The organism is Paraburkholderia sp. BGA-UO-ETr-F12, assembly GCF_059567945.1.
On record NZ_JCAQOZ010000019.1, the window covers coordinates 1 to 93,137 of the forward strand.

The 93,137-nt window shown below is 62.6% G+C and carries 87 protein-coding genes and 1 other RNA gene; 54 read left to right on the top strand and 34 right to left on the bottom strand.

The annotated features are described in order from the left end of the window. Positions 1-302: 302 nt before the first annotated feature. Both AC57B6_RS07725 and nodI read right to left on the bottom strand, forming a co-directional pair. Positions 303-1,130, bottom strand: a complete 828-nt coding sequence (locus tag AC57B6_RS07725; protein ID WP_281665094.1) for an ABC transporter permease — start codon at positions 1,128-1,130, stop codon at positions 303-305. Positions 1,131-1,207: 77 nt separating this feature from the next. Beyond that, the gene (nodI, locus tag AC57B6_RS07730) at positions 1,208-2,122 is read right to left on the bottom strand and encodes a nodulation factor ABC transporter ATP-binding protein NodI (RefSeq protein WP_496420938.1); all 915 of its coding nucleotides are present in this window, start codon (positions 2,120-2,122) and stop codon (positions 1,208-1,210) included. A 265-nt stretch (positions 2,123-2,387) separates the two neighbouring features. On the opposite strand from nodI, the gene AC57B6_RS07735 reads away from it, so the two are divergent. Continuing rightward, entirely contained in the window at positions 2,388-2,855 is a 468-nt protein-coding gene (locus AC57B6_RS07735; protein WP_025496734.1) for a universal stress protein, read from the top strand. A gap of 154 nt (positions 2,856-3,009) precedes the next feature. Here AC57B6_RS07735 and AC57B6_RS07740 read toward each other — a convergent pair whose 3' ends face one another. From AC57B6_RS07740 to lexA, 3 genes are all read right to left on the bottom strand, one after another. Then, positions 3,010-3,678, bottom strand: a complete 669-nt coding sequence (locus AC57B6_RS07740; RefSeq protein WP_106351972.1) for a DUF2939 domain-containing protein — start codon at positions 3,676-3,678, stop codon at positions 3,010-3,012. Between the two features lie 107 nt (positions 3,679-3,785). Continuing rightward, positions 3,786-4,136, bottom strand: coding sequence for a hypothetical protein (locus tag AC57B6_RS07745; protein WP_028196697.1), 351 nt, complete (start codon positions 4,134-4,136; stop codon positions 3,786-3,788). 57 nt (positions 4,137-4,193) lie between these two features. Next, the gene (gene lexA, locus AC57B6_RS07750; protein ID WP_028196696.1) at positions 4,194-4,844 is read right to left on the bottom strand and encodes a transcriptional repressor LexA; all 651 of its coding nucleotides are present in this window, start codon (positions 4,842-4,844) and stop codon (positions 4,194-4,196) included. Between the two features lie 315 nt (positions 4,845-5,159). Here lexA and AC57B6_RS07755 point away from each other — a divergent pair, with 315 nt between their 5' ends. The 6 genes from AC57B6_RS07755 to AC57B6_RS07780 all read left to right on the top strand — a co-directional run bounded on the left by AC57B6_RS07755 (position 5,160) and on the right by AC57B6_RS07780 (position 11,462). Beyond that, complete coding sequence (locus AC57B6_RS07755; protein WP_030103073.1) at positions 5,160-6,209, top strand: sulfate ABC transporter substrate-binding protein; 1,050 nt, start codon at positions 5,160-5,162, stop codon at positions 6,207-6,209. Between the two features lie 137 nt (positions 6,210-6,346). Then, positions 6,347-7,240 carry a sulfate ABC transporter permease subunit CysT gene (cysT, locus tag AC57B6_RS07760; protein ID WP_028196694.1) on the top strand — a complete coding sequence of 298 codons (894 nt, stop codon included), beginning with the start codon at positions 6,347-6,349 and terminating at the stop codon, positions 7,238-7,240. Then, complete coding sequence (gene cysW, locus AC57B6_RS07765; protein WP_496420939.1) at positions 7,237-8,259, top strand: sulfate ABC transporter permease subunit CysW; 1,023 nt, start codon at positions 7,237-7,239, stop codon at positions 8,257-8,259. The genes cysT and cysW overlap by 4 nt, the downstream gene beginning before the upstream one ends. Beyond that, positions 8,259-9,317 carry a sulfate/molybdate ABC transporter ATP-binding protein gene (locus tag AC57B6_RS07770; protein WP_028196692.1) on the top strand — a complete coding sequence of 353 codons (1,059 nt, stop codon included), beginning with the start codon at positions 8,259-8,261 and terminating at the stop codon, positions 9,315-9,317. Before cysW ends, AC57B6_RS07770 begins: the two co-directional genes overlap by 1 nt. A gap of 83 nt (positions 9,318-9,400) precedes the next feature. Further along, entirely contained in the window at positions 9,401-10,327 is a 927-nt protein-coding gene (locus AC57B6_RS07775; RefSeq protein ID WP_028196691.1) for a CysB family HTH-type transcriptional regulator, read from the top strand. 91 nt (positions 10,328-10,418) lie between these two features. Beyond that, on the top strand, positions 10,419-11,462 hold the full coding sequence (locus AC57B6_RS07780; protein ID WP_496420940.1) for an asparaginase: 1,044 nt from the start codon (positions 10,419-10,421) through the stop codon (positions 11,460-11,462). A 166-nt stretch (positions 11,463-11,628) separates the two neighbouring features. Here AC57B6_RS07780 and AC57B6_RS07785 read toward each other — a convergent pair whose 3' ends face one another. From AC57B6_RS07785 to gcl, 4 genes are all read right to left on the bottom strand, one after another. Further along, positions 11,629-12,030: a DUF3597 domain-containing protein gene (locus AC57B6_RS07785; RefSeq protein WP_281665097.1), complete on the bottom strand. Its 402-nt coding sequence runs from the start codon at positions 12,028-12,030 to the stop codon at positions 11,629-11,631. A 684-nt stretch (positions 12,031-12,714) separates the two neighbouring features. After that, the gene (locus AC57B6_RS07790; protein WP_028196688.1) at positions 12,715-13,623 is read right to left on the bottom strand and encodes a 2-hydroxy-3-oxopropionate reductase; all 909 of its coding nucleotides are present in this window, start codon (positions 13,621-13,623) and stop codon (positions 12,715-12,717) included. 57 nt (positions 13,624-13,680) lie between these two features. After that, positions 13,681-14,490, bottom strand: a complete 810-nt coding sequence (gene hyi / locus AC57B6_RS07795; protein WP_028196687.1) for a hydroxypyruvate isomerase — start codon at positions 14,488-14,490, stop codon at positions 13,681-13,683. A gap of 150 nt (positions 14,491-14,640) precedes the next feature. Beyond that, the gene (gene gcl / locus AC57B6_RS07800; RefSeq protein ID WP_028196686.1) at positions 14,641-16,416 is read right to left on the bottom strand and encodes a glyoxylate carboligase; all 1,776 of its coding nucleotides are present in this window, start codon (positions 16,414-16,416) and stop codon (positions 14,641-14,643) included. Positions 16,417-16,646: 230 nt separating this feature from the next. On the opposite strand from gcl, the gene AC57B6_RS07805 reads away from it, so the two are divergent. From AC57B6_RS07805 to AC57B6_RS07850, 10 genes are all read left to right on the top strand, one after another. Then, positions 16,647-17,561 carry a LysR family transcriptional regulator gene (locus AC57B6_RS07805; RefSeq protein ID WP_028196685.1) on the top strand — a complete coding sequence of 305 codons (915 nt, stop codon included), beginning with the start codon at positions 16,647-16,649 and terminating at the stop codon, positions 17,559-17,561. A gap of 145 nt (positions 17,562-17,706) precedes the next feature. Further along, positions 17,707-18,435, top strand: coding sequence for an RNA polymerase sigma factor (locus AC57B6_RS07810; RefSeq protein WP_046569066.1), 729 nt, complete (start codon positions 17,707-17,709; stop codon positions 18,433-18,435). After that, positions 18,425-19,348 (top strand): anti-sigma factor family protein, encoded by a 924-nt coding sequence (locus AC57B6_RS07815; RefSeq protein ID WP_496420941.1) that lies wholly within the window; start codon positions 18,425-18,427, stop codon positions 19,346-19,348. Before AC57B6_RS07810 ends, AC57B6_RS07815 begins: the two co-directional genes overlap by 11 nt. 218 nt (positions 19,349-19,566) lie before the next feature. After that, positions 19,567-19,941, top strand: a complete 375-nt coding sequence (rpsF, locus tag AC57B6_RS07820; RefSeq protein ID WP_006048823.1) for a 30S ribosomal protein S6 — start codon at positions 19,567-19,569, stop codon at positions 19,939-19,941. Between the two features lie 51 nt (positions 19,942-19,992). Further along, positions 19,993-20,292, top strand: coding sequence for a primosomal replication protein N (gene priB, locus AC57B6_RS07825; RefSeq protein ID WP_028196682.1), 300 nt, complete (start codon positions 19,993-19,995; stop codon positions 20,290-20,292). A gap of 2 nt (positions 20,293-20,294) precedes the next feature. Further along, a complete protein-coding gene (rpsR, locus tag AC57B6_RS07830) occupies positions 20,295-20,570 on the top strand; it encodes a 30S ribosomal protein S18 (protein ID WP_007182109.1) in 276 nt (91 codons plus the stop codon). Positions 20,571-20,597: 27 nt separating this feature from the next. After that, positions 20,598-21,050, top strand: a complete 453-nt coding sequence (rplI, locus tag AC57B6_RS07835; RefSeq protein ID WP_028196681.1) for a 50S ribosomal protein L9 — start codon at positions 20,598-20,600, stop codon at positions 21,048-21,050. A gap of 147 nt (positions 21,051-21,197) precedes the next feature. Continuing rightward, positions 21,198-22,583, top strand: a complete 1,386-nt coding sequence (locus tag AC57B6_RS07840) for a replicative DNA helicase (protein ID WP_028196680.1) — start codon at positions 21,198-21,200, stop codon at positions 22,581-22,583. A gap of 116 nt (positions 22,584-22,699) precedes the next feature. After that, a complete protein-coding gene (locus AC57B6_RS07845; protein ID WP_028196679.1) occupies positions 22,700-23,326 on the top strand; it encodes a DUF47 domain-containing protein in 627 nt (208 codons plus the stop codon). Beyond that, positions 23,326-24,336: an inorganic phosphate transporter gene (locus tag AC57B6_RS07850; RefSeq protein ID WP_028196678.1), complete on the top strand. Its 1,011-nt coding sequence runs from the start codon at positions 23,326-23,328 to the stop codon at positions 24,334-24,336. The genes AC57B6_RS07845 and AC57B6_RS07850 overlap by 1 nt, the downstream gene beginning before the upstream one ends. Positions 24,337-24,409: 73 nt before the next feature. On the opposite strand, the gene AC57B6_RS07855 is transcribed toward AC57B6_RS07850, so the two are convergent. The 12 genes from AC57B6_RS07855 to AC57B6_RS07910 all read right to left on the bottom strand — a co-directional run bounded on the left by AC57B6_RS07855 (position 24,410) and on the right by AC57B6_RS07910 (position 37,438). Continuing rightward, complete coding sequence (locus AC57B6_RS07855; protein ID WP_216752724.1) at positions 24,410-25,216, bottom strand: SDR family oxidoreductase; 807 nt, start codon at positions 25,214-25,216, stop codon at positions 24,410-24,412. A gap of 166 nt (positions 25,217-25,382) precedes the next feature. Next, entirely contained in the window at positions 25,383-26,465 is a 1,083-nt protein-coding gene (locus tag AC57B6_RS07860; protein WP_496420942.1) for a C40 family peptidase, read from the bottom strand. A 205-nt stretch (positions 26,466-26,670) separates the two neighbouring features. Beyond that, positions 26,671-28,545 (bottom strand): PhoH family protein, encoded by a 1,875-nt coding sequence (locus tag AC57B6_RS07865; RefSeq protein WP_278500283.1) that lies wholly within the window; start codon positions 28,543-28,545, stop codon positions 26,671-26,673. Between the two features lie 347 nt (positions 28,546-28,892). Beyond that, positions 28,893-29,354, bottom strand: a complete 462-nt coding sequence (locus AC57B6_RS07870) for a peroxiredoxin (protein WP_028196674.1) — start codon at positions 29,352-29,354, stop codon at positions 28,893-28,895. Between the two features lie 159 nt (positions 29,355-29,513). Continuing rightward, entirely contained in the window at positions 29,514-30,407 is an 894-nt protein-coding gene (locus AC57B6_RS07875) for a polysaccharide deacetylase family protein (protein WP_106351978.1), read from the bottom strand. Between the two features lie 10 nt (positions 30,408-30,417). Continuing rightward, the gene (locus AC57B6_RS07880) at positions 30,418-31,482 is read right to left on the bottom strand and encodes a bifunctional UDP-4-keto-pentose/UDP-xylose synthase (RefSeq protein ID WP_028196672.1); all 1,065 of its coding nucleotides are present in this window, start codon (positions 31,480-31,482) and stop codon (positions 30,418-30,420) included. Next, entirely contained in the window at positions 31,479-32,414 is a 936-nt protein-coding gene (locus AC57B6_RS07885; protein ID WP_496420943.1) for a formyltransferase, read from the bottom strand. Before AC57B6_RS07885 ends, AC57B6_RS07880 begins: the two co-directional genes overlap by 4 nt. After that, a complete protein-coding gene (locus AC57B6_RS07890; RefSeq protein ID WP_496420944.1) occupies positions 32,411-33,454 on the bottom strand; it encodes a glycosyltransferase in 1,044 nt (347 codons plus the stop codon). Before AC57B6_RS07890 ends, AC57B6_RS07885 begins: the two co-directional genes overlap by 4 nt. Before the next feature lie 6 nt (positions 33,455-33,460). Next, entirely contained in the window at positions 33,461-34,612 is a 1,152-nt protein-coding gene (locus tag AC57B6_RS07895; protein ID WP_028196669.1) for a DegT/DnrJ/EryC1/StrS family aminotransferase, read from the bottom strand. 69 nt (positions 34,613-34,681) lie between these two features. Beyond that, complete coding sequence (locus tag AC57B6_RS07900) at positions 34,682-35,053, bottom strand: DMT family transporter (RefSeq protein ID WP_444516526.1); 372 nt, start codon at positions 35,051-35,053, stop codon at positions 34,682-34,684. A gap of 25 nt (positions 35,054-35,078) precedes the next feature. Next, a complete protein-coding gene (locus tag AC57B6_RS07905) occupies positions 35,079-36,830 on the bottom strand; it encodes a glycosyltransferase family 39 protein (protein WP_496420945.1) in 1,752 nt (583 codons plus the stop codon). 233 nt (positions 36,831-37,063) lie between these two features. Beyond that, on the bottom strand, positions 37,064-37,438 hold the full coding sequence (locus tag AC57B6_RS07910; protein WP_028196666.1) for an Mth938-like domain-containing protein: 375 nt from the start codon (positions 37,436-37,438) through the stop codon (positions 37,064-37,066). 512 nt (positions 37,439-37,950) lie between these two features. Here AC57B6_RS07910 and AC57B6_RS07915 point away from each other — a divergent pair. From AC57B6_RS07915 to moaE, 6 genes are all read left to right on the top strand, one after another. Beyond that, positions 37,951-39,198 carry a pyridoxal phosphate-dependent aminotransferase gene (locus tag AC57B6_RS07915; RefSeq protein ID WP_028196665.1) on the top strand — a complete coding sequence of 416 codons (1,248 nt, stop codon included), beginning with the start codon at positions 37,951-37,953 and terminating at the stop codon, positions 39,196-39,198. A gap of 85 nt (positions 39,199-39,283) precedes the next feature. Beyond that, a complete protein-coding gene (locus AC57B6_RS07920) occupies positions 39,284-40,615 on the top strand; it encodes a homoserine dehydrogenase (protein ID WP_028196664.1) in 1,332 nt (443 codons plus the stop codon). A gap of 8 nt (positions 40,616-40,623) precedes the next feature. Continuing rightward, positions 40,624-42,075, top strand: coding sequence for a threonine synthase (thrC, locus tag AC57B6_RS07925; protein WP_028196663.1), 1,452 nt, complete (start codon positions 40,624-40,626; stop codon positions 42,073-42,075). A 472-nt stretch (positions 42,076-42,547) separates the two neighbouring features. After that, positions 42,548-43,795, top strand: a complete 1,248-nt coding sequence (locus AC57B6_RS07930; protein ID WP_496420946.1) for a molybdopterin molybdotransferase MoeA — start codon at positions 42,548-42,550, stop codon at positions 43,793-43,795. 26 nt (positions 43,796-43,821) lie between these two features. Then, positions 43,822-44,079, top strand: coding sequence for a molybdopterin converting factor subunit 1 (moaD, locus tag AC57B6_RS07935; RefSeq protein WP_028196661.1), 258 nt, complete (start codon positions 43,822-43,824; stop codon positions 44,077-44,079). 84 nt (positions 44,080-44,163) lie between these two features. Further along, positions 44,164-44,640: a molybdopterin synthase catalytic subunit MoaE gene (gene moaE, locus AC57B6_RS07940; RefSeq protein WP_144195893.1), complete on the top strand. Its 477-nt coding sequence runs from the start codon at positions 44,164-44,166 to the stop codon at positions 44,638-44,640. Positions 44,641-44,674: 34 nt separating this feature from the next. On the opposite strand, the gene AC57B6_RS07945 is transcribed toward moaE, so the two are convergent. Further along, the gene (locus AC57B6_RS07945; RefSeq protein WP_252888027.1) at positions 44,675-45,223 is read right to left on the bottom strand and encodes a group III truncated hemoglobin; all 549 of its coding nucleotides are present in this window, start codon (positions 45,221-45,223) and stop codon (positions 44,675-44,677) included. A 319-nt stretch (positions 45,224-45,542) separates the two neighbouring features. Here AC57B6_RS07945 and AC57B6_RS07950 point away from each other — a divergent pair, with 319 nt between their 5' ends. After that, complete coding sequence (locus AC57B6_RS07950) at positions 45,543-46,040, top strand: Rrf2 family transcriptional regulator (protein WP_028196658.1); 498 nt, start codon at positions 45,543-45,545, stop codon at positions 46,038-46,040. A 119-nt stretch (positions 46,041-46,159) separates the two neighbouring features. Next, positions 46,160-48,757 (top strand): ATP-dependent chaperone ClpB, encoded by a 2,598-nt coding sequence (gene clpB / locus AC57B6_RS07955; protein WP_046569086.1) that lies wholly within the window; start codon positions 46,160-46,162, stop codon positions 48,755-48,757. Between the two features lie 157 nt (positions 48,758-48,914). Here clpB and AC57B6_RS07960 read toward each other — a convergent pair whose 3' ends face one another. Together AC57B6_RS07960 and AC57B6_RS07965 are read right to left on the bottom strand one after the other, a co-directional pair. Then, entirely contained in the window at positions 48,915-49,343 is a 429-nt protein-coding gene (locus AC57B6_RS07960; protein ID WP_046569088.1) for a YidB family protein, read from the bottom strand. A gap of 175 nt (positions 49,344-49,518) precedes the next feature. After that, positions 49,519-50,094, bottom strand: a complete 576-nt coding sequence (locus AC57B6_RS07965) for a ComEA family DNA-binding protein (protein WP_028196655.1) — start codon at positions 50,092-50,094, stop codon at positions 49,519-49,521. Between the two features lie 312 nt (positions 50,095-50,406). Between AC57B6_RS07965 and AC57B6_RS07970 the strand changes: the two genes are divergently transcribed. Further along, positions 50,407-50,904, top strand: coding sequence for a MerR family transcriptional regulator (locus tag AC57B6_RS07970; protein WP_028196654.1), 498 nt, complete (start codon positions 50,407-50,409; stop codon positions 50,902-50,904). After that, entirely contained in the window at positions 50,856-51,272 is a 417-nt protein-coding gene (locus tag AC57B6_RS07975) for a carboxymuconolactone decarboxylase family protein (RefSeq protein WP_406867149.1), read from the top strand. Before AC57B6_RS07970 ends, AC57B6_RS07975 begins: the two co-directional genes overlap by 49 nt. Positions 51,273-51,524: 252 nt before the next feature. Here AC57B6_RS07975 and AC57B6_RS07980 read toward each other — a convergent pair whose 3' ends face one another. The 8 genes from AC57B6_RS07980 to trxA form a co-directional block, all read right to left on the bottom strand. Further along, on the bottom strand, positions 51,525-52,904 hold the full coding sequence (locus AC57B6_RS07980) for an MATE family efflux transporter (protein WP_278501524.1): 1,380 nt from the start codon (positions 52,902-52,904) through the stop codon (positions 51,525-51,527). 2 nt (positions 52,905-52,906) lie between these two features. Further along, complete coding sequence (locus tag AC57B6_RS07985) at positions 52,907-54,664, bottom strand: ArnT family glycosyltransferase (RefSeq protein ID WP_178369657.1); 1,758 nt, start codon at positions 54,662-54,664, stop codon at positions 52,907-52,909. Positions 54,665-54,956: 292 nt separating this feature from the next. Then, positions 54,957-55,223 (bottom strand): type B 50S ribosomal protein L31, encoded by a 267-nt coding sequence (locus AC57B6_RS07990; protein WP_028196650.1) that lies wholly within the window; start codon positions 55,221-55,223, stop codon positions 54,957-54,959. A 231-nt stretch (positions 55,224-55,454) separates the two neighbouring features. Continuing rightward, positions 55,455-56,288: a M90 family metallopeptidase gene (locus tag AC57B6_RS07995; protein ID WP_444516528.1), complete on the bottom strand. Its 834-nt coding sequence runs from the start codon at positions 56,286-56,288 to the stop codon at positions 55,455-55,457. A gap of 15 nt (positions 56,289-56,303) precedes the next feature. Then, positions 56,304-57,860, bottom strand: coding sequence for an MFS transporter (locus AC57B6_RS08000; RefSeq protein ID WP_496420947.1), 1,557 nt, complete (start codon positions 57,858-57,860; stop codon positions 56,304-56,306). After that, positions 57,857-58,378 (bottom strand): MerR family transcriptional regulator, encoded by a 522-nt coding sequence (locus tag AC57B6_RS08005; protein ID WP_028196647.1) that lies wholly within the window; start codon positions 58,376-58,378, stop codon positions 57,857-57,859. Before AC57B6_RS08005 ends, AC57B6_RS08000 begins: the two co-directional genes overlap by 4 nt. A gap of 179 nt (positions 58,379-58,557) precedes the next feature. Beyond that, positions 58,558-59,826: a transcription termination factor Rho gene (rho, locus tag AC57B6_RS08010; RefSeq protein ID WP_006048863.1), complete on the bottom strand. Its 1,269-nt coding sequence runs from the start codon at positions 59,824-59,826 to the stop codon at positions 58,558-58,560. A gap of 238 nt (positions 59,827-60,064) precedes the next feature. Continuing rightward, a complete protein-coding gene (gene trxA, locus AC57B6_RS08015) occupies positions 60,065-60,391 on the bottom strand; it encodes a thioredoxin TrxA (RefSeq protein ID WP_028196646.1) in 327 nt (108 codons plus the stop codon). Between the two features lie 444 nt (positions 60,392-60,835). Here trxA and ffs point away from each other — a divergent pair. From ffs to AC57B6_RS08055, 8 genes are all read left to right on the top strand, one after another. Then, positions 60,836-60,934: signal recognition particle sRNA small type (gene ffs, locus AC57B6_RS08020), an RNA gene on the top strand. 206 nt (positions 60,935-61,140) lie between these two features. Next, positions 61,141-63,960 carry a DNA polymerase III subunit gamma/tau gene (gene dnaX, locus AC57B6_RS08025; protein WP_496420948.1) on the top strand — a complete coding sequence of 940 codons (2,820 nt, stop codon included), beginning with the start codon at positions 61,141-61,143 and terminating at the stop codon, positions 63,958-63,960. A gap of 63 nt (positions 63,961-64,023) precedes the next feature. Continuing rightward, a complete protein-coding gene (locus AC57B6_RS08030) occupies positions 64,024-64,350 on the top strand; it encodes a YbaB/EbfC family nucleoid-associated protein (RefSeq protein WP_007182071.1) in 327 nt (108 codons plus the stop codon). Between the two features lie 93 nt (positions 64,351-64,443). Then, on the top strand, positions 64,444-65,040 hold the full coding sequence (gene recR, locus AC57B6_RS08035; RefSeq protein WP_030103097.1) for a recombination mediator RecR: 597 nt from the start codon (positions 64,444-64,446) through the stop codon (positions 65,038-65,040). A gap of 115 nt (positions 65,041-65,155) precedes the next feature. Continuing rightward, positions 65,156-66,388, top strand: coding sequence for a CaiB/BaiF CoA transferase family protein (locus AC57B6_RS08040; RefSeq protein WP_106351990.1), 1,233 nt, complete (start codon positions 65,156-65,158; stop codon positions 66,386-66,388). Between the two features lie 61 nt (positions 66,389-66,449). Continuing rightward, positions 66,450-67,487: an ABC transporter substrate-binding protein gene (locus AC57B6_RS08045; protein WP_028196642.1), complete on the top strand. Its 1,038-nt coding sequence runs from the start codon at positions 66,450-66,452 to the stop codon at positions 67,485-67,487. Positions 67,488-67,598: 111 nt separating this feature from the next. Then, on the top strand, positions 67,599-68,411 hold the full coding sequence (locus tag AC57B6_RS08050; RefSeq protein WP_496420949.1) for an ABC transporter ATP-binding protein: 813 nt from the start codon (positions 67,599-67,601) through the stop codon (positions 68,409-68,411). A 110-nt stretch (positions 68,412-68,521) separates the two neighbouring features. Next, positions 68,522-69,346 (top strand): ABC transporter permease, encoded by an 825-nt coding sequence (locus AC57B6_RS08055; RefSeq protein WP_028196640.1) that lies wholly within the window; start codon positions 68,522-68,524, stop codon positions 69,344-69,346. Between the two features lie 135 nt (positions 69,347-69,481). Here the strand turns inward: AC57B6_RS08055 and AC57B6_RS08060 are convergent, their stop codons facing one another. Next, positions 69,482-70,456: an NADPH:quinone oxidoreductase family protein gene (locus AC57B6_RS08060; RefSeq protein WP_028196639.1), complete on the bottom strand. Its 975-nt coding sequence runs from the start codon at positions 70,454-70,456 to the stop codon at positions 69,482-69,484. A 224-nt stretch (positions 70,457-70,680) separates the two neighbouring features. Between AC57B6_RS08060 and surE the strand changes: the two genes are divergently transcribed. From surE to rlmD, 6 genes are all read left to right on the top strand, one after another. Then, the gene (surE, locus tag AC57B6_RS08065; protein WP_028196638.1) at positions 70,681-71,439 is read left to right on the top strand and encodes a 5'/3'-nucleotidase SurE; all 759 of its coding nucleotides are present in this window, start codon (positions 70,681-70,683) and stop codon (positions 71,437-71,439) included. Continuing rightward, positions 71,436-72,512, top strand: a complete 1,077-nt coding sequence (locus tag AC57B6_RS08070) for a protein-L-isoaspartate(D-aspartate) O-methyltransferase (protein WP_106351991.1) — start codon at positions 71,436-71,438, stop codon at positions 72,510-72,512. Before surE ends, AC57B6_RS08070 begins: the two co-directional genes overlap by 4 nt. 5 nt (positions 72,513-72,517) lie before the next feature. Continuing rightward, positions 72,518-73,447 carry a peptidoglycan DD-metalloendopeptidase family protein gene (locus tag AC57B6_RS08075; protein ID WP_496420950.1) on the top strand — a complete coding sequence of 310 codons (930 nt, stop codon included), beginning with the start codon at positions 72,518-72,520 and terminating at the stop codon, positions 73,445-73,447. A gap of 11 nt (positions 73,448-73,458) precedes the next feature. After that, the gene (rpoS, locus tag AC57B6_RS08080) at positions 73,459-74,541 is read left to right on the top strand and encodes an RNA polymerase sigma factor RpoS (RefSeq protein WP_028196635.1); all 1,083 of its coding nucleotides are present in this window, start codon (positions 73,459-73,461) and stop codon (positions 74,539-74,541) included. A gap of 4 nt (positions 74,542-74,545) precedes the next feature. After that, positions 74,546-75,322 carry a 3'-5' exonuclease gene (locus AC57B6_RS08085; RefSeq protein ID WP_028196634.1) on the top strand — a complete coding sequence of 259 codons (777 nt, stop codon included), beginning with the start codon at positions 74,546-74,548 and terminating at the stop codon, positions 75,320-75,322. Positions 75,323-75,477: 155 nt separating this feature from the next. After that, positions 75,478-76,896: a 23S rRNA (uracil(1939)-C(5))-methyltransferase RlmD gene (gene rlmD / locus AC57B6_RS08090; protein WP_496420951.1), complete on the top strand. Its 1,419-nt coding sequence runs from the start codon at positions 75,478-75,480 to the stop codon at positions 76,894-76,896. Between the two features lie 117 nt (positions 76,897-77,013). On the opposite strand, the gene AC57B6_RS08095 is transcribed toward rlmD, so the two are convergent. Beyond that, positions 77,014-77,874 carry an outer membrane protein assembly factor BamD gene (locus AC57B6_RS08095; RefSeq protein WP_035520618.1) on the bottom strand — a complete coding sequence of 287 codons (861 nt, stop codon included), beginning with the start codon at positions 77,872-77,874 and terminating at the stop codon, positions 77,014-77,016. Between the two features lie 38 nt (positions 77,875-77,912). Between AC57B6_RS08095 and AC57B6_RS08100 the strand changes: the two genes are divergently transcribed. The 13 genes from AC57B6_RS08100 (at position 77,913) to AC57B6_RS08160 (ending at position 93,020) form a co-directional block, all read left to right on the top strand. Continuing rightward, a complete protein-coding gene (locus AC57B6_RS08100; protein ID WP_496420952.1) occupies positions 77,913-79,187 on the top strand; it encodes an RluA family pseudouridine synthase in 1,275 nt (424 codons plus the stop codon). Then, positions 79,184-80,041 carry a peptidoglycan editing factor PgeF gene (gene pgeF, locus AC57B6_RS08105; RefSeq protein ID WP_496420953.1) on the top strand — a complete coding sequence of 286 codons (858 nt, stop codon included), beginning with the start codon at positions 79,184-79,186 and terminating at the stop codon, positions 80,039-80,041. The genes AC57B6_RS08100 and pgeF overlap by 4 nt, the downstream gene beginning before the upstream one ends. Before the next feature lie 544 nt (positions 80,042-80,585). Further along, positions 80,586-82,406, top strand: a complete 1,821-nt coding sequence (gene phaC / locus AC57B6_RS08110) for a class I poly(R)-hydroxyalkanoic acid synthase (protein ID WP_496420958.1) — start codon at positions 80,586-80,588, stop codon at positions 82,404-82,406. A gap of 131 nt (positions 82,407-82,537) precedes the next feature. Beyond that, a complete protein-coding gene (locus AC57B6_RS08115; protein ID WP_028196628.1) occupies positions 82,538-83,719 on the top strand; it encodes an acetyl-CoA C-acetyltransferase in 1,182 nt (393 codons plus the stop codon). A gap of 252 nt (positions 83,720-83,971) precedes the next feature. Next, positions 83,972-84,712, top strand: a complete 741-nt coding sequence (locus tag AC57B6_RS08120; protein WP_028196627.1) for a 3-ketoacyl-ACP reductase — start codon at positions 83,972-83,974, stop codon at positions 84,710-84,712. A 134-nt stretch (positions 84,713-84,846) separates the two neighbouring features. Beyond that, positions 84,847-85,461, top strand: coding sequence for a polyhydroxyalkanoate synthesis repressor PhaR (phaR, locus tag AC57B6_RS08125; protein ID WP_028196626.1), 615 nt, complete (start codon positions 84,847-84,849; stop codon positions 85,459-85,461). 432 nt (positions 85,462-85,893) lie between these two features. After that, positions 85,894-86,949, top strand: coding sequence for a tRNA dihydrouridine synthase (locus AC57B6_RS08130; protein WP_474632514.1), 1,056 nt, complete (start codon positions 85,894-85,896; stop codon positions 86,947-86,949). Between the two features lie 110 nt (positions 86,950-87,059). Then, a complete protein-coding gene (rimO, locus tag AC57B6_RS08135; protein ID WP_144195691.1) occupies positions 87,060-88,451 on the top strand; it encodes a 30S ribosomal protein S12 methylthiotransferase RimO in 1,392 nt (463 codons plus the stop codon). A gap of 3 nt (positions 88,452-88,454) precedes the next feature. Then, positions 88,455-89,420: a sugar kinase gene (locus tag AC57B6_RS08140; protein ID WP_496420954.1), complete on the top strand. Its 966-nt coding sequence runs from the start codon at positions 88,455-88,457 to the stop codon at positions 89,418-89,420. Positions 89,421-89,505: 85 nt separating this feature from the next. Then, entirely contained in the window at positions 89,506-90,690 is a 1,185-nt protein-coding gene (gene bktB / locus AC57B6_RS08145) for a beta-ketothiolase BktB (protein ID WP_454805804.1), read from the top strand. Positions 90,691-90,856: 166 nt separating this feature from the next. Continuing rightward, complete coding sequence (locus tag AC57B6_RS08150) at positions 90,857-91,483, top strand: hypothetical protein (RefSeq protein WP_496420955.1); 627 nt, start codon at positions 90,857-90,859, stop codon at positions 91,481-91,483. A gap of 14 nt (positions 91,484-91,497) precedes the next feature. Further along, entirely contained in the window at positions 91,498-92,682 is a 1,185-nt protein-coding gene (locus tag AC57B6_RS08155; protein WP_496420956.1) for a cystathionine beta-lyase, read from the top strand. Between the two features lie 185 nt (positions 92,683-92,867). Further along, positions 92,868-93,020: a hypothetical protein gene (locus AC57B6_RS08160; RefSeq protein ID WP_496420957.1), complete on the top strand. Its 153-nt coding sequence runs from the start codon at positions 92,868-92,870 to the stop codon at positions 93,018-93,020. Positions 93,021-93,137: the final 117 nt, after the last annotated feature.

Below are 93,137 nucleotides of genomic sequence, written 5' to 3' on the forward strand. Positions count from 1 at the left end.
CTGAGTCATGGCGGACTCCTTGCGGTTCGCTGTTTGCGCTGGCGCTCCGGGCTACGCCCTTCGCGCCAGCGCAAACAGCACGAGAAACCAACCACTGTCAGATTTAGTCTAGTTCAATACAGCTTATCTTTCTTTGCGGCGGCAAAGAAAGTAAGTGCCGCCCCGCACAGGGGCAACGCCAATAGACCACTAACAAAGCAAGGAAAGGCCAAAGGACCACCAAACAGAACAGACCACGAACCCCCAGCATGGCAAAGCCAAAAAAACACCAAGAACCGCCGAGCAGGCAAAACCCCACCCCCTTATTTCATCATCCTGCGCCGAAACAAAACCGCCGAAACAACAAACCCACCCACCGCATAAGCCGCCAGCACGGCAACATGCAACACCACCCCCTCAACCGGCCGCCCCAGCATAGCCGGCCGAATCAGATCAACAGCATGCGCCAGGGGCAAAACCTCAGTCACAACCCGCGCCGCGGCAGGCAACTGCGAAGCAGGAAAAAACACCCCGGACAACAGCAACATCGGCGTCAACACCAACGTCTGATAAAACATAAAAAAGTCATACGACGGAGCAAGCGCCGTCACCACCATCGCGATACTCGCGAATGCCAACCCCGTCAGCACAATCACCGGCAACGCCAGCAACATCGACGGAAAATTCGCGTATCCCAACGCCCCGGCGACCAGCATGATCGCCGCGCCCGATAGCATCGACTTGCTGCCCGCCCACACCACCTCGCCAAGCACGATGTCGCCCAGCGTCAGCGGCGTATGCATGATCGCCTCCCACGTGCGCTGTACGTGCATGCGCGAAAAACCCGAATACATCGACTCGAAACTGGCCGACATCATCACGCTCGACGCGACCGTGCCCGCGGCGAGAAATGCGATATACGACACGCCGTCGACATGGCCGACCATCAGTCCAAGCCCGAAACCCAGGCCGAACAGATAGATCATCGGGTCGGCAAGATTGCCGAACATCGAGGCAATCGCGAGCTTCTTCCAGACCAGATAGTTGCGCCGCCATACCGCAATCCAGTTGACCGCGTTGGCCGGGAAAGCGGCGAAGGTGTCCTGTTCTGGCGGCGTCTCGCCGTGCGGTTCGTAAGTGCGTGCGTCCATTGCGTGTCTCTTGCCGTGTCGTTATAGCGGTAGAAGGTTGCGAGCCGGGCCGGTGCCGTCTGGCGTCAAGCTGCGCGTCAATCCTGCATCTCGCGTCCGGTCAGCCGCAGGAATACATCTTCCAGATTCGCCGGACGATGCAGATAGCGCAGATCGGCACGTTGCTTGAGGCGGGCATGCACGGGCTGAGGGTCGTTCACATAGCAGAAGAGCGTCTCGCCACTGATCTCGGTGCGCTCCACCAACGGCGCCAGCTCTTCGCGCAACGCCACCGGATCGGGGCCGAAGATTTCGATCACATCACAGCCGATCTCGGATGCGATCAGCTCGCGCGGCGCGCCTTCGGCGATCTTGCGTCCTTCCTCGATCACGCACAGGCGATGACACAGCCGTTCGGCTTCTTCCATGAAGTGCGTGGTCAGCAGGATGGTCTTGCCGCGTACCAGCAGCGAACGCAACCGTTCCCAGATCAGATGGCGCGCCTGCGGATCGAGGCCGGTGGTCGGCTCATCCATGATCAGCACGTCGGGATCGTTGACGAGCGCGCGCGCCAGCGTGAGGCGCCGCTTCATGCCGCCCGACAGTTCGCTCACGCGGGCATCCGCCTTGCTCTCGAGGCGCGCGAATTCAAGCAGCGACGGCACCATCGCGCGACATTGCGCGGCGCTCAAACCGAAGTAACGGCCAAATACCAGCAGATTTTCGCGGACCGTGAAATCGGGATCGAGATTGTCGAACTGTGGGACGACCCCAACACGCGCTCGCGCGATCCGCGCACGGCCGGGAATCGGCTCGCCGCACAGGCGAATCGTGCCGGCGTCCGGTGTGGCAATGCCGAGCAGCATGCGCAACGTGGTGGTCTTGCCCGCGCCGTTCGGGCCCAGCAGGCCGAAACATTCGCCTCTGTTGACATGAAACGACAGTCCGTCGACGACCCTCTTTTCGCCGTAGCTTTTTTTGACCTGGTGGAACTTAATGGCGGCTTCAGACATGGATCGATCAAGGCTCCGGGAAAAGAGGCAAATAGCCGGTAAGGCCGCCCATTCTATGGCATCGGCAGCGAGGTGTTGGCGGCCGCAGAATGGGCCCGATGGTGTTTCTTGCGCTGCCGCATAGGGTCGCGAGCGCCCCGGATCGGGCCCGAATCCAGCACGCACCGGTTTAGGGCGCACTTAGCGTTTTCCATCCCTTGCAACCTGAATTGCGGCGCACCATGATTCATTCAGACCGCGTTCCTCGCGGGATGGGAGATAAATCATGGCGAGCTACCGAAAAATCCTGTTGTGCTACGACGGCTCGCGCGAAGGCCGCAAAGCGTTACGTTGCGGCGCCGACCTGGCGTTGGATCTGAAAGCGGAAACGCACTTGCTGTCGGTGGTCGACATGCGCTCGAGCATTGCGCAAAGCGCCGGCCTGCTGACCGATGTGGCCTGCGGCAGTTTCGAGAAAACGGCCCGCGACATTCTGCAGGAAGGCGTGGACTGGCTCACCGAACGCGGCGTGGCCGCGCAAGGGCATTTTGCGTTTGGCCATCCGATCGACGAGATCGCCAACCTCGCCAACGAACTGCATGTCGATCTCGTGGTGGTCGGCCATCGTTGCCGAACCGGTCTGTCACGATGGTGGATGGGCGCGGGCAATACGCCGCTGCTCGATCGGATCTCGTGCAGCATTCTGGTAGCGTGCTCTTCCGCGCAGGAGCAGCAGCAAGCAGAGGCGGCCTGAAGCAGGGCGGGATTACGGCGTAGGGCCGGTGAATCTGGCTGAGCGGGGCAAACGGGTCATTTGAGCCGAGCGCTCGCTTGTTCAGGGCGAGCGCATCAGCCAGATTGTGATTCGTTCGGCCCGGTTACGTTCGCCGGATGCGCCCTCCGGACGATCACTCGTTCAGATCGACCGCAGCCAGCTTCCAGGTGAATAAACCTTCGCGTTGCAAGATTGCCGAGTAACGCGCATCGCCGGCACCATGCTGATATGTGACGACGAACTCGTTGAGGCCGCGATAGCCCGCCGTGGTTTGCGGCGGTTGCGGTGGCGTCGCGTTGTTCTCGCTATGGGTTGGGCCGTTGGTTGTGCTGTTGGCCGCGTCGTTGCCCGTACTACCCGCAACAGGCGGGGCTGGTTCCGGTGCAGACCCAGACGCGGCAGGAGGAACCGGCGGCCGTTCGCCCGGGTTACCGCGCGGCGGCATGCCGTTCAGCAAGGCCGCCACGCCGTCGGGTGTCGCATAAGCGTCGACCAGTGGACCGATCAAGGCCACGCCGATCATGGCGCCAATCGCTGCGAACGGATTACCGCTGCCATGCCCGTCGAGCCTGCGCGTGAGCAGGCCGGTGACCTGCTGTTTCAGGCTCTCGCGCAACGCGGGAAAATCGACGTATTGATTGACGGTTTGCGCATCACGTGCGTCCGCCGCGCGCTTGAGATTATTTAGAGCTATGTAGGGCGACGCATATCCGAACCCTAATGCGGCGATCACCACAATCACAATCAAAGTGACGATCAGCGGCCGGGTGGCGCTACGTTTGGTGCGAGTTGAAACTGCCATCGAGCGGGACTCTCTATCAGGTGTCATCTAACGTGGACCGCGGCCACGTAAAAACGATCCCATGCGATGCATGGAGGCAGCCGGTTGCAGCCCACCCGCCGTGCAGCTTATGCCTCGAACACCGCGCCGTGCACGTTAGCTTCGTCGGCAATGCAACGATCGATCATGCGGCACACGGCGTCTACCGTGCCGACCATGATCAGCCGCGACGGCCCATGATAGACGCGCACCGGCGCACGGCGCGCGGGTTCAGCCGTATTCAGCCCGGAATTCAGTGACACGCGCGCAAAAGCCGGCAACGAGGACGGCAAACCTGCTTCTCCGCCCGGTGCGTCGAACAGCGATAGCGATGGAGTGCCGGCCGGGGACGCATCGATTAGCGAACAGGGCACCAGCTTGCGCAGATGGCGCAGACGACCGAACTGGCGAAAAGGCAGCAGGCGGGCAAGGCGTTCCATGAGTCTCTCCAGGCGATTCAACGTTGGGGCAGCTTTGGGTTGGCGCACGCGCAGGGCTTAGAACTCACCCGGGCGGATCAGGCCGACGGCGATACCCTCGAGCGCAAATTCCGCGCTGCCGGTTTCAACGAAGATGTTGTCGTAATCGGGGTTCTCGGCGATCAGCTCGATACCGTTCGGCCGGCGCTTCAGGCGCTTGACCGTCACGTCGTCGCCAAGGCGCGCGATGATGATCTGGCCGTCTTTAGCTTCGCTTTTCTTCTGTACCGCGAGCAGGTCGCCGTCGAAGATACCCGCGTCGCGCATGGACAGCCCGCGTACTTTCAGCAGGTAGTCCGGCTTGCTCGAGAACAGTGCCGGGTCGCACGCGTAATGCTGCGAGATATGTTCCTGCGCGAGGATCGGGCTACCCGCCGCAACGCGGCCGATCAGCGGCAGCGACAGTTGCATGATGCTGGCGTGCGGCAGCGTGAACTGGTACGGCGAATCTTCGGCGCCCCCAAGCAGGCGAATGCCCCGCGATGCGCCGGCCGCCAGTTCGATCACGCCCTTGCGAGCCAGCGCCCGTAAATGTTCTTCTGCCGAGTTGGCCGAGCTGAAACCCAGCTCGGCGGCGATTTCCGCCCGTGTGGGCGGGAAGCCGGTGCGTTCGATAGCCCGGCGGATCAAATCGAAAACCTGCTGCTGACGTGCGGTAAGTTTGGTCATGGCGCCACTGTATGTATGAACAGGTGCCTGTATTTTTATACAGTATTCCGCGCAATTCAAGCTTTACTTTAAGTTCGTGCCTTGGGGTGCCGCTCCAGCGCCGCAAACGGACGCCACAACACCCGTTTTCGTGCCGCAACGCCTTATCCGGCCGTCGTTACCACTTTTGCGTATTAAAGAATGAAGAAACATTATTTTTAATGATGAAAGCTCTTCGATAGACTGCCCTTCGAGTTGGGGCTCATGTGCACGTGACCGCGACGCAAAACAACACCACACGCTGTTTCAGCGGACCACCACGCGGAGAAAGTTGGCATGAACCATCAAGGCACGGGGCTGGCAGGCAAGACCAGAAAATTGATTGCGGCGCTCGCTTTCGGCGCAGTCGGCACGATGACCGCGGCCGGCGTCGTGACGCAGGCGCATGCAGCTGACACGACGCTGCTGAACGTGTCGTACGACCCGACACGCGAGTTGTACCAGGATGTCAACCAGGCATTCGGCAAAGAGTGGAAGGCGAAAACGGGCGAGACGATCACCTTCAAGCAGTCGCACGGCGGCTCGGGTGCGCAGGCGCGTTCGGTGCTGGACGGTTTGCAGGCGGATGTGGTGACGCTGGCGCTCGCCTACGACATCGACGCGCTGGCCAACAAGGGGTTGATCGACAAGGGCTGGCAAAAGCGCCTGCCGGACAACGCGTCGCCGTACACGTCGACGATCGTGTTTCTGGTGCGCAAGGGCAACCCGAAGCACATCAAGGATTGGGACGATCTGATCAAGCCGGGCGTGTCGATCGTCACGCCGAATCCGAAGACTTCGGGCGGCGCGCGCTGGAACTATCTGGCTGCATGGGCCTATGCCGAACATCAGCCGGGCGGCAACGACCAGAAAGCGAAGGAATTCGTCGGCAAGCTCTATAAGAATGCCGGTGTGCTGGATTCGGGCGCGCGTGGCGCGACCACCAGCTTCGTGCAACGCGGCATCGGCGACGTGCTGATCGCGTGGGAAAACGAAGCCTTCCTCTCGCTGAAGGAATTCGGTCCGGACAAGTTCGAGATCGTCGTGCCGTCGGTGAGCATTCTGGCCGAGCCGCCGGTTGCGGTGGTGGACAAGGTGGTCGACAAGCACGGCACGCGCAAGCTGGCCGAAGCGTATCTGAACTTCCTGTACAGCGAGCAGGGTCAGGAAATCGCGGCGAAGAACTTCTACCGTCCGCGTTCGAGCAAGGTGCCGGCCGAGCTGACCTCGAAGTTTCCGAAGCTGAAGCTGTACACGGTGGACGATTCGTTCGGCGGTTGGGCCAATGCGCAGAAGACGCACTTTGCCGACGGCGGTGTGTTCGATTCGATTTACTCGCCGCAGTAAGGGGCACCCGGCACAACGACATGCGCGGTTGAACGCGTAGTGACACCTCGCCAGAAAGCGCGCCCGCAAGGCGCGCTTTCTGGCCAGCCAGGCGGCCGAAAAGAGCCGCCGGTTTCAACCCTGAAAGAGTACTGAGCATGACGACGTTGACCTTCCGAAAACCGAGCGCGTTGCCCGGTTTTGGCCTGACACTCGGCATCACGGTGGCTTATCTGAGCCTCGTGGTGCTGATTCCGCTTGCGGCGACCTTTCTCAAGACCGCGACGCTCGACTGGCCTCAGTTCGTGCGCGCGGTCACGTCGCCGCGCGTGCTCGCGTCGTATCGCCTGACGTTTTTCTCGGCCCTCGGCGGCGCGCTGATCAACGCGGTGTTCGGTTTTCTGGTCGCGTGGGTGCTGGTGCGCTATACGTTCCCGTTCAAGCGCATCGTCGATGCGGTGGTCGATCTGCCGTTTGCATTGCCGACCTCCGTGGCCGGCATTTCGCTCGCGGCGGTGTACGCGGGCAACGGCTGGATCGGCCAGTTTCTCGAACCGCTCGGCATCAAGATCGCTTTCACGCCGGCCGGTGTGCTGGTCGCGCTGACCTTCATCGGTTTGCCGTTCGTCGTGCGGACCGTGCAGCCGGTGCTCGAAGAGTTCGAACGCGAGCAGGAAGAAGCGGCTGCCTGCCTCGGCGCCTCGCGCTGGCTGACGTTTCGCCGCGTCGTGCTGCCGGCCGTGTTCCCAGCCTTGCTGACGGGTTTCGCGCTGGCATTCGCGCGGGCGCTCGGCGAATACGGTTCGGTGATTTTCATCGCCGGTAATGTGCCGATGAAATCGGAAATCACGTCGCTGCTGATCATTACCAAGCTCGAACAATACGACTACGCCGGCGCGACTGCGCTGGCCGTGGTCATGCTGGTGGTGTCGTTCCTGATGCTGCTGCTCATCAACACCTTGCAATGGTATTTGCAGCGTCGCACCAGCCGTGGCGGCGCAGGTCCGGCACCTGCTGCCGCGAGCGTGGCGCTTGGCGGAGGTGTGCAATGAGCCGCAACTCCGTGAATGACGCGGATGCCGCGGTTGTTGCCGTGGCGCCGCGCGCGCCGCTTAATGTCGCGCGCCGGCCCGATCCGGTCACCGAATCGCCTGTCGTGCGCTGGATTCTGACCGGCGTCGCGCTGCTGTTTCTGGCGCTGTTCCTGGTCGTGCCGCTCGTCGCGGTGTTCTATCAGGCCCTGAACAAGGGCCTTGGTTTCTATCTGGAATCCCTGGCCGATCCCGATGCGTTGTCGGCCATCAAGCTCACCGTGATTACGGCCGCGATCGCGGTGCCGCTGAATCTCGTGTTCGGCCTCGCCGCGTCCTGGTGTATCGCCAAGTTCGAGTTTCGCGGCAAGGCCTTGCTGACCACGTTGATCGATCTGCCGTTCTCGGTCTCGCCGGTGATTTCCGGTTTGATCTACGTGCTGATGTTCGGCGCGCAGGGCTGGTTCGGGCCGTGGTTGCAGGACCACAACGTGCAGATCATCTTCGCGGTGCCGGGCATCGTGCTGGCAACGATTTTCGTCACGTTCCCGTTCGTCGCGCGTGAACTGATTCCGCTGATGCAGGCGCAAGGCAACGACGAAGAAGAGGCCGCGCACGTGCTCGGCGCGTCCGGATGGCAGATCTTCCGCCGGGTCACGCTGCCGAACGTCAAATGGGGTCTGCTGTACGGCGTGATTCTGTGTAATGCGCGGGCGATGGGCGAATTCGGCGCGGTGTCGGTGGTGTCCGGCCACATTCGCGGTCAGACCGACACGATGCCCTTGCACGTCGAAATTCTCTATAACGAATACAACTTCTCGGCCGCGTTCGCCGTGGCATCGGTGCTGGCCTTGCTGGCGCTCGTGACGCTCGGCCTGAAACTGCTCGCCGAGCGCCACATGTCGGCGGAACTGTCCGCCGCGCGCGACGTGCCGGCCCATGCCGGGCCGCTCGCGCCGGGCGCCGCTGCACCGTCCGTCAAGGCGGCCCGTTCGCCGAACAATGTAGTCAAGCACCCGCTCAAGCAAGGAGAGCTGTAATGGGTATCACCGTTCGTAACCTGCAGAAGCGCTTCGGCGATTTCGTCGCGCTCGATAACGTTTCGCTCGACTTCCCGCCGGGCGAACTGGTTGCGCTGCTCGGGCCTTCGGGTTGTGGCAAGACCACCTTGCTGCGGGTGATTGCCGGTCTCGAATACGCGGACGGCGGCCAGGTCGTGCTGCAAGGCCAGGACGTTGCGACGGTCGGCGCCCGCGAACGCGAAGTCGGCTTTGTGTTCCAGCATTACGCGCTGTTCCGTCATATGACGGTGTTCGAGAACGTCGCGTTCGGCTTGCGTGTGAAGCCCCGTAAGGAGCGGCCTTCGGAAGCGGTGATTCGCGAGAAGGTGCATGAACTGCTGAAGCTCGTGCAACTCGACTGGCTCGCGCAACGGTATCCGTCGGAATTATCTGGCGGTCAGCGGCAGCGGATTGCGTTGGCGCGCGCGCTGGCGGTCGAACCGAAAGTCTTGCTGCTCGACGAACCGTTCGGCGCGCTGGATGCCAAGGTGCGCAAGGAGTTGCGTAGCTGGCTGCGTCGTCTGCATGACGATCTGCATATCTCGACGATTTTCGTCACGCACGATCAGGAAGAAGCGCTCGAAGTGGCCGACCGGATTGTCGTGCTGAATCGTGGGCACGTGGAGCAGGTGGGCAGTCCGCAGGACGTGTACGACCATCCGCAAACCTCGTTCGTCTACGAGTTTCTCGGCGCGGCGAACCGTCTACATGGCAACGTGGATGCGAGTGGCTTCGTGGTCGACGGCGCGGCGTTGCCGGTCGCGATCAAAGCCGATTTCAGCGGGCCGGCATTCGCGTATGTGCGGCCGCACGATCTGCAGTTGTACCCGCAAGCGTCCGGCCATCGCGAAGGCATCGTGGTCGACGTGCGGCGCGTGGTGACGCTCGGCGGCTCGGTGCGGGTGGAACTGGCGGGTCGCGAAGGCAACCTGCTCGAGGCGGAACTCGATCGCGAATCGTGGCGCGATCTGCAACTGGCGATCGGCGACGGCGTGACCGCCGTGCCGCGCGCGTTGCGCGTATTTCCGGCGCAATAAGCGGTACTGCTGGCAGCACAACAACACTCGGCGTTTCAATCAAACTCTAATAACTCAACTCTGGCTCAACCGGAGACATACAGATGAATTTTCAGCAATTGCGCTTTGTGCGCGAGGCCGTCCGTCAGAACATGAATCTGACCGAAGTCGCGAACGTGTTGTACACATCGCAGTCGGGCGTATCGAAACAGATCAAGGATCTGGAAGACGAACTCGGCGTGGATATCTTCATCCGGCGCGGCAAACGCCTCACGGGCCTCACCGAGCCGGGCAAGGCGGTGCATCAGTTGATCGAGCGGATGCTGCTCGATGCGGAGAATCTGCGCCGCGTCGCGCGCCAGTATGCCGATCAGGACAGTGGCCACCTCGTCGTGGCGACCACCCACACGCAGGCGCGTTATGCGCTGCCGAAGGTGATTCGTCAATTCACCGAGGTGTTCCCGAAGGTGCATCTGGCGTTGCGCCAGGGCAGCCCGCAACAGATCGCCCAGATGATCATCAACGGCGAAGCGGACATCGGCATTTCGACCGAGGCGCTCGACCGTTTCCCGGATATCGTCACGTTCCCGTGCTATTCGTGGCATCACATCGTGGTGGTGCCGAAGGATCACCCGTTGGTGGGCCGCGAAAACCTGACGCTCGATGAGATCGCCGAATTCCCGATCGTCACGTATGACCAGGACTTCACGGGCCGCTCGCATATCGACCAGGCGTTTGCGAAAGCGGGTGCGTTGCCGGACGTCGTGCTGACCGCCATCGATGCCGACGTGATCAAGACTTACGTCGAACTCGGCATGGGCATCGGCGTGGTCGCGGCCATGGCCTACGATCCGAAGCGCGATACGGAACTGGTCGCGCTGGATACGCAGCATCTGTTCGAGGCAAGCACCACGCGGGTCGGCTTGCGCAAGGGCGCGTTCCTGCGCGCGTACGCATACCGGCTGATCGAAATGTTCGCGCCGCAACTGAACGAAGCGGAAATCGCCGCACAATTGCGCGAAGCGGTTTGAGGCGAGGGCGCAAGCCGTTGCACCCAAGGCGAACGGGCAGCCGTTTTTTTGACGCATGGCGGCGCGCGGCACATCGCTTACAATCGCCGCCATGAATACTCAGACTTCTTCTTCCGCTACGCCTTCCAACCAGGGCGCAACGTCCCAACTGCCGCGCATCGCCGTGTTGGCAACGGGCGGCACGATCGCCGGGGCGGCCGCGGACGCCACCAATACGTCCGGCTACCAGGCGGGCGTGGTCGGCGTCGATCAATTGCTGGCCGTGGTGCCGGCTTTGTCCACGGTCGCGCGGATCGCGCCCGAGCAGATTGCCAGCGTCGACAGTAAAGACATGGAAATGTCGCTGTGGAGCACGCTCGCGCAGCGCATCAACACGCTGCTCGCCGGCGATGACGTCGACGGCGTGGTGATTACGCATGGCACCGATACGCTTGAAGAAACCGCTTACCTGCTGCATCTGACGATCAAGTCGGATAAGCCGGTCGTGCTCACCGCGGCTATGCGCCCGGCGTCGGCGTTGTCGGCAGACGGTCCGTTGAATCTGCTGAATGCCGTGACGGTTGCGGCGAACGCACAGTCGCGCGGGCAGGGCGTGCTGGTGGCATTCAACAATAAGATTCACAGCGCACGTGATGTGGTCAAGACAAGCACGTATGCGGTCGATGCTTTCCAGTCTCCGGAGATCGGCGCGCTCGGCTGGGTGCAGGACGGCCGCGTCGAGTTCCAGCGCAGCGTGGTGCGTCCGCATACGCTTGCAACCGAATTCGTGATCGGCGCGAAGTGGCCGCATGTCGAGGTGGTTGCGAGCTATGCCGGGGTCTCACGGATCGCCGTGGATGCGCTGGTGGCAGCGGGTGTACGCGGCATCGTGGTGGCGGGTACGGGCAATGGCTCGATTCACGCCTCGATGCAACAGGCATTGGCGGATGCGGCCTCGCAGGGTGTGGCGGTGGTGCGTTCATCGCGGGTGGGCTCAGGCCATGTCATGCGCAATGGCGCGGCTGCTGATGACGCGCTCGGTTTCGTCAGCGCGGGTTCGCTGAATCCGTACAAGGCGCGGGTCCTGCTGATGCTCGCACTGGCCGCGGGCGGCACGGGGCCGGTTGCATTGCAGAAAACTTTCGACACGTACTGACTGATTTAGCGCGGGTGGTCGGGTTCAGAGTCAGAACCGTGTCCCGCGCATGAAGCTTGAATGACAACGCGGCGCCCCGATTATCGACCCGGGCGCCGCGTTGTCGTTTTAGCTTAAGGGTTGTCGCTACCGACACCAATGTAAAACGGGCGACGCCGGCAAGCCGTTAGCCCGCCAGATCCGGAGGCAACTTCCCGCCGTTCGCCGCCAGCGCTTGCATCACCTGCTTGTGCAGCCAGATGTTCATGCTTGCCGAATCGTTCGTGTCGCCGCTGTACTTCAGTTCCTGGGCGAGTTGCTTGCGATGCTCGAGGCTGCTATCGACGCCGAGCGCTTTCAGCGTGTCGACGATCGACGTGCGCCAGTTCAACGTTTGCCCGCTCTCACTCACGAACTGGTCCATGACAATAGCAACGTCGACATCGGCCAGCGGCGCGGGCGCCGGTGTCGCGTCGGGGGCGGCGGCTTGTGCCGCTGCCGGATCCGGTGTCGGCTCGACCGCAGGTGCAGGCTGGTCGGGCTTCGCTTTGCCGAAGAGCTTGTTTACGATGTCACCAAAGATGCTCATTCTGAATCCTTTGCAAGATGGGTTACCGGCGCAAGCACATTCCGCTCACGGGTTGAACACTGGCTGCGAATCGGGCGAATGAAGCAGAGCACATGCGTTGCGATGATCGGCAAGCCACACGTGATCGCTGATACACCTGCAACCAGACTCAAAGAGTGTAGGAGAAAAGTGCGGAGGGATGTGTCAAAAAAGGTCGTGCCGCAGACGCGGAGTTGCAAGCAAATGCAAGCGGCCTTGCGAGCACGCCTGCAAGGAGACTTGCAGAGAGAGGGATCGGCAGGCGGCATGCATGATGCAGCCGCTGCGAGAGAATGGCGGAAAACGCATAAGTTTGAAATCCGACAGCCGGACACCCGACGACGACGTCTGACCGACCAAGGCTTCCCCGGCGCCGCCGGGTGCCGCTGCGGACCCCACTTGCCGCTCTCAGCCCAGAGCGGCACGATTTGCCCGTTCCGCCGCCGTTACAGCACGACGGACCGGGCGCCCCACCTGCGATTGCCATGACGATGACGATGCAACCATCACGGCAATCCATATGACATGCTTGATGTTGTTTTTATGTGCAGCGTTTGACGCCCGCTGCCTGCTCCCTGATTGGCCCGTCGCAATTCGCTCCGATACGGCGGGTCACGCGTTTGAACTGGTGCGTGACCCGTGCAACCGGCCTTCGCAGGAGATGTATCAGGCCGCCTTGGCTTCGCTACCCGGCGCTTGCGCGACTTCGTAGTTCGCCATGATTTCCAGCGCGCGCACCATTGCCGAGTGATCCCATGCCTTGCCGCCGTTGGCTGCGCACACGCTGAACAGTTGCTGGGCGCTGGCCGTATGCGGCAGGGCGATGCCGAGCTTGCGCGCGCCGTCCAGGGCGAGGTTCAGATCCTTCTGGTGCAGTTCGATGCGGAAGCCCGGATCGAAGGTGCGCTTGGTCATGCGCTCGCCATGCACTTCGAGAATTCGCGACGAAGCGAAGCCGCCCATCAGCGCCTTGCGCACACGTTCCGGATCGGCGCCCGAGCGCGAAGCGAACAGCAGGGCTTCGGCCACGGCTTCGATGTTCAGCGCGACGATGATCTGGTTCGCGACCTTGCAGGTTTGACCCGCGCCGTTGTCGCCGATCAGCGAGATGTTCTTGCCCATCAGTTCGAACAGCGGCTTGGCAAGCGCAAAAGCCTTTTCCGGGCCGCCGACCATGATCGTCAGCGACGCTTCACGCGCGCCGACTTCACCACCGGACACCGGCGCATCGAGGTAGTCGACGCCCAGCGCGTTGATCTTCTTCGCGAACGCCTGCGTGTCGAGCGGCGAGATCGAGCTCATGTCGATCACGAGCTTGCCTTGCGTGAGGCCGGCGGCAACGCCGTCGTCGGCGAACAGCACGTTGGCGACGTCAGGCGTGTCCGGCACCATGATGATGACGATGTCGGCAGCTTGCGCGACGGCGGTCGAATTGGCGACCACGCTCGCGCTCTTGCTCAGATCTTCCGGCACCGGATACGCGCCATTCACGAACAGCGTGTGGCCGCCCTTGATGAGGTTGCGCGCCATGTGCGCGCCCATGATGCCGAGGCCGATAAAACCGATCTTTGCCATGTGTCTGAATCTCCAGTGTTGTTTGGGGTGGTGTGCCTGATGCGATCGACGGATCGGTCAGGCTGCGGCGTGGGCTGCACCGCGGGTTTGCCCGGCCACGCTTTGCACCCAGCCGAGGCCGGCGGCGGTGGTCGTGCGCGGCTTGTACTCGCAACCGACGTAGCCTTCGTAGCCGAGCGAATCGAGCAGGTCGAACAGGAACGGGTAGTTGATTTCGCCAGTGCCCGGTTCGTTGCGGCCCGGGTTGTCGGCGAGCTGGATGTGCGCGATCTGCGGCAGATTCTTCTTGATGGTCGCCGCGAGTTCGCCTTCCATCCGCTGCATGTGATAGATGTCGTATTGCAGGAACAGATTGTCCGAACCCACTGCGCGAATCACGTCGAGGCCTTCGCCCGAACGGTTCAGCGCGAAGCCCGGGATGTCGTACGAATTGCACGGCTCGACCAGCAGCCTGATGCCGGCTTTCTTCAACTCGCCCGCGGCGAAGCGCAGGTTGTCGACGATCGTCGAGCGCGCCTTGTCCGCATCGACGCCTGCCGTCGGAATGCCGACGAGGCAGTTCAGTTGCGGCACTTTCAAAGCCGTTGCGTATTCGATCGCGCGGCCGACGCCTTCCTGAAACTCGCTCACGCGATCCGGCAGGCACGCGATACCGCGCTCACCCGCTTCCCAGTTGCCCGCGGGGAGGTTGTGCAACACGAGTTTCAAACGGTTTTGCTGCAGACGTTCGCTCAACTCGGCAATCTGGTACGGATACGGAAACAGGAATTCGACGGCGTTGAAGCCCGCGTCCGCTGCTGCCGCGAAGCGGTCGAGGAACGGGACTTCGTTGAACAGCATGGTGAGATTCGCTGCAAATTTCGGCATGGTGCTTGTGTCTCGCTGGTCGGTCAGTGAAATAACTTCATGAGGCGGCATCGGGGTGCCGCACCGCGCTCAGGTGATGCTCATCGGTTCGAGGCGCGCTGCAACGCACCGGTCAGGGCGGGTTGAGCGCGGGTCGAACCATCAGCAAGCTCAGTCGAGCATGCTGATTGCCGTCGGCGCGTCTTCGCGCTTCTCGGCGAGCTCTTCGAACTCGTTGATCGCGTCGATTTCGGTGCCCATCGAAATGTTGGTCACACGTTCGAGGATCACTTCGACGATCACCGGCACGTTGAACTCGGAGAGCATCGATTGCGCTTTCAACAGTGCGGGCTTCAGTTCTTCCGGCTTGAACACGCGGATCGCCTTGCAGCCCAGACCTTCGGCAACCGCGACGTGGTCCACGCCATAGCCGTTGGTTTCCGGCGAATTGATGTTCTCGAAACCGAGCTGCACGCAGAAGTCCATATCGAACGCGCGCTGTGCCTGACGGATCAGGCCGAGGTACGAGTTGTTCACCACCACGTGCACATACGGCAGCTTGAATTGCGCGCCGGCTGCCAGTTCTTCGATCATGAACTGGAAGTCGTAGTCGCCCGAGAGTGCGACGATCGGACGTTGCGGATCGGCTGCGCGCACACCGAGCGCCGCCGGGATCGTCCAGCCGAGCGGGCCTGCCTGGCCGCAGTTGATCCAGTTGCGCGCCTTATAGACGTGCAGGAATTGCGCGCCGGCGATCTGCGACAAACCGATCGTGCTCACGTAGCACGTATCGCGGCCGAACACCTGGTTCATCTCTTCGTACACGCGCTGCGGCTTCATCGGCACGTTGTCGAAGTGCGTCTTGCGGTGCATCGTCTGCTTGCGTTGCTGGCAATCGGCGACCCATGCGCCGCGGTCCTTCAGCTTGCCGGCGGCCTTCCATTCCTTAGCCACTTCAACGAACAGTTCGAGCGCGGCTTTCGCGTCCGACACGATGCCGAGGTCCGGTCCGAACACGCGGCCGATCTGGGTCGGCTCGATGTCCACGTGCACGAACTTGCGGCCCTTCGTATAAACCTCGACGCTGCCCGTGTGGCGGTTCGCCCAACGATTGCCGATGCCGAGCACGAAGTCGGAGGCGAGCATCGTGGCGTTGCCGTAGCGGTGCGAAGTCTGCAAGCCGACCATGCCGGCCATCAGCGGATGGTCGTCGGGAATCGCGCCCCACGACATCAGCGTCGGGATCACCGGCACGCCGACGGTTTCGGCGAATTCGACCAGCAGGTCTTCAGCGGCTGCGTTCAGCACGCCGCCGCCCGAGACGATCAACGGCTTGTCCGAGTTGTTCAGCAGCGTGAGCGCGGCTTCGATCTGCTTGCGTGTTGCCTTCGGCTTGTAGACCGGCAGCGGCTCGTAGGTGTCGATGTCGAATTCGATTTCGGCGAGTTGCACGTCGATCGGCAGGTCGACCAGCACGGGACCCGGACGGCCCGAGCGCATCAGGTGGAAAGCCTGCTGGAACACGCGCGGCACCAGTGCCGGTTCGCGCACGGTGACGGCCCACTTGGTGACCGGCTTGGCGATCGATTCGATATCGACGGCCTGGAAGTCTTCCTTGTACAGACGGGCGCGCGGCGCCTGGCCCGTGATAGCCAGAATAGGAATCGAGTCGGCCTGAGCGGAGTACAAACCGGTGATCATGTCGGTGCCGGCAGGGCCCGACGTGCCGATACACACGCCGATGTTGCCCGGTTGGGCACGCGTATAGCCTTCGGCCATATGCGATGCGCCTTCGACGTGACGCGCCAGCACGTGGCTGATGCTGCCTGCCTTGCGCATGGCCGAGTAGAACGGGTTGATGGCTGCGCCCGGAACGCCGAAAGCGGTGTTGATGCCTTCTTTTTCGAGCACCAGCACGGCTGCGTCGACGGCTCTCATCTTGGCCATGAATGTCTCCTGAATGTCTGAAGTGGGCGAATCGCTGGGGTCACGAATTCGCTGACGGAATGTGCAAACCAAAAGGTGTTGATCGAACTGTAGGCTTCACCTAAAGGTTTGATAAGATCAGTCCGGGTCGCTTATTTCGAAACAAAAAGTATGGAATGCGCCGGTTTCATGGCGCGGCAGCCTGCGGAGCGACGCATGGGCCGCGGCGATGCATGGGAGAGGAGACAAACATGGACCGCTTCAAACAGATCGAGACCTTCGTGCGCGTCGCCGACGCGGGCAGTCTCGCGGCGGCCGCGCTGGAAGAGGGCGTGTCGCCGGTGATTCTCGGGCGCCGCATCGACGCGCTGGAAAAGCGTCTCGGCGTGAAGCTGATGTACCGCTCGACGCGGCGCCTCGTGGTCAGCGAAGACGGCGCGGCGTTTCTCGAGCGCTGCCGCGGTCTGCTCACCGAATGGGACCAGGCGGAAAACGAACTGAGCGCCGGGCGGCGCGCGGTGAACGGCCATCTGATCGTGTCGGCGCCGGCCGCGTTCGGGCGCAAGCACGTCGCACCGCTCGCGCCGGTCTTTCTCGCGGACAAGCCGGAATTGCAGGTCTCGTTCAATCTGACCGATCGGGTCGTGGATCTGGTGCGCGAGGGCTACGACCTGTCGATCCGGATCGGCGGTGCGGTCGATCCGAATTTCGTCGCGGTGAAGCTGGCGTCGAACCGGCGCGTGGTCTGCGGGACGCCGGAATATTTCCGCAAGCACGGCAAGCCGAAAACGCTCGAAGATCTGCCGCAGCACAACTGCCTCGCGTTCAACCTGCAAGGCGGCCAGAACCGCGGCTGGTATTTCCGCCGCAACGGCAAGCTGGCGACGGTGCGGGTAGGTGGCACGCTCGACTGCAACGACGGCGAATTGCTGCACCGCTGGGTGTCCGAAGGGCTCGGGCTCGGTTGGCGCTCTACATGGGAAATTCAGCAGCAACTGGCGCGCGGCGAACTGGAAACCGTGCTGGACGAATTCGCGCTGCCCGACTACGACATTCTGGCGGTCTATCCGCAGCAGCGTTATGTGCCGGCCAAGGTGCGTTACTTCATCGATTATCTGAAAGAGGTGTATGCCAGCGAGGATTACTGGAATCGCCCGACGTATTAACCCTGTGAGCCCTGCGCATTTAAATAGTCGAATGCAGGGGGGAGGCGGGAATAAACTCGGCGTGTGACCGGTTATGCGTGATGAGCGAGTGAATGCGAGTGAAAACGAGTCACACAGCCTAGCCGCAATGCCCTGGAGGGCCCAGGTGGTCCAAACCGATTCCGACGCCGCCCGCGCGCACGTCAATGCCGACGCCGATGCAGCAAGGAGCCGCCGCTTTCAGCAGCTGGCTTTGCCGCACCTCGACGCCGCATACAACCTTGCGCGCTGGTTGTGCGGCAACACCAACGACGCCGACGACGTCGTGCAGGAAGCGTTTATGCGCGCGTTCCGTTTTTTCGACACCTTCCGTGGCGATTCGGCGCGGCCGTGGCTGCTCGCGATCGTGCGCCGCACCTGGTACACGGAGTGGCGGCGGCGCGCGTCCTCGCATGAAATGGTCGAGTTCGACGACACCATGGACGACGCGACCTTCGAAGGCTGGAGCACGGGTGGCGCGGATCCGCAGACTCTCCTGATCCGCGACGAGGATACGAAGCTGGTGCACGACGCGCTCGCGAAGTTGCCGGTGGAGTACCGCGAGGTGCTGATCCTGCGGGAGCTTGAAGAAATGGGTTATCGCGAGATCGCGATGGTGGCCGATGTGCCGATCGGCACGGTGATGTCGCGGCTCGCGCGTGGCAGGCGCAAGCTGGCCGCGCTTCTGGGCGAGATGCAAGGAGGAGGCGGTTCGCCACGCGCCACGATGCCGGGCGCATGCACGACACCCACGGCTTCGGTTACACCCCTGCGGGCAGCCGCCAACGGCCGTCCGTCCAACAACCCCGGCGCAAGTGCTGCCGGCCTAGCTCAGGAGACGCCAGATGGACTGTAACGAAGCGCGGCCGCTCCTCGATGCGAACGCCGACCACGAATTGCCCGCGCCGGACGCCCAACGCATCCAGCAGCATATCGAGACGTGCGACGCTTGCCGGCGCGAAAGCGAAAACCTGCACGCGCTGAGCAAGTCGCTGCGCGTGCAGCCTTATCACCGCGCGCCGGATGCCCTGCGGGCGCGGATTCTTGCGGCACTGCCGGCTGCCGACACCGTGTCCGACGGACCGCTTGAAACCCCTCGGAGCACTCAGCAGCCGGAGTCTCAGTCGCGGCCCAAGGCGAAGCGCAACGGACTGCGTGCCTGGCTGAACGGCTGGTGGCGTCCGCAAGGCACGCTGGGGCTATCTGGCGGGGGCGCAGGCACGGGCGCGACGATCGGACAGGGTTGGCTCGTCGCGCTGGTGGTCGCGCTCGGCGCGGTGGCCGTGGGTGTGACGATGAACCTGCAGCGTCCCGCGCAAGCCGGCCTGTTCGCCGATGAACTGGTCGAAAGCCATGTGCGGGCGCAAATGTCCGGTCACGACATCGACGTCATTTCGACTGATCGGCACACGGTCAAGCCGTGGTTCAACGGCCGGATCGATTATTCGCCACCGGTCGAGGATCTCGCGGCGAACGGTTTTCCGCTCGAAGGCGGCCGGCTGGATTACATCGGGCATCAGCGGGTGGCGGTGTTGGTGTACCGGTATCAGAAGCACGTCATCGACGTCTACGTGTTTCCGGAGGCACGCTCAGCGGCCGCTGGCGCTGCGATGACGCAGACCCGCGAGGGTTACTCGCTCGCGCACTGGAACGCGCAGGGGATGACCTGGTGGGCCGTGACCGACGCCGCGCCGGATGCGCTCGGCGGCCTCGAAGCGGCGCTGAAAGCCCGTCTGGCGGGCGGCAGCGAGCAGACCGAGGGAGGCTGAGCGGGTTTCTCGGGGGCCATCCGGTGGCGAACTTGCCGGGCGTGTATGGGCTAGGGCGGTCGGTCCGCCTAGCCCTAAACCCTTGAAAACACACCCGATTCACGCGCCGGATTAACGGGATATCTTGCAACCCGGCCCTAATCGGGTTACACTCTTGGGCTTCTCACTTGCCACACCGGTTCCGACGCCCGGGTGGCTTTAATCCACAAGGAGTGAATATGCGTCATTACGAAATCGTATTTATCGTGCACCCGGATCAAAGCGAGCAAGTGCCCGCAATGATCGAGCGTTACAAGTCCACGATCACCTCGCACGGTGGCCAGATCCACCGTATCGAAGACTGGGGCCGTCGCCAACTGGCCTACATGATCGAGAAACTCGCGAAGGCTCACTACGTCTGCATGAACATCGAATGCGACCAGACCACGCTCGACGAGCTGGAACACGCATTCAAGTTCAATGACGCGGTTCTGCGTCACCTGATCGTCAAGATGAAGAAGGCCGAAACCGGCCCGTCGCCGATGATGAAGGAAGTGCAGCGCGAAGAAGCCAAGAAGTCGGCTGCTACGCAACCGTCCGAAGCGCAGGCTTAAGACACACTATTTAAGCTACCAGACGAAAGCGTCGCTCTCGCCAAAGGTTACATGAATCGGCTGCAACTTACGGCCAGCGTCGTCGAACGCGAACCGGTGCGGTATACCCCCGCCGGCGTTCCGATTGCAGGCTGCACGTTGCACCACCGCACGGAAGTCGTCGAAGCCGGCATTGCCCGGCAAGTCGAACTGACCATGCAGGCGGTAGCCGCAGGTGAGGCGAGCGGTAAGCTCGAAGGCTGTCAGATGGGCGTGGAAACGCTCTTCACAGGCTTTCTGGCAAAAAAGCACCGCAACGCAAGAACACTGGTATTTCACATCACAGAATTGCAGGACATTGGAAAGGACTGAACATGCCCCGCCCGACTGGTAAGAAATTCGACAAGCGTCGTCAGCAACAAAATCCGCTCTTCAAGCGCAAGAAGTTCTGCCGTTTCACGGCCGCTGGCGTCGATCACATCGACTACAAGGACCTCGAAACGCTGAAGGACTTCATCGGCGAAAACGGCAAGATCACGCCGGCGCGTCTTACGGGTACGAAGTCGCACTATCAACGCCAGCTGGATACGGCAATCAAGCGCGCACGTTTCCTCGCGCTGGTGCCGTACACCGACCAGCACAAGGCCTAACCCGACGACGCGATAAGGAGCATCCGAATGCAAATCATTCTTCTGGAAAAAGTCGTCAATCTGGGTAACCTGGGCGATATCGTGAAGGTCAAGGACGGTTACGCACGTAACTTCCTGATCCCGAACAAGCAAGCTCGCCGTGCAACGAAGGAAGCTTTGGCTGAATTCGAAGTTCGCCGCGCTGAACTCGAAAAGATCGCCGCTGAAAAGCTGGCTGCCGCTCAAGCTCAAGGCGAAAAGCTGGCAGGCTCGACGGTTCAGATCAATCAGAAGGCCGGCGTTGACGGTCGTCTGTTCGGCTCGGTGACGAACGCCGACATCGCTGACGCTTTGGTCAAACAAGGCTTCGCAGTGGAAAAGGCGCAAGTGCGTCTGCCGGAAGGCCCGCTGAAGCTGGTTGGCGAGCACGCTGTTCAGATCTCGCTGCACACCGACGTTCTCGTCGATGTGACGGTCGCTGTGATCGGCGAACACGTCTAAGCATTTAGCCGTATCTGCCAGGACGTTTCTGGCAAAAGGCAGGGGCCGGGTGACCGGCCCCTGCCTTTTTTATTGCTCGTTTTCCATGTATCGAAGTATCGGTTTTTGATTTCCCTCCGCGCGCATTTACCCCGATAATTCCTCTCCATGAACGCACCGTCCAAAGATCCCCAAATCGAGTCGCTGAAAGTCCCGCCGCATTCGATCGAAGCCGAGCAGTCGGTGCTGGGCGGCCTGCTGCTTGACAACGCGGCATGGGACCGCATCGCCGACTTCCTGTCGCAAAGCGATTTTTACCGATACGACCACCGTATCATCTTCGAGCACATCGGCAAGCTGATCGCGGCGACGCGTCCGGCCGACGTGATTACCGTGTACGAGGCGCTCGGCACCTCGGGCAAGGCGGAAGAGGTCGGTGGTCTTGCGTACCTGAACGCGCTGGCGCAGAACACGCCGAGCGCAGCCAATATCCGCCGCTATGCGGAAATCGTGCGCGATCGGGCGGTATTGCGCCGTCTCGTGTCGGTCGCCGACGAGATTTCCGCCGACGCGTTTAATCCGCAAGGTAAGGAAGTCCGCCAGTTGCTGGACGAGGCCGAATCGAAGGTGTTTTCGATCGCTGAAGACGGCGCGCGTGGCACGCAGGGTTTCCTGGAAATCGGCCCGCTCCTGACCGAGGTGGTCGAGCGGATCGATACGCTGTATCACACCGCCAATCCGAGCGACGTGACCGGTACGCCGACGGGCTTCGTCGATCTGGATCGCATGACCTCCGGTATGCACGGCGGTGAGCTGATCATCGTGGCGGGCCGCCCGTCGATGGGTAAAACGGCGTTTTCGATGAACATCGGCGAATACGTGGCGGTCGAGTATGGTTTGCCGGTGGCCGTGTTCTCGATGGAAATGCCGGGCTCGCAACTCACCATGCGTATGCTGGGGTCGGTCGGCCGGCTCGACCAGCACCGCATGCGCACGGGGCGTCTGACGGACGAGGATTGGCCGAAGCTCACGCACGCGGTGCAGAAAATGAGCGAGGCGCAGATTTTCATCGACGAAACCGGCGGCTTGAATCCGATGGAATTGCGCTCGCGCGCGCGTCGGCTGTCGCGTCAGTGCGGCAAGCTTGGCCTCATCATCATCGACTATTTGCAACTGATGAGCGGTTCGTCGTCGGGCGAAAACCGCGCGACCGAAATTTCGGAAATCTCACGTTCGCTGAAGAGTCTCGCGAAGGAACTCGACGTGCCGGTGATCGCGTTGTCACAGCTCAACCGTGGTCTCGAGCAGCGCCCGAACAAGCGGCCGATCATGTCCGACTTGCGGGAGTCCGGCGCTATCGAACAGGACGCGGACGTGATTCTGTTCATTTATCGCGACGAGGTGTACAACCCGGACAGTCCGGACAAGGGCACTGCGGAGATCATCATTGGTAAGCAGCGGAATGGTCCGATCGGGCCTGTTCGGCTCACATTCCACGGCCAATTCACGAAGTTCGATAATTTTGCCGGCGCGCAGAATTTTTACAGCGAGTAAAGGGCTAACTGTCCGGCCTGTTGTAACGACGCTTTCAAAAGTGCGGCATCGATCCTGGAACGGTACAATGTGGCGGTTTTATGTCAGCCATAATGTGACCCATTTCCAGGATCCCAATGTTCGGTCGATTCATGCCCACCGAGGGCAAGTTCTTTGAAATTTTCAATGCACACGCAACGTGCATCGTCTCGGCAAGCCGCGAACTCGAGCTGCTGATCGACAACCTGCAGGACGCCGAGACTCATAAGCAGAATGTGCAGAAGGCGGAAAAGGCCGCTGACAAGCTCACGCACGAAGCGATCGACCTGCTGCACAAGACTTTCATCACGCCGCTCGACCGCGACGAAATCCACAAGCTGATCACCACGATGGACGACATCCTCGACCTGATGGAGGACGTCGCCACTGCTATCTCTCTGTACGACGTGCAGGCTGTGACCTCCGAGGCGAGCCAGCTGGCGCACATCTGCACGGCCACCTCGGAGCGCGTGCAGTTCGCTGTCAGCCTGCTGTCGGACATGAAGCAGGCGAGCCAGATTCTGAAGGCGTGCGAGGACATCGACCGTTTGGAATCGGAAGCCGACCGCGTGCTGCGCTCGGCCATGTCGAAACTTTTCCGCGAAGAAGACAACGTCAAGACGCTCATCAAGCTGAAGGCGATTTACGAATTGCTCGAAACGATCACCGACAAGTGTGAGGACGTGGCGAACATCATCGAAGGCATCGTGCTGGAAAACGCATAATGCAATCGATACAACTCGCTATCTGGGTCGTCGCCGGCCTGGTTGCCGTCGCGCTGATTTTCGACTTCATGAACGGCTTTCATGATGCGGCGAATTCGATCGCCACGGTCGTGTCGACCGGCGTACTGAAGCCGCAACAGGCGGTGGCCTTCGCGGCGGCTTTCAACGTCATCGCGTATTTTGTGTTCCACCTGAAAGTGGCGCAGACGGTCGGCAAGGGCACGATCGATCCGGATATCGTCGATCACTACGTCATTTTTGGTGCATTGGTCGGGGCGATCGGCTGGAACATCATCACCTGGCATTACGGCATTCCATCCAGTTCGTCGCATGCGCTGATCGGCGGCCTGGTGGGCGCGGCGCTGGCCAAGTCGGGCTGGGGGTCGCTCAATATCGACGGCTTGATGAAGACGGTTGCCTTCATTTTCATCTCCCCGCTGCTCGGTTTCATACTCGGTTCGTTCTTCATGCTGGCGGTGTCGTGGATCTATTTCCGCACGCCACCGAGCAAGGTCGACCGGCGTTTCCGGCGTCTGCAACTGGTCTCCGCAGGTTTGTACAGCCTGGGCCATGGCGGTAACGACGCGCAGAAAACCATCGGCATCATCTGGATGCTGCTGATCGCGACGGGTTACGCCTCATCGATCGCGGACGCTCCGCCGCTGTGGGTGATCGGCGGCTGCTATCTGTCGATGGGCGTCGGCACGTTGTTCGGCGGCTGGCGGATCGTTCGCACGATGGGTCAGAAGATCACCAAGCTGAAGCCGGTCGGCGGTTTTTGCGCCGAGACGGGTGGGGCGATTACGCTGTTTACCGCTTCGTGGCTCGGCATTCCGGTGTCCACCACGCACACGATTACCGGCGCGATCGTCGGGGTCGGCGCCACACAGAAGTTGAGCGCGGTGCGTTGGGGGGTGGCCGGCAACATCGTCTGGGCCTGGATTCTGACGATTCCGGCCTCGGCAGCGCTTTCCGCGGCTGCGTGGTGGCTCGGCCACCGGTTCCTGTAAGCAGGTCCGTGCACGGACGGCGAGGCTGCCCGCGCGCGGCAAAGCAACTAAAGCTGTCGACAAAGCGCGTCGTTCAGATCAACGGCGCGCTACCTCCATCCATCGGGACGATTGCGCCCGTTACATAGCTCGCGCGGCGGCTCGCCAGAAACAGCGCGACATCAGCGATTTCCTCCGGTTTTGCATAACGGCCGAGCGGCACTTTAGCCTGCCCGCGCGCTAACGCCTCCGCGCTTTCGACGCCTTGCTGCGACGCTTCGAGTTTGACGGCTTCCTCGACGCGCTCGGTCAGCGTCGAACCCGGATTGATCGCGTTGATGCGGATGCCGTAGCGCGCGTAGTAGTGGGCGAGGCCGACGGTGGCGAGCATCAGCGCGGCATTCGCGGCGCCCCCGGCGATATGGATGTCGCTCGCAATCTTGCCGCCCATGCCGATGATGTTGACGATCGTGCCGGGCGCGGCACCGTCGCCCGCCTTGACGCGCTCGGCCATGCGCCGCAGCACTTCCTGCTGAGGGTAGATGTACGGGAAATACTTGGCTTCCATGGTCGCGCGGAACGCGTCGGCGTCCAGCGTTTCGGGGTCGTAGCGGCGGGCCGCGCCGGCGCTGTTGATCAGCACATCGATCGGGCCGACCGCCGTGCTGACTTCCTCGACGATGTCCGCCGCGCTGTGCGGTTCGTGCAGATCGGCGCGGGTGCGATGCACGTGCAGACCTTCCTGCTTCAACTGTTCGTACGCGCGCGCGAGATTGGCGGGGTCGCGCGAGACGATCGCGACTTTTGCGCCCTCGAGGGCGAAGGCCCGTGCGCAGGCGAACCCGATCCCTTTGCTACCGCCTGTGATCAGTACCACCTTGTCTTTCAGCCCGAGATCCATCGTCATCACCTGCTGTCGGAAGAATATCGATGACGATAGCAGATCGGCAGCAAGGAGGGGATGGACCGGGCTGAGGTGCGCTGTTTGGGCTTCGTCGCGGGTGCGAGCCATGGAGCAACAAATCGAGGCCCGCGTCATGAGCGACGATTAGCCGGCGCCAGCGCTCCTAGAAATTGCCGTTGGCGAAGCGCGCGATCGGGTCGTCGGTGGTTTGCGTGGGGGCGGGGACGCCACGCGATGCGGTCGAAGCGCGCATGATCCGCACACCTTCTGCATTCCCGTCGGCTTGCTGGGCCTGCCGCGCCTGGCGGGCAGCGATTGAAGCGGACGGCGGAGGCGGCTCGAATGCATCGGCGGCGGCGTCGATCGGATCCGGCGCTCGTGCTGCGACTGCCGGCGATTGGGTGCGCGCCGCTGCCGTTTGCTGACTGGTTACGTTCGCTGTGGCGTCGTACGTACTCGCCTGCGCGGCCGGCTGCGGCACCGGCGACACTGCGCCTGCGGCACGCGCCTGTATCTGTGCGGCGCTCATGCCGGGCGGTGGCGGTTCGAATGGATCAGCCTGAGGTGCCGGCACAGCGGCCGCAGATTGCATCGCCAACGGGGCAGTGCCCGCATAAGCCGGCGCCGCGTGAGCCACCGGCGCAACACGTTCAGGCTGAGGCACCGCCGCCTGATAGCTCGGTGTATCGAACGGCGCAGGCGTCACAGCCGGTGCCGCCACGCGGCGAATGCCGTCGAAGCGTTTGGCCCAATAAGGATTGGTCAGATAGTCGAGCCGCACGGTGCCGCCCGTCGACGGCGCGTTGACAAAGCGCAGCTTGCCCACATAAATACCGACGTGCGAATGCGCCCGCCCGGTCGTGTTGAAGAAAATCAGATCGCCCGGTGCGATTTGATCCGGTTCGATCGATTCGCCGCGGCCGCTCATATCGGCGGTAGTGCGCGGCAGATTCACGGAAGCGGCGCGCGATACGACATAGCGAACTAATCCGCTGCAATCGAAGCCACTATCAGGCGTATTGCCGCCCCATCGGTATGGAATACCGACAAGACTCATTGCCTGAATGGAGATTTCTTCACGGCCGATGCTGTGGTCGACGAAATTCGGGAAGCCCGGCGGTGGCGCGTGATAAGCGCCGTTCGTGACCACGACCGACGAACCTGGCCCGCGCGACGTTTTCTGCGGCGCGCCGGCGCAAGCGGCGAGCAGCAAAACGGTCAGCAGCGAAAGGGCGAGTCGGCGCATGAACACGAAGTGAGCGGTAAACGCTCGTTTAATGGCGGACGATGTCGGGATGGTAGCCCGTCAAACGTGGCTCAGGCAAGAATTCTTGATAAATTACTTGAAGTTTGAGCGCTAAGTGTTGCCCGTCGGGAACGTGCACCGAATAAAAAAGCCGCGCCCGGGGTGACCCGGACGCGGCTTCTGCATGAAGCTAATGCGTTGAAACTTAAAGAATTTCCGATGCGTAATCGGCGAGGCGCGAACGCTCGCCGCGCGCCAGCGTGACGTGCCCGCTGTGCGCCCAACCCTTGAAGCGGTCGACCACGTACGTCAGACCCGAACTGCCTTCCGTCAGGTAAGGCGTATCGATCTGCGCGATATTGCCCAGACAAATGATCTTCGTACCCGGACCGGCGCGTGTGACCAGCGTCTTCATCTGCTTAGGCGTCAGGTTTTGCGCCTCGTCGATGATCAGATACTTGTCCACGAATGTACGGCCGCGCATGAAGTTCATGCTCTTGACCTTCAGGCGCGAGCGGATCAGCTCCTGGGTCGCGGCGCGGCCCCATTCGCCGGCGGCGTCGTCGGTTTTCTGCAGGACTTCGAGGTTGTCGTCGAACGCACCCATCCACGGCTGCATTTTTTCCTCTTCCGTACCCGGCAGAAAGCCGATGTCTTCACCGACCGGAACCGTTGCGCGCGTCACGATGATCTCGTTGTAGCGCTTGTCGTCGAGCACCTGGGCGAGACCGGCCGCGAGCGCGACCAGCGTCTTGCCGGTACCGGCCTGACCCAGCAGCGTGACGAAGTCGATCTCCGGATTCATCAACAGGTTCAGCGCGAAATTCTGCTCGCGGTTACGCGCCGTGATGCCCCACACATTGTTCTTGTGGTGGCCGTAGTCGCGCAAGGTTTGCAGCAGCGCCGTCTTGCCGTTCAGTTCGCGCACCAGCGCATGAAACGCCGGCTCGCCGTTCTGCGGCTCGAGATAGACGAACTCGTTGACCAGCATCGAGGCGCACAGCGGACCCGTCACGCGGTAATACGTGGTGCCGGTTTTGGTGTCCTGCCAGCTCTCCATGCCCTTCGCGTGTTTGGTCCAGAAGTCCTGCGGCAGCGCGCGGATGCCCGAGTACAGCAGATCGCTGTCTTCGAGAACCTGGTCGTTGAAGTAGTCTTCCGCGGGCAGGCCGAGCGCATGCGCCTTGATGCGCATGTTGATGTCTTTCGACACCAGCACGACCTGGCGATCCATCCGGTCGCGCTGCAGCGCACGCACCACGCCGAGAATCTGATTGTCGGCCTTGCCTTCCGGCAGACCTTCGACCGGTTCGATAGCGTTGAGTTTGGTCTGGAAGTACAGGCGCCCGGATGCCTCACGGCTGCCGAGACGCGCAAGCGAAATGCCGTCCGAGATGTTGCCGGCGTTCGCCACCAACGCGTCCAGCGTGCGGCTCACCTGGCGAGCGTTACGCGCGACTTCGGACATGCCCTTCTTATGGTTGTCCAGTTCTTCCAACGTCATCATCGGCAGATAGACGTCGTGTTCCTCGAAACGGAACAGGCAGCTTGGATCGTGCATCAGCACGTTCGTGTCGAGCACGAAAAGCTTCTGCATTTCGAGCGGGTCGGTGGACGCGCCGCGCTTCTTGCTGGTGCCGCGCGTGCTGGGTGCTACGGCTGCGGATGTGCTGGCGGCCGGGTCTTTCGCGCTTGGCGCGCGCGCGACGACCGGCTGCGCTTTGGCAGCGGGCGTAGAAACAGCCGCCGGCTCGGCTTGCGGACGGGCGGCGGGAACCGGTTGCAGCAAGGCGGCGGTCTGCTTCGATTTGCGTCCACGCGCCGGTGCAGCTTGCTCGGCGGATGCGGACGTGGCAGCGGAGGCCGACGATGCTGGCACGGGCCGCAAGGTGGTCGCGGCATTGGCTGCGTGCGCCATCGGCGTGGCGACGTTCGCGCGGCCGTAATCGGCCGACTCTGCGGATTCCCCAACGACCGCCTGTTTCTTCGCGGCGGAGCGCGCCGGTGTGGCGGCTTTGGCCTTGTATTCGTCAGGCGGCAGGAGATTGCCGAGCTTGCTGGGGGGGGTAGGCAAAGGCATGGTTTCCCTCGAAATAATCGGGTCACATTTCGTGCGCCGCCTGTCGCATTCTGCCGGTGCTAGTGTATGTGCACGCAGTTTGCGTCCGGAGGCGCGCATTCGGTCTAGAGATGCCGGTTCGCCTGGTCTTCGATCGGCTCCTTAACGGAAGCGCGTGGCCGAGTGAACGAACGGTTGCGCGCAATTAAAAAAGCCGCCGCCCCGGCGTACGGGACAAGCGGCTCGCCTTCGGTTATCGCGTTGCGCCTCACGACTTCGACGGAGCCGGGAAAACGGCCGTCAAGTCCGGCGCAGCTGCGAAAAGTGTGGGGTGGACAGGCACTCATTGGAACCCAATATAACGCGCCTCAAAGCGCTTGTACAGCCTCCAGAATGTCGTCGACGTGCCCTGGCACTTTCACGCCACGCCACTCCTGACGCAGCACGCCTTCGGCATCGATCAGGAACGTGGAGCGTTCGATCCCACGTACTTCTTTGCCATACATTTTCTTCAATTTCATGACGCCGAAGAGCGCGCACAAGGTTTCTTCGGGATCCGAGATCAGCGGGAACGGCAGTTCGAGCTTTGCCTTGAAATTGTCATGGGAGCGCAGGCTGTCGCGCGACACGCCCAGAATTTCCGCGCCGGCCTTCTTGAACTTCGGATACAGGTCGCGGAATTGCAGGCCTTCGGTCGTGCAGCCCGGCGTGTTGTCCTTCGGATAAAAATACAGCACCACCTTCTTGCCCCGCAGCTTGGACAGCGTGATTTCGCCACCGGTAGCGGGGGCGGTAAAGTCGGGGACGGGTTGGTCGACTGCGATGGGCACGAGGTTCTCCGGTTGGTATGGCCGCCGCCACGGTACTTGCACGGATTCTTGCAACTGCTGTGGCGTCGGCCTGGCATCGAGGCTTTGGGGGAGGGCGACTGGCGCGTGGTCTACGCTCGCGCGGCGGCCAGGTCGCGAGGCCGGCTGTATTTTGACCAGTCAGGGCTGGACAATCAACTCGCCGGAGCGGCCGGGAATTTCGCCCCACGTAACAGGGTACGATGGCAGCGTGTCGCGGTCCAGCGTGGCGTAGTAATCACCCATGGTCGCAAAGGTATGGCCTTGCGCGCGCCAGCCTTCCAGCAACTGTTCGAAAATCGGCGCGAGCTTTTGCCCTTCGAGTTCCGCGTGCAGCGTGAATACCTGATCGTGCGGATTGTTTTCGGTGTGCTTCAACATCCACGCGGCGACGTTGTGCTCGTCGACGCCATCCACGCCGAGTACTTCGTCGAGCGTGGGCAGCGTGGTGGGCATCTGCACGTGCGACAGCGTTCTGCCGTCGAGCACCGGCAGATACGGCGAGTGGCCGCGCCCGTCGGACGCATAGCGCATGCCCCACGCGTCGATCTGCTCGAACGCGTGGTCGTTCATCTGCCAGCCCGCCGCGCCGTGCGTGACGGGCGGCGCGCCGAAGATCGCGACGAAGCGGTTGAAGCTCTTCTGCATCTGCTTCCCGGTCCACTCCTGATCTTGCGAACGCACGTTGTCCTGCCAATACACGTGGTCCCAGGTGTGGATGCCGCATTCGAAACCGGCCTCGTGAATCGCGCGCATTTCCGCGGCAGTCTTCACGCCGATATCCGGACCCGGCAGCAGCACGCCGTACATCAATTGCTTGATGCCGTAATGTTCGACCACCGACGTGCGCGACACCTTCTTCAGAAAGCCCGGCCGCAACACGCGGCGCATCGCCCAACCGGTGTGATCGGGCCCAAGGCTGAAGAGGAAAGTGGCGCGCGCCTTGAAGCGATCGAAGATGCGCGCGAGATTCGGCACGCCTTCGCGGGTGCCGCGCAGCGTGTCGACGTCGATCTTCAGGACGATACGAGCCAAGGATCAGGCCTTATTGTTGTTCGACGAGGGCGCGAGCTTCGGCAACGTGGCCGCGATACGCTTCGAAAATCTTGCGCAGCGCTTCGTCGAAGGTCGACTGCGGCGCCCAGCCGAGTTCCTGCATCGTGTTGTCGATCTTCGGCACGCGGTTCTGCACGTCCTGATAGCCCGTGCCGTAGTACGCGCCCGAGGACGTTTCGACCAGTTGCACCTTTTTCGCGAGGTCGGCGTATTCCGGGAATTCGGCGGCCAGCGTCAGCATCTTGTGCGCGAGCTCGCGCACCGAGAAGTTGTTGGTCGGGTTGCCGATGTTGTAGATCTTGCCCGTGGCAACACCGTCCTTGTTCTCGATGATCTTCATCAGCGCGCCGATGCCGTCGTCGATATCCGTGAAGGCGCGCTTTTGCGCGCCGCCGTCCACGAGGCTGATGTTTTCGCCGCGCACGATATGGCCGAGGAACTGCGTGACCACGCGCGAGCTGCCTTCCTTCGGCGTGTAGATCGAGTCGAGGCCCGGGCCGATCCAGTTGAACGGACGGAACAGCGTGAAGTTCAGGCCTTCCATGCCGTAGCCCCAGATCACGCGGTCCATCAACTGCTTGGAGCACGCGTAGATCCAGCGCGGCTTGTTGATCGGGCCGTACGACAGTTGCGACTCTTCCGGGTCGAACTGCTCGTCCGTGCACATGCCGTAGACCTCGGACGTGGACGGGAACACGAGGTGCTTGCCGTACTTGACGGCCGAACGCACGATCGGCAGGTTCGCTTCGAAGTCGAGTTCGAACACGCGCAGCGGCTGCTTCACGTACGTGGCGGGCGTGGCGATCGCGACCAGCGGCAGGATCACATCGCACTTCTTGATGTGATATTCGACCCACTCCTTGTTGATCGTGATGTCACCTTCGAAGAAGTGCATCCGCTCATGATTGACGAGGTCGCCGAGACGTTCGGTCTGCATGTCCATCCCGAAGACTTCCCAATCGGTCGTTTCCAGAATGCGTTTGGACAGGTGATGGCCGATGAAGCCGTTCACACCCAGAATCAGGACTTTTTTAGCGAAACCTTCGGTTTTCATGAATGACGGGGAGTTTGGATGAGCTGGGTGAATTCGGCGGGGGTGACAACGGTTTCGTTGCCGCCATGCTGGTGCCGCAATTCGTGGATGGCGATCGAGCGGCCGTCGCCGCATATCGCTAAAACGGCATTATCGCTTACGTGCAGGCCCGGCGGCAAATCCGGGCGTAGCGCGCCGGGCGCAGCCAGACGCGCACGGGCGATGACGAAACGGTGGCCCGCGATATCGGTAAACGCGCCGGGATAGGGCGGCGCGACCGCGCGGATCAGGTTATAGACTTGCTGCGCGGGTTGCGTCCAGTCGATCCGGCCGTCTTCCGGCTTGCGGCCGCCGTAATAGCTGCCGTGCGACAGATCGTTCGGCAAATGCGGCGCCTCGCCCGCGAGCAGCGCCGGGAGCACGCGCCACAGGGTCTGCTCGGCGGCCACGGTGACCTTGTCGAACACTTGCGCGGCGGTGTCGTCGGGCAGAATCGGCACCGGCGTTTGCGCGATGATCGCGCCGGCGTCGGGCTTGGCGGCCATTTCGTGCAGCGTCGCGCCGGTTTCGGTTTCGCCGTGGATGACCGCCCAATTGGTCGGCACGCGGCCACGGTACTTCGGCAGCAACGAGCCATGCATGTTGTAAGCGCCCCGTGCGGCGAGCGCCAGCAGGTCGACCGGCAGCATGTGGCGGTAATAGAACGAGAAGATGAAATCCGGCTGCGCGGCGCTTACCGCGGCGCGCAGTTCCGGACTTTTCGGATCGGCCGGCGTGACGACCGGAATGCCGTGCTCGGCCGCAACCGAGGCAACGCTGTCGAACCAGATGTTTTCGGTGGGATTGTCCTCATGCGTGACGACCAGCGCCACGTCGACGCCGCGCGCGAGCAGCACCTGCAGGCAGCGCACGCCGACGTTGTGATACGCGAATACGACGGCGCGCGGCTTCATCGGTTCGGGCCCTGATCGATCAGCGGTGCGGTGTGCACGGCCTGCACCACACCCTGGCGGGGCGCTTCGGTCACGGCGGTGCCGTCGCGCTGTTCGAGAATCGTCTGCACCAGATAGCGCGGACGCGCGCGCACCTGCTGGTAAATCCGGCCGATGTATTCACCGAGCAGGCCCAGCGCGAAGATGATCACGCCGAGCAGGAAGAAGGTGATGGCGAACAGCGTGAACACACCCTGCACTTCCGCGCCGACAATGAAGCGGCGGATCAGCAGCAGCACGAACAGCGCCGCGGAGCCGAGCGACAGGATTACGCCTATGAACGACAGCCATTGCAGCGGCACCACCGAGAAGCCCGTGACCAGGTCGAAATTCAGGCGGATTAGGCTGTACAGGGAGTACTTCGATTCGCCGGCAAAACGCTCTTCGTGCGCGACTTCGATCTCGACCGGATTCTGCGCGAACGTGTAGGCAAGCGCCGGAATGAAGGTGTTGATCTCGCCGCAGCGATTGATCGTGTCGATGATGTGGCGGCTGTATGCGCGCAGCATGCAGCCCTGGTCGGTCATCTTGATGCGGGTGATGCGCTCGCGCAGACGGTTCATCGCGCGCGAGGCCTTGCGGCGCCACAAGCTGTCCTGGCGTTGCAGCCGGATCGTGCCGACGTAGTCGTAGCCTTCACGCATCTTGTTGACCAGCTTGCCGATTTCTTCCGGCGGATTCTGCAGGTCGGCGTCGAGCGTGATGACGATTTCGCCGCGCGATTGCTCGAAACCCGCCAGAATTGCCATGTGCTGGCCGTAGTTGCCGTTCAGCAGGATCACGCGGGTCGTGTCGGGCCGCGCGCGGAACTGCTCGGCGAGCAGGGCGGCGGATTTGTCGCGGCTGCCGTCATTGATGAAGATCACTTCATAGCCGGTGCCGAGCGCGTCGAGCGCCGGGTAGAGGCGCGCGAATAGCGCCGCCAGGCCGGCTTCCTCGTTGTACACCGGGATGATGATCGACACTTCCGGTGCGACGGCGCGATGTTCCGAATAACTCATTTCCGCTTATTTTCCGTATTGTTCGCAAATTTCATTGACCGCGCGGCAGACCCGCTCAACGTCGCCTTCGTTCATGAGCGTGAAGAGCGGCAGCGTGACGGTGGTGGCGCCGAAGCGCTCCGCGTGCGGGAACATCCCTTCCTTGAAGCCGCGCGCACGATACAGCGAGAACAGATGAATCGCCGGATAGTGCACGCCCGAGCCGATGCCGCGTTCCTTCAACTGGCCCATGAAGCCGGCGCGGTCGATCGACAGTTTTTCGAGCGGCAGCGTGATCTGGAACATGTGCCAGTTGCTGTTCTCGAAATCGGCAAACGGCAGGCCAATGCCCAGCTTGACCGCCGCACCGCCTTCGAACCCGGCGAAGTATGCGCGCACGAGTTTCTTGCGCTGGGCGAGGAAGCGCTCCAGATGCGGCAACTGACCGAGGCCGACGCGCGCGGCGACGTCCGTCAGGTTGTACTTGCCGCCCAGCACGTCGCAGTCCATGCCGTCGAAGCCAGTGCGGGTGATGCCTTGCAGGCGGTACTTCTGCGCGAGGATCGCTTCTTCCTCGTTGTTCAGCACCAGCGCGCCGCCTTCGATCGAGGTCAGATTCTTGTTCGCGTGGAAGCTGAACGAAACCATATCGCCGAGTTTGCCGATGCGCTCGCCTTTCCACGTCGAGCCGAACGCCTGCGCGGCGTCTTCGATCACGCGCAGCTTGTGGGCGCGGGCGATTTCATACAGCCGGTCCATGTCGACCGGCAGGCCCGACAGGTACACCGGAATGATCGCCTTCGTGCGCGGCGTAATGGCCTTTTCCAGCAGGTTCAGGTCGATGTTGCGGGTTACCGGGTCGATGTCGACGAATACCGGCGTCGCCCCGACCTCATAGACCACATTGCTGGTCGCAACCCACGAAGCAGGGGTGGTGATGACCTCGTCGCCTTCGCCCACACCGGCGATACGCAGCCCGATTTCGAGCGTCGCGGTACCGGAATTGAACGTGCGCACCGGGCGGCCGCCGCAGAATTCGGAGAGTGCCGCTTCGAATTTCTGGTTTTGCGGGCCGGTCGTGATCCAGCCGGAGCGGAGCACGTCGGCGACGCCCTGAATCGTTTCTTCATCGATCTCAGGTTTGACAAACGGCAAAAACGGGACTGTTGACTGGCTCATGAATGCTTCGCTCGATTGAAAGGGGCGCAACCCGAAGGGCGCGAAGTAGATCACAAACTACACGCAAGCCTAGCTGCGCGCCAGGACGACGACGCCGATCAGGATGACCGCGATCCCCACCAGCTTCTGCACCGACATCACTTCGCCGAATAGATACCACGCCGCGAACGCGTTGACGACGTATCCGAGCGACAACATCGGATAGGCAATCGACACGTCTACCCGCGAGAGCCCGACCACCCATACGCCGACGCTGATCACATAGCAGGCCAGTCCGCCGATGATCGGCGGCTGGGTTGCCAGCCGGAATGCAACGGGCAGGATGTTCGCACGGGTGAATTCGAAGTGTCCAACGGCATTCGTTCCGGCTTTGAGCAGCAACTGCGCGCCGGCGTTCAACGTGACGCCGGCGAGGATACAAAAGAGCGAAATCGGATTCATCGAACGGTTAGTCCCTGATATGGGGTCATTGCTGTGGTTTTTCTACTGGCGCGTCTTTCCGAAGCGCCGGTGCGTCTTGTGCTGCGGCGTCGGATGCGGGTGCAGGTTTTGCCACCACCACCCGGCGCGAATCGCGCGCGATCACCTGCATCGGCAGCCCTTCTTTGAGGAGCCGGTCGTAAGTCGACGGCGGGATTAGCGCGAGCGCATAGCGCTCGGCCTTCCAGCGCTCGATCCATGCATCGACCGACGGCACCCATTTCTGCGGTTCGACGGATATGCCGAACGCCAGTTCATCGGGATGCTCGACCATGATCATCGTGTGGTCGACGTAGAACGGCAGCGTGTGGTCGAGCACGCCGACCGAGTAGAACGGCGTGTCAGCCGGCAATCTGGCGATCTCGGCCTTGATCGCGGGCGCGAGCGGCGCGCCGGAACTCAGCCGGCCGAACACTTCGTGACCCGTGCCGGCAATCGTACCGAGCAGCAGCCACGCGGCGCCAAAGCTCGCGACGGCGCCGAGCGTGCCGGCACGGCTGCGGCGGTTCAGCCACAGCGCGAACAGCGTGAGCACAAAAGCGACGCCGAGTGCCGCCAGTACCCACACGCGGTATTCGACGTACAACTCAGTCGGATTGCGCGCGTTGCCGAAGCGTGACATGAACAGCGCGCCAAACGCGGCTACCACGAGAAACAGCGCATAGCCAGCCAGGTGGCGGCGCCACTGGTCGCGCGTGACGAGCGGCAGATACATGCCGATGATCATGGCGATCGGCGGGGCGATCGGCAACGTATAGGACAGCAGCTTGGAGTGCGACGCGCTGAAGAACAGGAAGATGAAGGCGGTCCACACCAGCATCAGCGTGACCGGCGCGAAGCCGTTCGGCTGGCGCGGCAGCCGCCATGCATGGCGCAAGCTCTGCAGGCTCACCGACAGCCACGGCAGGAAGCCCACCAGCAGCACCGGTACGAAGTAATAGAACGGCCCGGGGCGGTTCTGCTCAGGCGTCAGATAGCGCTTGAACTGCTGAACGATGAAGAAGAAGTTCAGGAATTCCGGGTTGCGTTGCTGCACCAGCACGAACCATGGCGTGACGATCACGAAGAACACGATCAGGCCGCCGATCAGGTGTAGACGCTTCCATACCGCCCAGTCGCGTGCGGCCAGCGTGTACAGCACCAGCACCGCGCCCGGCAGGATCACGCCGACGAGGCCCTTGGACAGCACCGCGAGCGCCATCGACCCCCAGCACACCCACATCCATGCCCGCACCGTGGCGGTAGGCAGGTTGGGGCGCTGCGCCAGCAGCAGCGAGCAGAGCGTCAACTCCATCCAGAACGACAGGCCCATGTCGAGCGTGTTGAAGTGGCCCATCAGGTTCCAGTAGGGCGACGTGGCCAGCACGATAGCCGCGAACACGCCGGTGGCCGCGTTGAACACGCGCGCGCCGGTGAAGCCGATCAACAGCACGCCGGCAAAGCCCGTCAGTGCGGTGTAAAGCCGCGCCTGCCATTCGCCGATGCCGAACCACGCGAACGTGAGCGCGTTTGCCCAGGTTTGCAGCGGTGGCTTCTCGAAATACTTGTAGCCGTTATAGCGCGGTGTGATCCAGTCGCCGGTGACGAACATTTCGCGCGCCATTTCGGCGTAGCGGCCTTCGTCGCTCGGCAGCAGGTGGCGCCAGCCGAGCGGCACGAACCAGATCACGGCGAGGGCCAGCACCAGTAGCAGGATCGTGGTGCGATTGAGCGGTAGCCTTGTCGGCGTATCGTTCATGGATTTCAACCTTTTTGGCGACGCCGCGGGAGCGGCGAGGCGGTGTTATTTGAGAAAGACGATTGCCGGCGTGGCGCCAATGGCGCGCAGTGTACGTTATCAGCCGTAATGCGGCGAGAGGCGGGGCCGCTGCCGCGGCCATGCACGCTACGGGCGCCGCGCATGGCGAACTGCGCCTGCACGGCGGCTCGATGCAAGCTCAGCGTCAACTTTGCAGCGCTCGCGCGGCGCCACTAGTCTTCGATCAGCAACGCGGCCGCAACCTTGCGGCCCTCGGCCATCAGAATGTTGTAGGTGCGGCAAGCGGCCTTGAAGTCCATGGTTTCGACGCCGATGCGTTTGGCGGTGAGCACCGAGGTCAGACGCGGGTGCGGAAAGCGCAGCCGTTCGCCGCTGCCGAATATGACCACCTCGGGCGCGGCCTCCACCAGCATGGCGAAGTGTTCGGCGCTCAACTGCTCGAAAGCGGCGACGGGCCAGGCGATCACGGGTGCTTCCGGCAGCAGGAGAATGCTGCCGGCATGGCGCACCAGATTGATTTCGACATAGCCGGCGCCGTAACCGGTGACGGTGTTGAGGGCGCCGCTGGAATCCTGATGTAATTTCAAATTCGTTTTCCGAAGTCGTCGTGAGACATCGTGCGTGTTGGCGGCCTGACCGGGCAGAGCGGAAGCAGGGCGGTTTGACGCGAGTGCGACACGCGAATGGCACAGAAGCGGCCGAAAAGGCTTGCCGTTGCGGTTGGTGCATTGCGGAAGTCGGCCAAAATCCGCTAAATTATAACTTTTTAGCCGCCTTGCGGCGCCCCTCGCTCAAGTGCCGCCTCATGTGCTGTCATAAGCCGCGCTGAGGGCACGGGCGGCCTACCGGCTATCTGCCGGGTTCCGCGCGGTTTTGGTCTGGTTTTCGACTGTTTTTCGCCCGTTTTGGGTCTTTTCGGCTGCAACGTCGGCGTAATCGGCCGGCGGCGCCGGCTCGGTCCGGTAGCGGGCCCAATCTGCGTCTGGCGCTCCGATCCGTATCTGGCGGGCGTGCCGCGTCATAATTCCCCGTGTCGGCGGACTTGCCTGGGTCTTTTTTTGACCCGTGCCTGTTCGCCCAAGCCCACCAACAGGATGAAGTGCCCGCCGTGAAACCGATTCTCAAATCCAACAAGTTGTTGAATGTCTGCTACGACATTCGCGGGCCTGTCCTCGAACATGCAAAGCGGCTCGAAGAAGAGGGCCACCGCATCATCAAGCTGAACATCGGCAATCTCGCGCCGTTCGGCTTCGACGCGCCGGATGAAATCATCCAGGACATGATCCTGAATCTGCCAGGCTCGTCCGGCTACTCGGATTCCAAGGGCGTGTTCGCCGCGCGCAAGGCGATCATGCATTACACCCAGCAAAAGGGCGTGCATGGCGTCGAACTGGACGATATCTACATCGGCAATGGCGCTTCCGAGCTGATCGTGATGGCGCTGCAAGGCCTGCTGAACGACGGCGACGAAGTGTTGCTGCCCGCGCCGGACTACCCGCTGTGGACCGCCGGCGTCAGCCTGTCGGGCGGCACGCCGGTGCACTATATCTGCGACGAATCGAACGGCTGGATGCCGGATCTGGACGACATCCGCGCGAAAATCACGCCGAATACCCGTGCGCTCGTCGTCATCAACCCGAACAACCCCACCGGCGCGCTGTACTCGGACGAACTGCTGCTCGGCTTGATCGAGATCGCCCGCCAGCACGGCCTTGTGATCTTCGCCGACGAGGTCTACGACAAGATCGTCTACGACGGCAAGAAGCACACGTCGATGGCCGCGCTCTCCGAAGACGTGCTCACTGTCACGTTCAATAGCCTCTCGAAGAGTTACCGTTCGTGTGGCTACCGCGCCGGCTGGATGTTTATTTCGGGCCTGACCGGCGAGAACCGCCGTGATGCGAAAGACTATTTCGAAGGGCTCGGCATTCTGGCCTCGATGCGCCTGTGCCCGAACGTGCCCGGGCAGTATGCGATCCAGACCGCGCTCGGCGGCTATCAAAGCATCAACGACCTGATCGTGCCGAGCGGGCGCCTGTACAAACAGCGCGAACTCGCGTATGACATGCTGACGGCCATTCCCGGCGTGAGCTGCGTGAAGCCGGAGGCGGCGCTATACATGTTCCCGCGCCTCGATCCGAAGATTTATCCGATCAAGGACGATCAGCAGTTCATCCTCGATCTTCTGCTGGAAGAGCGCGTGCTGCTGGTTCAAGGCACCGGTTTCAACTGGAAGACGCCGGATCACTTCCGCGTCGTGTTCCTGCCGAACGTGGACGACCTCGCGGATTCGATCAACCGGATCGCGCGCTTCCTCGACGGTTATCGCAAACGCCACACAGCTTGAGATGGACGGCGCGCCCGGCGCGCGCCGCTGCCAGCCCCAGTTGCCTCAGTTTCTTTTTAATCACTTACTCGAAAACACACGCTGCATGGAACCGATCAAAGTTGGACTGCTGGGCTTCGGCACGGTAGGCAGCGGCACCTTCACGGTACTGCGCCGCAATCAGGAAGAAATCAAACGTCGCGCGGGCCGTGGCATCGAGATTACGCGCATTGCCGTGCGCAATCCCGCCAAAGCGACCGCGGCGCTCGGCAGCGAAGCCGGCACGGTGGCGCTGACCGATGACTTCAACGCGGTGGTCGACGACCCGTCGATCGATATCGTCGCGGAAATGATTGGCGGTACAGGCGTGGCACGCGACCTCGTCCTGCGCGCGATCAGGAACCGCAAGCATGTGGTCACCGCCAACAAGGCGCTGCTCGCGGTGCACGGCACGGAGATTTTCGAGGCGGCGCGCGCCAATGGCGTGATGGTGTCGTTCGAGGCGGCGGTGGCGGGCGGCATTCCGATCATCAAGGCGCTGCGCGAAGGGCTCACGGCCAATCGCATCCAGTACATTGCCGGCATCATCAACGGCACGACGAACTACATCCTCTCGGAGATGCGCGACCGCGGGCTCGACTTCGCGACCGCGTTGAAAGCCGCGCAGGAACTGGGTTACGCCGAAGCCGATCCGACCTTCGACATCGAAGGCGTGGACGCCGCTCACAAGGCGACGATCATGAGCGCGATCGCGTTCGGCGTGCCGGTGCAATTCGACAAGGCATACGTCGAAGGCATCAGCAAGCTGGCCGCCATCGACATCAAATACGCTGAAGAACTTGGCTACCGCATCAAGCTGCTCGGCATCTCGCGCCGCACGGATAAGGGCATCGAATTGCGCGTGCATCCCACGCTGATTCCGGAAAAACGCCTGCTGGCAAACGTGGAAGGCGCGATGAACGCGGTCGTCGTGCACGGCGACGCGGTGGGCTCCACGCTGTACTACGGCAAGGGCGCGGGCGCTGAGCCGACGGCCTCCGCCGTGGTGGCCGATCTGGTCGACGTGACGCGTCTGCACACGGCGGACCCGGAGCATCGCGTGCCGCATCTGGCGTTCCAGCCGGACAGCCTGTCGAGCACGCCGATCCTGCCGATCGACGACGTGACGAGCGGCTACTACCTGCGTCTGCGTGTAGCGGACGTGACTGGTGTGCTGGCCGACATCACGCGCATTCTGGCGGATCGGGGCATTTCGATCGACGCATTGCTGCAGAAGGAATCGGAGCAGGTCGACGCGAACGGCAAGGGCGAAACCGACATTATCCTGATTACGCACGAAACGGTTGAAAAGAACGTCAATGCGGCGATCAGGACGATCGAAGCGCTGAAGACCGTTGTCTCGCAAGTCACGAAGCTGCGCATGGAAGCGCTGAACTAGGCCGAACTATGAACTATCTCTCTACGCGCGGCGCCGGAGCCGGCGAGCGCCATACCTTTTCCGAGATTCTGCTGGGCGGCCTTGCCAAAGACGGCGGCCTGTACTTGCCGGCGGAATATCCGCGCGTCACGGCGGACGAACTGACGCGCTGGCGCACATTGCCGTACGCGGATCTCGCCTTCGAGATCCTGTCGAAATTCTGCGACGACATCCCCGCCGAAGACCTGCGCGCACTGACGCGCAAGACGTACACGGCTCAGACGTACTGCAACGTGCGCGACGACGAAAGCGCGGCGCAGATCACGCCGTTGAAGACGCTGGGCGTGGAGAACGGCGCGCCGCTGTCGCTGCTGGAACTGTCGAACGGGCCGACGCTGGCGTTCAAGGACATGGCGATGCAGTTGATCGGCAATCTGTTCGAGTACGCGCTGGCCAGGCATGGTGAGACGCTGAACATTCTGGGCGCGACCTCTGGCGACACGGGCAGCGCTGCGGAGTATGCAATGCGCGGCAAGAAGGGCATTAGCGTGTTCATGCTTTCCCCGCACAAGAAGATGAGCGCATTCCAGACGGCGCAGATGTACAGCCTGCAGGACCCGAACATTTTCAACATCGCGGTCGAGGGCGTATTCGACGACGCCCAGGACATCGTGAAGGCGGTTTCGAACGACCACGCGTTCAAGGCGAAGTACAAGATCGGCACTGTCAATTCGATCAACTGGGCGCGTGTGGTGGCGCAGGTCGTGTACTACTTCAAGGGCTACTTTGCCGCGACGAAGTCGAACGACGAGCGCGTTTCGTTCACGGTGCCGTCGGGCAATTTCGGCAATGTGTGCGCGGGCCACATCGCGCGCATGATGGGTTTGCCGATCGAGAAGCTGGTGGTTGCGACGAACGAGAACGACGTGCTCGACGAGTTCTTCCGCACGGGTATTTACCGTGTGCGCAAGGCGGCCGAGACGTACCACACGAGCAGCCCGAGCATGGACATTTCGAAGGCTTCGAACTTCGAGCGTTTCGTATTCGACCTGCTGGGCCGCGACCCGGCGCGCGTGCTGCAATTGTTCCGCGACGTTGAAGAGAAGGGTGGTTTCGACTTGGCGGCGAGCGGTGATTTTGCGCGCGTGAAGGAGTTTGGATTCGTATCGGGCCGCAGCAGCCACGAGGACCGCGTGGACGCGATCCGGGACGTTTTTGAGCGCTACGACACGATGATCGACACACACACGGCAGACGGCCTGAAGGTAGCGCGCGAGCATTTACAGGCGGGCATTCCGATGATCGTGCTGGAGACGGCGCAGCCGATCAAGTTTGGCGAAACGATCCGCGAGGCGTTGCTACGCGAACCGGAGCGCCCAGCCGCATTTTCGGGTCTGGAATCGCTACCGCAGCGATTCGAGGTATTGCCGGCGGACGCACAACGCGTAAAAGACTTCATCGCAGCAAACACCGGCAAGTAACAGCAGCAAGTAAAACCAGCGAGCATTGAGCGCGACGGAGTCGCGCTCAATGCGAAGCGAAAACCGACTTCAAGAAGTACCGCCACGGCGCGCGCAGCGCCGCCGGAGGTATGACGGCCTTGTCACTAACGCGGAATGTGCGGGAACACAGATTCCAGATGCACCACTACCGCGGCTGTGCGGGGGACCCGCTTAAGAATTAGCGGTTTGAGCCGCTTTCTTTTGCCTACTTTTCTTTGCGGCAGGCAAAGAAAAGTAGGTGCCGCCCCGCACAGGGGCAACACTAATAGACCACTACCAAAGCAAGGAAAGGCCAAAGGAAGCCAGCCGAAGTAAACACGCTCGCCGAAAGGCAAAAAAAAACCACCATAACCCCAGGCCGCCACCGCCGGCCCCTCCAACCGCTACAATATTCTTTTAACCCAGCGGCTTCGAGATCAGAAAGATGTCCACCCCAACGCCCCGCGCTCCGATGCTTTCCACTGCCGAAGCGTTGGCGACCTTGCTCAGCGCAGCGGCTCCAATCAGCGGCACCGAATCGATCCCCACGCTGGAAGCGCTCAACCGCGTGCTCTCAGCGGACGTCATCTCGCCGCTCGACGTCCCGCCGATGAACACCAGTTCAATGGACGGCTACGCGATCCGCACAGAGGATCTCACAACAGCGGATGGCAACCGCCGCTTGCCCATTTCGCAACGCATTCCGGCCGGCCACGCGCCTGAGCCGTTAAAGCCGGGCACGGCAGCCCGCATCTTCACAGGCGCCACCGTGCCGCCAGGCGCCGACGCCATCGTGATGCAGGAGCAAACCGAAACTGACGGCAGCGAAGTCACCTTGCTCCACAGTCCGGCGCCGGGCGAATGGATCACCGCCCAGGGCGCGGACATCCGCAACGGTTCGATCGTCCTGCCGGCGGGCACGCGCCTGACGCCGCAAGCGTTGGGACTCGCCGCCTCAGTCGGTTGCGCTGAGTTGCACGTGCGCCGCCGCGTGAAAGTCGCCGTATTCTTCACCGGCGACGAACTGACCATGCCAGGCGAGCCGCTCAAACCCGGCGCGATCTACAATTCGAACCGTTTCACGCTGCGCGGCCTGCTGGAAAACCTGGGCTGTGAGGTTACCGACTACGGCATCGTCCCCGACAAGCTCGACGCCACCCGCACAACGCTGCGCGAAGCCGCCCAGGCGCACGATCTGATCCTCACCTGCGGCGGCGTGTCGGTAGGCGAGGAGGATCACGTCAAGCCGGCAGTCGAGGCGGAAGGGCGTCTGTCTATGTGGCAGATCGCGATGAAGCCGGGCAAGCCGCTCGCGTTCGGCGCTGTGCGCCGGTCTGCCCAGCCGACGGACAAAGACGCCGGCGCGGCAGCATCGGCCGAAACCTTCTTCATTGGCCTGCCGGGCAATCCAGTCTCCAGTTTCGCGACCTTTTTGCTGTTCGTTCGCCCGTTTGTCCTGCTGCTTGCCGGCATGCGGACGGTGGCGCCGCGCGTGCTGTCGCTGCGCGCCGATTTCGCCCAGAAAAAGGCCGATCGCCGCAACGAATTCTTGCGGGCGCGCATCAATGCGGCTGGCGGTCTCGATCTGTTTCCGAATCAGAGTTCGGCGGTATTGACGTCGACGGTATGGGGCGACGGCCTGATCGACAATCCGCCGAACCATGCCATCAGTGTTGGCGAGACCGTGCGTTTCATCCCCTTTTCCGAATTGCTGAACTGAGGCCGGCAACCGCCGGCGGTGTCCCGATGAAGATTCAACTCCGATATTTTGCAAGCGTGCGCGAAGCACTCGAAACCGCCGACGAAACGGTCGATGTGCCTGACGGCATCGCGACCGTCGGCGACGTGCGCGGCTGGTTGCGCGCCCGCGGCGGAATCTGGGCCGACACCCTCGCTGAGGGCCGCGCGCTGCGCATGGCCTGCAATCACGTGATGACCGACGCCGGCACGCGCATCACCGAAAATTGCGAAGTCGCGTTCTTTCCGCCCGTCACCGGCGGTTGATCAGCACGGGTGAGCGCCAGAAACCGCGCTTGGCTGATCCGCTAAGCGTCACCCAGGTCTCGCCAAACCGCACAGGAGCCAGAAATGCCCGTTCGTGTCCAGACGGAAGACTTTGACCTCACCGCCGAGGTCGCCGCGTTGCGCGCGCGCAATCCGAAGATCGGCGCCGTAGCCTGCTTTGTCGGCACCGTGCGCGATCTGAACGACGGCAGCGCGGTCGAAGCCATGGAACTCGAACACTATCCGGGCATGACGGAGAAGTCGCTGGAAGCGATCGTGGTGAGCGCGCGCGAGCGTTGGCCGGGGATCGAGGTGCTGATCGTGCATCGCGTCGGCAAGCTTTATCCGCTTGACCAGATCGTGCTGGTGGCGACTACTGCCGCGCATCGGGGCGACGCCTTCGCGTCGTGTGAGTTCGTGATGGACTATCTGAAGACCCAGGCGCCGTTCTGGAAGAAAGAGAAAACCGAAGCAGGCGAGCGCTGGGTCGACGCCCGCGTCACCGACGACGCGGCGCTAGCCCGATGGGGCATCGAATCGGGTAACCAGGAAGCGGACTAACGGGACTGACGCCCGTGCTTTCCAGGCGCCTGCATCAATCGTCTTTGGTTTTCCCGATGATTCGCGCAGGAAACGGTTCACCGGGCGGCCGCGTCGAAACGGCTGCGGCATGTTCGTCGTCGTGCGGACGCCGCTTTGGCGCGACGCGCTCCAGCAACGCCTGTTGTTCCGCCGGAATCTTGTAATCCCAGCCGAAGCGGCTCAACTGCAAACTCTGCGCGATCCGCAGCGCCGGCTCCATGAAACGGACCGCTGCCGCCGGCTGATAGCGCGACTCCACCGTATCCAGAAACAGATACAGCCAGCGGCTGAAATGCTGTGGCTCGACGCCTTCGAGCGGCTGGTGCGCCTGCTGCACATTGCCGCGGTATTGCTTCGCGCCGAGCACGAGACTGCCCCAGAACGTGCACATTTTGGGTAAGTGGTCGTCCCAACGGCCCGCAAGCGTTGCATCGAACACGGGACCCAGCAGCGGATCGGCGCGCACCCGGTCGTAAAAGCCGTAGACGAGCTCGCGGACATTCGCTTCGGTAGGTTCGGCGGCGCGTTCAACAACCGGCGCGGCGGGGAATGACGGGTTCATGCAAATTCCAGCTCATGCGGTTAAGGTCAGGCGGTTATTTACTACGAATTGCCACGCGGTGCCACAGACTGTCAGGAATGACCTCAAACGCGTCGAAAGGAAAGGAAGTAGGCCACGAACAAGCCGCTTTTCGCATAAACGGTCTATGCAGGAAACGCTACCATTACTGCCGAGAGAACCAACACCGACTGTTCAGCGCACAATCATAAAATATGCGTAGCGCCTGCATCTTAAGGCGGAGCGGTGGCCACCGGCAACCCTTGCATCGACGCGGTTATCCCGAGGATCGCGACTTGCGCTTATCGTGACACCTGCACTTATGAGACTGACCGACTATACGGATTACTCATTGCGCGTCCTGCTGTATCTCACTGTCCGCGGCGATGGCTTATCGACCATCCAGGACATCTCGGACGCGTACGGGATCTCCAAAAACCATCTGATGAAGGTAGTTCAGCAACTCGGCGAACTGGGCTGGGTCGAGACCGTGCGCGGGCGCAATGGCGGCCTGCGTCTCGCCGAACGAACCAGCGCATTGACCGTGGGCGAGATCGTGCGAGCCACGGAAAGCGACTTTGCGCTGGTCAACTGCTTCCCGGATCAGCATGGCGAGCGCCGGGGCTGCGTGATTACACCGCACTGCCGTCTGCGTGGCGCGCTCGAAGCGGCACGCAACGCATTCCTCGCCGAACTCGACCGTCATACTATCGGCGAAGTTGCGGAACCGCGCGGACCGCTCGCGGCACTACTGGGCTTAGGCACGGTGATTCCAATCGTGCCGGCCGCGCCTGCCGGCGACGCGGCGCCGCTCACCTGAAAGCGGCCAGCAAGTTCTCGCGCGCCAAATGTCAAATAGTTGCTGCCGGTTGCAAAAAAGCGCTTGAAACCTGCGTAAAACGCCTCAATTTGGTGGTAATCGAAATTGGAGGTCTCTTGATGAGAATCGACAAACTTACCACTAAATTCCAGGAAGCACTGGCCGACGCGCAGAGTCTCGCGGTCGGTCACGACAATCAATACATCGAACCGGTGCATGTCCTGTCGGCGCTCGTTGCCCAGCAGGACGGCTCGGCACGTTCGCTGCTGTCGCGGGCGGGCGTGCACGTCCAGGCGCTGCAAACAGCGCTGGGCGACGCCATCACGCGCCTGCCGCAAGTGCAGGGCACCGACGGCAACGTTCAGATCGGCCGCGAGCTCACCGGCTTGCTGAACCAGGCGGACAAGGAAGCGCAAAAACTCAACGACACGTTCATCGCGAGCGAGATGTTCCTGCTCGCCGTCGCCGACGATAAAGGCGAGGCCGGCCGTCTCGCGCGTCAGCACGGCCTGTCGCGCAAGTCGCTGGAAAGCGCGATCGCGGCGGTGCGCGGCGGCTCGCAAGTGCATAGCCAGGACGCCGAAAGCCAGCGTGAAGCGCTGAAAAAGTACACCGTCGATCTGACCGAACGTGCGCGGGCGGGCAAGCTCGACCCCGTGATCGGCCGGGACGATGAAATCCGCCGTTCGATCCAGATCCTGCAGCGCCGCACCAAGAACAACCCAGTGCTGATCGGCGAGCCGGGCGTGGGTAAGACCGCGATCGTCGAAGGCCTGGCGCAGCGGATCGTCAACGGCGAAGTGCCGGAAACGCTCAAGGGCAAGCGCGTGTTGTCGCTGGACATGGCGGCGCTGCTGGCGGGCGCGAAATACCGCGGCGAGTTCGAAGAACGCCTGAAGGCCGTGCTGAACGACATCGCCAAGGACGAAGGCCAGACCATCGTCTTTATCGACGAAATCCATACGATGGTCGGCGCGGGCAAGGCTGAAGGCGCGATGGACGCGGGCAACATGCTCAAGCCGGCGCTCTCGCGTGGTGAGCTGCATTGCGTCGGCGCCACCACGCTCGACGAATACCGCAAGTACATCGAGAAGGACGCCGCGCTCGAACGCCGCTTCCAGAAGGTGCTGGTCGACGAGCCGTCGGTCGAGGCAACCATCGCGATCCTGCGCGGTTTGCAGGAGAAGTACGAACTGCATCACGGCGTCGATATCACCGACCCGGCGATCGTCGCCGCGGCCGAATTGTCGCATCGCTACATCACCGACCGTTTCCTGCCGGACAAGGCCATCGATCTGATCGACGAAGCCGCTTCGAAGATCAAGATGGAAATCGACTCGAAGCCGGAAGAGATGGACCGCCTGGACCGTCGTTTGATCCAGTTGAAGATCGAGCGCGAAGCCGTCAAGAAGGAAAAAGACGAAGCGTCGCAGAAGCGTCTGCAACTGATCGAAGAAGAAATCGAGCGGCTGGATCGTGAATATTCGGACCTCGAAGAAATCTGGACCGCGGAAAAAGCGGCGGTGCAGGGCAGCGCGCAACTGAAGGAAGACATCGAAAAAACGCGTGCGGAAATCACGCGCTTGCAGCGTGAAGGCAAGCTTGAGAAGGTCGCCGAGTTGCAGTACGGCAAGCTGCCGGGTCTCGAAGCGCAGTTGAAGGAAGTGACCAAGGCCGAAGCGAACGAGCAGAACAATCCGACCCGGCCGCGTTTGCTGCGCACCCAGGTGGGCGCGGAGGAAATCGCGGAAGTCGTGTCGCGTTCAACGGGTATTCCGGTGTCGCGCATGATGCAGGGCGAGCGCGAAAAGCTGCTGCAGATCGAAGAAAAACTGCACGACCGCGTGGTGGGCCAGGACGAAGCGATCAGCGCGGTGGCCGATGCGATCCGCCGTTCGCGTGCGGGCCTGTCCGATCCGAACCGTCCGTATGGCTCGTTCCTGTTCCTCGGGCCGACCGGCGTGGGTAAGACCGAGTTGTGCAAGGCGTTGGCTTCGTTCCTGTTCGATTCGGAAGATCATTTGATTCGTATCGACATGAGCGAATTCATGGAGAAGCACAGCGTCGCGCGTTTGATCGGCGCGCCGCCGGGCTACGTGGGCTATGAAGAAGGCGGTTACCTGACCGAAGCGGTACGCCGCAAGCCCTACAGCGTGATCCTGCTCGACGAAATCGAGAAGGCGCACCCGGATGTGTTCAACGTCCTGCTGCAGGTGCTCGACGATGGGCGGATGACCGATGGACAGGGCCGTACCGTGGACTTCAAGAACACGGTGATCGTGATGACGTCGAACCTCGGTTCGCAAGTGATTCAGGCGATGGTCGGCGAGCCGCAGGAAGCGGTGAAGGACGCGGTCTGGGAAGAGGTGAAGCTGCACTTCCGGCCCGAGTTCCTGAATCGGATCGACGACGTCGTGGTGTTCCATGCGCTCGACCGCTCGAACATCCAGTCGATTGCGCGGATTCAGTTGCAGCGTCTGCACGAACGGCTTGCCAAACTCGACATGCAACTGGTGGTGTCGGACGCGGCGCTGGAGCACGTCGGCAAGGTTGGCTACGATCCGCTGTTTGGGGCGCGGCCGTTGAAGCGCGCGATCCAGCAGGAGATCGAGAACCCGGTCGCCAAGCTGATTCTGGCCGGCAAGTTCGGTCCGAAGGACGTGATTCCGGTCGAGGTGGCAGACGGCCAACTGGTATTCGACCGCGTCGTGCACTAAGCACCGAACCGGGCGAAGCGCGCTCGGTTGCGCACGGAACGGCAGAGCTTGTGCCGTTCCGGCCAAAGCTGAAAAGCGGCAACGAAGTTACCTTCGTTGCCGCTTTTTTTTGCCTGTTTTTGTCTGCTATCCGGCTGTAGTAACAGGACGACGCTACTTACGCATTGCCCTTGCCGAACAGCGCCGACAGGCCGCCGAGCGCGCCCAGCACGGTCGTCGAATTCAGTTTGCCTTCGGCGGGGACTTCACCGTCGGGCGTCGCCGCGTTGACGACGTGCGGCAGAATCTGCGACAACAGGCCGGTGACCTGATCCGGTTGCACGCCGGCCTTTGCCGCGAGATTGGTAACGACGTCCGAACCAAGCACGCTGTGCAGTGCGTCGGGCGAGATCGCCTGGTTCTCGCCGTTGCTGACCCACGACGAAACGATATCGCCGAGGCCCTTTTCCTTGAAACTGTTGATCAGGCCGTTCAGGCCGCCCGGCTGATTGTTGACGAATTCCAGCGCGGCTGAAACGAGGGCTTGCTGGCCACCGCCTTCCGGCGACTTACCAACCAGGGAACCGATAGTGTCGAGTAGGCTCATGACGGTCTCTCTTGAATGCCAACCCGTGTTTGACGAGCCGGCGGGTGAAAACGCCGCGCGGTTGCGCGGCGCCGGTGGAAGGAGGGCGGACGGGAGCGGAGCGGCGTCTGGGTTTCACATGCGTACAGCCCATGTGAGCCGCGTGGCCGCCGTACTACCGTTGCTCTACCTTGGCTTACGCGCCGCCAGAGGCTGCCGCAGCCGATGCAGCCTTGCTCTTCTTCGCTTTCTTCTTCGAAGCCTTGGTACCTGACGCGTCGGCCGGCGCGCTGGCAGCCGCCGTCGTGGCCGGTGCGGAAGCCGCCGCATCGGCCGCCTTGCTCTTCTTCTTCGACTTCGAAGCCTTGGTGCCGGATGCCTCGGCAGGCGCAGCCGGTGCCGCTGATGTTGTTGTCGCGGCCGCGGTAGTTGCTGCTGGCGCGGCTTTGCTGCTGGCGGTGCTGCTGGACTTCGCGGCAGCCTTGGCGCCGGTAGGCGGCGTGGACGCGCCGTTCACGGTCAAGCCCGCCGCCTCGAGATTGCTCACCGATTTGGTGCCGAGGCCTTTGACCCGAGTGGCGAGATCATCGGCATCCTTGAAGGGGCCGTTCTTGGTGCGTTCGTCAATGATCGCTTTCGCATGTACCGGGCCGATACCCTTGACCGATTCGAGCGCCGCCTGATCGGCGGAATTTACTTCGACGGCCGCCGCAAATCCAGCCGACAGCGACAAAGCCAAAGCAAGGCAAAGCATCAAAAGCTTCTTCAGCATGGCAAGCACTCCATTGAGGGCAAAAAAGTTAGCCGCAAAGGGAAAACTCGGGACGACGCAGCCTGTTAGCAGGCGCTGCGCTTAAGCATAGAACAAATTGCGCGCCCTTATTTGCAAACGCCGACGATTTATACCGATCGATTCGTGACAAGTAAATCAGGCTGAACAATATTTAAAGATTTTGCCTAGCGATTGAGCTGTTATGCGTTTATCGATCAATGCGGTTCCCCATAAATAATGACACCACGGGATAAATGACAGCGCCTTCCACTTGACTTAGAGTGCACTCGAAGTCCTAACCTGAGTTCCGTCATGTCGAAAATGTCAAAAGCACTCACCATCGGCGAGGTCGCCGGGACGATCGGCGTCTCCACCCATACGCTGCGCTACTACGAACAGGCAGGCCTGATTCGGGCGGTCGGGCGTACCCAGGCGGGGCATCGCCTGTATTCGCCGGCCGATCTCGACTGGCTGCAGTTCGTGATGCGTCTGAAGGCGACCGGCATGCCGATCGCCGGGATGCAGGCGTTTGCGGCGTTGCGGGCGGAAGGTCAGCCTACGATGGGTGAGCGCCGTGATTTGCTGGTGGCGCATCGTGATGCGGTTTTGGCGCGGATCGCCGAGTTGCAGAGCAATCTCGGCGCGATCATCGACAAAATTGCGTACTACGAAGAAGCCGCCGGGCAGCAGCCCACTGCGAGTGCTTCGACACGACAGATCGACGAAACCCAATCGCTTTCGCATTCGGAAAAGGACTCACCATGGAATACGCACAAAACGATCGCTACACCCGAGGCTGGAACAAACTGAAGGAAATCGACGGTTCGACCGGCGAGCAGGTGATTGCCGCGCTGGCGCCGATCGCGCCGGATTTCGGACGCCTGCTGATCGAGTTCGGCTTCGGCGACATTTACAGCCGGCCGCAACTCGATCTGCGGGCGCGGGAAATCGCGACGATCGCATCGCTGGCGACGCTCGGATGCGCGCAGCCGCAGTTGAAGGTCCATATCGAGGCGGCCTTGAACGTCGGCTGCACTCGCGAGGAGATTGTCGAGGTGTTCATGCAGATGGCGCTCTACGCGGGTTTCCCGGCGGCGCTGAACGCGCTGTTTGCGGCGCGGGAGGTTTACGAGCGGCGTGATCAGGCGCTGGAGCAAGTGCAAGCGCAAGCGGCTTGAGACAAACGTTCGGGACGATAGAGCAGGGTGGACGGCTGCCGTACGCAGCCGTTTTTTACGGGGCTCAAGATGCAACTAACGGTCAGGTATCGCAAGCATTTTGGACAGCAGGCCGCCGGTACGGCCCGGAAACCCGGCTTGCATAAAGGGGGCTTCGACAGTCAGGTACGCTGAGTTTTGCAATCCGGTCGAGCAAAACCGTCAATCCGATTGAGCCAGGCCGTCGACCCGATCGAACGCAACGAGCCCCCGTCAAGCCGCCGGATCTACCCTGACCACCGCCTCGGCGTGCAAATACCGCTTGCTCACGCCACGCCAGTACAACAGCAGACCCACCCCGGCAATTGCCAGGCTCAGCGTATTGGCGACCCAGAAGCCGCGCGCGCCGGTCAGCCATTGCGGCGTGGTGCCGGAGACATCGAAGCCAAGCAGATAGCCGCCGCCTAGCCCGACCCCCCAGAGCGCAACCGCATAGATGACGGTCGGTACGACCGCCACCTTGTACGCGCGCAGCACGAAGGCGGTGGTGATCTGCAGCGCATCGAACAGGTGATAGCACACTACGATCAGGACCAGCGGCATCGCCGCCGCCGCGACCTGTGCATCCGGCGTATAGCCTTCGATCACATACGGCCGCAGTACCAGCACGATCGCGCCGTAGCAGCAGGCGATCGCCACCGCCATCATGATGCCGTGCCGCGACAGCGTGCGCGCCGCTTCCGGGCGATGCGCGCCGAGCGCCTGGGCGACCAGCGTCGATGAAGCGATCCCGATCGACAGTGGTGTCATGTAGAGCACCGCGCCGATGTTGCCGGCGATCTGGTGTCCGGCGAGCGTAGTCGTGCCGAAGCGCGCAATGAAAAGCGCCATGAAGGTGTACGAGGTGACTTCGATCAGATACGACAGCCCCATCGGAATGCCCAGCCGCAACTGTGCCGCCTGCCGGCGCCAGACCGGCCAGCAGAAATGCGCAAAGATCTCGAACGGCTTGAACACGTAGACGCGTGTCAGCAGCAGCATCCCGACTACGGCCAGTCCCCAGTTGATCGTGGTGCTGGCCAGCGCGCAACCGGGGCCGCCGAGCGCCGGCACGCCGAATCCGCCAAAGATGAACCACGTGTTGAGCGGAAACTTGAGCAACAGTGCGCCGATCTGCAGGATCATCACGAGCCGCGGTTTGCCGACCGCATTGCTGATCGAGCTATAGACGCGAAACGCGAGGCCGGCCGGCAAGCCGAACGCCAGAATCCGCAGGTAGGCGACTGTGCGCTCATGCAGCGCTTCGGGCACCCGCGCGAGTTCCAGTAGCCGCCCCGGAAAATAGAGAATCAGAAAGCCGATCACGGTCAATGCGAGCGCGAGCCACAAGGCCTGGCGCACTTCTTCGCCGATCTCGACGTAGCGGCGCGCGCCGTAGAGTTGCGCGGTGATCGGCTGCAGCGCGGTCAGGATGCCGGTCAGCCCGATGTAGACGGAAATGTAGATCGACGAGCCGAGGCCGAGCGCGGCGAGATCGACGGCCGAATAGCGGCCGACCATCGCCGTGTCGATCACGCCGAACGCGATGATCGCCAGTTGGCCGATCAGCACGGGCCATGCGAGCCCGGCGATTTTCCGTACGTCGGCGAGCATGATCAGTCCGGCTTCTTGTGCCAACTGCGGCGTTTGACGACCGGCGACTTCGGACGGTCGATCCGCACATACAGGCGGAAGCGTTCGTCGCGGTCGGCCACCCGGCGGCCTTCCCACACCAGCTTCCAGATGAAGTCCGACATCGCGCTCGGGTCGCCGAAATCCTGGGTGTCCTGACGCAGGATCACGTCGCAGTCCTGGTTGAACGAGAAATGCATATCGCCGAAATAGGCGAAGGTCGCGATCTGCGCATTGCCGAGGCGCACCGGCGAGATGCAGGTGTAGTCTTCCGGCAGGTGGCTTGCGATCTGTTCGGCGACGTCTTTATACGTGCGGCTGTAGTTGACGACCGGCAGCCACAGCGTCATCAGCAGCACCCACATCAGCGTTGTGCCGGCGCTCGAGAGCACCACGCTGCGCCACAGGACTTTCGGATGACGGGCCAGACGCCATTGCACCAGAACGAACCAGCAAATCGTCACGGCCACCGCGCACACGAACGACAGGACCTTGAACTGCGGCGCAAAACCCGGCGCGAGACGCGCGAGGTTGCGTGCGAGCGGATGCGGGAAGCCGGTCAACCCGGCGATGTACACCAGCCAGACGAAGCTGCCGAGGATCGTGAAACTCAGCAGCGCGAACCAGTCGATCGCATTGATCGCACCGCGTTTGAGGGTAGGCAGCGCGAACGTGGCAAGCACCGCGAGCGGCGGCAGCAACAGCATGTAAAGCCGGTTCGACTGGTGGCTCTGCAGCACGACCAGCACGAGCATCGGCCCGATCACCGACAGCGGAATCGCGACGTGCGGCGCGCGCCGCAGGCCCGACCAGCTGAACCACGCCCAGAGCGCCAGCGGCCAGGCCGGCCAGGTGAAGAGTGGCAGGTTCTTGAGGGCGTAGCCGGCCACCGAGCCCGGCGGCCCGGCGAATGACGACAGGCTGACGTGCACCCACTGGTTCAGGTACCAGACAGCGTCGTCGGGAAACGCGGCGATGGCGGCGATCGGCCACGCAACCGAGAGCACTAGCGCGACCGGCAAACCGGCCAGCAGCAGCCAGCGCGAACGCGCTTCGCGCACGATCAAGGCCATCGCCAGGGTGCCGAGCAACAGTGCGCCGACCAGCACCGGGCTGCTGGCGAGCGCCACGAGGCCGATCGCGAGGCCCCAGATCAGCGCGCCCTGGATCGGCTTGTCGATCATCCGCACGAGCCCATAGACGAGCATGGCGATGCCGAAGAACTGCGCCAACTGCGGCGTGGTCTCGTGGCCGCGTTCGGCAAGGCCGAAACAGGCGAGCAGGATCAGCAGCGCGCCATCGGCAAGGGTGCGGCCGTAGTCGCGCGGTTCCGGCTCGCCGCCAAACGCGTATTTGAACGGCTGCACTTCGGCGCGCCGGCCGAGCAGGTAGGCCGCATACCAGACGAATGCGCAAGCCGCGCAAAACAGCAGGCCGGTAAACACGCGCGACGCATTGCTCGCATCGACCCAAGGCGCGAGCGCGCGGATCGCGCTGGCGCCGAGCCAGTAACCGAGCGGGCCGTCTTCGGTCATGTACTTGCCGACCAGATTCGGCAGCAGCCAGTCGTGCGCGCTGCCGTTGGCCATCGTCCACATGACGCCGAAGCCGGCTGCGTCCTCGTTCTTCCACGGATCCCGGCCGAACAGACCGAAAAAGGCGTAGACGATACAGATGGTCAGCAGCAGCCAGCGCGGCAACGCACTGGTCGCGGAGGCAGTGAGGCGAACGACAGGTCTCATGCGGTGTGTGGATATTGGATAAGCGGTGCAGCCGGGACCGGACGCGGTGTCCGGCGGGAATGGCCGGTTTGGAGCATCCGGCATTGTAGTCGTGCCGTGCGATGCGCGTCACGGCCGGTAACGGCTCGCAACGTGAACGGGGTATGTGTGACGCCGTGCCGCGATGGGCGGCGCTTCGCCGGGAGACGACTTATCTCCATGCGTCCGGAATAGGGTGACAAAAAAGGGCAGCTTGCGCTGCCCTTTTGTGCTGCTGCTTCGTTGCGGGCCAAGGCCGGCGACGAATCGCGTATTACTTCGCTGCTGCCTTGCCGGTAGCGCGCGTGCCGAACTTCTTGTTGAACTTCTCGACGCGGCCAGCCGTGTCCATGATCTTTTGTTGGCCGGTGTAGAACGGATGCGATTCCGACGACACTTCGATCTTGGCGAGCGGGTACGTCTTGCCGTTGAATTCGGCAGTTTCACGCGTCTGGATGGTCGAGCGCGTCACAAACTTGAAGTCGATCGACATGTCGACGAACAGGACTTCGCGGTAATCCGGGTGAATGCCTTCTTTCATGGTCTTTCCTTTAATCTGGCGGTAGCCAACCCGCGAGCAGCCGCGATGTACGCGGACAGCATCTAGGCGCGAGCCACTTGCCTATGGTCGAAAAACGGCGATTATGCCAGAAAATCAGTCGCTTGAGGATCTTTCCGCGACCTTTTTCGCGGTGATTTGCGTCGATTTCTCCGTTTTCCGGCTCACTCATTTCCGTGCGCGTGTCGGGCGGCATCCCTTGTGCGGCGGGCGTCAGGCCGGAGCGAACGCCAGTCCGACCCGCGCGGGGTCCTGGCGGTAATACCGCGCCAGCAAGCGGTATAGCTCGGGATATTCGGCCTCGAAGGCTTGCGGTTGGACGAACAGAGCCTCGCTGCAAACGGCAAAAAATTCCGATGGATGGTCCGCCGCGTACGGATCGATTAGCGAATCACGCTCGAAACGGGCCCAGCGCCTGTCCGGCACCGCGTCCACTTTCGCACAGAAATGGTCGTAGGCGTGGTCGAAAATGTCGGCCCAGGCCCGTGAATCGAGCGGCGCATGCCAGCGGCGCGTGAGCGGCGGATGGCCGTCCGCCTCGCCGTTCAGCATGTCGATCTTGTGCGCGAATTCGTGAATCACGACGTTGTAAGCGTCGGTGCCATCGGTCATCTGCGCGTCTTCCCACGACAACACCACCGGGCCGCCTTCCCACGCTTCGCCACTCGCGTCCTGCTCGACCTCGTGCACTACGCCGTCTTCGTCCTCGACCGTCTTGCGGATCACGAACTCGCCCGGATAAACGATCACGCCGACCCAGCCGCGATACAGATCTAGGCTCAGATTCAGCACCGGCAAACACGCTTGCGCGGCGATCGCTACAGTCATGGCGTCGGTCAGTTCGAGATCGTGAGCGGTTGAAAATTCCTTTTGCGCGATGAACAGGCTGGTCAGCTCGCGCAGGCGCAAGCGATCCGGCGCTTCGAGATGGGCGAGGAACGGCAGGCCGTCGAGCGTGGCCTGCCAGAGGCTGTCCTCGATCGCGTAGTCGCGCAGCGCGCGGTCGCGGCGGCGCGTGTCGAACCATTGCGTGAGTTTCGAGAGCATGGCCTGATGCAACCCTTAGTCGATCTGTTTTTGCCACGCGGCGAAAATGCCGCCGCATATTGCAATGCCAATCAGAAAGTAGAAGCCGTCCAGTGACGTCAGGAAGCTGGCTTGCTGCGCGACCGTCCGGCTGATGTCCACCAGAGCAAGCGAATGCGCTTCGGACGGCGAGCGCCCGGCGGCGCTGAAGCCGCGGGTCAGCGCCGCGAGCGAATTCTGAAACACTGGATTGTACGGATTCACGAACTCCGCGAGACGGGCCTGATGCAGTGCCTGCCGATGCTGTTCGACGATGATCACCGAGGCGGTCGCGAACGAGATCGTCAGTTGCCGCACGATGTTTTTCAGCCGGTAGCCGTGCGTGAACTCTTCGATAGCGAAGATTCTAAACGTCAGATTGGCGACCGGCAGCACAATGAACAGCAAGAGCAGGCCGCGCAACAGCATGGGCACGATTAACGCGGACTGATCCACACCGGGCGACATGCGCGTCATCCATGCCGCGGCAAATGCGGCCACCGCGAAGCCCGGCACGATGACCCACTTCTTGCGCGGCAGGAGCTTCGCGTAACGCAGGTAGACGGACAGCGCGCTCGCCGAGATCAGCGACGTCACACCGACTAGCCGCCCGGCGTTCTCGACCGGATAGCCAAGCCCGCCCTCGAGAAAGCGCGACGTCAGATAGCTGAACACGGTCGAGATGTAGTAGTAGAACATGTACAGCACGATCCCGACCTGAAACACCTTTTCGCGCAGCGCATGCAGACGCACTAGCGGCGCCGGATGGTGCCATTGCTGGTACGCGAACCAGCCCAGCGCGCCGATGCCCGCGACTGTCAGCAGAATCAGCCCGGGCGAGGCGCTGAACAACTGGAACCGCACCTGTTGCATGACGATTTGCAGCGCGCCTTGCGCGAACGCGAAGATCAGGTAAGGCCAGAAGTGCGCCGTGCCGCGCTCCTCCGGCAAGCGGTTGCCGGTGTCGGGCAGCGCGAGCAGGGCGAGGATGGCAAACAGCACACCTGCCGGCGCGGTGCAGGCGAACAGCGCGCGCCAATCGAAATGCGCGACCAGTTGGCCGCCGATCAGCGGCGCGAGCGCACTGCTCAGGACGATCAGCACCAGGAAGGCGCGGGTTGCCGCGGGCCGCTGCTGCGGCGTAAAGCTCATCTGGATCAGAATGCGGCAAGTGCCCATCATCGGGCCGATGAAGTAGCCCTGAAATCCGCGCGCGAACGCGAGCTCGATGGACGACTCGCACAACGTGGCGGCGATCGCGCCAGCCGAATAGAGCAGCATGCAGCCGGCCACGTAGCGCCGGTAACCGAAGCGCTCGACCCACCATTGCTGCTGCAGGATGCCGAGCACGGCTGCCACCGCATAGGCGCTCGACGCCCACACTAGTTCGTCCGGCGACGCGTTGATGCCGCCCGCGATGTAGCTGGTGAAAAACGAAAAAATCGCGTTGTCGAAGTAGTCGAGGCCGGTAACGACGGCCAGCACCCATGGGAAAAAGTCGCCGCGCAGTTTTGCCGCGCTAAACAGCGGTACGCGGGGCGAGGTCACGCTCATGTGGGCTCGCCCGACTTTTTCGGGCGTCTGGCGCGCGCTGTGTTGTCAGCTTTGGCGAGTGCCTTGCGGCGCTGTTCCAGCAGCGCGTCCGCGTTCTCGCCGGCGAGGCGCCGTTCGAGATAGTCGAGGTCCGGACTCAGTTCGGCGCGCAGCTTCTGTGCTTCCTTGAGTTCGCGGCGCATCGTTTCGATGCGGGCATCGAGTGCCTGGACCTGGTCTGAAATCGCGTCGCGAATCTGCTGCAGCGATTCGGTGGAATAGCGATGACCGCCTTCGACCGGCTCGAGCGGGCGCTTGAGCATTTCGGTGATGCTGTGCAGGGAAAAACCGAGCGAGCGCAGCCGCAGAATGCGTCCGAAGCGCTTCAGGTCTTCCTCGTCATAAAGGCGGTAGCGGCCTTCGCTGCGGGTAGGCGCGACGAGACCGCGTTCCTCGTAATACTTCAGCGTGCGCGGCGTGACGCCGAGGCGTTCGGCGGCGTCGCGCACGGTGAGCAGGGCGGGTGAATCCTTCGACATAAGGCAGCGCGGGCATGACTGAAGCGTGCATTGTACTGCAACGTGTACGTTCACGTACATGTTGCCATGCTTCGTTGCACATCATTGGGATGGAATCCTGCGGGCGAAAAAAAGCCGCTCGTTGTGGCGAGCGGCTTTTTTATGCAGTGCAGCGGGTGCGGCTGTTTCGGCGTGAGGCCTTAGCTGCCGCCGCCGCGACGCATCATGTCGAAGAATTCGGAGTTGCTCTTCGTTTGGCGAATCTTGTCGAGCAGGAATTCCATCGACTCGACTTCGTCCATGTCGTGAATGAACTTGCGCAGCACCCAGATCTTTTGCAGCACTTCGGGCTTGATCAGCAGTTCTTCACGGCGCGTGCCGGACTTGTTCAGGTTGATCGACGGATAGACGCGCTTTTCAGCAAGGCGGCGTTCCAGGTGCACTTCCATGTTGCCGGTGCCCTTGAACTCTTCGTAGATCACGTCGTCCATGCGGCTGCCGGTTTCGATCAGCGCTGTGCCGATGATGGTCAGCGAACCGCCTTCCTCGATATTGCGCGCCGCGCCGAAGAAACGCTTCGGGCGTTGCAGCGCGTTCGCGTCGACACCACCCGTCAGCACCTTGCCCGAGGCCGGCACGACAGTGTTGTAAGCACGCGCGAGACGCGTGATCGAGTCGAGCAGAATCACCACGTCGTTCTTCATTTCGACGAGGCGCTTGGCTTTCTCGATCACCATTTCGGCGACCTGCACGTGACGCGCGGCCGGCTCGTCGAACGTGGAGGCGATCACTTCGCCGGCCACCGAACGCTGCATTTCGGTCACTTCTTCCGGGCGTTCGTCGATCAACAGCACGAACAGTACGACATCCGGGTGGTTTTGCTTGATGGCGTGTGCGATGTGCTGCAGCATCACCGTCTTACCGGATTTCGGCGATGCCACCAGCAGGCCGCGCTGGCCCTTGCCGATCGGCGCGATCATGTCGATGATGCGGCCCGTGACGTTTTCCTCGCCACGCATTTCACGTTCGAGCAGCAGCACCTTGTTCGGGTGCAGCGGCGTCAGGTTTTCGAACATGATCTTGTGCTTCGAGGCTTCCGGCGGCTGGCCGTTGACCTTGTCCACCTTCACCAGCGCGAAATAGCGTTCGCCGTCTTTCGGCGTACGCACTTCGCCTTCGATCGTGTCGCCCGTGTGCAGGTTGAAGCGGCGGATTTGCGACGGGCTGATGTAAATATCGTCCGTGCTGGCTAGATACGAGGTTTCCGGCGAACGCAGGAAGCCGAAGCCGTCCGGCAGCACTTCGAGCGTGCCGTCGCCGAAGATCGTGTCGCCCGTCTTGGCTCGTTTTTTTAGAATGGCAAACATCAATTCCTGCTTGCGCAGGCGGTTTGCACTTTCGATCTCGAGGCCATTGGCCATCTCGATCAATTCGGACACGTGCAGAGTCTTAAGCTCGGATAAATGCATACGGAGAACCCGCAGGAGAAGGTGCGACGAAATGAAATCTGGGAGGAGAGTGAGCGGAACCGCTCAAGGACTTACACGTCTTTTCGACGTTTTGCGGATTCTAGCATAGCACACGCCGAATTTCGCCAGTGCGATGGCGTGGCATCTTTCTTATCAGGCGTGTTGTCGCGGGACAACACGCCTGGGATCGCGCGCCTGAAAGTCCGAAGGACCTCCGGCGCGCCGATGCATTGCTTCTTTACAGGTTGCCGTCGAGGAATGCGGTGAGTTGCGACTTCGACAGCGCGCCGACTTTCTGCGCGGCGACAGCGCCGTTCTTGAAGAGCAGCAGCGTGGGAATACCGCGCACGCCGAACTTGGCCGGCGTCGATTGATGTTCGTCGACGTTGATCTTGGCGATTTGCAGGCGATCGGCGTAATCCTTGGCGACTTCGTCGAGGATCGGCGCGATCATCTTGCACGGACCGCACCATTCAGCCCAGAAATCGAGCAGCACGGGTTTATCGGATTTCACGACGTCCTGTTCGAACGATGCGTCGCTAATATGCTTGATTGATTCGCTCATTGTATGAATACCTCTATCGGTTCGAGGCCCGCCTGAATTGCTCGCCACGATACGTCAAAATCTAGGGAAACTTCCGTTCGCTTTGCCGCAAGCGGGAGCTTGCCGACACCTGCCTGAAAAAGTCGAAAGACCATTCCTGGAATGTGCGGAAAGCTCGCGTTTGCGGGTCATCCAAATGGCAGTTTAGCTTAATTCGCTATGCGTTGCCGGTGGTGATAGTACTCATCAAAGGCAGTGGGGCCCGTGACTGCCGGTGAAGTGCCACTCCGTTTTAACAACCGCGACGCTGCATATCTGGTGGCGGGCGCCGCAAACTCAAGTACCCGGCACCCGTATCCCGGGGTCCTGCACTATATGGTGCGAAGCTCCCTATTCAGCGCGCCGATGTCGGTTTGTTCGTATTTACAGTCGCGCGGCGGCCCGAGCGATGATAGAATGTTTCGTGACGGGCCTCCTCGCATGGAGGGATGGTCAACCTGGTCAGGTCGGGAACGAAGCAGCCACAGCCGTTTTCCACCAGTGCCGAGGGTCAGGCTCGTCACCTTCCTCTTTCTGTTTTCTTCTGTCGTACCTCCACCGCGCTTGTTTTACTCTTGCCGCTGTCGCCCAGACGCTGCATTGGCGTTTCTCGCGCACTTCATCTATTTTTTTCTATCGGTCCGTTAGCCTGTTTCAATGAAGCGGCAACATGCGTTCGCGCGCCGTCTCGATTCGGTTTTGCGCGCCATCGTTACTGATACAATTTCCGGATGACCTATCAAGTTCTCGCACGCAAATGGCGGCCGAAGGATTTCGCTTCGCTCGTCGGACAGGAGCACGTGGTGCGCGCGCTCACGCACGCGCTCGACGGTGGCCGTCTGCACCATGCCTATCTGTTTACCGGCACCCGCGGCGTCGGTAAAACCACGCTGTCGCGCATCTTCGCCAAGGCGTTGAATTGCGAAACCGGCGTGACTTCCACGCCGTGCGGCGTGTGCCGCGCGTGCCGGGAGATCGACGAAGGTCGCTTTGTCGATTATGTGGAGATGGACGCGGCGAGTAACCGCGGGGTCGACGAAATGGCGGCGCTGCTGGAGCGCGCGGTTTACGCGCCGGTCGATGCGCGCTTCAAGGTCTACATGATCGACGAAGTGCACATGCTGACCAACCACGCGTTCAACGCGATGTTGAAGACGCTGGAAGAACCGCCTTCGCATGTCAAATTCATTCTTGCCACCACCGATCCGCAGAAGATTCCGGTCACGGTGCTGTCACGCTGTCTGCAGTTCAATCTGAAGCAGATGCCGGCTGGGCACATCGTCTCGCATCTCGAGCACATTCTCGGCGAAGAGAAGGTGCCGTACGACGCCCAGGCGTTGCGTCTGCTCGCACGCGCGGCCGACGGCTCGATGCGCGACGCGCTCTCGCTGACTGACCAGGCGATCGCCTATTCGGCCAATCAGGTGAATGAAGAGGCGGTGCGCGGCATGCTCGGCGCACTCGATCAAAGCTATCTGATTCGCCTGCTAGACGCGCTGGCCGATGGCGACGGCGCCGCCGTGCTGGCAGTCGCGGACGAGATGGCGTTGCGCAGCCTGTCGTTTTCGACGGCGTTGCAGGACCTCGCGAGCTTGCTGCACCGAATCGCATGGGCGCAGTTCGCGCCGTCGTCGGTGTTGGACGAATGGCCGGAAGCGGGCGATTTGCGCCGCTTTGCCGAAGCGTTGAGCGCCGAGCAGGTGCAACTGTTTTATCAGATTGCGACCATCGGCCGAAGCGAACTGGGTCTCGCGCCTGACGAATACGCCGGTTTCACCATGACACTGCTGCGTATGCTTGCGTTCGAGCCGGCGCCCACCGGTGGCGGCGGCGGTGCGGCTTCCGCGCGTCCGGCAGGGCCGGCGGGGGCGGGTGGTGCGAAGCGCGCCGGCGCGCCGGCGGTCGCCGCGCAGCAGCCGGCGGCGCGGGCGATCGAAGCAGCCCCCGCGGCGCCGGTACGCTCCGCGAATCCAGTGGCAAACGCGAAGCCTTCGACGCCGGATTCGCAACACCCGGCGTCTGCGGGGGCGGTTGGAAATACTGACGTGCCGAAAGCCGCTATCGCTGAAGCGGTAAGCGTTTCTGTGTCCGCGCCAGCTTCCGTCGAAGCTGCCGCCCCTTCCGGGTCCGCATCAGTTTCCGACGAAGCGGCTGCCCCTTTCGTGCCCGCACCGGCTTCGGACGAAGCGGCTGCCCCATCCGTGCTCGCACCAGCTTCCGACGAAGCGGCAGCTCCCTCCGGGTCCGTAACTGCGATTACCTCTGGCGAAGCGAACCCGGCGCCTGTGGCTGCGGCCGCTATTGCCGCGCCGGCTTTGGCTCCGTGGCAGGAAGAACCGCCCGTCGAGCGGGATGAGAGTGTGTCGGCGTCTCCCGCATTGACGCGGGCGAGCGCGCCTCCTGCGGCCGCGCTGCTCGAAACAACGCCCCCCGCGTCGGCAGCCGACGCATCTGAAACGATCGAGACCACAAAAGTGGCGGCTGCACGCGCCGTGGCGCCGTGGGACGACGTGCCCACCGAGCCGTCCCCGAACGAACCAGCCGCCGCAACCGCTCCTGAGAACTCGTCGCCCGCATCGTCATTCAGTGCTCCGGCTGCAGCTGCTTCTGCACGGGCGGAAGAAGCCGCGTCCGCGACGGCGTCGCAAGCGTCGCCGCCTGCGGCCGACATTCCGCCGCGCCGTGCCGGCGGTGCGAGCGACGCGCTCAATGTCTTGCGTAGCGCCGGTCTGAAAGTATCGTCGGACCGTGGCCGCACGACGGCGGCAACCGCCGCCAAGCCTGCTGCCGCGCCGGTCACACCGAAGCCTGCCGCACCGCGCGTGGTCGTCAATGTGCCGACGCCCGGTGCCCCGCGCCGCGCGCCGCAACAGGACGCCGCGCCGGCAGCGCGTGCACCGTCCCCGCAGCCTCAGGAGTCAGGTGGCTCGTCGGGCGCGCCGTGGGACGACATGCCGCCCGATGAATACATGCCGCTCACCGCAGCGGACGAGGGCTATTACGGCCTGCCGGACGACAACTATGTGCCGGTGTTCGACAGTGGTCCCGACGATGTCCGCGTGAACGCCGCGCCCGCGCCGACACCCGCGCCGGCGGTCGACAGGCGGCCCTTGCCGCCCGCCGTGCCGCTCGACCCGCTGGGTTTTCAGGGCGACTGGCCCGCGCTCGCCGTCGATCTGCCGCTCAAGGGCATCGCGTATCAACTCGCGTTCAACAGCGAATTGATGGCGCTCGAAGGCAACACGCTCAAACTGAACGTGCCGGTGCCGCAGTACGCTGAGGCTTCGCAGGTAGCTAAACTGAAAGCCGCGCTCGCCGACAAGCTCGGCCAGAACGTCGACGTGCTGGTCGAGGTCGGCCCGGCGCGCCGCACGGCAGCCGCGCACGACGCCGCGATGCGGGCCCAGCGCCAGCAGGAAGCCGAGCGCGAAATCGGCGCCGATCCGTTCGTGCAGTCGCTGATCCGCGAATTCGGCGCGAGCATCGTTCCCGGCTCGATTCGCCCGATCACCCAGGACTCCGGCCCGAACGGCACGCCGTCCGTCCACTGATTCGCCGCGCCCCCGTGGCGCACCCGCTTTCCGGATTTCACGCTATCAAGAAGGAGCATATCCATGATGAAAGGCCAACTCGCCGGGCTGATGAAGCAGGCCCAGCAGATGCAGGAAAACATGAAGAAGATGCAGGAGCAGCTTGCATTGATCGAAGTCGAAGGGCAGTCGGGCGCCGGTCTCGTCAAGGTGACGATGACCTGCAAGAACGACGTGCGCCGCGTGTCGATCGATCCGAGTCTGCTTGCCGACGACAAGGACATGCTGGAAGACCTGGTCGCCGCTGCATTCAACGACGCCGTGCGTAAGGCCGAGGCCACCGCTCAGGAAAAGATGGGCGGCATGACTTCGGGTCTGCCGCTGCCGCCGGGTTTCAAGCTGCCGTTCTGAGCGGCGTCGCTGCAAGAATGGACTCACGCTGCCGCTTTGGCCGCGGCGTGAGTTGAATACCCGGCAACACCCACTTCGACACCGCCGATCCGCATGAAACAACCTTCCGCCCTGTCGGCGCTCGTCGAAGCGCTGCGCGCGCTGCCCGGAGTCGGGCCCAAATCCGCGCAACGCATGGCGTACCACCTGATGCAGCACGACCGCGACGGCGCCGAAAAACTCGGGCGCTCGTTGCTGTTCGCGACTGAACATCTGCAGCACTGCGAGAAGTGCAACACCTTTACCGAAGCGCAGATCTGCGAGGTCTGCCTTGACGAGGAGCGCGATCCGACGTTGTTGTGCGTCGTCGAGACGCCCGCCGACCAGATCATGCTCGAGCAGACCATGACCTATCGCGGCCTCTACTTCGTGCTGATGGGCCGCCTCAGTCCGCTCGACGGCATCGGTCCGAAGGAGATCCATTTCGATCGGCTGGTCAAGCGCGCATCGGATGGCATCGTCACCGAAGTCGTGCTCGCGACCAATTTCACCAATGAAGGCGAGGCCACCGCGCATTACCTCGGGCAGACGCTCAAGGCGCGCGGTCTTGCCGTTACGCGCCTCGCGCGCGGCGTGCCGGTGGGCGGTGAACTCGAGTATGTGGACGCCGGCACCATCGCCCGCGCGATGCTCGACCGGCGTTCGATGTAGCGCGGCCAACCGCGGCAGCGCCACGTCTCGCGGCGCCCGCAACGTCCGGGCGAAATCGTGTGAGATCGATCCGCCAAGGCCGTGTCCGGACGAGAACAGACCACAGAGGAGACCTATGAGCGTCAACCCCGATCCCAGCGCCACTGCCGCGCCCAAAGGCCCGCTTGCCGGCGTCAAGGTGCTCGAACTCGGCACGCTGATCGCCGGCCCGTTCGCTGCGCGCTTTCTCGGCGAGTTCGGCGCCGACGTCATCAAGATCGAAGATCCCAAAGGCGGCGATCCGCTGCGCAAATGGCGCAAGCTCTATCCTGAAGTCGGCGGCACGTCGCTATGGTGGGCGGTTCAGGCGCGCAACAAGAAATCCGTGACGATCAATCTGAAAGCCGAAGAGGGCAAGGAGATCGTGCGGCGTCTGGCGAAAGAAGCCGATATCGTCGTCGAAAATTTCCGGCCGGGTTTGCTCGAAAAACTCGGCCTCGGTTATGACGTCCTGTCCGCGGAGAACCCCGGGCTCGTAATGGTGCGTCTGTCCGGCTACGGCCAGACCGGGCCGTATCGCGACCGGCCGGGATTCGGCGCGATCGCCGAATCGATGGGCGGCTTGCGCCACATCACCGGCTATCCGGATTTGCCGCCGCCGCGTATCGGCATTTCAATCGGCGATTCGATTGCCGCACTGCATGGCGTAATCGGTGCGTTGATGGCGCTGCATCACAAACAGGTGAACGGCGGCAAAGGGCAGGTGGTCGACGTCGCGCTGTACGAAGCGGTCTTCAACATGATGGAAAGCGTGGTGCCGGAGTACGGCGTGTACGGCATGGTGCGCGAGCGCACCGGTGCGTCGCTGCCGGGCATCGTGCCGTCGAACACGTATCCTTGCCGCGACGGCAGCATTGTCATTGGCGGCAATAGCGACCCGATCTTCAAACGCTTGATGGTCGCGATCGAACGCGCAGATCTGGCGAACGATCCCGGTTTGGCGCACAACGACGGCCGCGTGCCACGCACCCAGGAGATCGACGGGGCGATTGCCGCATGGCTCGCCACGCGCACCATCGACGAAGCGCTCGCCGTGCTGAATGCCGCCGACGTGCCCGTCGGCCGCATTTACAGCGTTGCGGATATGTTCACCGATCCGCAATTCATGGCGCGCCAGATGATCCAGCGCTTCAAGTGGCAGGACGGCCAGGAAATCACCCTGCCGGCAGTGACGCCGAAGCTTTCGGACACGCCGGGTGAAACGCGCTGGTTGGGCCCGGAACTGGGTGAACATACCGATGAAGTCCTGCAGTCGCTAGGTTATGATTCTGACGATATTGCAAGGTTGCGCGCGCAACAGATTGTGTGAGTGAGCGTGCGCGCCTCGACCCTGCGAAGACAACAAAACCAAAGTCTGGAGACGACACACGATGCAACGCAGAACCTTCCTCGCCGGCACCGCGGCGCTTGCGGGCGCCACCTTCGCTGCCACGCCGCTTGCTTTCGCGCAGGGCAAACCTGAAACCACCAAGGTGGCGATCGCCGTCGGCGGAAAGAACCTGTTTTATTACCTGCCGCTCACGATTGCCGAGCGCCGCAATTACTTCAAGGACGAGGGACTCGAGGTCGAGATCTCGGATTTCGCCGGCGGCTCGCAAGCGCTGAAGGCGGCTGTGGGCGGCAGCGCGGACGTGGTCTCCGGCGCGTTCGAACACACCTTGCTGTTGCAGGCGCAAAAGCAGATGTTCCGCGAATTCGTGCTGCAAGGGCGCGCGCCGCAGATCGTGCTTGCCGTGTCGAAGAAGGCGATGCCGAACTACAAGTCGATCGCCGACCTGAAGGGCAAGAAAATCGGCGTGACTGCGCCGGGTTCGTCGACCTCGATCATGGCGAGTTTCGTGCTCGCGAAAGCCGGGCTGACCGCGAAAGACGTGGCGTTCATCGGGGTGGGCGCGGGGGCGGGCGCGATCGCCGCGCTGCAGTCGGGCCAGATCGACGCGATCGCCAATCTCGACCCGGTGATGACCAAACTCGAACGCACCGGCGAAATTCGCGTCGTGTCGGACACGCGTACGCTGGCCGATACCCGCAGCGTGTTCGGCGGCGACATGCCCGCGGGCTGCCTGTATGCATCGCAGAGTTTCATCACGAAGAATCCGAACACCACCCAGGCGCTGACCAATGCAATGGTGCGCGCGCTCAAGTGGTTGCAAACGGCGACCGGCAGCGAACTGATCAACACGGTGCCGGAGGGCTATCTGCTCGGCGACCGCGCGGTCTATCTGGACGCATGGCAGCACGTGAAGGAGGCGATGTCGCCGGATGGGCTGATGCCCGCCGACGGCCCGGCCACGTCGCTGAAAACCTTGCAGGCATTCGATCCGGCCGTGCAGGGCAAGCCGATCGATTTGTCGAAAGCGTGGACCAACGACTTCGTCAAGAAAGCGCTGGCGACGGTCAAGGCATAGACACGGTGAACGCGGAGGCGAGGGCGGTGCGTGCTGCGCTCGCCTCGAACCCCGTTGTCACGACGGCATGACAAACCAGAATCAAAACCGATCTTCGAAGCGAGTCGAACGATGACCGTTGCCGCCCTGGCGCTCGACAACATCACCTGCACGTTCGCTGCGCGGGACAACCGCGCGCAACGCTATACGGCAGTCAAGGACACGACCTTGCGCATCGCCCCGGGCGAATTCGTCTCGGTGGTCGGCCCGACCGGGTGCGGCAAATCCACCTTGTTAAATGTCGGCGCGGGTTTGCTTGAACCGTCGTCGGGCGCGGTCAGTGTGTTCGGCGAGCCGCTCAAGGGGATCAACCGGCGCGCCGGCTACATGTTTCAGGCCGATGCGCTGATGCCGTGGCGTTCGGCCATCGACAACGTGATGGCCGGCCTCGCTTTTCACGGCGTACCGCCGGCCGAAGCGCGCAGTAAAGCCGACGAGTGGTTAAAGCGCGTGGGGCTCGGCGGTTTCGGCGATCGCTATCCGCATCAACTGTCGGGCGGCATGCGCAAGCGCGTCGCAATGGCGCAGACGCTGATCCTCGACCCGGACATCATTCTGATGGACGAGCCGTTTTCCGCGCTCGATATCCAGACGCGTCAGCTGATGGAAAACGAGTTGCTCGATCTGTGGGCGGCAAAGCGCAAGGCGGTGCTGTTCATCACGCACGATCTCGACGAAGCGATCTCGATGTCCGACCGGGTCGTGGTGCTGTCGGCGGGGCCGGGCACGCATCCGATCGGCGAATTCGCGATCGATCTGCCGCGGCCGCGCGACGTCGCCGAGATTCGTGCGCATCCGCGCTTCGTCGAGTTGCATGCCCAGATCTGGAGCGTGTTGCGCGACGAGGTGCTCAAGGGCTACCAGCAGCAACTCACCGCCGTGTAGTGACGGCTCGCGGACACGTCGCGGGTGAGGGACGCATTGGCGTTCCGTTGCTGCGCTCGCGGGTCACGCTCAGTCGTTGTGTCGATCAATCGTCTAAGGCAAATCGAGTCATGTGGAAGACGTTGCGCCCGAACCGGGCGAACCTGGTGATCTGGCAGTGGCTGCTGCTCGTGCTGTGTTTTGTGCTCTGGTACGTGCTGACCAGTCCGACGCTGCTGCCGCCGTTCTATTTCGACGATCCGAACAAGGCCGCGTTCTTCTTCGGCGAGCCGCAGAAGGTGCTGCAGCGCATCTGGGAATGGTTCACGGGCGGCGAGATCTATCTGCACCTGTGGATCACCTTGGTCGAAACGGTGCTCGCGTTCGCGCTCGGCACCGCCTTCGGACTCGGCGTCGGTCTGTGGCTCGCTCTGTCGCCGCTCGCGAGTGCGCTGTTCGATCCGTATATCAAGGCGGCCAATTCGATGCCGCGCGTGATTCTCGCGCCGATTTTCGGCGTGTGGTTTGGCCTCGGCATCTGGTCGAAGGTGGCGCTGGGCGTCACGCTGGTGTTCTTTATCGTGTTCTTCAACGTCTATCAGGGCGTGAAGGAAGTGAGCCCGGTGGTACTCGCCAACGCGCGCATGCTTGGGGCGAACCGCAAGCAGCTACTGCGCTTTGTTTATCTGCCGAGCGCGATGAGCTGGGTGTTTTCGAGCCTGCACACGTCGGTGGGTCTGGCGTTTGTCGGCTCGGTGGTGGGGGAATATCTCGGCTCGGCGCGCGGTGTCGGCTATCTGATTCTGCAAGCCGAGGGCACCTTCGATATCAATACGGTGTTCGCGGGGATTCTGGTGCTGACGGCGTTCGCACTGATTCTCGATGCGATTGTCGGGATTGGCGAGCGCCGCCTGATGAAGTGGCAGCCGAAGTCGGGCGATACGGAAAAGCTGTAGCCACGCACGCAAGATCGGGCACGTGAAGGCCTGGCTGGCAAGGCCTGAGCAAAAACGGCGCGTGGTTTTAAAACCGCGCGCCGTTTTATTTGCCGGTCGACGAAGCGTAGGTTGAATGCACAACGGGCCAGGCGGCTAGGGCGTAATCACCACCTTCCCGATCACCCGGCGCTCGGCCATATCGCGCAACGCGCGGCCGGTGTCTTCCAGCGCATAGCGCGCCGACACGTAAGGCTTGAGCTTGCCTTCGCCGATCCAGCCGGTCATCTGCTCGAACGCGGCATGATTGTGCTGCGGCTCGCGCCTGGCAAAGTCACCCCAGAATACGCCGACCAGGCTCGCGCCTTTGAGCAGTGTCAGGTTGAGCGGCAACTTCGGAATCTCGCCGTTCGCAAAACCGACTACCAGATAACGGCCGCGCCAGCCGATGCTGCGAAACGCCGGTTCCGCATACACACCGCCGACCGGATCGTAGATGACATCCGGACCCTTGCCGTCGGTCAGCGCCTTGATCCGTTCGCGCAGGTCTTCGGTGCTGTAGTTGATGGTGGCGTCCGCGCCGTGCTTCACGCAAGTGGCAAGCTTTTCGTCGCTCGACGCCGCCGCGATCACGCGCGCGCCAAGGGCTTTGCCGATCTCGACCGCGGCGAGCCCGACGCCGCCCGCCGCGCCCAGCACCAGCATCGTTTCACCGGCCTTCAACTGGCCGCGATCGACCACCGCGTGATGCGACGTGCCGTACGCGAGCGTGAACGCCGCGGCCAGTTCGAACTCGACGCCGTCCGCGAGCGGCACGCACGCCGTGACCGGTGCCAGCGCCTGCTCGGCGAATCCACCCGAGCCGGTGAACGCGACCACTCGGGAGCCGGGTTTGAACTGCGTCACATCCGCGCCGACCGCGCGAACCACGCCCGCGACTTCGGAGCCGGGCGTAAAGGGCAGCGGCGGTTTGAACTGGTACTTGTTCTCGATGATCAGCACATCGGGAAAGTTGACGGCGGCCGCTTTGACGTCGATCACGACGTGTCCGGGCGGCGGCTCGAGATCCGGCAGATTTTCGACCACCAGGCTTTCCGGCGGCCCGTACTGATTACAGCGAATCGCGCGCATCGTGTCTCCATATCGATCGGGTTTCCCGCGGGGCTTCCGTCGGGCGTCGCAACTATTCTGAGTGTAAAACAAACAGCACGACCGTGCGTTTTTATTGTTCCTGGCCCTGTGTTCGCGAGGGCGACAGCCGTGGACGTGGTGCCTGGCGCGTGCGCTGTGCATGTGACGTGCGTGGTGCCCGCCGTGTCGTTCGCCTGCCTTCTTTCCTCGGTTACAATCGCCGCATGCGAATCCTACTCAGCAATGACGACGGCTATCTGGCGCCCGGGCTTGCCGCGCTTTACGAAGCGCTCAAGCCGATCGCGGACGTCACCGTAATGGCGCCCGAGCAGAACTGCAGCGGCGCGTCCAATTCCTTGACGCTGTCGCGGCCGCTTTCGGTGCTGCGCTCGGCGAACGGTTTCTACTACGTGAACGGCACGCCAACCGATTCGGTGCACATCGCGCTGACCGGGATGCTGGATCACACGCCGGACCTCGTCGTTTCGGGTATCAACAACGGCCAGAACATGGGCGAGGACACGCTCTATTCGGGTACTGTCGCCGCCGCCACCGAAGGCATCATGTTCGGCGTGCCGGCCATTGCCTTCTCGCTGGTCGACAAGGATTGGGGTCACCTCGAAGATGCCGCGCGCGTCGCTGCCGAGATCGTCGCGCACTACCTCGAGCAACCGTTGCCGGGGCATCCGCTCCTGAACGTCAACATTCCGAATCTGCCGTATGAGCAACTCGGCGGCTGGCATATCACGCGTCTGGGCAAGCGGCATCCGTCGCAGCCGGTGATCCGCCAGACCAACCCGCGCGGCGAACCCATCTACTGGATTGGTCCGTCGGGCAGCGCGCGCGATGCGAGCGAAGGTACCGATTTCCACGCTGTCGCGAACGGCCAGGTGTCGATCACGCCGTTGCAGCTCGATCTGACCCACACGCAAATGCTGCCCGCAGCGCGCGACTGGGCGCGCGCCGGTAGCGGCGCTTCATGACCAGCGAGCGCGCAAAGCGCTTCCCGCTCGGCCTCGAGGACCTGGTGCGCGAACCGCGCAGGGTTGAAGGTCGTCCGGGTGATATGCGCGCGGCGGCGCTCGCGGCGAGCGCGGCGCTGAATGCTCGCCCGCAACCGGCGAAAAATCCGGCCGCGGGAGCCGGTGGGAAAACCCCCGCGAAGCCGCCGGTGAGAGCACAGGCGCAAACCCAGGCGACGCAAGCAAAGCCACCAGCCAAGGCGCCGATGAAGGCGCCAGTGAGCACGTCGGGCCACGCCCCGGCCAAGTCGCAAGCCAAACCGCACGCAGCGCCCGTCGCGCAAGGTTCGGCTGTGCGCGCCGCAGCAAAACCGGCGCCGCTCAGCAAACCCGCGGCCAGACCCAGCGAGCGCAGCGCGGTGCCGAATGTCGCGTTGAACGGCGCTTTGGCGCTCACTTCGGAACGGGTTCGCGAACGGATGGTCGAACGGCTGCGTGCAAACGGCGTGACCGATCAGCGCGTGTTGAACGCGATGTCGGTGGTGCCGCGCCACATGTTCGTCGACCCGGGCCTCGCGGCCCAGGCCTATGAAGACGCGGCGCTGCCGATCGGTCATCACCAGACGATTTCCAAGCCCTCCGTGGTTGCGCGGATGATCGAGCTGGCGGCCGCTGGCCGTGCGTTGAACACAGTGCTCGAAATCGGTACGGGCTGCGGCTATCAGGCCGCGGTACTGAGCCAGGTCGCGCGGGACGTTTACTCGATTGAACGTATCAAGCCGCTGTCCGAACGCGCGAAGACAAACTTGCGTCCGCTGCGCATTCCGAACATCCGCTTGCACTACGGCGACGGTCGCCTGGGGTTGCCGTCGGCGGCGCCATTCGATGCGATCGTGATCGCGGCGGCGGGGCTGGACGTACCGCAAGCATTGCTTGAACAACTCGCGATCGGCGGCCGTCTGGTCGCGCCGGTCGGCTCGCAGGAAGGCCAGAACCAGGTGCTGACCCTGGTGGAACGCCTCGGACCCGCGCAGTGGCGCGAGTCGCGGCTTGATCGCGTTTTCTTTGTACCCTTAAAATCCGGAGTGATTTGACACCGATGAGTATGTTGCGCGCGATGCAAAGAACCAGCCTGAATATTCCTATGACCGTAACCCAGCGTAGCGTGTGCGTGCTCGCCTTGTCCCTGTTGATGTCGGCCTGTGCGACCCGTCTCGATCAGGCACCCGTCGTCGACCGCTCGGGCAGCGGTGCCCTCGGTACGCAAGCCGCGCCACAGCCGGCTGTGCCGCTCGGACCGCCGCCGCCGGGCTACTATCGTGTGAAACCCGGCGATACGCTGTACCGGATCGCGCTGGAGAACGGCCAGAACTATCGCGATATTTCGGCGTGGAACAATCTCACCAATCCGAATCAGATCGAAGTCGACCAGTTGCTGCGCGTCGTTCCGCCGGGAGCGAACACCGCGGCGCTGACGCCGGGTGTGTCGACCGCGCCGATCGGCGGTGGCGGGGTGCAGAGCGCGCCGCTTGGCAGCACGCCGCCGGTGGCGGGTGCCGCGGCAGGCGTGGCGGTGCCGCCGGTCTATGGTTCGAATGCGACCGTGTCGCCGCCGCCTGCCAATCCGGGTGCCGCGAGTGATTCGAGTACCGGTGCTTCCGGCAACATCGCGTTCGCGTGGCCGGTGCGCGGGCCGATGCTTGGTACGTTCAACGATTCGACCAACAAGGGTATTAATATCGGCGGTGCAGCGGGCGATCCCGTCAAGGCCTCAGCGGATGGCCGCGTGGTTTATGCCGGAAATGGGCTGCGTGGTTACGGCAATCTCATTATCATCAAGCATGATGCAACTTATCTCACGGCGTATGCACACAACCGCGCTTTGATGGTAAAAGAGGGGGATGCGGTAACCAAAGGGCAGAAGATCGCTGAGATGGGCAATAGCGATTCCGACCGCGTGATGTTGCATTTCGAAGTTCGCCGGCAGGGTAAACCTGTCGACCCACTGAAGTATTTGCCGCCGCAATAAGCGATACGACCATGCCGAAATCGAAGCGCCGCCTGCCGCAAGCCGAATCTGAGACGATTAGCCGCGTCACGTCCGCTTCGGTGGAGGATAGCGGCGCTTCGGAAGCCGAAGACGAAATCGTCGAAGAGCGCGATCTCGACGAACGCCAGGGCGCCGCGGACGAGGCCGGAGAGGCCCGCGAAGGCGCGAGCGACACGCCGCCCGATGTCGACGATTTCCGTGCGCTGCTGCAAGCCGAGCTGACGGCCGACACCATTCAGCATTATCTGAATCGCATCAGCGTCAAACCGCTCCTGACCGTCGAAGAAGAGCAGAAGTATTCGCGTCTGGCGAAGGCGGGCGAGTTCGACGCGCGCCAGGTGATGATCGAGCGTAATTTGCGGCTCGTCGTCAGCATCGCGAAGGGTTATCTGAATCGCGGCGTGCCGCTGCTCGATCTGATCGAAGAGGGCAACCTCGGTTTGATGCACGCGATCGAAAAGTTCGATCCCACGCGCGGCTTCCGTTTCTCGACTTATGCCACCTGGTGGATTCGCCAAAGCATCGAGCGCGCGATCATGAACCAGGCGCGCACGGTGCGTTTGCCGGTGCACGTGATCCGTGAGCTCAACCAGGTGCTGCGCGCGAAGCGTCATCTGGAAAAAAATTCGATGAATTCCGGCGAAGCCGCCGAGCGCCGCGACGCCAGCATCGATGATATTGCCTATCTGACCGGCAAGACCACCGACGAAGTCACCGATATTCTCGCGCTGAACGAGCACACCGCGTCGCTCGACGCGCCGCTCGATCTCGATCCGGCGAGCAGCCTGCTCGATTTGCTCTCCGACGACCAGAGCCAGTCGCCGGATGCCGAAGTGCAGCACCGCGAGCTGGAAACGCTTACACGTGCGTGGCTTGCGCGCTTGTCGGACAAGCACCGCCATGTGATCGAGCGCCGCTTCGGCCTGAACCACATCGAGCCCGCCACGCTCGAAGAGCTGGCCGACGAAATGGGCCTCACGCGCGAGCGTGTGCGCCAGATCCAACAGGAAGCGCTGGTGCGGTTAAAGCGCTTCTTTGCCTCCAACGGTGTTCGGAAGGACGCCGTTCTCTAAGCTGATGACACCGATTCTTGTATTCGACATCGAGACGATTCCCGATGTCGCCGGCATTCGCCGCCTCGAAGATTTGCCCGCCACGCTAAGCGACGCCGAAGTCGCCGAGCACGCTTTTGCCGCGCGCCGCGAAAAGACCGGCAGCGATTTCCTGCCGCATCACCTGCAACGGATCGCGGCGATTTCCTGCGTGTTCCGCGACAACAACGGTTTCCGTGTGCGCTCGCTCGGCACGCTGGAAGACGGCGAGGCGGCGCTCGTGCAGTCGTTTTATCGCGTGATCGAAAAGTACACGCCGCAACTCGTGTCGTGGAACGGCGGCGGGTTCGATCTGCCGGTGCTGAACTACCGTGCGCTGGTCAACGGCATCCCGGCGTCCCGTTTCTGGGACCTCGGCGAGGACGACCGCGAGTTCAAGTGGAACAACTACATCAGCCGCTATCATGCGCGCCACACCGATCTGATGGACGTGCTGGCGATGTATCAGGCGCGCGCCAACGCGCCGCTCGACGCGCTCGCGAAGATGTGCGGCTTCCCCGGCAAGATGGGGATGGACGGCAGCCAGGTATGGCACGCATACCAGGAAGGGCGCATTGAGGAAATCCGCAATTATTGCGAGACCGACGTCGTCAATACCTATCTGCTGTATTGCCGCTTCCAGCTGATCCGCGGGGCGTTTTCGGCGGCGGAGTATGCTGACGAGATCAACCTGGTCAAGAATGCGTTAGCGCTGGAGGCGGCGCCGCAATGGGCCGAGTATCTGGCCGCATTTGATCAATAAGCCTTACTATTCTGCTAGCGAAGCGGTTTGCAGCACGCAAATCGGCCATGGCGCAAGCAGGCAGGCGCTAGCCGCCGCAGCCGCGCCAAATCGTTGGCAATGGCGGCGCTTCGTCTACAATCTCGCCTTTCCCCAAGTTTGTCAGGAAGTCGCAGGTGTCCCGAACTGCCCCCCAACGTCGCTCGCCCAAGCGCCAGAAGGCGCCCGCTCCGGCAAAAGCGCACGTCATCACCGGCAATGAGCCGATCGTCGAAATCGTTTCGCTCGATATGGAAGCGCGCGGCGTGGGCCGTATCGAGAGCGAAGACGGCACGCCCGGCAAGGTAATCTTTGTCGAAGGTGCGCTGCCTGGCGAGCGCGTCAGCTACTCGACCCATCGCAGCAAGCCGAAATTCGAGCAGGCGGAAGTGGTCCAGGTGTTCCGTGAAAGCGTGCTTCGCACGAAGCCGAAGTGCGCGTACTTCGATATTTGCGGCGGCTGTTCGATGCAGCATCTCGACATTCGCGCCCAGATCGCCGTCAAGCAGCGCGTGCTCGAAGACAATTTCCAGCATCTGGCGAAGCTGCGCCCCGAGACGGTGTACCGCCCCATTCACGGGCCGGCGTGGGGATATCGCTACCGCGCGCGTCTGGCTGTGCGCTATCTGCCGGAAAAGGGCGGCATGCGCATCGGCTTCTACGAGAAGAAGAGCAGCTACATCTCGGATATGAAGAGTTGTGAGGTGCTGCCGCCGCATGTGTCGGCGATGCTGATGCCGCTGCGCTTCATGGTTCGCAAGCTGTCGATCCACGATCGTATGCCGCAGATCGAGCTGGCGGTTGGCTCCTCGGTCACCGCACTGGTGCTGCGTAATCTCGCGCCGCTCACTGCCGCGGACGAGCAGGTGCTGCGCGATTTCGCCGACGAGCACAAGATCCAGTGGTGGTTGCAGCCGGGTGGTCCTGATACGGTCGTGCCGTTCTATCCGCTCGACGCGGAACTCGACTACACGCTTCCGGAATACAACATCCGGATGCCGTTCAAGCCGACCGATTTCACGCAGGTCAATCACGCGATCAATCGCGTGCTGGTCAGCCGTGCGTTGCGTCTACTGGCCCCGGCCGCCACCGACCGCGTGCTCGATCTATTCTGCGGAATCGGCAATTTCACGCTGCCGCTCGCCCGGATCTCGAAGGAAGTGATGGGTATCGAGGGCAGCGAAGCGCTGACTTCGCGTGCACTGGCCAATGCCGAACTGAACGGCGTGGCGGGTCATACATCGTTTGCCTGCCGGAATCTGTTCGAAGTCACCGCCGACGACCTGCGCGCGCTCGGCCATTTCGACAAAATCCTGATCGATCCGCCGCGTGAAGGCGCGCTGGCCGTCGCCAAGGCGCTCGCTGAGATCGCACAGAGCGGCAACGGGCCGCTGCCCAAACGTATCGTGTACGTATCGTGCGCCCCGGCTACGCTCGCTCGCGACGCCGGCCTGCTGGTGCATGAGGCCGGCTACCGGCTGGTGGGCGCGGGGGTGGTGAACATGTTCCCGCACACCTCGCATGTGGAGTCGATTGCGCTGTTCGAGCGGGACTGAGAGCGCCTGTCGCCAGCCGGCCTCGGGCGCACGCCGGCTGCGCTCCACAAACAGAAACGCCACGACCGAAGTCGTGGCGTTTCTGTTTGCAGCGTTCTTAAAGCGTGTGGCTGAAACTTAGAACTGCCACCACGACTTTTCCTTACCCGGCCTTGCATGGCCCGTGATATACGGGCTGTCAGGGAAGGTGCCGGCCAGAATACGCTTGGTGTCGTCGGCCAGTTGCGGCTGATTCAGCTTTTGATACGACAGCATCATGATGTGCAGTGCGTCTTCGATAGCCGGCGCGTTCTTGTATTCCTTCAACGCCAGTTGCGCGCGATTGATCGCCGCGACATAAGCGCCACGGCGGTAGTAATAATCCGCCGCGTGGACTTCGTGCGACGCCAGCGCGTTCACGATATAGCGCATGCGTTGCGCGGCGTCCGGTGCATACTTGCTGTTCGGGTACTTGTCGACCACGACCTTGAACGCGTCATACGACTCGCGCAGCGACTTCGGGTCGCGCTCGCTCATGTCCTGGCCGGAGAAGCGGCCGAACAGACCGAGGTCGTCGTTGAAGTGGATCATGCCCTTCAGGTAATACGCGTAGGCGATGTCCGGGTGATCCGGATGCAGCTGGATGAAGCGGTCGATCGCCTGGTCGGCGGCGGCGTTTTCGTTGTCTTTCCAGTTGCAATAGGCGACGTTGATCTGTGCCTGCTGGGCAAAGTGGCCGAACGGATCGCGGCCTTCGAGCATCTCGAAATACTTGGCGCACTTGCCGTAATCACCACCGGTCAGGGCGTCGTTCGCCTCCGTATATAATTTGTTGTTGTTCCACGTAGCCGTCTCGTCGGTCTTTTCCGGCAGGCCGTGACAAGCCGCAACAACGGCGACGGCCGCGGCACACGCAATGTATCCGGCCACTTTCCGGGCCGCCTTCTTGATGGCCGCCAAATTGATCGCCGCTTTAGTAATGGTGTTCAAGGCTCGCATTTTCCAGTCTAGCTTTACGTCCAGGTGACCCAGACTCAATGACCCGCTCAAATACTCCAGGCGCCGCAACCGGTGCCGGGAATAGCAACAAAGATTATAGCGTAAGCGCTGACCCCTCCGACGCGTTGGGCGTCGATTCACTCGACGACGATCTCGGCAGCGACGCGCTTGCCGGCGCCGGCCCGCAGAGCATGGTGCCGACGGTGGCGAGCCGTGTGGCGGACGAGACGCCGCGCAGTGTCGTCGTCCCCGACGAAATGGCCGGCGAACGCCTCGACAAAGTGCTCGCCCGGGTCTTTCCGGAGTTTTCGCGGAACCGGCTGCAAAGCTGGATCGAGTCGGAGCGGGTGCGCATCGACGGCAAGCCGGCCAAAATCCGTCAGCCGGTGCCGCTCGGCGCAACCATCGAACTCGTGCCCGACCTGCTGCCGGAGCAACTCGCGTTCACGCCCGAGCCGGTGCCGCTCGACGTCGTGTATGAGGACGACACGCTGGTGGTGATCAACAAGCCGGCCGGCATGGTCGTGCATCCGGCGGCCGGCAACTGGAGCGGTACGGTGCTGAACGGTCTGCTGTACCGCTATGGCGACGCCGCGGCCGGCTTGCCGCGTGCCGGTATCGTCCATCGGCTCGACAAGGAGACGTCCGGCCTGATGGTGGTGGCGCGCACGCTCGAGGCGCAGACCGATCTGGTGCGCCAGCTCCAGGCGCGCACGGTGAAGCGCCGTTATCTCGCGCTGGTATGGGGCAACATGCCTGAAGAGGGCACGATCGACGCACCGATCGGCCGCGATCCGCGCGAACGTACGCGCATGGCGGTTGTGACAAGCGCATCGGGCAAAGCTGCTCGCACGCATTTCCGGCGCGTGGACACGGCGATCTGGCAGCGTCAGCCGGTCACCGCAATTCATTGCGACCTCGAAACCGGCCGCACCCACCAGATTCGCGTGCATTGCGCGCATATCGGCCATCCGCTGCTCGGCGATCCGGTTTATGGGCGCGCGCGCGGCAAGCGCTCGGTGACGCCGCTGCCGGACGGCTTTGCCCGCCAGGCCCTGCATGCATGGCGCCTTGGCCTGATTCACCCGGAAACCGGCCGCACCATGCAATGGCGCGCCGATGCGCCGGAAGACATGCAGGTACTATCGGCGGCGCTCGGCCTCGGGCGCGACGACGAGGGCGAGTTCGACGAGACGTACTACGAGGAAGACGACTACGAAGCCTCGTTGGACGACGATGCCGACGCAGATGAAATACTCGGCGACGGCGATCCTGCCGAAGACGACGAACACGACGAGGACGGTCACGCATGAGCTTGCCCAAGCTGAGTCTCGCCGATGTTGTGCAACCGGCATGGAATGTGTCGCCACGGGTGCGTGCGCTCGTCACCACGCGTAATGGCGGCGTGAGCGAACCGCCGTTCGGCCGCTGGCGCGACGGCGCGGACCTGCCCGGCGGCCTGAATCTGGGGATGAAAGCCGGAGACGATCCGGCCGCGGTCGCGGTCAATCGCGCGCGGCTGCTGGATCTGGCCGGCGTAAGCGAGGCCGCGTGGCTCGAGCAGATTCACGGCGCGGGCATCGTGCGGGCCGAAGATGTGCTTGCGCAAACTCACGCGAACGGCATGCCGACACAAGCCGATGCGAGCGTCACCGACCGGCCTGGCACGGTGTGCGTCGTGATGGTTGCCGATTGCATGCCGGTGCTGTTGTGCGACGAAGCGGGGCGTGCCGTCGGCGCGGCTCATGCCGGCTGGCGTGGCCTCGCAGCGGGTATTGTCGAACAGACCGCGCAGCGCGTTGCCGACCTCGCCGGCGTAGAGGCCGCGTCGCTGCACGCCTATCTCGGTCCGGCGATCGGACCGGACGCATTCGAGGTGGGGGCAGATGTGCGTGACGCCTTCATGAAGGGCGTGGACGGCAAACAACGCGAGGCCACGGCGAATGCATTCGTTACGCATCCGCATAATCCCGGCAAATATCTCGCCGACCTTGCGACGCTCGCGCGCCTGCGCTTGCAGAGGCTCGGGGTGACGCGCATTGCCGGCGGCGATTTGTGTACGGTCACACAACGCGAGCGTTTCTATTCCTATCGCCGCGATCGGGAAACCGGCCGCATGGCCGCGCTGATCTGGCTCGACGATCAGGCGCGGACAATCGCGGCATAAGTTATCCACCCTGGCGCCCGCTGGAGTGGGCGTCATGTCTTTCTGGCGGCATACGTATGAGGGTTTGTTCGGAGACGCAGCATGGTTTTTTGCTGCGCTGCCGGAAGTCCTCGCGCAGGCGTAAATCTGCCGCCAAAACTGTTCGCATGCGAACGGATGAATTGAGATAAGCCCGCGCAGTACGGGAGCTTTTTTCATTTGCATCGGCACCGAAAAATCCCCGTTCCAAAAGCGCGATCTGCTACACAGGGAAAACGATAATTAAAAAACTATCGCACTGCGGCAAAATCGGGAACAAGCATTGACATGCCTTGCGATGGGGAGCAAGAATGTTCCTCACAGCTCCTCGTACATGAGACAGGGCGTGACGAGGTCGCGAGCAATCGCCCACGTGCGCAAGAACCTGCCTCTCAACCCGTCCGCAAGGACTTACCGGTCAAAAGCAGGTATGGCAGCATCACATTCCTCAGCTTCCCCCAGCACGGACTCCTCGACGGAGCACACGCAGCAGGCCGGTACGAGCGGCGCAACGCCGGCCGCAGGCATGCAGCAGTTATTCGACGTGTGGATGAACGCATGGCGTTCACTCGGCACGCCGCCCGGCGGCAATGGCGCGGCTTTCCCAATACCGCACATGGGGATTCCGCCAATGCCGCAAATGGGCCTGCCGCAAATACCGTCGTTCCCCGGCATGCCTGACTTCAGCAAACTGACGGTGGGATCTCTGCCGTCATTGCCTTCATTCGCAGGACTCAATGTGCCGAGTGCCGCGATTCCATCGGAGCGTTTGCAAAAGCTGCAGGCCGATTATTCGCGCGAGGCGATGGAGCTGATCCAGCAGGCAGCGGGTTCTACGACGAAAACTCCCGAACTCAAAGACCGCCGCTTCAGTTCCGACGCGTGGAGCGCGACGCCAGCCTATGCATTTACGGCCGCGTGGTATCTGTTGAACGCACGCTATCTGCAGGAAATGGTCGACGCGCTCGATACGGAACCGAAAGTGCGCGAGCGCATCCGCTTCGCCGTTCAGCAATGGACCGCGGCGGCGTCGCCCAGCAACTTCTTCGCGTTGAATCCGGAAGCGCAAAAGACCTTGCTGGATAGCCAGGGCGAGAGCTTGCGGCAGGGCGTGATGAATCTGCTGGGCGACCTGCAGCGCGGCAAGATTTCGCAAACGGACGAATCGCGTTTCGTGGTCGGTGAAAATCTCGCGAACACCGAAGGTTCGGTAGTGTTCGAAAACGACCTGATGCAGTTGATCCAGTACAAGCCGCGCACGGCCACCGTGCGCGAGCGGCCGCTGCTGATCGTGCCGCCGTGTATCAACAAGTTCTACATTCTCGATCTGCAGCCGGAGAACTCGCTGGTTGCGCACGGGCTCGATTCGGGTCATCAGGTGTTCCTGATTTCGTGGCGCAATGCGGATGCGTCGATCGCGGGCAAGACGTGGGACGACTACATCGGCGAGGGCGTCCTCAAGGCAATCGACACGGTCAGCCAGATCAGTGGGCGCGAGCAGATCAACACGCTGGGCTTCTGCGTGGGCGGCACGATGCTGGCCACGGCGCTGGCAGTGGCGGCCGCGCGCGGCCAGCATCCGGCAGCGTCGATGACCTTGCTCACCGCAATGCTCGACTTCTCGGATACCGGCGTGCTCGACGTATTCGTCGACGAGGCGCATGTGCAGATGCGCGAGCAAACCATCGGCGGCAAGAACGGCAGCCCGCCCGGCCTCATGCGCGGCATTGAATTCGCCAATACTTTCTCGTTCCTGCGGCCGAACGATCTGGTGTGGAACTATGTCGTCGACAACTATCTCAAGGGGCGCACCCCGGTGCCGTTCGATCTGCTGTACTGGAACAGCGATTCGACCAGCCTGCCGGGTCCGATGTACGTCTGGTATCTGCGCAATACGTATCTCGAGAATCGTCTGCGCGAGCCGGGTGCGTTGACCACCTGCGGCGAACCGGTCGACCTCTCGAAGATCGACGTGCCGACCTTCATCTACGGTTCACGCGAAGACCATATCGTGCCGTGGCAAACCGCGTACGCGTCGGTGCCGCTGCTCGCCGGACCGCGGAAGTTCGTGCTTGGTGCGTCAGGCCATATCGCGGGCGTGATCAATCCGCCGGCGAAGAAAAAGCGCAGTTACTGGACGCTGCAAGGCGATGTCAAGACGTTGCCCGAAACGCCGGATGAGTGGCTCGATCAGGCGGTCGAAGTGCCCGGCAGCTGGTGGCCCGAATGGATCACGTGGCTCGACCAGTTCGGCGGCAAGAAAGTCAAGCCGCGCGCTACGGCAGGTTCCGCGGAATTCCCCGTCATCGAGCCGGCACCGGGGCGTTATGTGCGGCAACGGGAGTAGGGTTAGCGCCGCAAGGCACGGTGGTCTGGCGGTATGAATGCGCGCCCGGAAAGGCAAGGGCGCATGAGCAACAAGATTTTTAACTTGACGGGCTACGGCCTATTTGGCCGATGTGCCCGGAGGATATGGAAATGACTGATGTTGTGATCGTATCGGCCGCCCGTACGGCAGTGGGCAAATTCGGTGGGTCGCTGGCGAAGATCGCCGCGCCCGAACTCGGCGCCACCGTGATTCGCGCCGTGCTCGAACGGTCTGGTCTGAAGCCGGAGCAGGTCAGCGAAGTCATTATGGGGCAGGTGCTGACAGCCGGCTCCGGTCAGAACCCGGCGCGTCAGTCGCTGATCAAGGCCGGTTTGCCCACGGCTGTGCCCGCCATGACGATCAACGTGGTGTGCGGCTCGGGCCTGAAGTCCGTGATGCTGGCGGCCAACGCGATTATCGCGGGCGATGCCGACATCGTGGTCGCCGGCGGTCAGGAAAACATGAGCGCGGCGCCGCATGTGCTGCCGGGTTCGCGCGACGGTTTCCGCATGGGCGACGCGAAGCTGATCGACTCGATGATCGTCGACGGCCTGTGGGACGTCTACAACCAGTACCACATGGGCGTGACGGCGGAAAACGTCGCCAGGGAATACGGCATCACGCGCGAGCAGCAGGACGCGTTCGCGGCGCTGTCGCAGAACAAGGCGGAAGCTGCGCAGAAGTCGGGCCGTTTCAACGACGAAATCGTGCCGGTCGAAATTCCGCAACGCAAGGGCGAGCCGCTGCGTTTCGCGACGGACGAGTTCGTGCGTCACGGCGTGACGGCTGAATCGCTGGCGGGTCTGAAGCCGGCTTTCTCGAAAGAGGGCACGGTGACAGCGGCCAATGCGTCGGGTCTGAACGACGGCGCCGCGGCAGTGCTGGTGATGTCGGCGAAGAAGGCCGAGGCGCTCGGCCTCACGCCGCTCGCGCGCATCAAGGCGTATGCCACGTCGGGTCTGGATCCGAAAATCATGGGCATGGGCCCGGTGCCCGCGTCGCGCCGCTGTCTCGAGCGCGCGGGCTGGACGCCGGCCGATCTCGACCTGATGGAAATCAACGAAGCGTTTGCCGCGCAGGCGTGCGCCGTGAATCAGCAAATGGGCTGGGACACGTCGAAGATCAACGTCAACGGTGGTGCGATTGCGATCGGCCATCCGATCGGCGCGTCCGGTTGCCGGGTTCTCGTCACGTTGCTGCACGAAATGCAGAAGCGCGATGCGAAGAAGGGCTTGGCGTCGTTGTGTATCGGCGGCGGCATGGGCGTGGCGCTGGCGCTCGAGCGCGCTTAACGGGGCTGCGGGCCTCGAGTCGCGGGTCTCAATGACGGAGACTCGAGGCGCAAACCGGTTCAAGCAGGTTCAGGTGGGTTTCAGCAAGCTGTAAGCAGGGTTGCCGCGCATTCTCTGGCAAGCAGATAGCAGGCGGTGCGCGGCGAGCAATGGCCTCGTCGGCCGGTCGCCCGGCGGCAGTGGAGATGAAGTATCAGGCGAGGGAAGAGGCCGCCGGTCGGCGCCTCGAAAACGAAAAACGGAGTGTAGTGTATGACACAGCGAATTGCGTACGTAACGGGCGGGATGGGCGGCATCGGCACGAGCATTTGCCAACGGCTGCACAAAGAGGGCTTCAAGGTCGTTGCAGGTTGTGGCCCGAACTCACCGCGCCGCGTGAAGTGGCTCGAAGAGCAGAAGGCTCTCGGCTACGATTTCATTGCGTCCGAAGGCAATGTCGGCGATTGGGAGTCGACCAAGGCCGCGTTCGACAAGGTCAAGGCCGAAGTCGGCGAAATCGACGTGCTGGTGAACAATGCCGGTATCACGCGCGACGTCGTGTTCCGCAAGATGACACATGAAGACTGGACGGCGGTGATCGACACCAACCTGACCAGCCTGTTCAACGTCACCAAGCAGGTGATCGACGGCATGGTGGAGCGCGGCTTCGGGCGAGTCATCAACATTTCGTCGGTGAACGGGCAGAAGGGGCAGTTCGGCCAGACCAACTATTCGACCGCGAAGGCCGGTATTCATGGCTTCACGATGTCGCTGGCGCAGGAAGTGGCCACCAAGGGCGTGACGGTGAACACCGTGTCGCCGGGCTACATCGGCACGGATATGGTCAAGTCGATCCGTCCGGACGTGCTGGAGAAGATCGTCGCGACGATTCCGGTGCGCCGTCTCGGCCAGCCGGACGAAATCGGTTCGATCGTGGCATGGCTTGCTTCTGACGAATCGGGTTTCGCCACAGGCGCGGATTTTTCGCTGAATGGCGGTTTGCATATGGGCTGAGTCAGCGGCGCGCGGCTCACAAGGCGGCGTGTTTCGACTCAGATGGTTCCGGCGGCGTCTCGACTGTGCAATAACCCGATTGCGCAGTCGGTATGACGCCGTTTCCGCGCTCAACTCGCGCTCAAAGGCGTTACATGACTACTACAAAGAAAACAGCCGAACGACTGATCAAGAAATATCCGAATCGTCGGCTCTACGACACCGAGACAAGCACGTACATCACGCTGACGGACGTTAAGCAGCTCGTGCTGGATCAGGAGGATTTCAAGGTCATCGATGCGAAGAGCAACGAGGATCTGACGCGCGCCATCCTGTTGCAGATCATTCTCGAAGAGGAGAGCGGCGGTTTGCCGATGTTCTCGTCGTCGATGCTGTCGCAGATTATCCGTTTTTACGGCCATGCGATGCAGGGCATGATGGGCACGTATCTGGAGAAGAACATCCAGGCCTTCATCGACATTCAGGCGAAACTCGCCGACCAGTCGAAGAATCTGTACGAAGGCAAGGCGATGAACCCCGAAGTCTGGTCGCAGTTCATGAACATGCAGGCACCGATGATGCAGGGCATGATGACCAGCTATATCGAGCAGTCGAAGAACATGTTCGTGCAGATGCAGGAGCAGATGCAGAACCAGGCGAAATCGATGTTCGCGACTTTTCCGTTCACGCCCGGCGGGCCGGTGAACGCGGCTGGAGCGCCGGGCGCGCCGGCTAATCCGCAAAGCAATCCGGAGCCGGAGAAGAAGTAAGCACGACGCCAACGCTGATATGACCGGCGCGCCCGCTGGAGGCCCGCCTCATGGACGCGGCGGCGGGGCGTGCACTTTGCCCCAGAGGGGGATGACGGCGACTGCCGCGCGGCGGCCCGGCTGCCCGCCTTCCGTTCGAAAGCGCACAGTCGTGAGCGCGGTACAATTGCAGCTTGCATGTGCTGGCTCGGGGTGGTCCAGGCGGTCCTCATGATCCATTCCTGGATCCCGTAGCCCCGCGTCTCACATCCCCCGCTCAATTCCATTTGTGGCTATCGCCATCGCTGCGTGCCTGTCCGTCTACCGTCCATGTCGCCGACCCTTTTCCGCTTCCGTTCCCCTGCCGCACTCACGCCTTCGATTCCCAAGGCCGGACCTGTCAGCCTTGGCTGACCGGAAGATTCGCGGCCGCAGCTTAGGCGCCGTTCTCGCATGAGCCACCAGCTTTTCCTTGCGCCCATGGAAGGGCTGGCGGACTACGTATTGCGCGACGTGCTGACTAGCACTGGCGGATTCGATGGCTGCGTGTCTGAATTCGTCCGGGTAACGGGTTCGGTGCTTCCCGAGCGTGTCTACGAGAGGGATACGCCCGAAGTCCTGCACGGGGGCCATACCCCCTTCGGCACGCCGATGGTGATCCAGTTGCTCGGCAGCGATCCAGAATGGATGGCGCTAAATGCGGCCCAGGCGGCCCGGCTGTCGCCGCATGGACTCGATCTGAACTTCGGTTGTCCCGCCAAAGTCGTCAACCGGCACGGCGGCGGCGCGATGCTGCTGGCTCACCCGGAACAACTGAACCGGATCGTTGCGGCCGTTCGCGCTGCGGTGCCTGCCGGCATCCCCGTGACAGCCAAAATGCGGCTTGGCGTGTCCGATACGTCGCTCGCGATCGACTGCGCCACGGCGCTGGCCGAAGGCGGCGCGGCCTCCCTTGTCGTGCATGCCAGAACCCGTGACCATGGTTACCGGCCGCCGGCACACTGGGAATGGATCGCGCGTATCGACGACGCGGTGGACGTGCCGGTCATCGCCAATGGCGAAGTCTGGACGGTAGCCGACTGGGAGCGGTGCCGGGCGGTCAGCGGTTGTGCGGACGTGATGATCGGGCGAGGTGCCGTATCGGATCCTTTCCTCGCCTTGCGCATACGCGGAGTGATGGACCGGACGCCGTCCGCTGACGAATGGCCGGCCGTGCTGGGTCAGTTGGCCGGCTATCTGAGAAAGCTGGCAGCCCGCGTCGCGGCCCGCCACGAGCACGGACGCGTCAAAATGTGGCTCAGCTACCTGAAGCGGACCTGGCCGCAGGCCGCCGAACTGCATGCGGCGATCCGGCGCCTGCACGACTCTCGCGATATTCTTGAGGTGATCGAAAGTGCGCGCGCAGTCGACGGTTCGATGCCGGCACATCAGCACGCGGCTTCCGGTCTGCCCGAACCGGCACTGCCTCGCCACTTGACCGGCTACGCGGTCCTCGGCGCGGTACAATAAAGGGTTGCGTGCGCGGGACGCTGTCCGGGCTGTGGTCTTGATGGCCATTGGACCCTCAGCCTTGCCGCACCGTCCCCATTTGTCGTTACCGCTATACGCCGGACCCACCCATGTCGCAGACCATTTCCCCCGCCGTGCCGACGCCTTCTACTCCGAAGGTCGGATTCGTCAGCCTCGGCTGTCCTAAGGCTTTAGTCGATTCCGAACAGATCATCACGCAGTTGCGCGCCGAGGGTTACGAGATCTCCGGCACGTACGACGGCGCGGACCTCGTCGTCGTCAATACCTGCGGCTTCATCGACGAAGCGGTGCAGGAAAGCCTCGACGCGATCGGCGAGGCGCTCAACGAAAACGGCAAGGTGATCGTTACGGGCTGCCTCGGTGCAAAGCAGAGCGCGAGCGGCTCGAACCTGATCGAAGAAGTGCATCCGAAGGTGCTGGCCGTGACCGGTCCGCACGCGCTCGGCGAAGTGATGCAGGCCGTGCACAACCATTTGCCGAAGCCGCACGATCCGTTCGTCGATCTGGTGCCGGCCGCCGGCGTGAAGCTCACGCCGCGCCACTATGCGTACCTGAAAATTTCCGAAGGCTGTAACCACCGTTGCACGTTTTGCATCATCCCGTCGATGCGCGGCGACCTCGTGTCGCGCCCGGTCGCCGACGTGATGCTCGAAGCGGAGAACCTGTTCAAGTCCGGCGTGAAGGAATTGCTGGTGATTTCGCAGGACACGAGCGCGTACGGTGTCGACGTCAAGTACCGCACCGGTTTCTGGAACGGCAAGCCGATCAAGACGCGCATGACCGATCTGGTGGCCGCGTTGGGCGAACTCGCGGCGCAATACGGCGCATGGGTGCGCTTGCATTATGTGTATCCGTATCCGAGCGTCGATGAAGTCATTCCGCTGATGGCCGAAGGTCCGTTCAAGGGCCACGTGCTGCCGTATCTGGACGTGCCGTTCCAGCACGCGCATCCGGAAGTGCTAAAGCGCATGAAGCGCCCGGCGAACGCCGAAAAGGTGATGGAGCGCGTAAAGGCGTGGCGCGAAATGTGCCCCGATCTGACGATCCGCAGCACGTTCATCGCCGGGTTCCCCGGTGAGACCGAAGAGCAATTCCAGACGCTGCTCGACTTCATTCGCGAGGCGGAACTGGATCGGGTGGGCTGTTTTGCCTACTCGCCGGTCGAAGGCGCGAGCGCCAACGAACTCGACGGCGCATTGCCCGATGAAGTGCGTGAAGAACGTCGCGCGCGTTTCATGGAAGTGGCCGAAGAAGTGTCGGCCAAACGGATCGCGAAGAAGGTCGGCAAGACGCTGAAAGTGCTGGTCGACGAAATCAATGCGGACGGCGGCATCGGCCGTACGGCTGCGGATGCGCCCGAGATCGACGGTGTCGTGTATATCGCGCCGACGACCAAGGCGTCCAAACGTTACAAGGTCGGCGATTTCGTCTCGGTGAAGATCACCGGTGCCGATGGCCACGATCTGTGGGGCGAGGTCTAAGCAATGACGGTGAGTATGGCCCGCACGCCGGATGGCCGATCCTCGGACAGCCGGCCTTTAGAAGTCCTCGCGCTCGGCGAGGCAATGATCGAATTCAATCAGTCGGCTAAAGATCAGCCGAACTATCTGCAAGGTTTCGGCGGCGATACGTCGAACTTCTGCATCGCGGCAGCACGGCAGGGCGCGAAGACGGGTTTCGTGTCGGCTGTCGGCAGCGACCATTTTGGGCGTCTGCTGGTCGATCTGTGGGAACGCGAACAGGTTGACCCGTCGCTGGTGCGCGTCGATCCGCACGCGTCCACCGGGGTCTATTTCGTCTCGCACGGTCCTGCGGGTCATGCGTTCGACTACCTGCGCGCGGGGTCGGCCGCGAGCCGCTACGCACCGCACGATTTGCCGCTCGACGCGATCGCCGCGGCCAAAGTCATTCATTTGTCCGGCATCAGTCTCGCGATCAGTGTGAGCGCGTGCGACGCGGCGTTCGCGGCGATCGAACATGCGCGGGCAAACGGCGTGCGCGTGAGTTTCGACACCAACCTGCGCCTGAAGCTTTGGCCGCTCGCCCGAGCGCGCGCGGTGATGCTCGAGGCGATTCGTCAAACCGACATCTGCCTACCGAGCTGGGACGATGTGACCGAACTCACCGGCCTGACCGGCCGTGACGAGATCGTCGACTTTCTGCTGTCGCGCGGTCCGCGCGTCGTGGCGCTCAAGCTTGGCAAGGAAGGCTCGTACATTGCCACGCCCGACGAGCGGCGCGTCGTGCCGGGCCACGTCGTCGATGCGGTCGATGCGACCGGCGCCGGCGACTGTTTCGGCGGCGCGTTCATCGCGCGCATCGTCGCGGGTGACGATCCTTTTCAGGCGGCGCGTTATGCCAACGTCGCCGCTGCACTGTCCACGCAAGGTTACGGCGCGGTCGCGCCGATCCCTTTGCGGGCCACAGTCGAACACATCCTGGCCGGCTGACGGTAACGCGCTGCGAGGTGCTCGCCGCACCCCGCAGCCCGGCCAAGGCAAGATCATCTTCGGAGACTAAAGAGAGGAGCGGGCGATGCAACGAGACGTAGTGGTGGTAAGCGGTGTGCGTACGGCAATCGGCGGTTTTGGCGGCAGCCTGAAGGATTTTCCGCCGACGGATCTTGCCGCACGCGTCGTGCGCGAAGCCTTGGCACGCGCGAATGTGTCGGGTGACGAAGTGGGCCACGTGGTGTTCGGCAACGTCGTGCATACCGAGCCGAAGGACATGTATCTGGCCCGCGTGGCGGCGATCAACGGCGGCGTTGCGCAACATGCTCCGGCGTTGACGGTCAACCGCCTGTGCGGTTCGGGCCTGCAGGCCATCGTCTCGGCCGCGCAAAGCGTGCTGCTCGGCGATGCCGACATTGCGATCGGCGGCGGGGCGGAAAACATGAGCCGCGCGCCGTACTCGATGCCGGCTGCGCGTTTCGGTCAGCGCATGGGCGATGCGCGCCTCGTCGACATGATGGTCGGCGCGCTGAACGACCCGTTCCAGTCGATCCATATGGGTGTGACCGCCGAGAACGTCGCGCGCAAGTACGAAATCTCGCGTGAAGCGCAGGACGCGCTTGCGCTCGAATCGCATCGCCGTGCGGCCCATGCGATTACGAGCGGCTATTTCAAGGATCAGATCCTGCCGATCACGATTCCTTCGAAGAAGGGCGACGTCGTGTTCGATACGGACGAACACGCGCGTATGAACGCGACGGCGGAAGACTTCTCCAAGTTGAAGCCGGTGTTCGTGAAGGAAAACGGCACGGTCACGGCGGGCAACGCGTCGGGCATCAACGACGCCGCCGCCGCGGTCGTGCTGATGGAGCGCAGCGTCGCTGAAAAGCGCGGCATCAAGCCGTTGGCACGGCTGGTTTCGTATGCCCACGCAGGTGTCGATCCGGCATACATGGGTATCGGTCCGGTGCCGGCAACACGCAAGGCGCTCGAGCGCGCGGGCCTGACGGTTGCCGATCTCGACGTGATCGAAGCGAATGAAGCGTTTGCCGCTCAGGCATGCGCGGTCAGCAAGGAGCTTGGCCTCGATCCGGCCAAGGTCAATCCGAACGGCTCGGGTATTTCGCTCGGCCACCCGATCGGCGCGACCGGTGCGTTGATTACCGTCAAGGCGCTGTATGAATTGCAGCGGATTGGCGGCCGCTATGCGCTGGTGACGATGTGTATCGGCGGCGGGCAGGGTATCGCTGCGATCTTCGAACGGGTCTGAAGCAGGGGCAGGGGCCGCGCGGCGCGCAGCAACGCGTTGGCTCCTCTCTGCTGAACCAAGCCAGGCAGTGAGCGGGCAATAGGCACGTAGCAGGCAGGTAGCAGGCAGGTAGCAAGCGGCTAACAAACCGGGCATCGAGCCGTATCGTGCAACAAGGAATGAACGGATGCAGGAAGCAAAAGCGATGAAGGGTGCGATGCGTCGGCGCGGTTGGGCCGTATTGAGCGCAGTCGCGCTCCTGTGTACCGGCGCCGGAGCAATGCTGCCCGCGCAGGCATGGGCGGAAAGCGACGCGGTGAAGGAACTGGCGGCACCCCCGCCGATTCAGTTGCCGCTCAAGCCAAGCCCTGAATTCGCGAAGTTTCCGCGCTACGTCGGTACGCTGGGCACGCGGCAGATCGTGTTGCGGCTCGGCGCGAAAACCGACGACCCCGCTGGCGTGCACGGCGAGTATCAGTACACCGATACCGGCGAAGTGATCCTGATCGCGGGCGACCGCGATGGCGACACACTCGAAGTCGAGGAATCGAACGACGGCACGCATATCACCGGAAACTGGGTGGGCAAGTTTGCCGCCGACGGTTCGGTGGCGGGCGACCGGATGAACGTCGACGATTCCGACCCGCAGCCGTTCGATCTGAAACCGCTGGCGGCCGGGCAGCCCGTGCCGGCCGCCTCAGCCGGAGCCGGCGCAGCGGTCGCGCCGCATGCCAGCAGTGCCGCAACACCCGCCGCGGCGACGAATGGCGCTCACGCCGTCGGCGGAGTCAGCAATCTGCAAACCGGCGAGTGAGGCCTATTGACACCATGACCCAATCCAAACTCAAACGCAGCCTGCAAACGCATGTCGTGCGTGCCGAAGATCAACTCACGCCGGGTTTCGAATCTTTTTCGATGCCGGTTACGCGTGCTTCGACGGTCGTGTTCCCCGATCTCGCGACGATGCGCGCGCTCGACTGGAAAAACGACGCGCAATGGCGCTATGGCCTGCACGCCACACCGACTTCGCTGGCGCTCGCGCAGCGCCTTGCCACGATCGAAGGCGGCAATCACGCGCTGTTGCAGCCATCGGGGCTGTCGTCGATTTCGAACGTGTACTTCGGCCTCGTGAAGGCCGGCGACGACGTGCTGATTCCCGATAACGTCTATTCGCCGAACCGCGACCACGGCGATTGGCTGGCGCGCGATTTCGGCATTACCGCGCGCTACTACGATCCGATGATCGGCGCCGGGATCGCGGACCTGATCCAGCCGAATACGCGTTTGATCTGGCTGGAAGCACCCGGATCGGTCACGATGGAAGTGCCCGACGTGCCGGCCATTACCGCGGCTGCACGCGCGCGCAACGTTGTCACGGCGATCGACAACACCTGGTCGGCGGGGCTCGGTTTCCGGCCGTTCGACCACGGCGTCGATATCTCGGTGCAGGCCTTGACCAAGTACCAGTCAGGTGGCGGCGACGTGCTGATGGGTGCGACGATCACCGTCGATCGCGAGTTGCATCTGAAGCTGAAGGCAGCACGCATGCGCACGGGTATCGGTGTGTCGTCGGATGATTGCTCGTTGATTTTGCGCAGCCTGCCGACCATGCGATTGCGTTTCGAGCAGCATGACCGGGCGGCGCTTGAATTGGCCAGATGGTTGAAGACGCGCCCGGAAATTGCCGCGGTTTTGCATCCGGCGTTGCCCGATTGTCCGGGGCATGAATTTTTCAAACGCGACTTTACCGGCGCGGGCGGCTTGTTCTCCGTGGTGTTCGACGCAAGGTACAGCGCCGCGAAAATCGACACGTTCTGCGAGTCGCTCGAACTGTTTTCGCTGGGCTGGAGCTGGGGCGGCGCGCACAGTCTTGCGATGCCGTATGACGTCGCCTCGATGCGCACGGAAGGCCAATGGCCGTATCGCGGTACGTTGGTGCGCTTCTATATCGGTCTGGAAGACGAGGCCGATTTGCGCGCGGATATCGAACAGTGTCTGGTGGCGCTGGGGTAAGTATCTGAGCTGCGAGGCTGATTGTTGAAGCTTGACCAAGCCCATCGGGACCGGTGCCCGATGGGCTTTTTAGTTTGTCAAGATAACTAGTAAGCCTAACCATTCGGCCGAATGGTCGATGCCGGATCTCGACGCTACGATGGTGCGTGCCGTGACTAACGAATATCGCACGATGGTGAGTTTCGATGAATCTATTTTTCTGGATGTTGCTGAATCTTGGCGTGCCGATTGTCGGCCCGATCTTTACGCTGGCGCTCGTCGCACCCACGCACGGCTGGCGCGTCGCGGAGAGGTTGATCGCCGCATCGGTGCAAGACGGTCAACTGTTCTGGTGGTAAGCGCTGCACGAGCGCCGTCTTGACAGGCGCGCGGGATCTTCAGGCGTTTGCGCGAAGCTGGTCCGCAACGACCCACGGCATGAGTTCGTCAACGCGGTTGATCGCGTGGTCGGCGAT

Excerpts from the sequence above, each read along its gene's own strand:
- AC57B6_RS07725 (WP_281665094.1), bottom strand. The coding sequence starts at position 1,130 with ATGGACGCACGCACTTACGAACCGCACGGCGAGACGCCGCCAGAACAG.
- nodI (WP_496420938.1), bottom strand. The coding sequence starts at position 2,122 with ATGTCTGAAGCCGCCATTAAGTTCCACCAGGTCAAAAAAAGCTACGGC.
- AC57B6_RS07735 (WP_025496734.1), top strand. The coding sequence starts at position 2,388 with ATGGCGAGCTACCGAAAAATCCTGTTGTGCTACGACGGCTCGCGCGAA.
- AC57B6_RS07740 (WP_106351972.1), bottom strand. The coding sequence starts at position 3,678 with ATGGCAGTTTCAACTCGCACCAAACGTAGCGCCACCCGGCCGCTGATC.
- AC57B6_RS07745 (WP_028196697.1), bottom strand. The coding sequence starts at position 4,136 with ATGGAACGCCTTGCCCGCCTGCTGCCTTTTCGCCAGTTCGGTCGTCTG.
- lexA (WP_028196696.1), bottom strand. The coding sequence starts at position 4,844 with ATGACCAAACTTACCGCACGTCAGCAGCAGGTTTTCGATTTGATCCGC.
- AC57B6_RS07755 (WP_030103073.1), top strand. The coding sequence starts at position 5,160 with ATGAACCATCAAGGCACGGGGCTGGCAGGCAAGACCAGAAAATTGATT.
- cysT (WP_028196694.1), top strand. The coding sequence starts at position 6,347 with ATGACGACGTTGACCTTCCGAAAACCGAGCGCGTTGCCCGGTTTTGGC.
- cysW (WP_496420939.1), top strand. The coding sequence starts at position 7,237 with ATGAGCCGCAACTCCGTGAATGACGCGGATGCCGCGGTTGTTGCCGTG.
- AC57B6_RS07770 (WP_028196692.1), top strand. The coding sequence starts at position 8,259 with ATGGGTATCACCGTTCGTAACCTGCAGAAGCGCTTCGGCGATTTCGTC.
- AC57B6_RS07775 (WP_028196691.1), top strand. The coding sequence starts at position 9,401 with ATGAATTTTCAGCAATTGCGCTTTGTGCGCGAGGCCGTCCGTCAGAAC.
- AC57B6_RS07780 (WP_496420940.1), top strand. The coding sequence starts at position 10,419 with ATGAATACTCAGACTTCTTCTTCCGCTACGCCTTCCAACCAGGGCGCA.
- AC57B6_RS07785 (WP_281665097.1), bottom strand. The coding sequence starts at position 12,030 with ATGAGCATCTTTGGTGACATCGTAAACAAGCTCTTCGGCAAAGCGAAG.
- AC57B6_RS07790 (WP_028196688.1), bottom strand. The coding sequence starts at position 13,623 with ATGGCAAAGATCGGTTTTATCGGCCTCGGCATCATGGGCGCGCACATG.
- hyi (WP_028196687.1), bottom strand. The coding sequence starts at position 14,490 with ATGCCGAAATTTGCAGCGAATCTCACCATGCTGTTCAACGAAGTCCCG.
- gcl (WP_028196686.1), bottom strand. The coding sequence starts at position 16,416 with ATGGCCAAGATGAGAGCCGTCGACGCAGCCGTGCTGGTGCTCGAAAAA.
- AC57B6_RS07805 (WP_028196685.1), top strand. The coding sequence starts at position 16,647 with ATGGACCGCTTCAAACAGATCGAGACCTTCGTGCGCGTCGCCGACGCG.
- AC57B6_RS07815 (WP_496420941.1), top strand. The coding sequence starts at position 18,425 with ATGGACTGTAACGAAGCGCGGCCGCTCCTCGATGCGAACGCCGACCAC.
- rpsF (WP_006048823.1), top strand. The coding sequence starts at position 19,567 with ATGCGTCATTACGAAATCGTATTTATCGTGCACCCGGATCAAAGCGAG.
- priB (WP_028196682.1), top strand. The coding sequence starts at position 19,993 with ATGAATCGGCTGCAACTTACGGCCAGCGTCGTCGAACGCGAACCGGTG.
- rpsR (WP_007182109.1), top strand. The coding sequence starts at position 20,295 with ATGCCCCGCCCGACTGGTAAGAAATTCGACAAGCGTCGTCAGCAACAA.
- rplI (WP_028196681.1), top strand. The coding sequence starts at position 20,598 with ATGCAAATCATTCTTCTGGAAAAAGTCGTCAATCTGGGTAACCTGGGC.
- AC57B6_RS07840 (WP_028196680.1), top strand. The coding sequence starts at position 21,198 with ATGAACGCACCGTCCAAAGATCCCCAAATCGAGTCGCTGAAAGTCCCG.
- AC57B6_RS07845 (WP_028196679.1), top strand. The coding sequence starts at position 22,700 with ATGTTCGGTCGATTCATGCCCACCGAGGGCAAGTTCTTTGAAATTTTC.
- AC57B6_RS07850 (WP_028196678.1), top strand. The coding sequence starts at position 23,326 with ATGCAATCGATACAACTCGCTATCTGGGTCGTCGCCGGCCTGGTTGCC.
- AC57B6_RS07855 (WP_216752724.1), bottom strand. The coding sequence starts at position 25,216 with ATGGATCTCGGGCTGAAAGACAAGGTGGTACTGATCACAGGCGGTAGC.
- AC57B6_RS07860 (WP_496420942.1), bottom strand. The coding sequence starts at position 26,465 with ATGCGCCGACTCGCCCTTTCGCTGCTGACCGTTTTGCTGCTCGCCGCT.
- AC57B6_RS07865 (WP_278500283.1), bottom strand. The coding sequence starts at position 28,545 with ATGCCTTTGCCTACCCCCCCCAGCAAGCTCGGCAATCTCCTGCCGCCT.
- AC57B6_RS07880 (WP_028196672.1), bottom strand. The coding sequence starts at position 31,482 with ATGAAAACCGAAGGTTTCGCTAAAAAAGTCCTGATTCTGGGTGTGAAC.
- AC57B6_RS07885 (WP_496420943.1), bottom strand. The coding sequence starts at position 32,414 with ATGAAGCCGCGCGCCGTCGTATTCGCGTATCACAACGTCGGCGTGCGC.
- AC57B6_RS07890 (WP_496420944.1), bottom strand. The coding sequence starts at position 33,454 with ATGAGTTATTCGGAACATCGCGCCGTCGCACCGGAAGTGTCGATCATC.
- AC57B6_RS07895 (WP_028196669.1), bottom strand. The coding sequence starts at position 34,612 with ATGAGCCAGTCAACAGTCCCGTTTTTGCCGTTTGTCAAACCTGAGATC.
- AC57B6_RS07900 (WP_444516526.1), bottom strand. The coding sequence starts at position 35,053 with ATGAATCCGATTTCGCTCTTTTGTATCCTCGCCGGCGTCACGTTGAAC.
- AC57B6_RS07905 (WP_496420945.1), bottom strand. The coding sequence starts at position 36,830 with ATGAACGATACGCCGACAAGGCTACCGCTCAATCGCACCACGATCCTG.
- AC57B6_RS07920 (WP_028196664.1), top strand. The coding sequence starts at position 39,284 with ATGGAACCGATCAAAGTTGGACTGCTGGGCTTCGGCACGGTAGGCAGC.
- thrC (WP_028196663.1), top strand. The coding sequence starts at position 40,624 with ATGAACTATCTCTCTACGCGCGGCGCCGGAGCCGGCGAGCGCCATACC.
- AC57B6_RS07930 (WP_496420946.1), top strand. The coding sequence starts at position 42,548 with ATGCTTTCCACTGCCGAAGCGTTGGCGACCTTGCTCAGCGCAGCGGCT.
- moaD (WP_028196661.1), top strand. The coding sequence starts at position 43,822 with ATGAAGATTCAACTCCGATATTTTGCAAGCGTGCGCGAAGCACTCGAA.
- moaE (WP_144195893.1), top strand. The coding sequence starts at position 44,164 with ATGCCCGTTCGTGTCCAGACGGAAGACTTTGACCTCACCGCCGAGGTC.
- AC57B6_RS07945 (WP_252888027.1), bottom strand. The coding sequence starts at position 45,223 with ATGAACCCGTCATTCCCCGCCGCGCCGGTTGTTGAACGCGCCGCCGAA.
- AC57B6_RS07950 (WP_028196658.1), top strand. The coding sequence starts at position 45,543 with ATGAGACTGACCGACTATACGGATTACTCATTGCGCGTCCTGCTGTAT.
- clpB (WP_046569086.1), top strand. The coding sequence starts at position 46,160 with ATGAGAATCGACAAACTTACCACTAAATTCCAGGAAGCACTGGCCGAC.
- AC57B6_RS07960 (WP_046569088.1), bottom strand. The coding sequence starts at position 49,343 with ATGAGCCTACTCGACACTATCGGTTCCCTGGTTGGTAAGTCGCCGGAA.
- AC57B6_RS07965 (WP_028196655.1), bottom strand. The coding sequence starts at position 50,094 with ATGCTGAAGAAGCTTTTGATGCTTTGCCTTGCTTTGGCTTTGTCGCTG.
- AC57B6_RS07970 (WP_028196654.1), top strand. The coding sequence starts at position 50,407 with ATGTCGAAAATGTCAAAAGCACTCACCATCGGCGAGGTCGCCGGGACG.
- AC57B6_RS07975 (WP_406867149.1), top strand. The coding sequence starts at position 50,856 with ATGGAATACGCACAAAACGATCGCTACACCCGAGGCTGGAACAAACTG.
- AC57B6_RS07980 (WP_278501524.1), bottom strand. The coding sequence starts at position 52,904 with ATGCTCGCCGACGTACGGAAAATCGCCGGGCTCGCATGGCCCGTGCTG.
- AC57B6_RS07985 (WP_178369657.1), bottom strand. The coding sequence starts at position 54,664 with ATGAGACCTGTCGTTCGCCTCACTGCCTCCGCGACCAGTGCGTTGCCG.
- AC57B6_RS07990 (WP_028196650.1), bottom strand. The coding sequence starts at position 55,223 with ATGAAAGAAGGCATTCACCCGGATTACCGCGAAGTCCTGTTCGTCGAC.
- AC57B6_RS07995 (WP_444516528.1), bottom strand. The coding sequence starts at position 56,288 with ATGCTCTCGAAACTCACGCAATGGTTCGACACGCGCCGCCGCGACCGC.
- AC57B6_RS08000 (WP_496420947.1), bottom strand. The coding sequence starts at position 57,860 with ATGAGCGTGACCTCGCCCCGCGTACCGCTGTTTAGCGCGGCAAAACTG.
- AC57B6_RS08005 (WP_028196647.1), bottom strand. The coding sequence starts at position 58,378 with ATGTCGAAGGATTCACCCGCCCTGCTCACCGTGCGCGACGCCGCCGAA.
- rho (WP_006048863.1), bottom strand. The coding sequence starts at position 59,826 with ATGCATTTATCCGAGCTTAAGACTCTGCACGTGTCCGAATTGATCGAG.
- trxA (WP_028196646.1), bottom strand. The coding sequence starts at position 60,391 with ATGAGCGAATCAATCAAGCATATTAGCGACGCATCGTTCGAACAGGAC.
- dnaX (WP_496420948.1), top strand. The coding sequence starts at position 61,141 with ATGACCTATCAAGTTCTCGCACGCAAATGGCGGCCGAAGGATTTCGCT.
- AC57B6_RS08030 (WP_007182071.1), top strand. The coding sequence starts at position 64,024 with ATGATGAAAGGCCAACTCGCCGGGCTGATGAAGCAGGCCCAGCAGATG.
- recR (WP_030103097.1), top strand. The coding sequence starts at position 64,444 with ATGAAACAACCTTCCGCCCTGTCGGCGCTCGTCGAAGCGCTGCGCGCG.
- AC57B6_RS08040 (WP_106351990.1), top strand. The coding sequence starts at position 65,156 with ATGAGCGTCAACCCCGATCCCAGCGCCACTGCCGCGCCCAAAGGCCCG.
- AC57B6_RS08045 (WP_028196642.1), top strand. The coding sequence starts at position 66,450 with ATGCAACGCAGAACCTTCCTCGCCGGCACCGCGGCGCTTGCGGGCGCC.
- AC57B6_RS08050 (WP_496420949.1), top strand. The coding sequence starts at position 67,599 with ATGACCGTTGCCGCCCTGGCGCTCGACAACATCACCTGCACGTTCGCT.
- AC57B6_RS08055 (WP_028196640.1), top strand. The coding sequence starts at position 68,522 with ATGTGGAAGACGTTGCGCCCGAACCGGGCGAACCTGGTGATCTGGCAG.
- AC57B6_RS08060 (WP_028196639.1), bottom strand. The coding sequence starts at position 70,456 with ATGCGCGCGATTCGCTGTAATCAGTACGGGCCGCCGGAAAGCCTGGTG.
- surE (WP_028196638.1), top strand. The coding sequence starts at position 70,681 with ATGCGAATCCTACTCAGCAATGACGACGGCTATCTGGCGCCCGGGCTT.
- AC57B6_RS08070 (WP_106351991.1), top strand. The coding sequence starts at position 71,436 with ATGACCAGCGAGCGCGCAAAGCGCTTCCCGCTCGGCCTCGAGGACCTG.
- AC57B6_RS08075 (WP_496420950.1), top strand. The coding sequence starts at position 72,518 with ATGAGTATGTTGCGCGCGATGCAAAGAACCAGCCTGAATATTCCTATG.
- rpoS (WP_028196635.1), top strand. The coding sequence starts at position 73,459 with ATGCCGAAATCGAAGCGCCGCCTGCCGCAAGCCGAATCTGAGACGATT.
- AC57B6_RS08085 (WP_028196634.1), top strand. The coding sequence starts at position 74,546 with ATGACACCGATTCTTGTATTCGACATCGAGACGATTCCCGATGTCGCC.
- AC57B6_RS08095 (WP_035520618.1), bottom strand. The coding sequence starts at position 77,874 with ATGCGAGCCTTGAACACCATTACTAAAGCGGCGATCAATTTGGCGGCC.
- AC57B6_RS08100 (WP_496420952.1), top strand. The coding sequence starts at position 77,913 with ATGACCCGCTCAAATACTCCAGGCGCCGCAACCGGTGCCGGGAATAGC.
- pgeF (WP_496420953.1), top strand. The coding sequence starts at position 79,184 with ATGAGCTTGCCCAAGCTGAGTCTCGCCGATGTTGTGCAACCGGCATGG.
- phaC (WP_496420958.1), top strand. The coding sequence starts at position 80,586 with ATGCAGCAGTTATTCGACGTGTGGATGAACGCATGGCGTTCACTCGGC.
- AC57B6_RS08115 (WP_028196628.1), top strand. The coding sequence starts at position 82,538 with ATGACTGATGTTGTGATCGTATCGGCCGCCCGTACGGCAGTGGGCAAA.
- AC57B6_RS08120 (WP_028196627.1), top strand. The coding sequence starts at position 83,972 with ATGACACAGCGAATTGCGTACGTAACGGGCGGGATGGGCGGCATCGGC.
- phaR (WP_028196626.1), top strand. The coding sequence starts at position 84,847 with ATGACTACTACAAAGAAAACAGCCGAACGACTGATCAAGAAATATCCG.
- AC57B6_RS08130 (WP_474632514.1), top strand. The coding sequence starts at position 85,894 with ATGAGCCACCAGCTTTTCCTTGCGCCCATGGAAGGGCTGGCGGACTAC.
- rimO (WP_144195691.1), top strand. The coding sequence starts at position 87,060 with ATGTCGCAGACCATTTCCCCCGCCGTGCCGACGCCTTCTACTCCGAAG.
- AC57B6_RS08140 (WP_496420954.1), top strand. The coding sequence starts at position 88,455 with ATGACGGTGAGTATGGCCCGCACGCCGGATGGCCGATCCTCGGACAGC.
- bktB (WP_454805804.1), top strand. The coding sequence starts at position 89,506 with ATGCAACGAGACGTAGTGGTGGTAAGCGGTGTGCGTACGGCAATCGGC.
- AC57B6_RS08150 (WP_496420955.1), top strand. The coding sequence starts at position 90,857 with ATGCAGGAAGCAAAAGCGATGAAGGGTGCGATGCGTCGGCGCGGTTGG.
- AC57B6_RS08155 (WP_496420956.1), top strand. The coding sequence starts at position 91,498 with ATGACCCAATCCAAACTCAAACGCAGCCTGCAAACGCATGTCGTGCGT.
- AC57B6_RS08160 (WP_496420957.1), top strand. The coding sequence starts at position 92,868 with ATGAATCTATTTTTCTGGATGTTGCTGAATCTTGGCGTGCCGATTGTC.